The following is a 114,906-nucleotide window of genomic DNA, read 5'->3' on the forward strand; positions in this document are numbered from 1 at the left end:
CTTCTGCTTGGAATAGAGATCGTTCTTCGTGTACCAGGACAGCCAGTTCGGTGTGGACAGCTGCATCTCGTCGCGCAGCGTGCTTTCCTTGAAAGCCTTGTTGCCGACGATATTGATCTGACGGATCTTGGCGACCGGGCCTTCCTCGACGTTGAACACCACGGACACGCGATTGCGGTCCACCGGTGTCACGGTGGTCTGGACCTCGGCCGCGTAGTAGCCGCGGGCCACGTACTGGCGCTTCAGTTCCTGCTCGGCCTTGTCGATCAGCGCCTTGTCGTAGTAACGCGCCTCGGCTACGCCCACGGCACGCAGCGAGCGGCGCAGCGTGTCCTTGTCGAATTCCTTGATGCCGACGAATTCCAACTGGGAGATTGCCGGGCGTTCCTCGACCTGCACGACCAGCACGCCATCTTCGGCGCGGATCTGCACGTCCTTGAAAAAGCCGGTATTGTAGAGCGCGCGAATCGCATCGGCGCCTTTGTCGTCGGTGAACGTCTCGCCGACTCGAACCGGAAGATAGCCGAAGACCGTACCCGGCTCCACGCGCTGCAGGCCTTCAACGCGAATATCCTTGACCACAAACGGATCTGCGGCCCAACCCACCGGGCTCCATGCCGCAATAATGGCACTCGTCAGCAAGCTCAGCGAGATGCGCTTATTTCTGATCAAAGTCGATCCCCTCTTCCTCATCGATTTCATGCAGGGTGTTGGCTCCAACGCCGATTGCAGCTACGCCTGACAATACCGGCAAGACTGATCCCGCCCGACGGGGAAAACCCCCTCGGAATGCGACCGCCCCCGGCCGACAGACGTTTCCGGCTGCGCGAAACTAGCCGCGCGCAAGAAACAGTCGGCTGACGTCATTGAACAAAGCGAGTGAGGTCAGGAGCAAGATGCACGCGATGCCGACCTTCTGCAGCATCGCTTGCCAGTGGTCTGGTACAGGCCTGCCAGTCAAAAATTCCACGCAATAATACAGCAAATGCCCCCCATCCAGCACCGGAATAGGTAACAAATTCAGTACACCGAGGCTGACACTGACCAGCGCAAGGAAGCTCACGAACGGCTGCCAACCCATGTTGGCGGCACGGCCGGCATAGTCGGCCACGGTCAGCGGGCCGCTCAGATTCTGCAGCGATGCCTGGCCGATCAGCATTTTGCCAAGCAGCTTCAATGACAGCGTGCTGGTGCTCCAGACCTGGTCCGCCGCGCGCGCCAGCGCCTGCGTGAACGGATATCGCACGATCTCGGTCTGCACGGCCTGGTTCAGCGCCGCGCCCAGCTTGCCGACCATCGCGGGTGCGGCCCCTTCGGTTTCGGCCTTGCCGCCCGGAGCGGCATCCAGTTTCACGGCCACGTCCAGACGCCGGCCTTCGCGTTCGATGCCAAGCGTGACTTCCTGCCCCGGCCGTGCCCGCACGCCGCGAATCAGCTCGCCCGCCTGGCTCAGCGGCTGGCCTTGCCAGGCCACGATCCTGTCCCCGCCGCGCAGGCCAGCCCGCTGGGCGGCCGAATCCGCAACGATCTCGGTGATGGTGACTGGCCCGCCCTTCAGCGCCAGCCCAAGGGTGGCGAGGGGGTCTTGATCCGGGTTGCCGCCGGTATCCGGCAGGCGCCCAAGCGCGATATCCCGCTCGGCGCCGTCTGCACCGCGTACGTGCAATACCGCGCGTGCATCGCCGAATCCCTGGGCAAATACGGCCATGCGCAGGTCATTCCAGGAGCGAACCGGCTCAGTCTGGCCATTCGCTGCCAGCGACAGCACACGGTCGCCGTCGCGCACCCCTGCCTGCGCCGCCACCGTACCGGCTGCCGGCGTGGAAAGCACGGGCACCGGCTCGCGCATGCCGCCGGCGAAAAGCACCAGATACAGCGCAATGGCGAGGGCGAAATTGGCAAGCGGACCCGCCGCCACGATGACAAAACGCTTGCCAACGGGTTGCCGATTGAAGGCACGCGGCAGTTCGGCGGCGTCGATGGGCGGATCGGTCTCCGGGTCCCGCTCGCGCTCGTCGAGCATCTTGACGTAGCCGCCGAGCGGAATGGCTGCCAGCGTCCACTCGGTGCGGTCGCGCCCCTTGCTGACCCAGCGCGCCAGCGGCCGGCCGAAACCGATCGAGAACCGCAGGACCTTGACCCCGCAAGCGCGCGCGGCCAGATAGTGGCCCATCTCATGCACGAAGATCAGGACACAGAGGGCGACGACAAAGGCGATCACGGTTTGCATGGCAAGTCCCCCTTTCCAGATCCGGGCCGGGCCGTGATACCGATCAACGGCTGGCCAGTTGTTTCAGCAACGCCTGGGCGGCACCGCGTGCCGCGGCATCGGCCGCCAGTACACCCTCGAGCGAAGCGGATTCGCCCTCGGCGGGCTGCTCCAGCACATCAGCCACCACGCGAGCGATATCCGTAAACCGGATACTACCGGCCAGGAAGGCCTCCACGGCTACCTCATTTGCAGCATTCAGCACGGCCGGCGCAACCCCGCCAGCTCGCAATGCATCAAAGGCTAACCCGAGGCACGGGAACCGCTCAAGGTCAGGAATCTCAAAATGGAGTCCGCCCGCAACGGTCAGGTCCAGTGGCGTCACGCCCGAATCGATGCGCTCCGGATAGGCCATCCCGTAGGCAATCGGCGTGCGCATATCGGGGTTGCCGAGCTGCGCCAGCACCGAACCGTCGGCGTAGGCCACCATCGAATGCACGATGCTCTGAGGGTGGATCAGCACCTCGATCTTGTCCGCCGGCGCGCCGAACAGCCAGTGGGCCTCGATGACCTCAAGCCCCTTGTTCATCATCGTGGCCGAGTCGACCGAGATCTTGCGCCCCATCACCCACTTCGGATGGGCACAAGCCTGGTCCGGCGTGATGTCGTGCAGGGTCGCCGGATCGCGGGTCCGGAACGGGCCGCCCGACGCCGTCAGTAGCACCTTCGACACCCCCGCGCCATAACGCGGATCGCTGGTCGGCAGGCACTGGAAAATGGCGTTGTGCTCGCTATCGATCGGCAGCAGCGTGGCGCCGTGATGGTGCACCGCATCCATGAAGATGCTGCCCGACATCACCAGCGATTCCTTGTTGGCCAGCAGCACGCGCTTGCCCGCGCGCGCAGCCGCCAGCGACGAGCGCAGGCCCGCAGCGCCCACGATGGCGGCCATCACCGCATCGGTTCCTGCGTCCGAGGCGATCGAATCCAGCGCCTCCGGACCGTAGCCGACCTCGGTAGTCACGCCGGCCGGACGTAGCTTGCCTTCGAGTTCGCGTGCCGCTTCAGCCGATCCGACCACCGCCCGCGCCGGGCGAAACTCCACACATGCGGCAGCCAGCTTATCCACCTGCCGATGAGCGCTGAGCGCATGCACCGTGTAACGGTCCGGATGGCGGCGCACCACATCCAGCGTGCTTTCACCGATGGAGCCCGTGGCGCCCAGAATCGTAATGCGTTGCATATAACAGAGGAATTCAGTTGTGTTCAGACCCAGGCCAGCAGCAGCGCCGCCAGCGGAAACACCGGGATCAGCGCGTCGATGCGATCCAGGATACCGCCGTGGCCCGGCAGCAGCCGGCTGCTGTCCTTGATGCCAGTCTGGCGCTTGAGCAGCGATTCGAAAAGATCACCGACCACACTGGCCGCGACCAGCAGTGTCGTCAGCATGGCCAGCAAGCCGAGACCGCCCTTATCGGCGATCAGCGAATACCAGGTGGGAGCGAATGCATGGCTGGCCGCCAGGCCCAACGCCACGATCATCGCCAGCAGCCAGCCGCCAATCGCGCCTTCCCAGGACTTGCCCGGGCTGATGGTCGGCGCCAGCTTGCGTTTGCCGATTGCCTTACCGACGAAATAAGCGCCGATGTCGGCAGCCCACACCAGCACCGCGGCGGTCAGCAGCACGCCCACGCCGGCGGCGCGAAGCACCATGACCGCATGACCGAATGCCGGCAGCATGATCAGCCCGAGCACGACGCCCAGCACGGTGAAGCCCGGCGTTGCCTTGCGTACGCCCCGCGCAAGCAGGACCAGCGCCACGCCCCACGCTACGAGCGAAGCCTCAAGCAGCCAGTCGATCGCGTAGCCGGACGGGGCCAGATGCCAGGCCACCAGCGCCAGCAGGCAAACCACCGCGTAAACATAGGGCCAGGGCCGCGGCAGGCCGATCAGGCGGCCGAACTCCCAGCCACCCAGCAGCACGATGACCGCCACCAGCACCGCCAGCGCCGAAGGTGGCGCCAGGAACAGGATCGGCAGGATCAACAGCAACAGGCATACGGCGGTGATAACGCGGGTCAGAAGCATGCGGCTGCGGTTCCCGTGGGTGGTAAGAAGGTGCGGGCAGGCTCAGGCCGTTCCCGACAGGCCCGGCGCCACCACTTGGGCGCTGGTCCGGCCAAAGCGGCGTTCGCGCTGGCGGTAGGACGCAAAGGCCTTGTCGAGCTCGGCGGCATCGAAATCGGGCCAGAACGTGTCGGTGAAATACAGCTCGGTGTACGCAAGCTGCCAAAGCAGGAAATTGCTGATGCGCTGCTCGCCGCCCGTGCGAATGAACAGGTCCGGCTCCGGCGCATAGGACATTGCCAGGTGCGGCGCCAGCAGCGACTCATCGATCGACTCGCCTTCGAGCATCGGCGAGCGGGCCAGCATCTTGCGCATGGCCTGCAGGAGGTCCCAGCGGCCGCCATAGTTGGCCGCGATGGTCACGGTCAGGCCGGTATTGCCGGCCGTGCGGGCCTCCGCGTCCTTGATCATCTGCTGGATACGCGGACTGAAACGCGCCAGGTCGCCAACCACCCGCAGGCGGATGTTGTTGGCGTGCATCTTGACCACCTCGCGGCGCAGGGCCGTCATGAACAGGCGCATCAGGAAGGACACCTCGTCCGCGGGACGGCGCCAGTTCTCTGAGCTGAATGCAAACAGCGTCAGGTACTGTACGCCGCGTGAGGCGCAGGCCTGCACGATTTCGCGCACGGTATCCAGACCACGCGTGTGGCCGGCCACACGCGGCAGGTGACGCTGCGTCGCCCAGCGGCCGTTGCCATCCATGATGATGGCAACGTGTCGTGGCACATAAGTGGTATCGGGAACGCCGAGCGTCGAACTGATATGCTGCATGGATTCGCGGACGGTGCGTGACTACCCCGGCGGACGGGCCGCCGGGACGGCCTTACACCGTCATGATCTCCTTCTCTTTCTCGGCGACAAGCTTGTCGATCTCGCTCACGTACTTGTCCGTCAGCTTCTGGACGTCGTCCGTGCCGCGGCGCTCATCGTCTTCCGAGATCGTCTTGTCCTTCACGAGCTTCTTGAACTGCTCGTTGGCGTCACGGCGCAGGTTGCGCACGGCCACCTTGGCACCCTCTGCCTCGCTCTTGACCACCTTGATCAGCTCCTTGCGGCGCTCTTCGGTCAGCGGAGGCATCGGTACGCGGATGACATCACCCATCGTTGCCGGGTTAAGGCCCAGGTCGGCGTCGCGAATCGCCTTTTCCACGGCCTGCACCATCTTCTTTTCCCACGGCTGCACGGTGATCGTGCGAGCATCGCCCAGGCCAACGTTGGCCACTTGGCTGATGGGTACCGGCGAGCCGTAATAGTCCACCTGAACGTGGTCCAGCAGACCGGTATGCGCGCGGCCGGTACGAATCTTCGCCAGATCGGCCTTGAAGGAATCGATCGACTTCTGCATTTTCTGCTCGGCGCTCTTCTTTGTGTCGGCGACGGTCATGTTTACCTCCGGAAAACAGCCAGACAGGATCCCGGCGGGCGGGATCGAAAATGAAACATTCTACTCTCAGGCCGGACCGAATCAGCATTTTGATGCGGTCCGGACCCATTAAACGTGCACTAGCGTACCTTCGTCCTCGCCCAGGATCACACGCTTCAGCGCACCCGGCTTAACGATGGAGAACACCTTGATCGGCAGCTTCTGGTCACGGCACAACGCAAACGCGGTGGCGTCCATCACCTGCAGATTGCGGGAAATGGCTTCGTCGAACGTGATCGTCGTATAGCGCGTGGCGCTCGGGTCCTTCTTGGGATCGGCCGTGTAGACGCCGTCCACCTTGGTGGCCTTGAGCACGATTTCCGCGCCGATTTCCGAACCGCGCAGCGCAGCGGCCGTATCGGTCGTGAAGAACGGGTTGCCGGTACCGGCGGCAAAGATCACCACCTTGCCCTCTTCGAGCTGGCGAATCGCACGCGGGCGGATATAAGGCTCGACCACCTGGTCCATGCGCAGGGCCGACTGCACGCGGCCCTCGATGTTGGCGTGGCGCATGGCATCCTGCAGCGCCAGTGCGTTCATCATCGTGGCCAGCATACCCATGTAGTCGGCCGTGGCACGGTCCATGCCGGCGGCACCGCCGGCCACGCCGCGGAAGATGTTGCCGCCGCCGATGACCACGGCCACCTGGACGCCAAGCTTCACGATTTCGGCAATGTCATTGACCATGCCTTCGATGGTCGCCCGGTTGATGCCGAAGGCATCGTCGCCCATCAGGGCCTCACCGGACAGTTTCAGAAGGACGCGCTTGTAGGCTGGCATGTTCACCCTCGGGCAGGTTCTAGATCGCTCGTTTGAACGAATGGATGGGCGCGGGCGGCACAAAGCAACGGATCACCGGCCGCGCATGAATTTGGACTACTCGACAGCAGGAAAGCCGGTTTTCGCCGTCATCTGCAGGCAACACCCCCTTAAAGGCGCGCTAACCGCAGGTGACTGCGAAAACTGACTAGCACGGCGCACACGGCGGCCGTACTTGTGCAGAGGGGCACCTTGCGGCGCCCCTCGGCATTATACGGTGGCGGGCTGGGCACCCTTTCAGGCAACCCGCCCCGCCACCCGGACATCAACCCTTCTGGGCGGCAGCCACCTGGGCGGCCACTTCAGCAGCGAAGTCGTCCTGCTTCTTTTCGATGCCCTCGCCCACCACGAACAGCGTGAAGCCCTTCACGTTGGTGTTGACGGCCTTCAGCATTTGTTCGACGGTCTGCTTGTCGTTCTTCACGAACGGCTGGTTCAGCAGCGACACTTCCTTCAGGTACTTCTGAACCGAACCTTCCACCATCTTGGCGGCGATTTCGGCCGGCTTGCCCGACTCGGCAGCCTTCTGCTCGGCAATGCTGCGCTCCTTGGCGATCAGCTCGGCCGGAACCTGTTCCGACGACAGCGACACCGGCTTCATGGCGGCCACGTGCATGGCCACGTCCTTGGCGGCCACTTCGTCGCCGTCGAACTCGACCATCACGCCGATGCGGGTGCCGTGCAGGTACGAAGCCAGCTTGCCGCCGTTGGCGTAGCGCACGAAGCGACGGATCGTCATGTTCTCGCCGATCTTGCCGATCAGGGCCGAGCGCACAGCGTCAACCGTCGAACCGTCCAGTTCCAGGGCCGACAGGGCTGCCACATCGGCCGGAGCCTGCTTGGCCACCAGCTCGGCAACCTTGGCACCGAAGCCCAGGAAGTCGTCGTTCTTCGACACGAAATCGGTTTCGCAGTTCAGCTCAACCAGCGCGCCGGTCGTGCCGTCGATGTACGTGACCACGATGCCTTCGGCGGTCACGCGCGAAGCGGCCTTGCTGGCCTTGTTGCCCAGCTTGACGCGCAGCAGCTCTTCAGCCTTGTCCAGGTCGCCGTCGGCTTCCGTCAGGGCCTTCTTGCATTCCATCATCGGCGCGTCGGTCTTCGCGCGCAGTTCTGCAACCATGCTTGCGGTAATTGCCGCCATTTGTCACTCCTTGATTGGTTGGCCTCATCCGCGGCGAATCATATCCGCGGCGGATGACAACTGAATCTGTTTGCAAAAAGGGGGCGCCAGAAGTGCCCCCTTTCTTGGTTGCCGCAAGGCAGGCGCCAGTGGCCGGTGTGCCCCGGCCTCAAGCGCCAGCGGGCAATCAGCCTTCCTGAACTTCGACGAATTCGTCGTCGCCGCGAGCGGCTTCCACCACTTCCTGCACCGCGTTGGCGCGGCCTTCCAGGATGGCGTCGGCAACACCGCGCACGTACAGGGCAACAGCCTTGCTCGAGTCGTCGTTACCCGGGATCACGTAGTCGATGCCTTCCGGCGTGTGGTTCGTGTCGACCACGCCGATCACGGGGATACCCAGCTTGTTCGCTTCGGTCACGGCGATCTTGTGGTAGCCGACGTCCACCACGAAGATGGCGTCAGGAACGCCGCCCATGTCCTTGATGCCGCCGATGGACTTTTCCAGCTTTTCCATCTCGCGCTCGAACATCAGCGCTTCCTTCTTGCTCATGGTTTCCAGCGCGCCGGCTTCCTTGGCGGCTTCCATGTCCTTCAGGCGCTTGATCGAAATCTTGACGGTCTTGAAGTTCGTCAGCATGCCGCCGAGCCAGCGGGCGTCGACGTACGGCATGCCAGCGCGGCCGGCTTCCTCAGCCAGGATCTCGCGCGATTGACGCTTGGTACCCACGAAAAGCACGGTGCCGCGGTTTGCTGCCAGCTGACGCACGTACTTCAGCGCGTCCTGGAACATCGGCAGGGTCTTTTCGAGGTTGATAATGTGGATCTTGTTGCGATGACCGAAGATGAAGGGGGCCATCTTCGGGTTCCAGAAGCGGGTCTGGTGGCCAAAGTGGCAACCGGCTTCCAGCATTTCGCGCATAGTCACGGACATGTGAGGTACTCCAAAAGGGTTGGGTCTGAAGTCCGCCCCGACATTCCTGAAAAGGAACACCCCGGATGGGCGGACCAGCGATTTACAAAAAGTAGCTAGCCGACTCACGGCACCTGTTTCCAGGCCAGCAGCAAGTCAGCCCGCGATTGTAGCAACAAAGCCGCCTTTCACTCAAGCCCCTTCGCAACCAGCCAGACGGGTACGGGCCGGCATGGCGGCCGCCGCGTTCGCCGTATTTCCCTGCTTTCTCGTCACGAAGGTGAGATAATCCCGCTTTGCGAACAGATTCAGGCGCAGTCAGTGGCTGGGCCATCACATTTCAGGCGAAGCAGCATGAGCATCCATATCAACACCGCCGAAGACATCGCCCAAATGCGCGTGGCTTGCCGCCTTGCCTCCGAAGTCCTCGACTACATTACCCCCTTCGTCAAGGCCGGCGTCACCACTGGCGAACTCGACCGTCTTTGCCACGCCTATATGCGTGACGTGCAAGGCACGGTGCCGGCGCCGCTGAACTACGCACCCCCGGGCTACCCGCCCTTCCCCGGCGCCATCTGCACGTCGGTCAACGACGTGATCTGCCACGGCATCCCGGGCGACCGCGTACTCAAGGGCGGCGACGTGGTGAACCTGGACATCACCGTCATCACCAAGGAAGGCTACTACGGCGACACCAGCCGCATGTTCGTCGTGGGCGAAGCGTCGATCCTGGCTAAGCGCCTGGCGCAGGTCACCTATGAATGCATGTGGAAGGGTATCCAGCAGGTGCGCAATGGCGCACGCCTGGGTGACATCGGCCACGCGATTCAGACGCACGCCGAAGCGGCGGGCTACACCGTGGTGCGCGAGTATTGCGGTCACGGCATCGGCAAGGTATTCCATTCCGATCCGCAGATCCTGCACTATGGGCGTCCGAACACCGGCATGGAAATCAAGTCCGGCATGATCTTCACCGTTGAGCCGATGATCAACGCCGGCAAGCGCGATATCCGCACCATGCCCGACCAATGGACGGTCAAGACGCGTGACCGCAGCCTGTCCGCCCAGTGGGAGCACACGATTGTGGTCACCGACACCGGATATGAAGTACTGACGCTGTCGGAAGGCTCACCCGTTCCGCCCGCGTTTATCACCGACACTGTAGCGGCCTGATCCCCGCACCGATTGCCAGGGCGCCCACCAAGGCGCCCTTTCTTCTTCCAGCCGTGCCCACGCCAACCTTCGACCCGCTCATGGACACCACGCCGGAACTGTTGCTCTGCCAGCGCATACGCGACACGCTCAAGGCCGACAAGCAGGCCCTGTTTGCCGATTTCGACGCCAACAACCAGGTGACGCCACTCGTGACCAGGCTGCGCCGCGCCGTCGATGCCGCGCTGATCGATGCCTGGACCAGCCTGGAACTGCCGAAGTCCGCCGCGCTGGTGGCGGTGGGCGGTTATGGCCGGGGCGAACTGTTTCCGCATTCGGACGTCGACGTGCTGCTGCTGCTGCGCGACGAGCCCGACAGCGAAACGGCCGGCAAGCTCGAACGCTTTATCGGCCTGTGCTGGGACCTGGGCCTGGAAATCGGCTCATCGGTGCGCACCGTGGATGACTGCATCCGCGAATCTGCCGCCGACATCACGATTCGCACGTCGCTGCTGGAAGCCCGCCTGCTGACTGGCAGCAAGACGCTGTTCGCGTCGCTGCAGACGCGCTATCAGGCCGACATGGACGCGGCCGACTTCTTCCAGGCCAAGCTGCTGGAACTGCGCCAGCGCCACGCCAAGTACCAGGACACGCCCTACGCGCTAGAGCCGAACTGCAAGGAAAGCCCGGGCGGCCTGCGCGACCTGCAGGTGATCCTGTGGATGACCAAGGCCGCGGGCCTGGGCGATAGCTGGAAAGAACTGTTCGAACGCGGCCTGCTGACCGAGCGCGAATCGCAGGAGCTGGCGCGCAACGAACGCCTGCTGCGCACGATCCGTGCACGGTTGCATCTGCTGGCCGGCCGCCGGCAGGACGTGCTGGTGTTCGACCTGCAGACCGCGCTGGCGGAATCGTTCGGCTATCGCCAGACCACGCACAAGCGTGCCAGCGAGCAGCTGATGCGCCGCTACTACTGGGCTGCCAAGGCTGTCACGCAACTGAACAGTGTGCTGCTTCTGAACATCGAGGCAATGCTGTTCCCGAGCGAGTCCAAAGTCACGCGCGTGATCAACGAGCGCTTCGTCGAGCGCCAGGGCATGCTGGAGATCACCAGCGACGACCTGTACGAGCAAAGCCCGCACGCGATCCTGGAAACGTTCCTGCTGTACGAACGCACTCCGGGCGTGAAAGGCCTGTCGCCCCGCACGCTGCGCGGCCTGTACAACGCGCGCACGGTGATGGACGCCAGCTGGCGCAACGACCCCGTGAACCGCAGGCTGTTCCTGGCCATCGTGCAGGAGCCGCAGGGCATCACGCACGCACTGCGCCTGATGAATCAGACCAGCGTGCTGGGTCGCTACCTGATCAATTTCCGCCGCATCGTCGGCCAGATGCAGCACGACCTGTTCCACGTGTACACCGTGGACCAGCACATCCTGATGGTCGTGCGCAATATGCGCCGGTTTGCCATCGTCGAGCACACGCACGAGTTTCCGTTCTGCAGCCAGTTGATGGCCGGTTTCGACCGGCCCTGGGTGCTGTGGGTGGCGGCGCTGTTCCACGACATTGCCAAGGGCCGTGGTGGCGATCATTCGAAGCTCGGCACGGTCGACGCGCGCCGCTTCTGCAAGCAGCATGGCATTTCGCGCGAAGACACCGATCTGATCGCATGGCTGGTCGAGCATCACCTGACCATGAGCCACGTGGCGCAAAAGCAGGACCTGACCGACCCCGAAGTGGTGAAGTCGTTCGCCGACGTCGTCGGCAACGAGCGCCACCTGACCGCGCTGTATCTGTTGACGGTGGCGGACATCCGCGGCACCAGCCCCAAGGTGTGGAACGCCTGGAAGGGCAAGCTGCTGGAAGACCTGTACCGCATCACGCTGCGCGTGCTGGGCGGCGCGAAGATCGACCAGCATTCGTTGTGGGCGCAGAAGCGTGACGACACCATCGCACAGCTGCGCCTGAAGGCGTTCGATCCCGATCTGGCCAAGCCGCTATGGAGCCGGCTCGACATGTCGTTCTTCATGCGGCACGATGCGCGCGACATCGCGTGGGTGACGCGGCACCTGTTCAACAAGGTGGACAGCGCCGACCCCGTGGTCAAGGCGCGCGTATCGCCCGCCGGCGAAGGGCTGCAGGTGGTGGTGTACGTGAAGGACCAGCCCGATCTCTTCGCACGCATCTGCGGATACTTCGAGCGCAAGGCGTTCTCGATTCAGGACGCCAAGATCGAGACCACGCGCGACGGCTACGCGCTGGACACCTTCCAGATCACCGACCCCGGCCTCGCGGGCGACTACCGTGACATCCTCGCGCTGGTCGAGCACGAACTGGCCGAGCGCGTGCGCCTGGAGTGCCCGCTGCCCGATCCGACGCAGGGCCGGTTGTCGCGCCAGTCGCGCAGCTTCCCGATCAAGCCGCGCGTGGACCTGCGCCCCGACGAGCGCGGCCAGTATTACCTGCTGTCGGTGTCCGCCAACGACCGCACCGGCCTGTTGTACGCGATTGCCCGCGTACTGGCCCAATACCGCGTGTCCGTACATTCGGCACGCATCAACACTCTCGGCGAACGCGTGGAAGACGTGTTCCTGGTCGACGGCTCGCGCCTGACTGCCGATAACCGATTGCAGATTCAAGTGGAACAGGATTTGCTCGACGCGCTGGCCATCTGATTTCACGATGGACGGCGCGCGAGCGCTTGGAAAGATATGACAGACAGCAATTCCCCCGGCCGCAAGACACTGGGCGTCAAGACCGCCACCTCGGGCGCGCCCCGCAAGGCTACCCGCCCCGTACGTGTGTCGGACCTGAACCGCAAGCGTGTGCAGGAAGTGGTCTCCGGCATCAAGCAGGCCAAGGAGCGGGCATCCGAAAAGGACAAGCGCAACGCGCCGTCCGAGGGCGCGCCACGCCAGGATCGGCAGGCACGCCCTGCCCGCCCGCGTCCCGCCGAAGGCGAACGCGCCCCGCGCCGCTTCGAAGGCGAACGCAGCGAACGTCCGCGCCGTTTTGAAGGTGAGCGCACCGAGCGTCCGCGTCGTTTTGAAGGTGAGCGCGATGAGCGTCCGCGTCGCTTTGAAGGTGAGCGCACTGAGCGTCCGCGTCGTTTTGAAGGTGAGCGCACCGAGCGTCCGCGTCGTTTCGAAGGCGAGCGCACTGAACGTCCGCGTCGCTTTGAAGGTGAGCGCGACGAACGTCCGCGTCGTTTCGAAGGTGAGCGCACTGAACGTCCGCGTCGCTTTGAAGGCGAGCGCGACGAACGTCCGCGTCGCTTCGAAGGCGAGCGCACCGAACGTCCGCGCCGTTTCGAAGGCGAGCGCGACGAACGTCCGCGTCGCTTCGAAGGCGAGCGCACCGAGCGTCCGCGCCGTTTCGAAGGTGAACGCGACGACCGTCCGCGCCGTTTCGAAGGCGAGCGTACCGACCGCCCGCGCCGCGTCGAAGGTGAGCGCACCGAGCGTCCGCGCCGCTTCGAAGGCGAGCGCGACGAGCGTCCGCGTCGTTTCGAAGGCGAGCGCACCGAGCGTCCCCGCCGTTTCGAAGGCGAGCGCGACGAACGTCCGCGTCGCTTCGAAGGCGAACGTACCGAACGCCCGCGCCGCTTTGGCGACGACGAGCGTACCGAACGTCCACGTCGCTTCGAAGGTGAGCGCACTGAGCGTCCGCGTCGTGACGACGCCGCGCCGCGTCGCGGCAATGCGCCGGCCCGCCGCTTCAGCGATACGTCCGACCGCGCCCGTCCGGCGCGTGCCGAGCGCACCGAGCGCGCGGCCCCGCCGCAAGCTCCTGCCGAACCCCGCGAAGACGGCCTGGTCCGTCTGTCCAAGCGCATGTCCGAACTGGGCCTGTGCTCGCGCCGCGAGGCCGATGAATGGATTCCTCGTGGTTGGGTGCTGGTGGACGGCGAGCCCATCACGGAGCTGGGCACCCGCGTTCGGCCCGATGCCGAGATCGAGATCCGCCAGGAAGCCCGCTCGGAACAAGGCGAGCGCGTGACCGTGCTGCTGAACAAGCCCGTCGGCTACGTCTCCGGTCAGGCTGAAGACGGCTACGAGCCGGCCGCCGTGTTGTTCACGGAAGAGAATCAGTGGGAAGAAGACCCGACCCGCAAGCGCTTTGCGCCGTGGCAGCGTAAGAACCTGGCCCCGGCAGGCCGACTCGACATCGACTCCACGGGTCTGCTGGTGCTAACGCAGGACGGTCGCGTCGCGCGCGCGCTGATCGGCGATGATTCAACCGTCGAAAAGGAATATCTCGTGCGCGTGGAGTGGGAATCGCCGCAAGGCGTGGTCGATCGCAATATCAGCGCTGTCTTTCCTGAAGACCTGCTCGAGCGCCTGCGCTTTGGCCTGTCGCTGGATGGCGTGGCACTGAAGCCCGCCAAGGTGAGCTGGCAGAACGAAGAGCAGCTGCGCTTTGTGCTGCGCGAAGGCCGCAAGCGTCAGATCCGCCGGATGTGCGAACAGGTCGGCCTGAAGGTCGTGGGCCTGAAGCGCGTGCGCATGGGCCGCATCGCCCTGGGCGATCTCCCGCCGGGCAAGTGGCGCTTCCTGGGCCAGTTCGAGAAGTTCTGATCGGTTGAATCACCGGTCACATACGCCCCTCTCCACCCGTTGGAGAGGGGAAAACCCACTCACACTCCCACCGGCGGCAGCTTTCGCAACGCCACCTCGGCCTGCTCATCGGCCGGCACATACACCAGCAGTCGCGCGCCATTGCGCGGCGCAGTCCAGAAATTGGTCTGGGTCAGATGAAAATCCCCGGTTTCCGGATGCGTGAAGCGTTTGGCATGGTTCTGGATGCCGCGCACCTGATACCGCTGCCAGACTATCTGAAAGGTCTCGGACACCGCCATATAGCGCGCCAGTTGCGCCTCCCATAGCGGGTCATGCACGTGCTCCGCCATCGCCGCGCGAAAGAGCGCGACCATATTGCAGACCATCCCTTCCCAATCGGGCACGGCCCTGCGCCAGGCCGGATGCGTCAACGCCAGGTAGATGCAGTTGCGGTCTTCAGGCGGCAGGCGATTGAGATCGATGCCCAGCAACCTGCAATACGCCTCGTTATACGCCGCGATATCGAAGCGGGCGTTCTGCACGAGCGCGGGAATCGGGTCGAGCTGATCGAGCAGCCTTTGGGTCGTCACCGATACCGTTTCACAAACCGAAGTCCCCGCCAGCGCGGCCGGCCGCTGCAGGCCCGCCAGCGTGAACAGGTGTTCGGTCTCAGTCGCCGAGCATTGCAGCGCGGCGGCCACCGCGTTCAGTACCTTCGGCGATACACGGATCGGCCGTCCCTGCTCCAGCTTCGTGTACCAGGTAATGCCGATATCGGCCATCGCGGCCACTTCCTCGCGCCGAAGGCCGGGTGTTCGGCGACGCCCCGCTCGTGCCAGACCTAGCCGCGCTGGGTCCAGACTTTCGCGGCGCGAGCGCAGGAACGCGCCAAGCTCGGCTTCCCTGCCGGTGCCGACAACGCCTTCCTCTGCAACTTCCAATACCGCGGGCTCCTGGCGGGCGTTCATGATGCTGCACTCCTGCTTAGGCTGACACAATTTATACCGGTCTAACTGGACTCTTGTACCAGTCTGAAACGATGACCATACTCCGGACCTCAAGCCTTGTCGAGGTCCGATTTCATGCAAGCCCCCGCTTCTTCCTCTCCGCCATCCCTCGGCCGCACCGGCCTCTATGTGCTGCTGGCCGGCCAGTTGCTGCCGCAGATCGATTTTTCGATCGTCAACGTGGCGCTGCACCCGATCGAGCATTCCCTGCACGCCACGCCAGCCGAGCTGGAACTGATGGTGGCGGTCTATGGCGTGGCGTTCGCCGTCTGCCTGGCGATGGGCGGCCGGCTTGGCGACAACTTCGGGCGCCGGCGCGTGTTCAATGCCGGCGTGCTGCTGTTCGGCATCGCCTCGCTGCTGTGCGGTGTGGCAGGTTCGATGCTGGTGCTGCTCGGCGCCCGGCTGCTGCAGGGTGCGGCGGCCGCGCTGCTGGTGCCGCAAATCCTGGCCACGATCCACGTGGGCCTGCGCGGCCATGCGCATTCACGCGCGCTGGCGCTGTTCGCCTCGGTGGGCGGTGTCGCGTTCATCATTGGCCAGGTGCTGGGCGGCTTTCTGGTGGATGCCGATATCGGCGGCCTGGGCTGGCGCAACGCTTTTCTGATCAACCTGCCCGTGTGCGCGGCCATTTTGCTGCTGTCCCCGCGCGTGATTCCGGAAACGCGCCGCGACAACGCAGCGGGTATCGACGTACCCGGCACCGCGCTGCTGGCGATGGTGATCCTGGCCATCCTGCTTCCGGTGGCGATGGGTCCGACGTTCCACTGGTCGTGGCCGCTGCTGGCCACGCTCGCGGCCGCGGCACCGCTGACGCTATGGCTCTGGCAGGTCGAAAAGCGCCAGGAACGGCGCGGCGTGCATCCGTTGCTGCCGCCTTCGCTGGTGCGGCTGCCGAGCCTGCGTTTCGGCTTCGTGGTGGCAATCCCGTTCTACGCGTGCTGGAGCGGCTTCATGTTCGTGCTCGCACTGGCCTTGCAAGGCGGCGGTAGCATGACGCCGACGATGGCCGGCAATACGTTCATCCCGCTGGGCGTGGCGTTTTCAGTGACTTCACTGCTGAGCCCGCGCGTGGTCAATCGTTGGGGACGCACGCGCGTGTTGCTGATGGGCTGTCTGGTGCAGATGGCCGGCATCGCGGCGCTGGCATGGACGCTGCGCCAGGTCTGGCCGCATCCCAATCTCGCCACGCTGGCCGCGCCAACCATGCTGATTGGCATTGGCAATGCACTGGTGGTGGGCTGCTTCTACCGTATTGGCCTAGCCGATATTCCGCACGACCAGGCCGGCGCCGGCAGCGCGGCGCTGGCGACGGTCCAGCAGGCTTCGCTGGGGCTTGGCTCCGCGCTGCTCGGCACCGTCTTCGCGCAGCAGCTCCATCACGGCCACAGCTACCTTGACGCCACGCTGGCCAGCTTGGCTACCGAGCTTTTGCTGATGGCGGCACTGGTAGCGGCGGCCTGGGTTTATCACATCCGGCACGGCCAGCCAGTGCTGGCCGCATGTGCCGCGTCTCCGGCTCAGTCGTCGTAGTTGGCCGGCAGTTCCGGGAACAGGACTTCCGTAAAGCCAAAGCGCGTGAAGTCCTTGATCCGCATCGGATACAGCACGCCGATCAGGTGATCGCACTCGTGCTGCACCACGCGCGCATGAAAACCATCGGCCACGCGCTCGATCGGCTTGCCCAGCATGTCGAAGCCCGAATACTTCAGGCGCACATGGCGCGGCACCACGCCGCGCAGCCCCGGCACGGACAGGCACCCTTCCCAGCCGTCTTCCATTTCGTCGGACAGCGGCTCCAGCACCGGATTGATCAGCACCGTTTTTGGCACCATCGGTGCATCCGGGTAACGCGGATTGCGATCGAAGCCGAAGATCACCACCTGCAGGTCCACGCCGATCTGCGGCGCGGCCAGGCCGGCGCCGTTGGCATGTTCCATCGTGTCGAACATGTCATCGATCAGCAGCCGCAGCTCCGGCGTGTTGAACTGCGTCACAGGCCGCGCCTTCTGCAGCAGGCGCGGATCGCCCATCTTCAAAATGTCGCGGATCATTGCGATTCTCCGTTATCGGTGGCGCCGGCATCGGCCCCAGCATCGGCCAGCAGCTTCAGCATGCCGTCTTCGTCCAGCACCGGCACACCCAGCGCCTGGGCCTTTTCCAGCTTGCTCCCAGCCTCGGCGCCGGCCACCACGTAGTCGGTCTTCTTCGATACCGAGCCGGCCACTTTCGCGCCAGCGGCTTCGAGCATTTCCTTGGCATCCTCGCGCGACATCGTCGGCAACGTGCCGGTCAGCACGACGGTCTTGCCAGCCAGCGGCAGCGGCGCACGCGCCGTTGGCTCCGATTCAACCCAGTGTACGCCCGCGGCGCGCAGCTGTTCGATGACCTCGACGTTATGCGACTCCGCCAGAAAATTGGCGATCGATTGCGCCACGACGGGGCCAACGTCATTGACTTCGAGCAGCGCGGCTTCGTCGGCCACCAGAAGGTTGTCGAGCTTGCCAAAGTGCTTCGCCAGGTCCTTGGCCGTGGCCTCGCCCACATGGCGAATGCCCAGCGCGAAGATGAACCGGTTCAGCGTGGTCTCGCGGGACTTCTCGATGGCCTCCACGAGATTCGTGGCGGATTTGTCGGCCATGCGATCCAGCGCGGCCAGCTTGGCCACGCCGAGCTTATAGAGATCGGCTGGCGTGCGGACGATGCCCATGTCCACCAGTTGCTCGACGATCTTGTCGCCCAGCCCGTCGATATCCATCGCCCGGCGTTGTGCGAAATGAATCAGCGCCTGCTTGCGCTGAGCCGCGCAGATCAGGCCGCCCGTGCAGCGGGCTATCGCCTCGCCTTCGAGCTTTTCCACGTGCGACCCGCACACCGGACATTCAACGGGCATCACAAACGCGCGCGCATCAGCAGGCCGGCGCTCCAGCACCACCGCCACCACTTCGGGAATCACGTCCCCGGCGCGGCGCACGATCACCGTGTCGCCAATATGCACGTCCTTGCGGCGAATCTCGTCCTCGTTGTGCAGCGTGGCGTTGGTCACAGTGACACCGCCGACGAACACTGGCGCCAGCCGCGCCACCGGCGTGATCGCACCGGTACGGCCGACCTGCACCTCGATGTCCTCGACGGTGGTCGTCATTTCCTGCGCCGGGAACTTGTGCGCCAGCGCAAAGCGCGGCGCGCGCGACACAAAGCCAAGCTGCTCCTGCTCGGGAATCGCGTTGACCTTGTAAACCACGCCATCGATGTCGTACGGCAACTGGTCACGGCGCTCGCCGATATCGCGATAGAACGACAGCAAGCCCTGCGCGCCCTTGACCACGCGGCGCTCGTCGCAGACCGGCAGGCCCAGCTTGGCAAAGCCGTCCATCATCACACTGTGCGTGGGCGGCCGGTCGGCGCCCTGCAACTCGCCCAATCCGTACGCGAAGAACGACAGCGGCCGCTTGGCCGTGATCCGGGGATCAAGCTGACGCAGGCTGCCCGCCGCGGCATTGCGCGGATTGACGAAGGTCTTCTCGCCGGCCTCGGCCTGGCGCGCGTTGAGCTTGTCGAAGTCGGCGCGGTACATGAACACCTCGCCGCGCACTTCCAGCACGGCCGGTGCCTTGCCGCGCAGCTTCAGCGGAATGGCCTTGATGGTGCGAACGTTGGCGGTCACGTCCTCGCCCGTTTCGCCATCGCCGCGCGTGGCGGCCTGCACCAGCTTGCCGTCCTCGTAACGCAGCGACATCGCCAGGCCATCGAACTTGAGTTCGCACGAGTATTCGACACCGCTGTCGGCCACGTCGGCGGCGCTGAACAGGTCTTCAGCCGGCGCGGCGACGGCACTCTTGCCCAGGCCCTGCGCGCAACGGCGATCGAAATTGACCACGTCGTCATCTTCGAAACCGTTGTTCAGCGACAGCATCGGTACGCGATGGCGCACCGTGTCGAACGCGGCCAGCGGCGCTCCGCCCACGCGCTGCGTCGGCGAATCGTCGGTCAGCAGTTCGGGATGCTCGGTTTCCAGTGCCTGAAGTTCGCTGAACAGTGCGTCGTATTCCGCGTCGGGAATCGTTGGCGCGTCGAGCACGTAATACTGGTAGCTGTGGCGTTCCAGTTCTGCACGCAGCCATTGCACACGTTCGGCGGGCGACGCATCGGCCGGCAACGGGCCTGCGGGCGCGGAGGCCGGAGCCTGCGCGCCCTGATTCTTGGCGTTCATACAGGCTCCGTGATTAGACGCTGAACAGGCGCTGCGCCACCGGCGAACCGGCCGGCATGCCACGCGATTCCAGCTTCTCGTAGAGTTTTTCGAGCTGGGTGAAGATCGCGACGAACGACGCCTCCGTCAGCGGACGCATATTGTCGTCCACCAGTTGCGCACCCATGCGCTGCGCCAGGCTGTAACCGTACTCGCATACCGTCTTGAACGGCTTGATGGCCTGCGAGGCCTGCGGTACGTCCAGCAGCAGCGTGATCTGGCGGCCAGCGTTCAGCGTCAGATCGTCACGCAGGAAGTTGGTGTCGCCAAACTGCAGCGTGAAGAGCGGCTTCTGCACGCCATCGGCACCCGGTTCATAGCGGATGAAACGCGTACCGTCGCGCGACAGCACCAGCCCGTCCTGCGTGGCCACGGTCTGCACATAGGCGGCCGACCACGGCGCACCATCGGAAATTACATTCACGCCAAGCTGCACGTCGGCGCCTGCGGCAAACCCGTCCAGCTCGCGGGCATTGGCCACCGTTTCGGTCATGTCAGGCAACTCGGCCGACGCATCCAGCGTCTCGGCCAGCGCTTCCACGGCGTTGACGAATTCGGAAAATTCCAGCGCGTTGAGCGGGCCACTGCGGTTGGCCAGCTGCACGGCCACCTGCAGGTCTTCGTACTGGTGGCCGGCCGTCACGGCCTCCCACGCATTCGACTCGACACGCAGACCTTCGATATGTACCTGCTTGGTGCCCGCGCGGCGCAGACGGCCGGTCAGCGGCAGAATGCGATCGCCCGAGGCCTTGCGTTCCAGGTGCATCGGCACGATGCAGTCGATCAGCGGGTCGATCGCGGCAGCCGCAGGCTGGCCATCCAGCGACACCGGTTCGGTAGCCGGCGTTGCCTTGGCAACCGGCGCGACCTTGTCTTCGGTTTCCAGCTCGGCAGCGGCGTGGGCTTCAGCGTGGGCGTCGGCTCGCGCGGCCGTCGGTGCGGCGGCTACGGCAACTTCGTCAGCCACGATCTCGTCGGCATCGGCGGAGCTGGCGGCAGCATGCGCGGCGGCCGTTGCCGTGGCCACATCGGCCGGGGCATCCACCTCATCGTCGTGCTTCAGGCCCTTGCCAATTTCGCCCAGTGTCGGTTCACGCCGGGGCACGTGCTCGGGAGGCGTGGCCTCCTTGAGCTTGGCCTCGGTCTCGGGCTTCGTGGTTTTGCCAACCACCGGCTCGCGCATCGGCGGCAGGTCGTCTTCGGGCATCAGCGGCCGCACACGGCGCGCCTTGTGAATCTGCCAGCGGTTATAAGCCACCAGCAACAGGAGCAATACAACACCCGCGATGATCAGTGCGTTCTGCAGTTCCATCTTAAGCGGCCTCCGCCATCGATACGGCTGCATCCATGTCCACCGCCACGATCCGCGAGACACCCTGCTCCTGCATCGTCACGCCAATCAGCTGATGGGCCATCTCCATCGCAATCTTGTTGTGAGAAATAAATACGAACTGCGTCTTGTCCGACATGCGCGCCACCATGTTCGCGTAGCGCTCGGTGTTGGCGTCGTCCAGCGGCGCGTCCACCTCGTCCAGCAGACAGAACGGTGCCGGGTTCAGCTGGAACATCGCAAACACCAGGGCAATGGCGGTCAGCGCCTTCTCGCCACCGGACAGCAGGTGAATCGTCGAATTCTTCTTGCCTGGCGGCTGCGCCATCACCTGCACGCCGGCATCGAGAATTTCCTCGCCGGTCATGATCAGCTTGGCCTGGCCACCGCCGAACAGCGACGGGAACAGCTCGCCAAAATGGTAGTTGACCTGATCGAACGTGCCCTGCAGCAGCGCGCGCGTTTCCTGGTCGATCTTTGCGATGGCGTCTTCGAGCGTGTTGATCGCGTCGGTCAAGTCGGCCGTCTGCGCGTCCAGGAACGTCTTGCGCTCGCGTGCCGCGGCCAGTTCGTCCAGGGCGGCCATGTTGACGGGACCCAGCGCGTTGATCGCATTGTTCAGGCGCGTCACTTCGCCCTGCAGGTACGACGGCTTCAGGTCGCCGACCAGCTTTTCGGCCAGCGCGGCCTCATCGACTTCCGCCGTCGCCAGTTGCTCGGTGAACTGCTCCTGGTTCAGGCGTGCCGCCTGTTCCTTGAGCTGACATTCGGTGATACGGTCGCGCAGCGGCTGCAGGCTGCGCTCGGCGGCCAGGCGCTGTTCGTCGAACTGGCGCAGCTGGGCCGACAGCGCGTCCAGCTCGATGCGCGCGGCCGACAGCTTCTGCTCCTTCTCGGCGCGCACTTCCAGCGCTTCGTGCAGGCCCGTGTTGGCGGTCTGCTCGTTGATCGTTTCCAGCTCGGCACGCGCGTTTTCCAGCGTTTCCGCCACGCGCTCGCTCTGGTCGGCAGCCATCTGAATATTGCGGCGCAGCTCGTCGATCCGACCAGCCAGATTGCGCTCGGCGAACACCGCTTCCTGCGCGGCGCGTTCCAGATCGCGCAACTGTTGACGCGCGTTGGTCAGCTTTGTGTCCAGACCGTCGAAGGCCATCTGCTGGTCTTCATGCGACGCCTGCAGCTCGGCCAGTTGCGTATCGTGCTGCTCGAAACTCGCTTCGGACTCGGCACGGATCGCGCGCTGCTCGTCGATCTGGGCGTCGATTTCGTTCAGTTCCTCGCGGATCTGACCGCTACGCGCCGAGAAGCGCTCCATCGCCTGCGACAGCTTCAGCACGTCCATCTGCAACCCATGCACGCGGCGCGTTGCCTGCTCGGCGCGCGCACGCGCCTCGATCAGCGTCGTGCTCGCGTGGGTGTACGCCGTTTCGGCGCGCACAGCCTGCGATCTGGCTTCATCGGACAACAGCAGCTGGGCGCGCGACTGCTTCTGCAGGTTTTCGATTTCCTGCGCGCGTGCCAGCATGCCCGCCTGCTCGGAATCCGCGGCGTAGATCTGGATCGCGTTGCGGCCCACCAGATGGCCTTCGGCCACCACGAACTGGGCGCCGTCGGGCAGCGTATTGCGGGCCGCCAGCGCTTGCGACATGTCGGCGGCCGTGTAGATATCGGCCAGCCAGTCCTGCATCACGGCGCGAATGCCTGGCTCGGTGATCTGCACCAGCGCCATCAGCGGACGCAGCCCGGCGGGCGCCTCCACGGGCCGCGCGGCCGGCGGCGGTGTGTAGAAGGCGAGCTTGGCCGGAGGAACGTCGGACAGGAAACCCTTGACCCAGTCCAGGTTCGACACTTCCAGCGCAGCGAGCTTCTCACGCAGCACCGATTCCAGCGCGTTTTCCCAGCCCGGCTCGATATGGACCTTCTTCCACAGGCGCGGCAGTTCGGCCAGGCCGTGGCGCTCCAGCCACGGCTGCACCTTGCCGTCCGTCTGGACGTTTTCCTGTAGCTGGCGCAGTGCCGCCAGACGGGCGTCGAGCGATGCGATCGCGGCCGCTTCGCTCTGCACGCGCTCCTGCGCGGTGCGCCGCTCCGTGTCCAGGCGCGGTACGGCCTCCTCGGCGTCCATCAGCGATGCCTGGGATTCCTCGAGCGTCGCCTCCTGCTCGGCCAGGTCCATGCGCAACTCTTCCAGCCGCACCTCGTCGGGGCGATCCAGTCCCTGCTCCTCGCCCTTCAGACGCTCCTTGCGCTGCTCCAACTGCTGCAGCATCTGGTTGGCGTTGCGCTGGTGCGCCGCTTCGAGCTTCAGCGCCTGCTCGGCCTGCATGATGCCGCTGCGCTGATCGTTGAGCTTCTGCTGGGCATCGCGCCACTGCGCTTCCAGCGTCGGCAGCTCGTCGCTCTTCTGGGCCACGGTGTCCTGGGCTTCGATCGTGCGCGCCTCCGACAGCGCCAGGTCTTCCTCTGCCTGAGCGATATCGTCGTTCGCCTGGTCGGCCTTGCCCTGCCACTGCTCGCGCTGCGCCGTCAATGCGGCGATCTGCGCCTGCAGACGGTTGCGCGATTCCACCACATAGCGGATCTCGGCTTCGAGCTTGCTGACCTCGGAATTGGCCTCGTAGAGCGCGCCTTGCGCGGCGTGCATGCCGTCGGACGCCGCATAGTGCGCGGCGCGCATCGTTTCGAGCTCGGCTTCCACGTGGCGCAGTTGCGCGGTCTGTGCTTCGAGGTCGATCTGTGCCTGGTCGATGGCGCGGGCATGGCGTTCCTGCTCGGCCTGGGCTTCGCGCTTGCGCAGCAGCCACAGCAGGTGTTGCTTTTCCTCGCCTTCGGACTGCAGTTGCCTGAAGCGCTGCGCCACCTCGGCCTGGCCTTCGAGCTTTTCGAGGTTGTTGCCCAGTTCGCGCAGGATGTCTTCCACGCGAGTCAGGTTCTCGCGCGTGTCGCCCAGCCGGTTCTCGGTCTCGCGGCGGCGCTCCTTGTACTTCGAGACACCGGCGGCTTCTTCCAGGAAGATCCGCATGTCATCGGGCTTGGCCTCGATGATCCGCGAGATCATGCCCTGCCCGATGATCGCGTATGCGCGCGGGCCCAGGCCGGTGCCCAGGAAGATGTCCTGGATATCCTTGCGGCGCACCGCCTGGTTGTTGATGTAGTAAGACGACGTGCCATCGCGCGTCAGCACGCGCTTGACCGCCACTTCGGCGTATTGGCTCCACTGGCCGGCGGCCCGGCCCTCGGCATTGTCGAACACCAGTTCGACGCTGGCGCGGCCGGCCTGCTTGCGCGCGGTCGAGCCGTTGAAGATCACGTCCTGCATGGACTCGCCACGCAGCTCCGACGCACGTGATTCGCCAAGCACCCAGCGCACCGCGTCGATGATGTTGGATTTACCGCAGCCGTTGGGACCTACGATGCCGACCAGTTGGCCAGGCACTTGAAAATTGGTGGGATCGACGAAGGACTTGAAGCCCGCCAGCTTGATCGAGGACAGTCGCACGGTTGTCGTGTGGTTTGGGCGATACGAAATTGGAAACGCCGGGTCCACGCCGGAGCACACGGCAAGGCGTGACGCCTGCGCCGCAAACTGCCCTTGGTGCCCGATAGATTGGCGCTAATCATACCATCGCCGATCCATGCATCGGCCGCTTTCTCCACCGTTGCACTCACCACGAAGCCACCCTTGCCCGCCCCGGAAAATCTTTGTATTTCCGTAGCTTGCGTGCGTTTCTGCAAGCACTTTCCAGCCACCTGGGGTGTTTCATAGAAACGTCACACTGGCGTGGCGCCGTGGAACTTGTCAGGGTTAGTGCTAGTCTTTGCAGATGTTGGCGTGACGCTGGAGACCCCTCCGGCAAGCGCTGTCCCCGTCGCACTGATGCAGGAGGACCGAGCATGCCCCCAACACCACCGGCCGAAGTGCCGGGCGACCCACCGTGGTCAATAGACGACATCGATTACGCTGCAATCAACGTCTCCAGCGTGCGCGAGAACCGCACGCTCTTCTACCTGCTCACCGGCGCCTCGTTCATTGAGAGCGGTTCGGATACCTACGCAGGCAACCTCGCCCAGTACTACGCCGGCGTCCCCGATGCGGCCGAATGGCTGTCTCAGCACTGGGAGCGCGAGGAACTACAGCACGGCCTGGCGCTACGCCGCTACGTTGAGCATGTCTGGCCCGAATTCGACTGGGAACGTGGTTACCGCCGATTTTTCGAGGAGTACCGCGCCACCTGCTCGATCGACAACTTCGAGCCGACGCTAGCGCTGGAAATGGCCGCCCGCTGCGTGGTGGAGACCGGTACGGCCACCTACTACCGGGCGCTGGAGCAGGCCAGCGACGAACCGGTGCTCCGCGCACTGACCAAGCGCATCGCCAATGACGAGGTACGTCACTACAAGCATTTCTTCCGCTATTTCAATACCTTGAACGCCCATGAAAAACTGGGCCGCGGCAAGGTGTTGTCGGCTCTGGCGCGCCGGCTGCTCGAAATCAAGAACGAGGACGCCGAGATTGCGCTGCGCAATGTCCTGCGCGTGGAGCAGAACCGGGAAGACGTACAGGAACGCGAAGTCCGCGCGCTTAACTCAATGTGCAGCGCCGTGGTACGCCGTCATCTTCCCATCGAAATGACCGTCAAGATGCTGCTGCGCCCCTTGCACCTGCATGCGCGGCTGGAAAACATGGTGAGGCGGCCGATTGTGGCGATGGTGTCGCGGGTGATGCTGTATTGATCTGCCAACCGACAGTGCTGGACGTCGGCCTGGTTGTGTTTCCCAGGCCGACCACCCGCCAGTCTCACCGGCGCCGCCCTCAGTCCAATTCAAAATCGGCCTCCAACTCCGACGCCAGCGCGCAATCATAAAGGCGCCGCACCACCTGATAATCCCCGCAGCGCTCGTCTGTCCAGAAATGGTAGTCCGCCCCGGTCGACTTCCTGGAAAATCCAACCCGGAATTCCGGCACCTGTTCCGAAAGACTGTAGTTGTAGCGTAATTGGACTTCGAATTTTGGCAAGTCCGCCAGCACTGCCGACTTCATATCATCGAAATGCCATACCAGTTCGCCTCTTTCGGTTTTCTCGCGCAAACGAATCAGCATATTGGAAACACTACACGGCAACATCGATTTTTCTCCCGGCTGGGTTGCTTGTTTCGATTTCCTGCTTCACCTGCAGCAACTTCTTGACCAGTTCTATTTTCTGGCCCTTCGACAAATAGCCTGGCACACCGCGATTCAACGCGTAGGAAAACACGGCCTCGATCTGGCCAAACGCATTTAGCCCATCCCGATCTTCGTCGGCCAATAGCTGCGGAAATATCTTCACGCACGTTTTCCTGAAATGAACGAAACAACTCCAGGCATATCGATAGTCATCGAGATTCACATGCGACAACACGTCATCCAATGCCGCAAGGCACTGACTAATACCTGCCGCGGCGTCCACAAGGTTGGCATGGGACAACATTGACTGCGCCTCTTTCTGGATGGAGCGGGACACCCGAAGCCCGTTCAGCACCTCGCATATGGCGACAATCAAACCAACCAGCGTTGCCGCGGTACCCACATACGTGAAAATATCGAGATTCCGCTGCAGGGCCAGCACGCGCTCGTAGCTTGAAAAGGCCACGATAATCAACAAGCTGCAGGACACCGCGCAAAAAATCCGGATCGCGTGGTCCTGCATCCTCCAATCTCCGTTCCAGGTGGTCATTTCGGTATCGCTCAAGACGTCGTCGGAAGGACAGTCTGGCCGCTCGGGGACACAAGGGAAATGAGACGTATCTGAAACAGAGCAGAATCGAGGCGCCAGCGTCATGGCGCCCCGGCCCGGCCGGCGGGCGCCCACGGCCGCCTCCCGTCCTTTCCGGTGATGTGCCCGGCGCGATATACTGCTGGGTTTCAACGTCGCCCCGCCTGCCACCGTGAATCCGCGCCTCGACCTGCTCCAGACCTACCCTTTCGAGAAACTGCGCGTGCTGGTGGCCGACGTGAAACCGGCCGACAAGCCGGCCATCAGCTTTGGCATTGGCGAACCCAAGCACCCGACGCCGCAGTTCATCAAGGATGCGATGACCGCATCGCTTTCGGGTCTGGCGGTCTATCCCGCCACGGCCGGGACCAATGATCTGCGCCAGACCATCGCCGGCTGGCTGGAGCGCCGCTATGGCCTGCCGAAGGTCGACGCCGCCACCGAGGTGCTGCCGGTCAGCGGATCGCGCGAAGCGCTGTTCGCATTTGCCCAGACCGTCATCGACGCCAGCCAGCCCAATCCGCTGGTGCTCTGCCCGAACCCGTTCTATCAGATCTACGAAGGCGCGGCCCTGCTGGCCGGCGCCCGCCCGGTATTCGCCAACAGCGATCCCGCGCGCAATTTCGCGCCGGCCTTCGACCAGATCGATGCCGAAGTCTGGCCGCACGTGCAACTGCTCTATGTCTGCTCGCCGGGCAATCCGACCGGCGCTGTGCTGTCGCTTGAAGACTGGAAGCAGCTGTTCGCGCTGTCGGACCGCTATGGCTTTGTGATTGCCTCGGACGAATGCTATTCCGAGATCTATTTCGACGAAGCCACGCCGCCGCTTGGCGCGCTGGAGGCCGCCCACAAGCTGGGCCGCGGCTTTGACCGCCTGGTGATGTTCTCGAGCCTGTCCAAGCGTTCGAACGTGCCCGGCCTGCGCTCTGGCTTTGTGGCCGGCGATGCCGCGATCCTGAAGAAATTCCTGCTATACCGTACCTACCACGGCGCGGCGCTGAACCCGGCCGTACAGGCCGCCAGCGTGGCCGCGTGGAGTGACGAGGCCCACGTGCGCGACAACCGCTCCGCCTATGTACGCAAGTTCGCCGAAGTCACGCCACTGCTGGCCGAAGTGCTGGACGTGGCGCTGCCCGACGCGGCGTTCTACCTGTGGGCCGATGTTTCGCGCACCGGACTGGGCGACACCGAATTCGCGGTGCGCCTGCTGGCGGAGCAGAACGTGGCCGTGCTGCCGGGCAGCTATCTGGCGCGCGACGCCTATGGTGTGAACCCTGGCAAGAACCGCGTGCGCATGGCACTGGTGGCCACGCCCGACGAATGCCTGGAGGGCGCTCGCCGGATTGTGGAATTCTGCAAGTCGCTGGGCTGAACCGGCGCAAACGCTTCACCCTGCTTCACCGATCGAATGCCCTGGCGCCGGGGCTGCTGCATCCGGCGCCGCATCTCTCACACAAATCACCACTGAGAACATCATCATGACGCAAGCTCTGCAAGCCCTGATCGACCAGGCCTGGGAAGACCGCACCAGCCTGTCGCCGAAGTCCGCGCCGAACGATATCCGCGAAGCCGTGGCCAACGTCATTTCGCAGCTCGATTCCGGCGCGCTGCGCGTGGCCGAAAAGCAAGGCAAGGACTGGATCGTCAACCAGTGGATCAAGAAGGCCGTGCTGCTGTCGTTCCGCCTGGAAGACAACGCGCCGATGAGCGCCGGCGGCTTTGCCCAGTTCTACGACAAGGTGCCGACCAAGTTCGCCAACTGGAGCCAGGACGACTTCGCCAAGGCAGGCTTCCGCGTGGTGCCGCCGGCCGTGGCCCGCCGCGGTTCGTTCATCGCCAAGAACGCCGTGCTGATGCCGTCGTACGTGAACATCGGCGCCTACGTGGACGAAGGCACGATGGTCGACACCTGGGCCACCGTCGGTTCGTGCGCCCAGATCGGCAAGAACGTGCACCTGTCGGGTGGCGTGGGCATCGGCGGCGTGCTGGAGCCGCTGCAGGCCAACCCGGTGATCATCGAAGACAACTGCTTCATCGGCGCCCGTTCGGAAGTTGTGGAAGGCGTGATCGTTGAAGAGAACTCGGTGATTTCGATGGGCGTGTACCTGGGCCAGTCGACCAAGATCTATGACCGCGAAACGGGCGAGATCCACTACGGCCGCGTGCCCGCCGGTTCGGTGGTCGTGGCGGGTAACCTGCCGTCGAAGGACGGCAAGTACAGCCTGTACTGCGCCGTGATCGTGAAGAAGGTGGACGCGCAAACCCGCGCCAAGACCAGCCTGAACGACCTGCTGCGCGACTGATCGTCACGCCTCAACCTGCCGCCGGGTTCGCCTGGCGGCAGCGCCCGACCCCTGCCGATGCCATCCCTCCGCAAGCGACTCATGGCCCTCGACCCCGCCACTGTCAGTACCGTGCTTTCCCTGCTTCCCACCATTCTCGAACAGGCCAACAAGACCATCGAGAAACTCAAGAAAGGCAAGCGCAAGGATGACGCCACCGCGCCCGACGCGGCGGAAGTGCGCGACCCGGCCGCGCGCATCGCGGAGCTGGAAGCGGCCGCCGTGCAGCAGGCCGAAGCGGTCAAGCTGCTGGCTGAACAACATGCGATCACGATCGAAGCGCTGCGCCGCGAAGCCGCGCGCCTGGACCGCCGCCTGCGCCTGATGACGGCCGTCGCCATGACCGGCGTGGCAATGGGCCTGGGCGGCCTGGTCATCGCGATCAACCTGCTGTTCCGCTAACCCATTTTCGATTCAGCGAACCATGACCGTCCTGCTCTACGGCATTCCCAACTGCGACACCGTCAAGAAGGCCCGCACCTGGCTGGAGTCGAACGGCGTCGACTACACGTTCCACGATTTCAAGAAGCAAGGCGTCGACGAGAAGATGTTGCGCGCCTGGCTCAAGCACGTGCCGTTGGCCACGCTGCTGAACAAGAAAGGCACGACGTACCGCGCGCTCTCCGATGCCGACAAGACGAAGGCCGAAAGCGAAGCCGGCGCCGTTGCCCTGATGCAGACCAGCCCGTCGCTGATCAAGCGCCCGGTACTGGATCGCGATGGCAAGGTCAGCGTGGGTTTTTCCGCTGACAACTACGCCTCGCTGTTCTGACGTTATTTGCTCCACCCTGCCCCATGAATCCGACCCTTGCCCTGACCGAAGACCTGATGCGCCGCCGCTCGGTCACCCCTGCCGACGAAGGCTGCCAGTCCGTGCTGGAGGCGCGCCTGAACGCGCTTGGCTTTACCTGCGAGAACATCGTCAGCGGCCCTGACACCTTCCGCGTGACCAATCTGTGGGCGGTCAAACGCGGCACGCAGGGCACGGCGGGCAAGCTGCTGGCCTTTGCCGGCCACACCGACGTGGTGCCGACCGGCCCGCTGGAACAGTGGTCGTCAGACCCGTTCGAGCCGACGCAGCGCGACGGCAAGCTCTACGGCCGTGGCGCGGCCGACATGAAGACGTCGATTGCCGGCTTCGTGGTGGCCTGCGAGGAATTCATCGCCAAGCATCCCGACCACGCCGGTTCGATCGCGTTCCTGATCACCAGCGACGAGGAAGGCCCCGCGCACGACGGCACCGTGAAGGTGGTGGAAGCGCTGACGGCCCGTGGCGAGCGCCTGGACTACTGCGTGGTTGGCGAGCCGACCTCGGTCGACACGCTGGGCGACATGGTCAAGAACGGCCGCCGCGGATCGCTGTCGGGCAAGCTCACCGTCAAGGGCGTACAGGGCCATATCGCCTATCCGCACCTGGCGCGCAATCCGATCCACCTGGCTGCGCCGGCACTGACCGCGCTGGTGGGCGAGACATGGGACCAGGGTAACGAGTACTTCCCGCCCACCACGTGGCAGATGTCGAATATCCACGCGGGCACCGGTGCCACCAACGTGATTCCGGGTCACGTGACCATCGACTTCAACTTCCGCTTCTCGACGGCCAGCACACCGGACGGTCTGAAGCAGCGCGTGCATGCCATCCTGGACCAGCATGGCCTGGAATACACGCTGGACTGGACGCTCGGTGGCGAGCCATTCCTGACGCCGCGTGGCGACCTTTCCGAAGCGCTGGCGGCAGCCATCGCCGCCGAGACCGGCGTGACGACCGAACTGTCGACCACGGGCGGCACCTCCGATGGCCGCTTCATCGCAAAGATCTGCCCGCAGGTCATCGAATTTGGCCCGCCGAACGCCAGCATCCACAAGATCGACGAACACGTGGAAGTGCGCTTCATCGAACCGCTCAAGAATGTTTACCGTGGCGTGCTCGAACGCCTGATCGCCTGACAAGCAGGACCCGCACATGGCAACCACCTCCCCTCTCCAGACCGTCCGCGACCTGCTGCGCCTGGCGGTTTCCCGGTTTACGGCCGCCCGGCTGTCCTTCGGACACGGCAGCGCCAACGCCTATGACGAAGCGGCCTATCTGGTGCTGCATACGCTGAACCTGCCGCTCGACACGCTCGATCCGTTTCTCGATGCGCGCCTGCTGCCCGAGGAAGTCGACGCGGTGCTGAAGGTGATCGACCGTCGCGTGACCGAGCGCGTGCCGGCCGCGTACATCACGCACGAGGCGTTCATGCACGGCCTGCGCTTCTACGTGGATTCGCGCGTGATCGTGCCGCGCAGCTTTATCGGCGAATTGCTGCAAGACGGCCTGGAGCCGTGGCTGGGCGATATCGAGCAGATCGGCCCGGTGCTGGAACTCTGTACCGGCTCGGGCTGCCTGCCGATCATCGCCGCGCACGTCTGGCCGAACGCCCGGATTGATGCGGTCGATATCTCGTCCGATGCGCTGGCCGTGGCCCGCCGCAACGTGGCCGATTACAAGATGGAAGATCGCATCTCGCTGTATGAAGGCGATCTGTACGCGCCGCTGCCATCGGGCGCTGCATATGACGTGATCCTGACCAATCCGCCGTACGTCAACGAGCAGTCGATGCGTGAACTGCCGGCCGAGTACCTGGCCGAGCCGCGCCTTGCGCTGGCCGGTGGCGACGACGGCATGGACGTGGTGCGCCGGATCGTCGCCGGCGCCAAAAAGCGCCTGAACCCGGGCGGCGTGCTCGTGGTGGAAATCGGCAACGAGCGCAAATACGTCGAGGCCGCGTTCCCCGAACTCGACATCGTCTGGCTCTCGGTCAGCGCCGGTGACGACCAGGTCTTCCTGGTGACGTACGACGCCCTGCCGGACTGAGCGCACGCAATAAAAAAACGCGCCGTGGAGACCACGGCGCGTTTTTCTTCCCATTCCTCACGCCCCCGATTAACTACCTCCCGGCCCAACCGAATAGATCGTGCCGTTCGACGACACCTGGTAGTAGTCGGCGCCAACGCCCACCCAGTGATAGCCCTTCTTGGGCGCGGGCAGGTTGTAATCCTTGTACTTATCGATCACGTACTGCCGGTCACGGAATTCGGTCGGCAACTTGTCGCCCTTGTTCCATTTCTGCGGCGCGTATGGCGACTGTGCGCCCATCGGTTGCGAACCGGCTGACTGGCTGGGAGCCATAGCGCCCGACGAGCGGCTGCTCGGCTGCGACATGCCCTGACCATGCGACATGCCCTGTGCCTGACGGCCACCGGAAGCTGGTGGCATTGGCGCGGACGATGGTGGCATGGCACCCGACTGGCCTTGCATCGGTTGTTGCTGCTGGGCCTGTGCAAGTGGCACAGCCAGCAGGCCGGTGGCGACCAGGACGGCTGGTATTAACGTCTTCGTTTTCATCGTGATCTCCTCACAGATGGAACACGTCAGACTGCCCGCGAACCGGACAGTCCCAACAAAGCTTAGTAGCAAATGCGAGACCCGCATGAACGCGCGGCCTTTGAAAGCACCGGGTCGATCCGCGCTTTTTCAATGAATTCAATGATTTGCCTTCCCCAGGTTCATCACGGGTTGCATTGAAATATTGCGCTGTCGGGCGATGCGGACAGGTAGTTTTGGCACGCAGGGTCTACCCAAATTGCAGCTCGCGGCATGCTGCGGCGCGCCACAACTTTTTCTTGAAGGCGCGCGCAAAGTCTCCTAGAAATTGGTCTGACCGCTTGACCATTTGTCCGCTGCCTGCCTCGGGGAAAAACCCATGCCGCTTCAGCAGATCGAACCGCGTCGCCTGTACCGCCAGATTGCCGACCAGTTGCGCCGGCTGATCGAAAGCGGCGAATTCCCCGTGGGTTCGCGCCTGCCGCCCGAGCGTGACCTTGCGGTGCAGCTCGGCGTATCGCGGCCGTCGGTGCGCGAGGCTCTGATTGCGCTGGAAGTGGAAGGCCTGGTGGAAGTCCGCATGGGGTCTGGCATCTATGCCTGCGCCGCCGATGCCGTGCTCCCGGCGCACGCGGGCAGTATCGAGGCGGCACCACCGCTCGACGTGATTCGTGCACGGCAGATCATTGAAGGGGAACTGGCCGCGGGGGCCGCGCGCCACTGCACGCCTCCACTGCTCGAAGCGCTGGCTGAATCGATCGCGCTAATGGAAGAAGAAGCCGGCGGCGGCAACATCCCGGTGCGCGGCGACCGCATGTTCCATCTGCGCATTGCCGAGGTTTCCGAAAACGCGGTGCTGCTGCGCCTGGTAGCCGAACTCTTCGACGAACGCCACAACCCGCTGTTCGCCCAGTTCGGCAACCACTTCGAGAATGCCGAAAGCTGGGCCGCCGCCATCGCGGAACACCGTGTCGTGATCAACGCCATTGCCTCCGGCGCGCCCGACGAGGCACGCGCCGCCATGTGCGACCACCTGGAGCAATCGCACAACCGCTTCTATGCGGCATGGCCAGGCCATGCCAAAGACGCGAAAGCATTCAGCGAGGAGTCCTGATGTCCCTGACCTGTCATATCCATGCCAGTGAAGACCTGCGCTTTACCGACGTCGAACCGTTGACACCCGGCGCGCATGACGTGCTGGTGCGGCTGGGCGCCGCCGGTATCTGCGGCTCGGATCTGCACTACTACTTCCACGGCAAGGTCGGCGCCTTTGTCATCAAGGAACCGCTGACGCCGGGGCACGAAGCGTCGGGCGTCGTGGAAGCGGTAGGCAGCGCGGTCACGCGCGTGGCGCCTGGCATGAAGGTGGCCATCAATCCGTCTCACGCATGCGGACAGTGCGATTACTGCCGCGCCGGGCGCGACAACCTCTGCCGCAATATGCGGTTCCTGGGCAGCGCCAGCGTGTTCCCGCACGTGCAAGGCATGTTTCGCCAGCACTTCCTGATGCACGAGCAGCAGCTGACACCGGTGGAGGCCGATATCTCACTGGGCGAACTGGCATTCGCCGAGCCGCTGTCCGTAGCACTGCATGGCGTGAACCGCGCGGGCGAACTGCTTGGCAAGACCGTGCTGGTGACCGGTGGCGGCACCATCGGCAGCCTGACCGTGATGGCCGCGCGGCTGGCAGGCGCGGCACGGATCATCGTGTGCGATATCGCGCAGCGGCCGCTGGACGTGGCGGCGACAGTGGGCGCCGACCAGACGATCCTGACCACGCAGGTACCGGCCAGCGAATTGCAGGACATCGCGGACGTAAGCCTGGAAGCCGCCGGCAGCGCGGCGTCGCTGGGCACGTGCCTGACCGCCACGCGCCGTGGCGGCCGCATCGTCCAGGTCGGCACCTTGCCGGCCGAGGGCCTGCATTTTCCGGCCAACAGCATCATGGCGCGCGAACTCGATTACGTGGGCGCATTCCGCTTTGGCCGCGAGTTCGACTGGTCCGTGCAGTACCTGACCGCCCGGCGGCTGGACGTGCGTCCGTTGCTGTCGGCGCAATTGCCGTTGGCCCAGGCCGTGGAGGCGTTCCAGCTGGCGGCCGACAAATCCCGCAGTACGAAGGTGCAGTTGACCGGGTGAGGTTTGCCCTCGCACGCCGACCGGCCACCACAATAAGGCCGGCGGCACTTCCACCGAAAAAAGGAGACACCCATGATGCTTCGTCGCCGGCAGTTATCGTCCATGCTCGGTGCGGCCCTGCTGTTCGCCGCCACCCTGGCCACCCCCGCGCTTGCGCAGCAGGCGGCCCCGATCAAGCTCAAGTGGGCACACGTCTATGAAACGTCCGAGCCGTTTCACAAGTGGTCGGTGTGGGCGGCCGACGAGATCAAGAAGCGCAGTAACGGCAAGTACCAGATCGACGTCTACCCGGCATCGCAACTGGGCAAGGAGAACGATATCAACCAGGGCCTGGCAATGGGCACCGTGGACATGATCATCTCGGGCTCCAGCTTCGCAGCCAAGTCGTTCCCGCGCATTGGCGTGACTTACTACCCGTACATCTTCCGCGGCCCCGATCACCTGCTGGCCTATACCCGCAGCGACATCTACAAGGAACTGACGGCCGGCTACGAGCAGAAGACCGGCAACCACATCGTGGCAACCACGTACTACGGCACGCGGCAGTCCACATCGAACAAGCCGTTCTCACATTGCACCGAGATGAAGGGCCTCAAGATGCGCGTGCCCGATGTGCCGGCATACCTGGCCATGCCGCGTGCCTGCGGCGTGAATACGTCGCCGATCGCGTTCGCCGAGGTCTACCTGGCGCTGCAGAACGGCACCGTGGAAGCACAGGAAAACCCGCTCACCACGATCGAGGCCAAGAAGTTCTATGAAGTGCAGAAGTACATCGTGCTGACGGGTCATATCGTCGATCACCTGAACACGATCATCTCCGGCACGCTCTGGAAGAAGCTGTCCGAACCGGAACGCAAGATGTTCTCGGACGTCGCGCAGGAGGCCGCCACCAAGGCCACGGCCGATGTGGTCGCGCGCGAGAAGGAACTCGTGGCCGTGTTCAAGCAGAAAGGCATCACGGTGACCGAGGTCAACATTCCCGAATACCGGGACGCGGTGCTCAAGAACGTGAGCATTGAATCGCAGGGCTATCGCAAGGCCGACTGGGAAAAGATCCAGGCGGTGAAGTAATCGGCTTGCCTGTCTGACTCCCCTCTCCCGCATGTGGTCGAGGGGAGCCAAGCACACCCTCAGCAATACAACGGAGTTGCAGACATGGAAATGCGATCCCGAGCGATACCGCCAGACAACGATACCCCGCCCCCCGAGGGCGGCCCGCACATGACCTCCGTCGAGGAGATCGTCCACAGTTTCGAGGAAGCCGATGCGCAGCCGGTGGACCTCTCCGGCTACGCCACCGAGGACTGGATCACCGTGGGCCTGTTCTGGGTCATGACCATCCTGGTCTTTCTGCAGTTCTTCACGCGCTACGTGATGAACGATTCCCTGGCGTGGACCGAGGAACTGGCTACCTACTGTCTGATCGGCGTGGTCTTCATCGGCGCATCGATGTGTGTGCGCAAGAGCCGCCATATCCAGGTGGATCTGATCTATCGCTACCTGCCGCACGGCCCGGCACGTGTGCTGTCGACGCTGGTCGACCTGCTGCGCACCGCCTTCCTGGCCTATGCCGCCTACCTGATCTGGAAGTACATCGGCATCGTCGGCGACGAACCGATGACCACCATCGACTGGAACAAGGGCCATGTGTACTGGCTCACGCTGGCCGGCTTCGTGCTGATGCTGGGGCGGTCGATCCAGGTCACATGGCAGAACTGGCGCAACGGATATTCGATCCTGGAACGCCCTGAAGCGTTCGAGTCGTTCGACAACTGAGGGAGCACCAGCATGTGGATCCTGATTGCATCGTTCCTGCTGCTGATGCTGGTTGGCATGCCGGTCGCCGTGTCGATGGCCCTGGCGTCGCTGTTCTATATCTGGGCAAGCGGCACCGTGCCCGACGTAATTCTGGCCCAGCGCATGATCGCGGGCGTGGAGAGCTTTCCGCTGCTGGCCGTGCCGTTCTTCATCCTGGCCGGCAACCTCATGAACGTGGCCGGCATCACCGGTCGCATCTACAACTTCGCGGTGGCGCTGGTCGGCTGGATGCGCGGCGGCCTGGGCCACGTCAATATCATCGGCTCGGTGATTTTCTCGGGCATGAGCGGCACGGCCATTGCCGACGCGGCCGGCCTTGGCACCATCGAAATCAAGGCCATGAAGGATCACGGCTACGAGACCGAGTTCGCCGTCGGCGTGACGGCGGCTTCGGCCACGCTGGGGCCGATCATTCCGCCGTCACTTCCGTTCGTGATCTACGGCATGATGGCCAACGTGTCGATCGGTTCGCTGTTCCTGGCGGGCATTGTTCCGGGGCTGGTGCTGACGCTGTTCATGATGGCCACCGTGGCGTGGATCGCGCACCGGCGCGGTTGGGGCGGCGACACCGAGTTCTCGTGGAAACTGCTCGGCGCGGCCACCATTGAAATCATCGTCGTGCTGGCCTTTCCGATGGCAATCTGGCTGGCCGTGTCGGCCGGCATGTCGACCAATATGGCCGCGATGATCGCGCTGGTGGCGCTGCTGGCGCTCGACTGGTACTTCGACTTCTCGGCGGTGATGGCGCTGATGGCGCCCGTGATCCTGATCGGCGGCATGACGCTGGGCTGGTTCACCCCCACCGAGGCAGCCGTGGCCGCGGTGATCTGGGCGCTGTTCCTGGGCCTGGTGCGCTACCGGTCGATGACGTTCCGCGCGCTGACCAAAGCCACCCTCGATACGATCGAAACGACGGCGTCCGTGCTGTTCATCGTTACGGCGGCGTCGATCTTTGCCTGGCTGCTGACCACCAGCCAGGCCGCCCAGGCACTGACCGATGCGATCCTGGGTTTCACGCAGAGCAAATGGGTGTTTCTGCTGCTGGCCAACCTGCTGATCCTGATCGTCGGCTGCTTCATCGATACCACGGCCGCGATCACGATCCTGGTGCCGATCCTGCTGCCCATCGTGCTGAAGCTCGGCATCGATCCGATCCACTTTGGCCTGATCATGACGCTCAACCTGATGATCGGCCTGCTGCATCCGCCGCTCGGCATGGTGCTGTTCGTGTTGGCGCGCGTGGCCCGGCTATCGGTCGAACGCACGACCGTGGCCATCCTGCCGTGGCTGGTGCCGCTGTTCCTGACGCTGATTGCCATCACCTACATCCCCGAGATCACGATGTGGTTGCCGAACCTGGTGGGCAACAAATGACAACCATCACGCATGTTGAACTGTTTCAGGTTGACCTGCCCCCACCGGTAGCACGCTCCGATGCGATCCAGTCGTTCATTACCCAGGAAACGCCGATCGTGCGTCTGCGCTGCGACGATGGCAGCGAGGGCACGGGTTACAGCTACACGATCGGCACGGGCGGCTCGTCGGTCATGGCGCTGTTGCGTGACCACCTGGCGCCGCAGTTGATCGGCCGCGATCCGGCCCGCATCGAAAAGATCTGGCACGACCTGCTGTTCAGCACCCACGCCACTTCGGTGGGCGCGATCACGAGCCTCGCGCTGGCTGCCATCGACACGGCCCTGTGGGACTGGCGCTGCCGTCGCGATGGCCAGCCACTGTGGCTGGCCGCGGGTGGCGCACAGCAGCGCGTGCCGATGTACTCCACCGAAGGCGGCTGGCTGCATCTGTCGCGCAACGAACTCGTGGATGCCACGGTGGCGGCAAAGCAGGCCGGCTTTCGTGGCGCCAAGGTCAAGGTGGGCAAGCCGCACCTGGCCGAGGATATCGAGCGGCTCCACGCGGTGCGCGAAGCCGTGGGCGACATGTTCGCGCTGATGATCGACGCCAACCAGTGCTTTACGGCGGCAGAGGCCATCCGCCGCGCGCCGCATTTCGCGGACCTCGGTTTATCGTGGTTCGAGGAACCGCTGCCTGCTGACGACCTGTCCGGTCACGTGCGGCTGGCGGCGTCGACTCACCTGCCGATTGCCGTGGGCGAATCGCTCTATTCGGCCGGCCAGTTTGCCGACTACCTGCGCCAGGGTGCCTGTTCCATCGTGCAGGCCGATGTCGCGCGCATCGGCGGCATTACGCCGTGGCTCAAGGTGGCGCATCTGGCCGAAGCCTGCAACGTATCGATCTGCCCGCACTTCCTGATGGAGCTGCATGTATCGCTCTGCGCGGCGGTGCCGAATGCACCCTGGGTCGAGTACATCCCGCAGCTCGACGCCATTGCTCACAGCCGCGTGGAAATGAGCAATGGCCATGCCGTGGCACCCAGCTCGCCGGGGCTTGGCATCGATTGGGACTGGACCGAGATCGACCACCGCGCCCGCACGCACGCCACCGTTTCCTGACTTTCCTGACAAGACACCCGCATAAGGGATAAGGAGCCATCCATGTCGCAACGACTTGCCGGCAAGATCGCACTGGTCACGGCCGCCGGCCAGGGCATCGGCCGCGCCACTGCCGAAGCCTTCCTGCGCGAGGGCGCGCAGGTATATGCCGCCGATATCAACGCCGCGACGCTGGCGGAGCTGGCCGCCCTGCCCGGCTGCACGACGCTGCGGCTCGACGTGACCGACGGCGCGGCCGTGGACGCCGCCGCGCGCCAGATCGGCCGCATCGACGTGCTGTTCAACGGCGCCGGCTTTGTGCATCACGGCACGATTCTCGACTGCGACGAGGCCGCCTTCGATTTTTCGATGAACCTTAACGTCCGTGCGATGTATCGCATGATGCGCGCGTTCCTGCCGGCCATGCTCGACGCTGGCGGCGGCTCGATCGTCAACATGGCCTCGGTGGCCGGCAGCATCAAGGGCGCGCCCAACCGCTTTGTCTATGGCGCCACCAAGGCCGCCGTAATCGGCATGACCAAAGCCGTGGCCGCGGACTACATCACGCGCGGCATCCGCTGCAATGCCATCTGTCCCGGCACCGTGGAGTCGCCATCGCTGCGCCAGCGCATCGGCAATCAGGCCGCCACCGGCGGCAAGACGCTGGCACAGGTGGAAGCCGACTTCATCGCACGCCAGCCGATGGGACGCATCGGCACCGCCGCGGAAATTGCCGCGCTTGCGGTCTATCTGGCATCGGACGAATCGGCCTTCACCACTGGCACCGCGCAAGTCATCGACGGCGGCTGGTCCAACTGACGCACTGGGAGACGCGCATGTCCGCACCGGCAGTCATCCGCATCCACCCCGCCGACGATATCGTCATCGCCTGCCGCCAGCTATTGCCCGGCACGGTTCTGCACCAGGAAGGCGTCACCGTTGCCAGCATGGTGCCGCCGGGCCACAAGGTGGCGGTGCGTGCCATCGCCGAGGGCGCGCCCGTGCGCCGCTACAACCAGATCATCGGCTTTGCGCGGCAACCCATCGCACCCGGCCAGCACGTGCACACCCACAACCTGGCGATGGGCGACTTTGCGCGCGATTATGCGTCGGGCAGCGATATCCGCGACACCGCCCTGGCCACCGAGCTGGCGACGTTCGACGGCATCGTGCGCGCCGATGGGCGCGTCGCCACGCGCAACTACATCGGCATCCTGACCTCGGTGAACTGCTCGGCCACGGTCGCGCGCGCCATCGCCGATCACTTCCGCCGCGAGATCCACCCCGAGGCGCTGGCGCCCTATCCCAACGTCGATGGCGTGGTCGCCCTCACGCATGGCGCGGGCTGCGCCACCGACAGCGATGGCGAAAACCTGCGCGTGCTGCGCCGCACGCTGGCCGGCTACGCGCGCCATCCGAACTTTGCGGCGGTGCTGGTCGTGGGCCTGGGCTGCGAAACCAACCAGATCGACGCGCTGCTGGCCGAGCCGGGCCTGGCCGCCCTGGTCGACGGGCCGCGCTTTCACAGCTTCAATATCCAGGACACGGGCGGCACCGCCAAGACCGTGGCACGTGGCGTCGGCATCGTGCAAGCCCTGCTCGACGATGCCAATCGCGTCACGCGCAAGCCGGTGCCGGCCAGTCACATCGTGGTGGGCCTGCAGTGCGGCGGTTCCGACGGCTATTCGGGTATCACGGCCAATCCCGCGCTCGGTGCCGCGGTGGACCTGCTGGTGGCCCAGGGTGGCACCGCGATCCTGTCGGAAACGCCGGAGATCTATGGGGCCGAGCATCTGCTCACGCGCCGCGCTGTTTCCCCCGCCGTCGCGGAACGCCTGATCGCACGCATCCGCTGGTGGGAGGACTACACCGCACGCAACGCGGGAAGCATGGACAACAACCCGTCGGCCGGCAACAAGGCTGGCGGCCTGACCACGATCCTGGAGAAATCGCTCGGCGCCGTGGCCAAGAGCGGCACGACCAATCTCGTCGACGTCTACGAGTTCGCCGAACCGGTGCGCGCGCATGGACTAGTGTTCATGGACACGCCGGGCTACGACCCCGTTTCCGCCACGGGCCAGGTGGCCGGCGGCGCGAATCTGATCTGCTTTACCACGGGCCGGGGGTCGGCCTATGGCTGCGCGCCTTCGCCGTCGCTGAAGCTGTCGACCAACAACGCGCTCTGGCAGCGCCAGTCCGAGGATATCGACATCAACTGTGGCGACATCCTCGATGGCGACGCGACCATCGCGCAGAAAGGCGCCGCCATCTTCCGGCTGATGCTGGAGACCGCGTCTGGCCGCCGCACGCGCAGCGAGCTACACGGCTATGGCCAGAACGAATTCGTGCCCTGGGCGCTTGGCGCCGTGATGTGAAATCCGCAGGACTTCCGGAGACCTTGCATGAAGATCACCAACGCGCGTGTCATCGTCTGCTGCCCTGGGCGCAACTTCGTCACGCTCAAGATCGAAACCGATGAAGGGCTGACCGGCATTGGCGACGCCACGCTCAACGGCCGCGAACTGGCCGTGGTCAGCTATCTCGAAGAGCACGTAATTCCGTGCCTGATCGGCCGCGATGCGCACCAGATCGAGGACATCTGGCAATACCTGTACCGGGGCGCCTACTGGCGGCGCGGGCCGGTGACGATGAGCGCGATCGCCGCGGTCGACACCGCGCTGTGGGACATCAAGGCCAAGGCCGCCAACCTGCCGCTTTATCAACTGCTGGGCGGCAAGAGCCGCACCGGCGTGATGGTCTACGGCCACGCGAACGGCAGCGACATCGGCCATACGGTGGAAGAGGTGCTGCGCTACAAGGAAATGGGTTACAAGGCGATTCGCGCGCAGTCCGGCGTGCCGGGGCTGAACAAGGTCTATGGCGTGTCGCGCGACCGGCTGTTCTACGAGCCTGCCGATGCCAACCTGCCATCCGAGCATGACTGGAGCACCGAACGCTACCTCGAACACACGCCGAAGCTGTTCGACAAGGTGCGCGACGCAGTCGGTCCGGACATCCACCTGCTGCACGACGTGCACCACCGGCTGACCCCGATCGAAGCCGGGCGGCTGGGCAGGTCGCTGGAGCCGTTCCGGCTGTTCTGGATGGAGGACGCCACGCCCGCCGAAGACCAGCGCGCCTTCCGCCTGATCCGCCAGCACACGGTCACGCCGTTGGCCGTGGGCGAGATTTTCAACAGCATCTGGGATTGCAAGACGCTGATCGAGGAGCAACTGATCGACTATATTCGTGCCACGGTGGTACACGCGGGCGGCATCACCCATTTGCGCCGCATTGCCGACTTTGCCGCGACGTATCAGGTCCGCACCGGCTGCCACGGCGCTACGGACCTGTCGCCGGCGTGCATGGGCGCGGCGCTGCATTTCGATATCTGGGTGCCGAACTTCGGGGTCCAGGAATACATGCGCCATACCGAGGAAACCGATGCCGTCTTTCCGCACGCATACACGTTCCACGACGGCATGATGTACCCCGGCGATGCGCCGGGGCATGGCGTGGATATCGACGAGAAGCTCGCGGCAAAGTACCCTTACCAGCGTGCCTACCTGCCCGTGAACCGGCTGGCGCACGATGGCACGCTGTGGCACTGGTAGGCGAAAGCCCACCGACGACAACCGACGACAACGCACGACAAGGGAGACCGTGATGAGCGATATCGAACAGTTGCCGCGTCTGCATCCCGGCCGGCTCGGTGCGTTGCCCGCCACCGTGCGGCGTCCGAAATACCCGCGGGACGACCTGCGCGCGGGTATCGTGCATCTGGGTATCGGCGCCTTCCATCGCGGCCATCAGGCCGAGATTACCGAGACGGCCATCGAGGCCTCCGGCGCCGACGGCCTGCGCTGGGGCATCATCGGCGTCTCGCTGCGCCGGCCCGATACGCGCGACGCGCTCAAGCCGCAGGGCAGCCTCTATACGCTGGCGCTGCGCAGCGCCACGGCCGAATCGCTGCAGGTCATCGGCGCCGTGATGGACGTGCTGGTGGCCGAGGAAGATCCCGAGATCGTGCTCGACCGCATCGCGCATCGGGACACCCACATCATCAGCCTGACCGTCACCGAGAAAGGCTATTGCCACGATCCGGCCACGGGTGAGCTGAACCGCGCCGACCGCGACATCATCGAAGACCTGTCCGGCGTCTCGCATCCGGTAACCGCCATCGGCTATCTGGCGCGCGGGCTGCAGCGGCGCATGGAACGCGCGCTGGGTCCGGTCACGCTGCTGTCCTGCGACAACCTGGCCAGCAACGGCGACACGCTGCGCCGCGTGCTGCTGGCCTTCTGCGCCGAGATCGACCCCACGCTGCACGACTGGGTGCAGGCGCGCTGCACGTTCCCCAATACGATGGTCGACCGCATCGTGCCCAAGACCACCATCGACGATGTGGCCCATGTATCCAGCGCGCTCGGCCTATACGATGCGTGGCCCGTGGTGGGCGAACCGTTCTTTCAATGGGTGATCGAAGATCGCTTTGCGGCGGGCCGTCCGAAATGGGAAGCCGGCGGCGCGCAGTTCGTGTCCGAGGCACGGCCGTTCGAGGTGCTCAAGCACCGGCTGGTCAACGGCAGCCAGTCGATGATGGCGTACATGGGCGTCCTGGCCGGCTGGCCGAGCACCGATCGCGTGATCGCACAGCCCGCCGTTCACACATTCATTTCGGAGACGATGGCCCGCGAGACCCAGCCGACGCTGCCACCCCTTCCCGGCCTGGACGTGGACGCCTATCGCGCCAGCCTGCTGCCGCGCTTCACGAATCCGGCGCTGGGCCATCGCACGCGCCAGATCGCGATGGACGGCTCGCAGAAGATTCCGCAGCGTCTGTTGGCACCGATCCGCGACCGCATCGCGGCCGGCCAGCCGTTTCCGCGGCTGGCGCTTGGCGTGGCCGCGTGGCTGCACTTCCTGCGTGGCTACGATGAAACGGGCAATGCCTTTCCGATCGAAGACCCGCTGGCCCCGGCGCTGGCCGAAGTGATGGCCCGAGCCGCACGCGACACCGAAAATCTGTTCGATGCCCGCACGCGCGAGCGGCAGCGCGTAGCGATCATCGCCGGCTTTGCGCCGGTTTTTGGCGACCTCGCGCAATCGCCGGTCTTCGTTGAAACCGTGGCCGCGCAGCTGGAATTGCTGTGCGCGCATGGGGTAACCGGTGCATTGAGCCGGGTGAATAGCGCCGGCTAGCCCGACGCCAGCGCAGGCCACGCATGCGCTGGCGTCATGCCCGCATGCGCAGATATCGTTTCTCCGGTCAGGACGACGCCCCTACCATCGGCCAAAGCCTGTCAGAAATGGGCTTCCCAGCGTTCTGCCAAACACCGGAGAGAGAGAGACATGCAAGCCAGCGCCCCCGCCTTTGCGGAGACTGCGCCTCATATCGGGGCCAGTCAACGCCGCCGCGCCATCATCGCCACGGTGATCGGCAACGGCCTCGAATGGTTCGACTTCACGGTGTACAGCTTCTTTGCCGTGATCATCGCCAAGTTGTTCTTCCCCACAGGGAATGATCTGTCCTCGCTGCTGCTGGCCGTGGCCACGTTCGGCGTGGGCTTCTTCATGCGGCCCGTGGGCGGCATCATCCTGGGCGTCTACGCGGACCGCGTGGGCCGCAAGGCAGCGCTGTCGCTGACCATCCTGCTGATGGCCGCCGGCACCACGCTGATCGGCATCGCTCCCACCTACGACCAGATCGGTGTGTTCGCGCCGCTGCTGATCGTGATCGCGCGGCTGATGCAAGGCTTCTCAGCCGGCGGCGAGATGGGCGGTGCCACCGCCTTCCTGACCGAATACGCACCGGAGCGGCAGCGCGCCTACTATTCGAGCTGGATTCAGGCCAGCATCGGCGTAGCCGTGCTGCTGGGCGCCGCGGTCGGCACGTTCGTCACCTCCACGCTGAGTCCCGAGGCACTGAATAGCTGGGGCTGGCGCCTGCCGTTCCTGATCGGCATGATCATCGGCCCGGTTGGTTTCTATATCCGTCACAACCTCGACGAGACGCCGACGTTCCAGGCCGCCACCGACAAGACCGATTCGCCGCTGACCGAGGTGCTGCGCGACTACCCGCGCCAGACCGCCGCCAGTTTCTCGATGGTGATCCTGTGGACGGTCTGCACTTACGTGCTGCTGTTCTACATGCCGACCTACGCCGTGAAGGTGCTCAAGGTGCCGCAATCCACGGGCTTCGTCGCCGGCATGGCGGGTGGCATGGCGATCATGGTGTTCGCGCCGATCGTCGGCATGATGGCCGACCGCATCGGCCGCCGGGGCCTGCTGTCCGGCGCGGCCGCGCTGATTTTCGTGCTGGCCTGGCCGATGTTCGCGTACATCAACCACGCGCCGGGCCTTGCCTCGCTGCTGGTGTTCCAGCTCGTGTTCGGCGTGCTGATTGCCGCGTACACCGGCCCGATCCTCGCCGCATTCGCCGAACTGTTTCCGGCCAAGGTGCTGTCCACCGGCCTGTCGGTGGCGTACAACCTGGCCGTGACGATCTTCGGCGGCTTTGCCTCGTTCTTCATCACGTGGCTGATCGCCACCACGGGCAGCAGCATGGCCCCGGCCATCTATGTGATGATCGCCGCCGCCATCAGCTTCCGCGGCACGCGCCTGGTGCGCGAGCCCGCCTATCTGAAATCGAAGTAATCGGAAGTAAAGACGTAAGCCAAGATGACCCAGATCCTGCTCCAGGGCGGTAACGTCCTTGACCCCGTGCGCGGTGTGCTGTTGCCGCGTCATGACGTCCTGATCGATGGCGAGCGCATTGCCGAAGTCAGCGCGTCGCCAATCCACGCCCCACAGGCGCGGATCATCGACGTGACCGGCAAGACCGTGATGCCGGGCCTGATCGATCTCCATGTGCACGTGCTGGCATCGCTGGCCAACCTGGGCCTGAACGCGGTGCAGCCCAACGTGCTGGTGGCGTTCCGTGCCATGCCGATCATGCGCGGCATGCTCGAACGCGGCTTCACCACGGTGCGCGACGCGGGTGGCGCGGATTGGGGCCTCTCGCAGGCGGTGGCCACGGGCCTGATTCCGGGTCCGCGCATCTTCCCATCCGGCAAGGCGCTGTCGCAGACCGGAGGCCACGGCGACTTCCGCCCACGCTCCGACACGCTGGAACCCTGCTCCTGCGCGTTCCGTGCGGGTGCGATCGCGCGCGTCGCCGACGGCGTGGATGCCGTCCGGCTGGCCGTGCGTGAGGAAATCCAGAAAGGCGCCACGCAGATCAAGATCATGGCGTCCGGCGGCGTTGCCTCGCCCACCGATCCGATCGGCAACACCCAGTACAGCGAGGACGAAATCCGCGCCATCGTGGCCGAAGCCGAAGCGGCGCAGACCTATGTGATGGCCCACGCCTACACGGGCCGCGCGATTACGCGCGCCATCCGTTGCGGGGTGCGGACCATCGAACACGGCAACCTCGTCGATGCGGCGGCGGCGCGCGTGATGCGCGAGCACGGTGCGTACGTGGTGCCGACGCTGATCACCTACGACGCGCTGGCCCGCGACGGCGCGCGCCTGGGATTGCCGGCCGACTCCGTGGCCAAGATCGAAACAGTGCGCCAGGCCGGCCGCGATTCGCTGGCCATCTACGCGGAAGCGGGCGTGCCGATGGGCTTCGGCTCCGATCTGCTCGGTGAAATGCACCAGTACCAGTCGGAGGAATTCCTCATTCGCGCCGAACTGCTGGGCAATGCGGAAGCAGTACGCTCGGCCACGTCGATCGCGGCGGAAATCCTGCAGCGCGAGGGCGAACTCGGCGTGGTAAAAGCCGGAGCGATTGCCGATGTGCTGGTCGTCGATGGCGATCCGCTGAGCGATATCGGCGTGCTGGCTGGCCCCGATTCGCGCATCGGGATGGTGATCCAGGCGGGCAAGATTCACAACGCGTAAGACTGCGCCGGCCTGCTCTCCCCCCTCGCCGACTGAGGGAGGAGAGCGCCCGCGCATCGATATCCCGCCACACTTCGCCCCGTACGCTTCACCCGCCGCCCACCTCTGGCACAAGGCTTGCGACTATCATTGGCATCGTCACCTGCCCATGACAAGCCCCCAATGCGCATCACCCCTCTCCCCCCACTACCTTGCCTGGTCGCCTTCGAATCGGCGATGCGGCACGGCAGCTTCACCAAGGCAGCGGCCGAACTCCATCTGACCCAAAGCGCGATCAGCCGCCAGGTGGCGCAGCTCGAACGCTTTCTTGGCAAGAAACTGTTCATTCGAGAACCTCGCGCGCTGCGGCTGACCGTGAGCGGGCAGCAGTACGCGGAGCAGGTGCAGCGGCTGCTGGTCAGGTGCGCCGAAGCCACCGAGGACGTGATGAAGCGCAAGGGCCAGGTCGAGCTGACCGTGGCCTGTTCGTCCGGTGTGGCGGTGCTGTGGCTTACGCCGCGTCTGGCGGCGTTTCGCGCGCGGCATCCGGACTTCCATGTGCGGCTGGTGGTCAACGACAGCCTGGCCTCGCTGTCGGGTACCGACTTCGACGTCGGCTTGTATTACCTGCGTGAAGGCGCGCCCAGTGGCATCGCCGCACAGCGTCTGTATGACGAGGAAGTGTTCCCGGTCTGCGCGCCCGCCTACCTGAACGGCCGGCAACTGAAGGTGGCCGAGCTGCCGCGCGAATCGCTGCTGGTGCTCGAAGACGCCCAGCGGATCTGGATGTCATGGCCGGCCTGGTTCGCGCGCAACGGACTCAGGGAAACACGCTTCGAGCGCGAACTCATCGCCAATACCTACCCGGTGCTGGTGCAGATGGCCATCGAGGGCCAGGGCATCGTACTGGCGTGGCGCCATATGATCGACCGGTGCCTGGCGGCCGGTCTGCTGGTGCGCGCCTGCGAGGCCAGCGCCTCGCTGGGCGGCGGATACTACGTGGTCTGGCCGCGCGACCGCGCCGAACCGGCGGCGGCGCGCGCATTCCGGCAATGGCTGATCGAGGAAAGCGGCGCGGACGCCTGACGTTTCAGCGCAGGCGCACGGCCGTTGAAAGCGCGTTGCAAGACGCAGCGGTCATGTGGCGGTGGCCAGCGCTTTGCGAACAGCATCCGTCACTTGCCCCAGCACGGCTTCGCGCCAGTCGTCGGCGTCGCCATAGAACGCGCTCCACATCGCTTGCCGGATCAGCGCCCGCTGATTCTCGTCCGCTTCACGATGCAAATGCAGCCAGTGATCGCCGCGCAACGCATCGAGGACGTCCGGCAGCGGCAGCGTGCCGAATTCGAGCGCGATGCCCGCGTAGTCGATCGATGGCAGTGTGTGCGGCACGGCCTGCCAGGCCAGCCCGGTCAGGTTGGCCGACGTTGACGAGCCATCGTAGATCGACGTGACGCCGCTGCCCCAGATCGCACGTGTCTTGCCTAGCTGCGTGGGCGTGTCCGGCCCCATGTAGATGGGTTCGCCGTATCCCCACGGCCCCAGGCCGGTATGCACATCGATCCAGCGCAGCACGCCGCGCCCCGCGCCGAAACGCGCCAGGATGCGCCGCAATGTGTAGTTGCTCCATGTGGCTTTCTGGCCGCCAAAGAACATGCCCGCCGGGTACTGATACTGTCCGGCGGTCACCGCGGCCTGATACCAGTCCATACCTTTCTGTGTCACGGTCTTCATCAGCGCCGTGTGCTCGTCGCAGGACGGCGGCCATTGCGCGGGCAACAGCAGCGGCGCCACTTCGGCATAGGCCCCGTTCACCGGCAGTGGCTGCTCGAAGTCCATGAAATTGCGGTTCAGGTCGACGTTGTCTTCGTTGACGCGGCGCATGTGCGAGAACCCGTAGGGATTCACCGCGTGCACAAGCATGAGCGCCCAGCCAGCGCGACGGCAGTCGGCATGCAGCGCGGTATCGGCGAGCAGGGCCACCTGGGCACCCGATCCGCAGAATCCCTCCGCACCATGCGTGCCCGATGTCACCAGCAGCACGCGGGCCGCGTCGGCGGCGCCGATCCATGCGACATCCATCGCCAGCGCTTCCCCGTCATGGCCGACTGCGGTGGGATGCGGGAACTCTGTCAGCGTGGCGCCGCTTCCACGCGCGGCATCGAGAAACTTCTGTCGGGCTTCGGCATAGCTGCGCGCGAAGTGGCGGGACGCGGGCGACGGCGAACTGGCAGGCATGGCGGGATATGGCCTGGGCCGGATGAAGGTGCTGCCAATGTACCGCCAATCGTCAATGGAATGCCACCCCAACGCCCATCCAGCCGATGGCTGGCGCCGGCGCTCAGAACAGCTCGCCGGGTTCGCCGTCCTTGGGCCAGGCCGACCGGAACGCATGCGGATGCATGACGATGCCTGCCGCCTCGATCTGCGCGGCGGACAGCACCAGATGTCTGGCCAGCCAGTCATGCAGGCTGCGCAGGAAACGTATGCGGTCCTCCCGATTGGCCCCGGCAATGAGCCATTCCAGTTTCACATGCGCGGTATAGACATCGAGCAGGTTCATCGCCTTGAGCTTGGGCGGCGTGGCGGCACTGCGTTCGATCGCCAGCACGCGCTGCACCTGCGCGTGTGATAGCGGCCGTCCCGCGACGATCTGCTGGTAGAGGTCTTCCAGCGCGGGAAACCGCACGGTCGGTTGCACGCGCGGCACGCCCGCTACCTTGTCCATGCGCAGCACGACGTAGCGCGTAGCGGTATTGCGGCGCTGCAGTTCGAGTTCGGCCGCCGTGGGCTTGCGGCGCGGCAGGTCGGCAAAGGCGGCATCGACGCGCCTGACGGCGTCGCGCTCGGTGTAGTCGGGCACCTGGTCGAGCATGCCCGGCACCGCCAATGCGGCGCGCGCGCATTCCAGGCCAAACGGGTATTCCTGGCCATCGGGACCGCGCAGGATCCAGGCGTGCCCCTCCGGAAAGCCGTGGTGGCGGCCGCCCTTGACACTACGCGCGTGGCAGCGCGTGGCGGTAGGATCAACGAAATCCTTGCGAACGGGGATCCAGCTCCCGGGCAGGGTTGGGGTCATGGGACAGTACGGATGGCGAAATCGGGCGCTATTGTCCCACCATTTCGCTGTTCCATTGTCAGCCGGTCATCCGGCTACGCGGGCGACAGCGGTCGCCGCGCGGCGCGCCTTCCTTACTTCAACATGAATGCCATCGCGGAGCAGCAGTTCAGCATCCGCACCGCGGCCTGAACCGTCGGCGCCGTGAACGACAGCGTCACGCCGTCCACCCGCTCGAACGTCGGCCATTGGCAAAACAGATCGGCGTGCGCCGTGGTCTGCGTCTGCAGCCGGCAGGTCACCGGACCCGACAGTTCGAAGCAGCGCGCTTCAGGATGGGCGATGGCCTGGCGCGTCACGGCTTCCGCTGCCTTCGCTATCGCCTCGCGTGCCGCGCCGGGCGAAAGTGTCGTGCCGCTGCCCTGCCCGCCCGCCGTCTTCGTCTGGACGTAGCGCACCCAAGGCATCAGCGGCTGCGTTTCGGCGATGAAGACATCGTCGCCGCTGGCCATCAGCACCGGCACGTCGAATTCGCCGGCCAGCGCCGCATAGATGCCTGCCTCGCCCAGCTCCAGGCCGTTGAACCACACGCGCGCAAACGCGCCGCTATTGATCGTATGCGCGAGCACGCCGCGACTTTGGGCGCGGCCGTGGTAGCCGATCATGAACACGCCATCGCACTCGTGCTCGACGCCGGCCATCATGCTCAGGTAGCGCGGCTTGCCCAGCACCAGTTGCGCACGCGGGTCGATCTGGTCTGGCAGCAGGTTGCGGAATCCGCCGTGCGAATCGTTGACCAGGACTTCGGTGGCGCCACCGGCGAACGCGCCTTGCACCGCGGCGTTGGCCTCGGCGGTCATCCAGGCGCGCGCGCGCTCGTATTCGCCATTGCCGGCGCGCGTCTGCTCGGCGTGGAATACACCGGCCACGCCCTCGATATCAGCGGAAATCAGGATCTTCATGGGTTCAGGCTTTACAGCAGGTCTTGCAGCAGATCGCGCAGCGCGCGGCGGGTGTGGCCGTCACGGCCGGCAACGGTTTCGGCGTGCCATAAGGCATGGACGATGGCCTGCTCCACGCTGTCGGCGGCGGCACGGAACAACGGATCGAGCTTCGATTCATGCACCATCGGCACGGCCGGCATCGGAGCATCGGCCAGATGCGGCACCGTGTACGCGGTGGAAAACGCAAGCGCGATATCGCCGGAGCCATGACCATAGACCGACCCGGTGCGCGCCAGGCCCGTGCCCGCCCGCATCGACAGCCGGCGCAACTGGCGCGCGTCGAGCGGAGCATCGGTGGCCACGATCATGATGATCGAGCCTTTCTCCGGCTCCGCGGCCTGTTTCAGCCGGGCATCGAGCGCGGCGCCAAGCGGACGGCCTGCCAGGATCAACGACTCGGGTGTACCGAAGTTCGACAGCACCAGCGCTCCGACCGTGTATTCGCCAGCCAGGCGCGATGCCGTGCCGATGCCGCCCTTCGCACCGAACGACGACATGCCCCGGCCCGCGCCGACCGCACCCTGCGCAACGTCCAGACCGGCCGCCGCGAGCGCCGCATCATAGTGCCGCGCCTGCACGGCCATCGCCTGGATGTCATTCAGGTAGCCGTCATTGCATTCGAACACCAGCGGATTGACGGTTGCCCATTTGCGGCCGATTTCGGGATTCTCGCCGACGGCCGCGCGAATCTGCGCCTGCGCCAGCGCGCCGACCGAGAACGTATTGGTCAGCGCGACCGGCGTTTCCAGCACGCCCAGTTCATCGACCTGCACAAGCCCGATGCTCTTGCCGAAACCATTGAAGACCGTGGCTGCGGCGGGCACCTTGTCGGTGTAGACATTCCCCGCGTGAGGCCGGATAACGGTCACGCCTGTCTGGCAGGCACCATCCGCCAGCGTGCAATGACCGACGGTCACGCCGGCCACATCGGTGATGGCGTTACGCGGGCCGGCCGGCGACTGGCCGACGATCGGTGGGTTGGTCATCTGGAATCAGCGACGATCGATCTTCGGGTCCAGCGCGTCGCGCAGGCCGTCGCCGAGCAGGTTGAACGCCAGCACGGTCAGAAAGATCGCCAGGCTCGGGAAGATCGCCACGTGCGGCGCCGTCACCATGTCAGCGCGCGCCTGGCTCAGCATCGCGCCCCATTCCGGCGTCGGCGGTTGCGCGCCAAGGCCGATGAACGACAGGCCGGCCGCCGTGATGATCGACGTGCCGATCCGCATCGAGAAATAAACCACGATCGACGACACGGTGCCCGGCAGGATATGGCGCATCAGGATGGTCCAGTCGGACGCACCGATACTGCGCGCGGCCTCCACGTAGGTCAGGCGCTTGAGCATCAGCGTATTGCCGCGTACCAGACGCGCAAACGCCGGCACGCTGAACACGGCCACGGCGCAGATCACGTTGAACATGCCGTTACCCAGGATCGCCACGATGGCGATGGCAAGCAGGATGCCCGGAAACGCGAACAGCACGTCGCAGACACGCGTGACGATGCGGTCCCACCAGCCTTCGTAGTAGCCAGCCAGCAGGCCCATCAGCGTGCCGATGATGGCACCGATGATCACCGAGAAGACACCGGCGGCCAGCGAGATCCGTGTCCCCGCGAGGATGCGGCTGAAGATGTCGCGGCCGAGCGAATCGACACCCATCCAGTGGGCCGCCGACGGGCCGGCGTTCAGTGCGTCGTAATCGAAATAGTTTTCGGGATCGTATGGCACGATGTGCGGCGAAACGATCGCGATCACCACCAGCATCAGCACGAAGGCCCCGGCGACCAGCGCCAGATGCTGCTTGCGGAATTTGCGCCAGAACTCGGTCCAGGGCGTGCGTACAGCCTCGGCGGCGGCACCCTGTGCGGCGGCGGTGGCGGACGTGGAAAGCTCGGTCATGTCAGCCTCCTTACTTGTAGCGAATGGTGGGGTTGATCACGGTGTACAGCAGATCCACCACCAGATTGATCAGGATGAACTCCAGCGAGAACAGCAGCACTTCCGCCTGAATCACCGGATAGTCGCGCATCTCGACGGCATCCACGAGCAGCCGGCCCAGGCCGGGCCAGTTGAACACCATCTCCACCAGAATCGAGCCACCGAGCAGGAAGCCGAACTGCAGCCCCATCATCGTGACCACGGGAATCATCGCGTTGCGCAGCGTGTGCTTGATCACGACCACCGTCTCGCGCACGCCCTTGGCACGCGCGGTGCGCACGAAATCTTCCTGCAGCACCTCGATGAACGACGCACGCGTGAAGCGCGCCATCACGGCGGCCACGGCGGCGCCCAGCGTCAGCGACGGCAGAATGTAGTGCTTCCAGCTATCGGCGCCGATCGACGGCAGCCAGCCCAGTTGCACCGAGAAAATCTCCATCAGCAGCATGCCCAGCGCAAAGGCCGGGAACGATATGCCCGAGACGGCCAGCGTCATGCCCAGCCGGTCGGGCCACTTGTTGCGCCACACGGCGGAGCTGATGCCGATGGTCATGCCGAAGATCACGGCCCAGACCATCGAAGTCAGTGTCAGGTACAGCGTCGGCAGAAAGCGTTCGCCGATTTCGTCGGAAACCGGGCGCTTGCTGCGCAGCGACGTACCGAACTCTCCCTGCAGGGCATTCGTGAAAAAGCGCACGAACTGCTCGTGCATCGGACGGTCGAGCCCAAGGTCCTTGCGCACCAGCTCGACGGTAGCCTGATCGGCTTCCGGGCCCGCGGCCAGCCGCGCCGGATCGCCGGGCAGCAGGTGGACGAACAGAAACACCAACACTGCCACGATCAGCATTGTCGGTATCACGCCCAGAAATCGTTTGAGGAAGTAATTCAGCATCCTGACACCAGAAAACCAGAAATTTGAGACCGGTGGCCGCCCGCCCTTTCACCCCGCATACACGGGCAGACGGCCTCACGGCTTACCGCATTTATGTACTGCTTGTTATGAGCACTGCATACCGCGACTGCTACCACTTCGCTTCTACTGCCACTGCACTGCTCCCCTCCCCCGTGTACTGGAGAGGGGTTGGAGGAAAAAGGCATTGAGACTCAGACCACGACTTGCCGGAAACCGAGCCGCCACCCTTCTCCCCCGGTCCGTCTCCCGTCATGCGGGAAAGGGGAACACCACCGAAATGGATTCGGTTTATTTATTGCTTGATGTCGATCTCGTCGAAGTTGAACGAGCCATCGGGCATCACATAGGCACCGGTCAGGCGCTTCGAACGGGCGAACAGGATCTTCTCGGTCACCAGGAAGGCCCACGGGGCATCCTTCCAGATACGTTCCTGAGCGTCCTTGTACAGCTTGGCCTTCTCGGCACGGTCCGTCGTGCGCAGTGCGCCGGCGATATCAGCGTCCACCTGGTCGTTCTTGTAGTACGCCGTGTTCAGCAGCTTCGGCGGCATCGATTCCGATGCCAGCAGCGGACGCAGCGCCCAGTCCGATTCACCGGTCGACGACGACCAGCCCACGTAGTAGATGCGCACGCCAGCGTCTTCAGGCTTCTGCACCGATTCCACACGCTCCACGCGCTGGCCGGCTTCCAGTGCCTGCACCTGGGCCTTGATGCCCACCTGCTGCAGCTGCTGCTGCACGAACTGGATCACCTTCTGCGCGGTGGTGTGGTTATAGGCGGACCACAGCGTGGTCTCGAAACCGTTCGGGTAGCCGGCTTCCTTCAGCAGCTCGCGTGCCTTGGCCGGGTTGTACGGCCACGGGCCCAGCTTCTCGGCGTAATCCACGCCGTGGGGCACCACGCCTTCAGCCGGAATGGCATGGCCGGCGAATGCCACCTTGGCCAGTGCTTCCTTGTTGATCGCGTAGTTGATTGCCTGGCGGACCTTCGGGTCGTTGAACGGCTTGACCATCGTGTTGAACGACAGGTAGCGCTGGATGATCGACGGCGAGTCGATCAGGTCCACCTTCGGGCTGGCCTTCAGCACGGCAGCCTGTTCGAACGGAATGCTGAACGCGAAGTCAGCCTCACCCGTCTGCATCACGGCCGAGCGCGTGTTGTTGTCCACCACCGGCTTCCACGTGATCGTGTCGATCTTCGGGTAGCCGGTCTTCCAGTAACCGGCAAACTTCTTGCCCTTCAGGTAGTCGGTCTGCTTCCACTCGACGAACTCGAACGGACCCGTACCCACCGGATGGAAAGCGATTTCCTTGCCGTACTTCTTCAGCGCGGTCGGGCTGATCATCACGGCCGACGGATGGGCCAGCACGTTGATGAACGGCGAGAACTGCTCCTTGAGCGTCACGCGCGCGGTGTATTGATCAACCACCTCGGTCTTGGCCACGCGGTTGAACAGCGTGTAGCGCTTGAGCTTGTTGGCCGGATCGGTCACGCGGTCCAGGTTGGCCTTGACGGCCGTGGCGTCGAACGTGGTGCCGTCGTGGAACTTGATGTTCTTCTTGAGCTTGAACGTGTAGACCAGGCCGTCCTTGCTCACGTCATAGCTTTCGGCCAGCACGTTGACCAGCTTCAGGTCCTTGTCGAAGCCGAACAGGCCCTGGTAGAACGACTTGGTGGCGGCCTGCGACAGCGTATCGTTGGCATCGTACGGATCGAGCGTGGTGAACGTCGAGTACACGGCCATGACCGCATCCTTGGCGGCAAACGCCGGCGCGGCCGCCAGCATACCCACTGCGCCGACTGCGGCAGCACCGGCCATCAGCCGGAAAGTAACCTTGGACATCTCTTCTCCTCTATCGGGAATAGGCAATACAGGGAATACAGGGAATACAGGAATTACAGCGACTTCGGTACTACGGAATCCATCGACAATCAGTAGGCGCCGCCAACGGCGTGCCGCGCCACGAAGTGACCATGCGCGCCGCTTCCGGCAACCGCCACCAGTGGCTGTACCACCGGTTCATCGCCCACGGCCCGGATCGGGCTAGGGATCTCATCGTTGAGCGGCTCGCGTTTCATGTGACGGCGTGCGGGGTCCGCAATGGGTACCGCCGACATCAGCTTCTTGGTGTACGGGTGCTGCGGATTCTCGAAGATGGCACGGCGCGGGCCGATCTCGACGATCTGCCCCAGGTACATCACCGCCACGCGATGGCTCACGCGCTCCACCACGGCCATGTCGTGCGAGATGAACAGGAAGGCCACCCCAAGCTCGCGTTGCAGGTCGAGCATCAGGTTGACGATCTGGGCCTGGATCGACACGTCCAGCGCCGACACCGACTCGTCGGCCACCACCACCTTCGGGTTCAGAGCCAGCGCGCGCGCAATGCAGATGCGCTGGCGCTGGCCGCCCGAGAATTCGTGCGGATAGCGCGATGCGTGCGCCGCCGTCAGACCCACCTTCTCCAGCAGCCAGGCCACGCGGGCCTCGGCCTCCTTGCCGCTGGCCACCTTGTGCACCAGCAGCGGCTCCATGATCGAGTACCCGACCGGCACGCGCGGATCGAGCGATGCGAACGGGTCCTGGAAGATGAACTGGATATTGCGGCGCAGCGCCTGCAGCGCCGGGCCCTGCATCTTGCTGATGTTCTGGCCCGCGAACTCGATCGTGCCACTCTGTGCATCGACCAGGCGCAGCAGCGAACGGCCCGTCGTGGATTTGCCGCAACCGGACTCACCCACCAGTGCCAGCGTTTCACCGGGATAGAGGTCGAAGCTGACCTGCTCCACCGCGTGCACGCGGCGCGTCACCTTGCCGAACAGGCCGCCCGGCACGTCGAAGCGCGTCACCAGATCGCGCACGCGCAGGATTGGCGCGGCGCCGGCCGGCACGGTGTCCTGCGGCAGTTCCTTGACCGCCGCGGCGGCATCGTTCATCTGCACCAGCGGAAAACGCGCGGGCAGATCCGTGCCCGACATCGCGCCAAGCTTGGGCACCGCCGACAGCAGCGCACGGGTGTACGGATGCGCCGGGGCATGGAACACGTCGTCGGACGTGCCCTCTTCCACCTTCTCGCCGCGATACATCACGAGCACGCGGTCCGCCACTTCGGCCACCACACCCATGTCGTGCGTGATGAACACCACGCCCATGTCCATTTCGGACTGCAGGTTGCGGATCAGCTGGAGGATTTCGGCCTGGATGGTCACGTCCAGCGCGGTGGTCGGCTCGTCGGCGATCAGCAGCGCCGGCTTGCACGACAGCGCCATTGCGATCATCACGCGCTGGCGCATGCCGCCCGACAACTGGTGCGGATAGCGGTCCAGCACGCGGCGTGCTTCGGGAATACGCACCAACTCCAGCATGCGCAGCGCTTCGGCGCGTGCGGCGGACTTGCTCTTGCCCTGGTGCAGGCGGATCGATTCGGCGATCTGCTCTCCCACCGGGAACACCGGGTTCAGCGACGTCATCGGCTCCTGGAAGATCATCGCCACGTCCGCGCCGCGCACGGTGCGCAGTGTCGACTCCGTGGAATTGACCAGGTCCATCACTTCGCCGGAACGGCGGCGCAGCAGCATGCCGCCGTTGGCGATCTTGCCACCGCCATGTTCCACCAGGCGCATCAGCGCCAGCGACGTGACCGACTTGCCGGAACCCGATTCGCCCACCACGGCCAGCGTTTCGCCACGGTCCACGTGGAAGGACAGGTTGCGCACCGCCTCGACGGTACGTTCCGACGTGGCAAAGCGCACGGTCAGGTTATCAACCGCCACCACCCGCTCCGGTGGCAGCACGATGCCTTGCCGCGAAGCCTCTTGCTTTGACTTTGAAACAGTATTCGCCATATCAGCCGTAGATCCAGACGTTGACCGGTTCGCCGACGCGGGCCACGCCGCGATACATGCCTTCGGTGTTGAATGGCAACGTCACGTTGCCCGCGCGATCGACCGCGATCAGGCCGCCCCGGCCGTGAATTGCGGGCAGCTTTTCCATGACCACGCGGCGCGCCGATTCTTCGAGCGTCAGGCCCGCGTAGCGCATCTGCGCCGAAACATCGAACGCGGCGGCAGTACGGATGAACATCTCGCCGGTGCCCGTGGCCGACACAGCGGCTACGTCGTCGGCATAGCAGCCGGCGCCCAGCACGGGCGTGTCGCCGACGCGGCCCACCTGCTTGTTCGTGACGCCACCGGTGGACGTCGCCGCGGCCAGGTTGCCGTTGGCATCGCAAGCCACGGCGCCAACCGTGCCGAACTTCTTGTCCGCATCGAGCGGATCGGCTTGCGCAGCCTTAGCGGCCAGCGTGGCGGCGTCGTGGTCCAGCAGCGCCATGCCGGCCACGCTCTTCGCGCGTTGCCACTGGTCGTAGCGCGCCTGCGTGAAGTAGTAGTCGGGCGCGACCAGCTCCAGCCCTTGCGCTTCGGCAAACGCTTCCGCGCCTTCCCCGGCAAACAGCACGTGCTCGCTATGTTCCAGCACCGCGCGCGCGGCCAGCACCGGATTGCGCAGGCGCTTGACGCACGCCACGGCACCGGCATTCAGCGTGGCGCCGTCCATGACCGAGGCATCGAGTTCGTAGGTACCGGCATGCGTCAGCACCGCACCCTTGCCGGCATTGAACAGCGGGCATTCTTCGAGCAGGCGCACCGCTTCGGTCACGGCGTCGAGCGCGCTGCCGCCTTCGGCCAGCACGCGCTGGCCAGCCAGCAGCACCTGTTCCAGCGCGGCGGTGTACTCGCGTTCGCGGTTGGCGTCCATCGCCGCACGGGTAATCGTGCCGGCGCCGCCGTGGATAGCGATAACAGCTTGAGGCATAGGTCCTTCTACTTCCCTTCTCTTACTTCAGTCAGAGGATTTCGATGCGGCGCGGCCATCGCGCGCACCGGGCGCGCCGTAGAGCCACGGCAGCAGGAATTCGGTCATCTGGGCGGCAGCCTTCACCGAGCGCGCCGAACGGTACGCCACGGCGCCGCAAAGCGCTTCGATCAGTGCCAGCACCGTGGCGTCCGAGTTGGCGGACAGACGATTGCCGGCGTTGGCATACAGCGCGATATCGGCCAGCGGCGCCAGCGGCGACGTGGGTCCGTCGGTCAGCGCCAGCAGCCGCCCGCCATGCGCTTTCACGCGCTCGGCCAGCACCATCGAATCGGTCACATAGCGCGGGAACGCAATCGCCACCACCAGGTCTTGCGGCTGGAGCTTGAACAGCTGGCGCGCCGCGTGCGATGCGCCGCCCACGGTGGACACCGATGTCACCATGCGGCAGTGCATCTCCAGCCCGTGCTGCAACAGCCCGGCCAGGAAACCGCTGGCGCCAAAACCCATCACATAGACGCGCTCGGATTCCAGGATCGCGTCCACCGCGCGCTCGATCGATTCGGGATCGAGATTGCGGCGCGTGGATTCCAGGTTGCGGGCGCCGTCCTCCAGCGAGGCGGCGAACACTTCGGCCACCGTGCTCGGGCGCGCCAGTTCGTCGCGCAGGCGCTCCACCGGCGCCAACGTGGCTTCGAACCCGCGCACCAGCTCCGCACGGAATTGCGGATATCCCTCAAAGCCCAGCGCCTTGGCAAAGCGGTTGGCCGTGGCCACCGATACGTCCACGGCCGTGGCGAATTCGTCGATCCGCATCGTGGCCGCGCGGAACAGGTTGTCCAGCACGTAGCTCGCCATGCGCTGATGCGCGGGCGTCAGTGTGGGCAAGGCGCGAGCGATGCGTTCGGAAATCGTCTGGCCGACGGGCATATCAGGACGTGTGAGGAGTTGGACGGGCTGCCGCTGCACCATTTCGATACCGTTCTAGTAAATCGGCGATGAAAAGGCACTTTCGCAGTGCAGCACTCAATGTAAATAAATTTACACGCAAATGCCGTGCCCGCGATACTCAAAGTGACGGTCTACGGGAAATCCCTCAATACATGGAAGCGAACATGCAAGGGGGCTGAAAGCCGGCAGCGCGGCATGCATGGCCTGGCGGCTGTCGGCGGGCCTTGGCGCGCTACAATGCCGGCCTGCCGAAAGAACGGTATTCCTGCCTCAAAGCCTTCTCGTGATACGAATCGACCAGCTTGTCCTCCAGCGCGGCACCAAGGTGCTGTTCGACCACACCAGCGTGACGCTCAACCCGGGCGAGCGCGTGGGCCTTGTCGGCGCCAACGGCAGCGGCAAATCCACGCTGTTCTCGATGCTGCGCGGCGAACTGCACACCGATGGCGGCGACCTGTTCGTGCCGACGCAATGGCGCATCGCCCATGTGGCGCAGGAAACACCTGCCGTCGACCGCACGGCCGTCGACTACGTGATCGACGGCGATACGCGGCTGCGCGCGATCGAGTCGCGCATTGCCTCGTCGCAGGCCAGCGGCGACGGTTCGGCCGAAGCCGAGGCGCATGCGGCCTATGCCGATGCCGATGGTTACACCGCCGCGGCCCGCGCCGAGGCGCTGCTGCTGGGGCTGGGCTTCACGCTGCCGCAGGTGTCGCAGCCGGTGACGTCGTTCTCGGGCGGCTGGCGCATGCGCCTGAACCTGGCGCAGGCACTGATGTGCCCATCCGACCTGCTGCTGCTCGACGAACCGACCAACCACCTGGACCTGGACGCCATCGTCTGGCTTGAAGACTGGCTGGCCCGCTATCCGGGCACGCTCGTGATGATCTCGCACGACCGCGAATTTCTCGATGCGATCTGCACTGTCACGGTCCATATCGAGAATCAGCAGCTCAAGCGCTACGGCGGCAACTACACGCAGTTCGAGACCATGCGGCTGCAGCAGATGGCCCAGCAGCAGGCGGCCTACTCGCGCCAGCAGAAGGAAATCGCGCATCTGGAGTCGTTCATCACGCGCTTCAAGGCCAAGGCCACCAAGGCGCGCCAGGCACAGAGCCGCGTCAAGGCGCTGGAAAAGATGGAGCGGCTGGCGCCGGTGCACGTGGCGGCCGGCTTTGCCTTCGAATTCCGGGAACCCGACTCGGCGCCCAATCCGATGATGGTGCTGGACGGCGTGGACTGCGGCTACGGCGAGGCCGATCCGCCCGTGACGATCCTGCACAAACTCATGCTGTCGATCCAGAACGGCCAGCGCATCGGCTTGCTCGGTGCCAACGGCCAGGGCAAGTCGACGCTGGTCAAGACGCTGGCGGGCACACAGCCGCCGCTCAACGGCACGCTCCGGCTGGGCAAGGGCCTGGTCATCGGCTACTTCGCCCAGCACCAGTTGGAGACGCTGCGCGACCACGATTCCCCGCTCCAGCACCTGGCGCGGCTGGCGCCCGACGTGCGCGAGCAGGAGTTGCGCGACTTCCTGGGCAGTTTCAACTTCCGCGGGGACATGGCCACGTCACCGATCGAACCGTTTTCGGGCGGCGAGAAGGCACGGCTGGCACTGTCGCTGATCGTCTGGCAAAAGCCGAACCTGCTGCTGCTCGATGAGCCGACCAACCACCTGGACCTGGACACGCGCGAAGCACTGACAATGGCCCTGGCCCAGTTCGAGGGCACGCTGATCCTGGTATCGCACGACCGGCACCTGCTGCGCGCCACGTCCGACCAGTTCATGCTGGTGGCCGATGGCACCATCAAGCCGTTTGACGGCGATCTCGACGACTATCGTGACTGGCTGCTGCAACAGGCCGCGGCCAAGCGCAACGCAGCCACCGCCGCCCACGCGGCCGACGCCTCGCCGGCGGTCAACCGCAAGGACCAGCGCCGCGCCGAGGCCGACGAACGGCAGCGACTGTCGGTGCTGCGCAAGCCGCTGACGAAGGAACTGGAAAAGGTGGAAAAGCGCATGTCGGTGCTGCAGGCCGACAAGACAGTCATCGACGCCTTCATGGCCGAATCCTCAAGCTATGAGGATGCCAACAAGGCAAAGCTGATGGAAATGCTGAAGCGCCAGGGCGAGGTCACCGGCGAGCTGGACCAGCTTGAGGAACGCTGGCTGGAATTGCAGGAGCAGATCGAGCAGATCGCCTGAGGCAGGGCAAACTGCCGGGGCCTGCCCCCTCTCGCACGTAATGGGAGAGGGGAAAAACCCGGAAGGAAACTGCGTTTAGCGGAAGTTCTTCTCGCGGCGAATCAGGCCAACCGCGAGCGTCAGCGTCAGAATCACGAGCCAGATCAGCGACCACGCCGGAATCGACAGTCCGAACAACGGCGGCAGCGGCGCGGTGCAGAGGCCGTCCGAGTAGAACACCTGCGGCAGCAGCTTGGCGGTGGGCAGCGCGTTGACCCAGTTTTCCAGCGGGTCGATACCGCACGATGCCTTCGGATTCAGCAGCAGCGACACGTGATAACCGGCCACGGCGATACCGGCGACGCCGGACAGCATGCCCAGCCCCTGCCACAGCGTGCGCGTGTTCTGCGCCATTGCGGCCAGCAGCGAGAAGATGCCGATGCCCACGAATGCGAAACGTTGCATGATGCAGAGCGGGCACGGCTGATAGCCCTCCACGTACTGCATGTAGAGTGCGGCACCGAGCATCGCAAACGAGACGATGGCGATCAGCAGGAAGTAGGCGCGGGAATTGGCTTGCATGGATGTCGAGGGCAAGAATTGCTTCGACGCGAATTATTACCCATTTTCGGATCCGGCACCGTGGTGGCCAGGCAATCCGCCGCACCGGGCGGTGTGGCGGATTGACGCATCCGCGCGCGCCCGGCTGGTCAGCCTGCCGCCGGCCCGCCCAGAAACCGCTTGCGCCAGGGCTTCAGCACCGCAATGGCCAGCACCGCCGTCACGATGTCGAGCGTGATGGCCACGCCGAAGACCGGCATCCAGCTACCCATCCGTTCGTGCATCAGCGCCGCGAGCGGCCCGCCGAAGATCGAACCGATGCCTTGCGAGATATAAAGCCAGCCGTAGTTGGTGGTGGCGAATTTCGTCCCGAACGTATCGGTCAGCGTCGACGGAAACAGCGAGAAGATCTCGCCCCAGCCCAGAAACACCACGCCGGACAGCAGCACGAACAACACCGCGTTCTCGCGCGTAAGCAGCCACAGCGTCATTGCCACCGCTTCCAGCGCAAATGCGAAACACATCGTGTTTTCACGACCCCAGCGGTCCGATATCCAGCCGAACATCGGACGTGTCAGGCCGTTGGTCAGACGGTCGATGGTCAGCGCCAGCGGCAGCGCGGCCATGCCGAACACCACGGCGTTGGACACCCCGAAATCCTTGGCGAACGCGGCCATCTGCGACGTGACCATCAGGCCCGACGTCGACATCATCGTCATCATTGCGAACAGCAGCCAGAACAGCGGCGTCCTGAGCATCTTGCGGGTCGGCACGTCGGCCACATTCGACGGCGTGTAGGCGGGCCGCACCGCCAGTTGCTCGCCGTCGGCCGGCGCCCGCAGGCCCTGCGACGCCAGGAATCCGATCACCGCGAAGATCAGGCCGAACTGCCACAACGTCGACTCCAGCCCCTTGCCCGCCAGCGCGGCCGCAATCGGGAACGTGGTCAGGATGGCGCCCATGCCGTAGCCGGCCGCGACCATGCCCACGGCAAAGCCGCGTCGGTCGGGAAACCAGCGCACCATCTGCCCCACCACGCCAACGTAGACGATGCCCGTGCCAAGCCCGCCCACCACGCCGTAGGTCAGGTACAGCATGCTCACGCTCTGCGCCGACGCGGCCAGCACCCACGACAGGCCCGACAGCACCGTGCCGAGCGCGATCAGGCGACGCGGGCCGAACCGCTCGATCATCGCCCCCTGAAACGGCGAAAAGAACGTCTGCAGCACGATCAGCAGCGAGAACGTGACCTGCAGTTCGGATAGCGGCACGCCAAGCTTGGCGGACAGCGGCTTGGTGAACAGCGTCCAGACATACTGCGGACTGGAAATTGCCATCATGCAGACAAGTCCCAGCGCCAACTGCAGCCAGCGCGTGCGCGCCAGCGGCACGGCATGCGGCAAACCCAGAGCCGCGTTATCAGCAACGGTACGCATCGAACCACTCCTTCAGACAGACTTCGAGAGAGACGCGTGGCCGTGCTGCGCCACGCCTTGTTGGAATCTGGTGCCGGAAATCCGGCCGCCTTACCACGCAGCCACCGCCCCATCGCTGCGCGGATCGCTGCCGCCCTGGTACAGGCCGTCCGGTTGCAGCACGATGGCGCCCGCGTGGCCCATCGCTTCGTCATAGGGGCGCAGCACCTCCACCTCGTGGCCCAGGGCCTGCAACGCGGGCCCCACCGCCGACGGAAAGCGCGCTTCGAGCTTCAACGTGTCGCTGGTCTGGCCCCAGGTGCGCCCCAGCAGCCAACGCGGCGCGTCGATGGCCGCCTGCGGGTTCATGCCGAAATGGACGATGCGCGAGAACACGGCCGCCTGCGATTGCGGCTGGCCGTCGCCGCCCATGTTTCCGTAGACCAGCGTGCGGCCATCGTTGAGCCTGGCCATTGCCGGGTTCAGCGTGTGGAACGGCTTGCGGCCCGGCATCAGCGGGTTGCGCGCGGCCGGGTCCAGCGCGAAGCTGCAACCACGGTTCTGCCAGTTCACGCCCGAGCGCGGCAGCACGATGCCGCTGCCGAACTCGTGATAGATGCTCTGGATGAAACTGACGGCCACACCGTCACCGTCGACCACGCCCATCCACACCGTGTCGGCCGGCCCCATGCCCTGCCCCCAGGGCAGCACGCCGTCAGCGCGAATGCGCGCGGCGGCGGCGTCCAGCCACGGCGGCGCCAGCAGGTCTCGCGGATCGATCTCCATATAGGCGGGATCCGTGATATGCCGGTCGCGCACGTGGAACGCCTGCTTGGTCGACTCCACGCAGGCATGGACGAAAGCCGCGCCGAGCGGGTCCATGTCCGGCGTGAGAATACGGTCGAGCTGCCCGAGGATCAGCAACGACACCAGCCCCTGCGTGGGGGGCGGCATGTTGTAGACCGTACCGTGCGAATGGGCCAGCGCCAGAGGCGCCTTCCAGGTGGCGCGGTGCGCGTGCAGGTCGGCAGCCGTCAACGGGCTGCCGACCTGCTGCAGTTCCCTGGCCAGCAGCCTGGCCAGATCCCCCTGATAGAAGTCGCCCAACCCTGCGCGCGCCAGTTGTTCGAGCGTGGCGGCCAGGCGCGGCTGGCGGAAACGGCTACCTGGCGCGGGCGCCGCGCCGTTGACCAGAAAGGTTTCCGCAAACCCGGGAATTTCCTGCAATTCGCCGGCCTTGGCGGCGACGCACGCCGACTGGCTATCGGTAACCGGCACGCCGTCGCGCGCATGATCGATGGCATCGGCCAGCAGCCGCGCCAGCGGCAGGCGCCCGCCCAGCGCGTCGCGCTGCCAGTCGAGTGCCGCCTGCCAGCCTGACACGGTGCCGGCCACCGTATTCGCCGCCATACCGCCGCGCGTGGGAATCGCGGCAAAGCCGGCCTCGCGGTAGCGCGCAATGGTCGCCGCTCCCGCGGCTGCGCCACAGGCATCCAGCGCACGCGGCGCCTCGCCCGGTCGGCCGATCAGCCAGAAACTGTCGCCACCGAGACTGTTCATATGCGGATAGACCACGGCGATCGTGGCCGCTGCCGCAACCATCGCCTCGACGGCATTGCCGCCTTCGCGCAGCACGGCAAGCGCGCTCTGCGATGCCAGCGCGTGCGGCGCCACGGCCATGCCCCGGCTGCCCCGGATCGGATTCAAGTGAAACGTCACGACTGCCCCGCGATTTATGTATACATAAATTTCCTGCGTGGGACAGTCGCAATAGCCATGCCATAGCCAACCCTACGAGCGCCGAACGCGCGCGCGAGGCGGCCAACGCCGCATGGCTACAGGGAAAGCAGGAGATTGAACGCCGCGGCGACATGCCGCGCGCGCAAGAACGGACAGGCTCAGCCGAACCGGCGGCGGCGCCCCGGTGCACCCGATTCGGTCGGTCGCACGAAGCTGGTGCGGGCCTCTTCGAGCCGCTCCATTGTCAGGCGGCTGACTTCGGCGCGGCCGTCCTCGATGTGTGTCGACAGCAAGGCCACTGCCTGTTCGGCATCGGCCGCTGCCAATGCGGCCAGAATCGCGGCATGTTCGTCATAGGTCAGCGTGATCCGCTCGCCGAACGCAAAGTCGAGCCGGCGGATGATGCGGATGCGATCGGTCACCTGCTGATGCACCGCGGCCGCCTCGGCGTTGCCCGCCGCATCGACGATAGCCAGGTGAAACGCCTCGTCGAGCAGCGCCACGGCATTGCCATCGGCAAGCCGCCGGTCGCGTGGCACGCGCCAGGTGGCGTCGAGCGTGGCGATCAACGCAGTACGGCATGCCGCGTGGGAGGGCTGGCACAACCGGGTGACGGCATGGGTTTCCAGCAACGTGCGCAATTCGTACAACGCCTCGAAACGGCCCAGGTCCAGCGGCACCACTTCCCAGCCATTGCGGTAGTAGCCACGCACCAGGCCATCGCCCTGCAAGCGTTGCAGCGCCTCGCGCACGGGCGTGCGCGAGATGCCCAGCCGTTCGGCGACATCGTTTTCGGTAAATCGGTCACCGGGCAGCAGCCGGAACGCAAAGATGTCGTCGCGCAGCGTCTGGTAGGCGGCCTGCGAACGTTTGCCACGGGCCGTCGATCCCGACGCCGCGTCCTCCGGATTCAGGGCAGCGTCGGTCATGGCTTCAGTCCAGATACCGCACGCGGTCGATCGCCTGTTCCAGGCGGTCCACCGCGATGACTTCCAGCCCGTCGATCTGCTGCTTCGGCGCGTTCGCTTTCGGAATCACGGCCTTCGTGAAGCCGAGCTTGGCAGCTTCCTTGAGCCGCTCCTGCCCGCGCGGGCTCGGACGGATCTCGCCGGCCAGGCCCACTTCGCCAAATACCACCAGCCCACGCGGCAACGGCTTGTTGCGCATCGACGAATGGATCGACAACAGCACGGCCAGATCGGCGGCAGGTTCGGTGATCTTGACCCCGCCCACTGCGTTCAGGAACACGTCCTGGTCGAAGCAGGCAATGCCCGCATGACGGTGCAGCACGGCCAGCAGCATCGCCAGCCGGTTCTGCTCCAGGCCCACGGCCAGCCGGCGTGGATTCGGGACATTGGCCGTATCGACCAGCGCCTGCACCTCCACCAGCAGCGGGCGCGTGCCCTCCTGGGTCACCAGTACGCACGAGCCAGCCACCTGCTCTTCGTGCTGGGACAGGAACAGCGCCGACGGATTGCTGATGCCGCGCAGACCCCGCTCGGTCATCGCGAACACACCCAGCTCGTTGACGGCACCAAAGCGGTTCTTGAAAGCCCGGATCAGCCGGTGCGACGAATGGGTATCGCCCTCGAAATACAGCACCGTATCCACGATGTGCTCCAGCACGCGCGGCCCCGCAAGGCTGCCTTCCTTCGTCACGTGGCCAACCAGGATGATCGTGATGCCGCTGCTCTTGGCGATCCGCGTCAACTGCGCCGCGCATTCGCGCACCTGGGCCACGGAACCGGGGGCCGAAGTCAGGGCTTCCGAATACAGCGTCTGGATCGAATCGATGACCGCCACTTCGGGCTTGTCCACTTCCAGCGCGGCCTGGATCTTTTCCAGCTGGATCTCGGGCAGCAGGCCCAGCGTGGCCGCTTCCACCCCAAGACGATTGGCACGCAGCGCGATCTGGGCGCCCGACTCCTCGCCGCTGACATAGAGGACGCGCCGGTTGGCCGAGAGGTTCGCCAGCGTCTGCAGCAACAGCGTGGATTTGCCGATGCCGGGGTCGCCACCGATCAGCACCACCCCGCCCGCGACCAGGCCGCCACCGAGCACGCGATCGAATTCATCGATGCCGGTGGTAAAGCGCGGCACATCGGCCGCCTCGATCTCGCTCAGCTTGCGGACCACGGCCGACGCCGCCAACGGCTGGAAACGCCGCGCGGCCGACGAGCCGGAATCGGCCACGGTCTCGACGAGCGTGTTCCAGGCGTTGCACTGCGGGCACTGACCCGCCCAGCGCGGTGCGGTGCCACCGCATTCCGTGCAGGTATAGACGGTCTTGGTTTTTGCCATCAGGCTGCGGTATCGGCGGTGGTCAGCGTGGCGACGGTGGTCGGCACGCGCGGCGCCAGCGCGCACATGAGTTCATAGCCGACCGTACCGCTGGCGGCGGCCACATCGTCGATCGGCAATCCGTGGCCCCACAGGGTCACCGGCGAGCCGACCTTGGCCTTGGGGCATGGGGTCAGGTCCACGCAGATCATGTCCATCGACACACGGCCCACGAGTTCGGTGCGCACACCGTCGACCAGCACCGGGGCGCGCTTGTCGCCCCAACCCGCCGCATGGCGCGGGTAGCCGTCCGCATAGCCGCAAGCCACCACGCCGATGCGCATCGCGCGGTCGGCCGTGAACATCGAGCCATAGCCGACGGTGTCGCCGGGCTGCAGGTCCTGGACGCCGATCAGCTCGCTATGCAGGGACATCGCCGGCTGCAGGCCGGTATCCGCGATATCGGCGGTCAGGCCCGTTGGCGAGGCGCCATACAGGATCACACCCGGCCGTACCCAGTTGCGATGGGCCGACGGGTGCCACAGCACGGCCGCCGAGTTGGACAGGCTGGCCTCCCCCGGCAGGTTGGCCGTGGCCGCATCGAACGCCTCGATCTGGTGAGCGATACCGCGCGGGCTGTCGGCATCGGAAAAATGCGTCATATGCGCGATGCTGCCCACGAACGACATGGTCCTGGCCCGTTCCCAGGCCGCGCGATACTGCGCGGGGCGGAATCCCAGCCGGTTCATGCCGGTATTGAGCTTGAGCTGGACGGCCAGCGGGCCTTTGGGCCGGGCCAGCTCCAGCATGCGCAGCTGCTCCTCGCAGTGGACGGCCGTGGTCAGGCGGTATTGCTCGATCAGGGGAACATCCTGCGGCTGGAAGAATCCCTCCAGGAGCAGGATCGGCCCCTGCCAGCCCAGTTCGCGCACCAGCACGGCCTCGTTGAGGTCCAGCAGGCCAAAGCCGTCGGTGGCCTTCAGGCCGGCAAAGGCGCGGCGGATGCCGTGACCGTAGGCATTCGCCTTGACGACCGCCCAGACATTGGCGGTCGGGGCGTAACGGCGTACCACTTCCAGGTTGTTGGCCAGCGCGGGCTGGTGGATCACTGCATGAATGGGTCTTGGCATGGCTATGACAACTTATGTGGGCTGACGCACGCTGTCATGCACCGGATTCGGGAAGACCCGGTCGACAGCCCACTGGATTCGGGCGTTTAGGTGGCACACACTGTGCGGTAGCAGGCATCCGGCGTGGATCCGCCTGCACGGGCGCTCCAGGCCACCCTCGCGCAGGCGATATTTGACCACATCCTGGGGTCGGTTCCGGGAATCCATCCGGGCATGTACTGTCCAATGCGCGTCCGCCGGTGTACGGAAATGTCGCGGATTCGTGATATAAAGCCGGACGCTACGGCCATGTTTTAAAAGAGAAGCAATATGTCAATGACGGTCAGGCAAGCCGCCAGGCGCGCGAAAGTAACGTCGCCGCCCCACTTTGACACGGCAGGCGCAACAGGTTCCCTGCAAGCGACGGCACTTCCGGCCGGCGCACTTTTGCCCGTCCAGATGGACGCCCGCGATGGAGACAAAGTCCAAGGTATGAAGAAGGGTTTCTACACGATCATGGCCGCGCAGTTTTTTTCGTCGCTGGCCGACAATGCCCTGCTCATCGCGGCCATTGCCCTTCTGACCGAATTGCATTCCCCGCAGTGGATGACTCCGCTGCTCAAGCTGTTCTTCGTGTTGTCCTATGTGGTGCTGGCGGCATTCGTCGGCGCCTTCGCCGATTCGATGCCCAAGGGCAAGGTGATGCTGATCACCAATGCCATCAAGATCGTTGGCTGCGCCATCATGATGTTCGGGCTGCACCCGCTGCTTGCCTACGGCGTGGTCGGCTTTGGCGCGGCGGCCTATTCGCCGGCCAAGTACGGCATCCTCACCGAACTGCTGCCCCCGGAAAAACTGGTCATGGCCAATGGCTGGATCGAAGGCCTGACCGTCGGCTCGATCATCCTGGGCACCGTGGTGGGCGGCGCGCTGATCTCGGTACACCTGTCGACGATTCTGTTGCGCTTCGACCTGCCCTATGTCGACACCGGCATCAACACCCCCGCCGAAGCGGCGATGGTGGTGATCATGCTGTTCTATTTCATCGCCGCGATCTTCAACTTGTTCATTCCGGACACTGGCGCGCGCTATCCCCAGCAGGAAAAGAACCCGGTCAAGCTGATTGCCGAATTTGGCGACTGCTTCATCGCACTGTGGCGCGACAAGCTCGGCCAGATTTCGCTGGCCGTGACGACGCTGTTCTGGGGCGTGGGCGCCACGCTGCAGTTCATCGTGCTGAAGTGGGCGGAGAAGTCACTCGGGCTGAATCTGTCGCAGGGCGCGCTGCTCCAGGCCGTGGTGGCCGTTGGGGTGGCGGTGGGCGCCATCATGGCCGCGGCGCGCATCCCGCTGCGCCGGTCACTTTCCGTGCTGCCGTTCGGCGTGGCGATGGGTGCCACTGTGATCCTGATGGCGTTCTATACCAAGGACACCATGCCGGCCGTGACGCTCGACCTGATGGGCATGGCCATGCCGCTGCACATGGCTATCGCCTACCTGTTCCTGATGATCGTGGGAGCCATGTCGGGCTACTTCGTCGTACCGATGAATGCGCTGCTTCAGCACCGTGGCCATGTGCTGCTGTCGGCCGGCCATTCGATCGCGGTGCAGAATTTCAACGAGAACGTTTCCGTGCTGCTGATGCTGTGCCTGTACGCGCTGCTGATCAAGCTGAACGTGCCCATCGGCTTTGTGATCGTCGCGCTTGGACTGTTCATCGTGGCGACCATGCTGTTGGTCATGCGCCTGCACAAGCACAACGTCAAGGTCTACAACTCGCTGGCGATGATCGGCGAGGACAAACACCACTAGGCCGCCCTCGTGGCGCTTCAGGCGCCACGCACCGTCAAGGCGCCGCGGCCCTCGCTGCGGCGCGCGCCTCCCAGTCGTCCGGTACCACAAAGCCGCGCGAGCATTCGCGCCAGATGCCGGGCGCATCTTCCGCCTGAACCAGTTCGCAAACCATGACAGGGGCCTCGCGGCGCCATGCGTGCACCGGATCGGCAAACCGTTCGGCCAGCGCGGCGCGCAGTTCACCCCACGTCTCCGTGGCGCTCTCGGGCACACGCGCACCGGACAGCCAGTCGGTCCTTGGCAGCCTGCACCAGCGCACCTGCGCCCTTGCCGCACTGGATGCCCTGGCGTGCCAGCTATCGAGCGTGCTCCACCAGCCGTGCAGGTGGTCCGGCGCGATGCCCAGGGTGTCCAGCCCAGCCGGTACGACGCCTTCGCGGTAGAACAGCCAGCCCAGCAGATAGACCTCGCTGCGATCCACCGGATGGCCCATGATGGCCTGCGCTTCGGCGGTACGGCCGAGCGGTAGCTGGCGCCGCACGATGTGATCGAGCTTGTCGCCCAGACGGTCTACGAGGTTGGGGCCGACGAACGCGCGGTCGCCCGCCACGCCTTCGACGTTCAGATAGAACTTGGCGGCCATCTCCCAATGCACCGTGGAAGCGGCGGCCGGGTCGCGCCAGACCACGTCGAGTTCACCCAGCGTCTGGATGCCATGACCGTTCGCACGCCGGATGGGCACGTTGGCGGCCAGCAGGTCGACCCCCTGCATATGCTGAAGCGCGAAGTGGAGCAGTCTCTCGGCGTGGCGGCCCAGCCGCAGGCTGCGGCTGCCGGACGGATCGGGATGCCCGCTGAGTTCGGCAATCGTTTCGGGCAGCCCGGCCGGATCGGCCCGGGACAGCCATGCCTGCCAGGCGGCCTGCGTACCTGCCGGCCATCGCGCCAGACGTGCCGGCCCGTCCAGATAAGCATCGGGAAGCCGGGAAAGCAGCGCGGGGGATAGCGAACACCACGCCAGGTCGCGCGCCCGCTGCGAAGCGGCACGGCACCAGAGCGGCAAAGCGTCCGCGCCGGCCGGCGTACAGCCGCCCGGCGGCGTCAACTGCGCGAGATCAGGCTTGAGCTCCCGCACGATCATGTACCTCGCGTGCCAGGCACAGGTCTTCCCAGGCCCGCGCCTTGTCGGTCAGCGTACGCAACAGGTACGCCGGATGGTAAGTCACCACCACGGGAATTCCCTCGTAGCTGTGCACGGTGCCGCGCAACTTGCCGATCGGCGTGGTCGAACGCAGCAGAGACTGCGCCGCGAACCGGCCCAGCACCACGATGACCTTCGGCTTGATCAGCGCGATCTGGCGCTTCAAATAGGGTTCGCACTGCGCCACTTCATCCGGCTCGGGATTGCGATTGCCCGGCGGACGGCATTTGAGCACGTTGGCGATGTAGACATTGCGCCCGCGTGCCAGGTCCAGCGCGGCCAGCATGTTATCGAGCAGCTTGCCGGCCTGGCCGACGAACGGCTCGCCCTGCAGATCCTCGTTCTCACCCGGCGCTTCGCCCACGAGCATCCATTCGGCCTGCTGGTCACCCACGCCGAACACGGTATTGGTCCGCGAGTCGCAGAGGCCGCAGGCCGTGCAGCCGGATACGCTGTCGGCCAGCACGGGCCAGGCCATTTCGGCGATGGCGGCTTCCCGGCCCGCGTGCTCGGGCAGGCGCGGCACCGGTTGTGGCGTAGCGGGAGCGGCGGGACGGGCCGGGTTCGGCGCATCGAATGCCTCCACCGTCTCGGCCAGTTCGAGGGCGTGGTCGGCTTCAGCCTCGCTGGCATCGGTCTCCGCCCTCGCCTCGATTGCGGCGATTGCGGCCGGCGCTTCGACGGACCTTGCAACGGGCTGGGCTTCGGCGACCGATTCAGCGACCGATTCGGCAGCGGACACCGCTTCCACGACGGCCACTTCCGCCATCGCTTCCTCTGCAACGGCGTCGGCGGGCGCGGCATGGCGCAGCACCCATTCGGCGGGAATTCCCAGGGCCTCCAGGAACATCGCACGGCGGTTCATGCGGATTCTCCGTCATCGCTGGCCGGCCAGACGCGGCGCAGCACCAGGGCGTCCTCGCGGCCCAGGGCCGTCGCCGGGTAATAGCCCTTGCGGCGGCCAATCTCAGCAAACCCGGCTTCCAGATACAGCGCAAGCGCACCAAGGTTCGACGGCCGCACTTCCAGCAGCATCGTATGCAGATGATGCGCGTGCGACGTCGCCAGCGCGATGGCCAGCAGCAGCCGTCCATAGCCCTGCCGCTGGTGCACGGGATCGATCGTGATATTGAGCAGATGCATCTCGTCGACCACCGGCATCAGCATCGCGTAGCCAATCAGTGCCGTCGACGGATCGCGCAGGGTCAGGCCGAAATGGCCCGCCTTGAGCGAATTCTCAAAGTTGCCGCGCGTCCACGGGTGGCTGTACGCCCGTTGCTCGATCTCGGCCACGGCGGGCAGATCGCGCGCACTCATATGATCCAGCGCCCAGCCCTGCGGCAACGCCGGCATCAGGGGCACGGCCGGCCAGTCGGGGCGCTCCGCGGGCAACAAGGCGGCGCTCATGCGGCGTCTCCCTGCGCGGCCAGCGCCGCAGCCTTGGCCGCGGCAACTGCTTCGCGCTCGGCGATGGTCTGGGCGACCTTGTCGCGCACGTAGATCGGCATGGCGTCGGCGGCGGGAATCGTCTCGCCGCGCGCCAGGGCGCGCTGGGCAATCGACACCAGGGCGCGCGCGTCCGGCATGGCTTCCGGAATCGTACGGCCCGCACGCGCGGCCACGGCCAGCCGGTCTCCGAACACCGTGGCGGCATTGCCCGCCAGCCAGAACTCGCCGGCAGGAGCGGCCACCGCTTCAGGCGCGCCAACGTGCATTGCATCGTCCGTCGCCCATTCGCCCGAGGCCGCGTCCCAGCGGAATGTGGCGGCATAGGCTTCGTCCATGCGCGCGTCGAGCGCCACCAGCACCGGTGTGCCCGGCGGCAGTGCCGGCGTGCCGGTGCGTACACTTTCCGCGCAGGCCATCAGCACGTTGACCGGAATGACGGGCAGATCGGCACCGAAAGCCAGCCCCTGCGCCACGCCGCAGGCGGTGCGCAGCCCGGTGAAGGAACCGGGGCCGGCGCCAAAGGCGATCGCGGCGCAATCGGCCAGGCGAATGCCGGCTTCGGCCAGCACCTCGCCGGCGGCCGGCAGCACGCGCGACGACGAACGCGCGCCGGTGTGCTCATGACGGTAGAAACACTCGATGGCGCCATCGGAGGTGGCGCGCCCGAGTGCGACGGAACACCACTCTGTGGAGGTCTCGACAGCAAGAATCCAGGACATGGCAGCGATTGTATCCGCTGCCGGGGCAAAGCAGTATTGGCGACGGCACGCAGTCGTCCCCCGTACGAGCGCCCTAACCGAAGGCTTCCTCGGTTTTTTTGCAGCGAAACGCGCACCGGCCGCGCTTATCATCGCCCCTGTTATCTCATTGCCACACCGGAGACCCCATGAGCGACCTGCAGGCCCAATTCGACCAGGCCCAAACCGACGTCAAGACGCTGACCGAACGCCCGAACAACATGACGCTGCTGCGTCTGTACGCGCTGTACAAGCAGGGTGCCGAAGGCGATGCCCACGGCGACAAGCCCGGCATGACCGATTTCGTCGGCCGCTACAAGTTCGAAGCCTGGGAGGCGCTCAAAGGCACCAGCCAGGACGACGCCAAGCAGAAGTACATCGAACTGGTAGGCGACCTGGTGGCTGGCCGCGCCAGCTGACGCCCGGCCTTGCGGTGCCGGCCGCGGCGGATATGCCACACGGCCGGAGTGCCCGCACGATAGATGTTCAGCACCTGGCTCTTCCTGCCGATAAGCAGACTATCCGCAATGGTGTCGTTTCCCAGGAAGACATGAAGACATTCCACGTGCTGGCCTGCGCTTGCGCGCTGATGCTGTCGACGGCCCCGATGGCCGCGCCGCGCGCCCCGGCCACGCCCGCCCAGCCCGTCGCACCCGCCTATGATCCCGTGCGCTACAAGTCGTGCGCGGTCTATGCCGCGACGGCGATGTCGGCTGCCGTTGACATGCGTACCCACGGCTACAGCGCAAAGCGCGCCCTGTTCGAAGGCGGCAACCCGCCATCGCCCGCGATGGTGGCGCTGACCGAGTTCGCGGCGTCCGCCATTCAGTCACGCCCTTCCGGCCGTGAAGCGGCGTCCACGCTGGCCGGATTTCTTGCCGGCGTCTGCTACCAGCGCACCGATCTGCCCACGCTGCAGTAAAAAAGGCGCCCATACGGGCGCCCTTCCCTCATCGAATCACGCGACCAGCTTAGCGGCCGGTTTCCTTCAGATACTGCGCACGTGCCGCCACGGCGGTATTGGCGAAATCCGAAAACACGCCATCCACGCCTGCGCGGAACGCATCCAGGTACTCAGCCACCGGGTCGCCCTTGTACTTGCCCGGCAGATAGCGCGCCTCATTCCGGAATGTGTACGGATGCACGAACAGGCCGGCCTTGTGGGCATCGGCGATCAGGCTCGTTGGCTCCACCGAGTTCACATCGGCCAGCGCCGGGGTGAAAGGCGTACCGTCGGCATTGGTGGCCTTCCACGGCGAGACCTTCCAGGCAAAGACCTGCGGCTTCCACGGCCCGATGCCGTCGGCGTAGGTCTTGATCTCGGCCAGGCCAGCCGGCGTCAGCATGTCGCCAAACCAGCGCGGGTCGCCGTGGATGGTCCAGCTGTACGGACGGCCGTCGACAAACGCATAGTCGTCGTTGGTCTGGTAGATCATTTCACCGGTCTGGTAGTTGACGGCGTTACCGTCCACCAGCTGCACCATGCGCGCCTGCACGCCCTTCGTGCGCATGTACTTGAGGCTCTCGGGGTCAAAGCTCTGCAGCAGGATCGGCGCGGTCTTGCTGTTGAGGTTGTTGTCGGTGACGAACTTGACGATGGCGTCCTCGAACGGCCGCGTACCCGCGGCGCCGCAGCCATTCGCAATGGCCTGCTGGTTGTTCCAGTACGGATTCTTGGCCTCGGGGTAGATCGTGAACGTCTTGCCGCTAACGGCCGATTTGGCGCGCGCGATATCGTAGACCTCCTGCAGCGTCAGGATCGGGAACACGCCATTCAGCGCGGTTGGGCGTACGTCCTTGGCGTCGTAAGTCGTGCCGCGAATCCAGGACTTGAGCTCGGCCGCGGTGAAATCGGTGATCGACCAGTCGTTGGTGTGGTCCTCTCCATCGACGATCAGCGACCTGAGCACCGACGTCGGATCGGACGGATTGGTGAGATCGGTCAGGTAGGACGACGGGCCGCTCGTGGGCGTCGTCGCCCAGGACACCGGCACGCGCACGCCCGGCACGGTACGCTTGCGCGCGGCCACGGCGGCATTGGTTTTTGCCACCTCGGCAACGTTGGTGTTATCGCTGAGCCAGGGGTTGTGGCGCACCACGAGCATGCAATCCTTGCTCAGATGCACGTCTTCTTCCAGTGAATCGGCGCCTGCATCGGCCGCGCCTTCGTACGAGACCTGGGTCTCCTCGGGATACAGCCCCGGCAGGCCGCGATGGCCGATCACCAGCGGCGGATTGCCATCGAGCGTCTTGAGCGCGGTCGGGGTTGCCGGCGTGGACTGAGCCGGCGGCGTGGCTGCTGCATTGTTGTCATCGTCGCCGCCGCATGCGGCAAGCGCCAGGCTGCCGAGCAGCGCGAGCAGCAGTTGCGCCGCGCGGGCCTGGGAGCCTTTCATCATTTGTTTCATTTTTTCGCTCGCTGAGTGGGATGGATGAAGCGCGAGCGACGGAACAGGTGTGCCAATGCGATGCCCTTCACCGCATTGCCGGAATCGTTGCTGCACGCCTCGACGCGTAGCGTGTGGCGTGCATGTGTCAGGCGCGTGAAGGCAGGTAGGCGCCGCGCAACGGTCGCGTTACCATGCGCCACATGACATCGGTCTTCCTTGCGTCCCGCTAGGGACTTTCAGCCTTTCCCGCCCGGTGCGCGTGCATGTCACGCGTGCCGGACACGCGTGCCACGGCCGCCCGATGGTCGCCGTGGCCGCGCCCATGTCGCAAGGAAAAGTCATGCAGACAAAGAATCGTCTTCTGGTGACCGGCGTGTCCGGACACTACGGCCGGCTCGCGGCCAGCCATCTTCTTGAGCACCACCACCCCTCGCACCTGATCGGTACCACGCGCACGCCGGCACGCGCGCGGGACCTGGCCGATCGCGGCCTGGATATCCGGCACGCCGACTTCGATACGCCTTCAACGCTTGCCAGCGCATTCTCGGGCGCGCAACGCATGCTGTTGACCAGCACCGCGGCCGAACATACCGGGCCGCGCCGCGTACAGCAGCATCGACACGCGATCGATGCCGCGCGCGCAGCCGGCGTCGCGCATATCGTCTATTCGTCGTTCCTCGCTGCCGAAGACTCGGCCCTGGCGGCGCTGGCAGCGGATCACGCCACGACGGAACGCGCGCTGCGCGAAACCGGCGTGGACCACACGGTGCTGCGCCATGCGTTCTATATGGAAATGTTGCTGCCCACGGTTCAGCGGGCGCTCGTCACGGGCGTGCTCAGGACGCTCGATGCCCACGCAGGCGCTGCCTACGTGGCGCGGGCGGACTGCGCGCTGGCCGGCGCATGCGCGCTGCTATCTGGCCGGGGCGGCGCGGTCCTGGATATCACCGGGCCGCGCTCGGTGTCCCCCGTGGAACTCGCGCGCATCATGCACGTGTGCCTTGGCGCAAGTATCGAGGTCGAAGAGGTATCGCCAGACGCGCTGCTCGCCGGCTTTGTCGCCGATGGCATGAGTCAGCCGATGGCGGGCATCCTCGTCTATCTGGCGCGCGGCATGGCGCAAGGTGCGATGAAGTCAGTCAGCCACGATTTCCAGCGGCTGACTGGCCGCGAGGCATGCGGTGTTGAACAGTTTCTGATGCAACACCGCGACCTGCTTCGCGCGGCCTAGCTTCCGGGCACCGGCCGCGGGCGGATGCGCCACGCGGCCAGCATGGCCGTGGCGATCACCACGCCCACGGCCAGGAACGTTTCATCGAAAGCGCGAATGCGGGCGGCCTGCACGGCCTGTTCGGCAACCTGGCCGCTCGCGCCCAGCATCACGCCGTGCTCGGCCAGGCGCCATTCAAGGCCGACGCCTGCCAGGCTCACGCCAATCGCGCCGCCAAGCTGGCGCAGAAAGTTGATACAGCTCGACCCCTGCGCAATCAACGAGAAATCCACACCGCGCATCGATCCCAGCGTCAGTGACGGCAGGATGCAGCCCAGCCCGATCCGGCCGATCACCGCGTAGAGCACGATCAGCAGATACGGCGTGGCCATCGATCCCGTCGCCATCAGCAGGAACGACCCCGCCAGCAGCGCCAGTCCGAACGACACCTGCTTGTACGGCAGTATTCGACTCGTCAGGCGGCCAGCCACGGCGATCGTCACGGCCAGCGCGATGCCGGCCGGCATCAGGACCAGGCCCGCCGCGGACGGTGTGTAGGCCAGCGCCGTCTGCATATAGACCGGCAGCAGGTAGGTCGATCCGAACAGGCCCGCGCCGTAGATAAACCCAACGATGGCGCCGGCCGAGAACTGGCGATAGCTGTAGAGCCGCATGTTCATCAGCGGATCTGGCGCGCGCAGTTGCCATGCCACGAAGACAGCCAGCATGACCACGCCAAAGATCGCCAGCCCGACGCCTTCGCCCGCGCTGTTGCGCATGGCCACCAGCCCGTTGAGCAGGCTCACGGTGGCCACTCCCACCAGCGCCAGGCCACGCCAGTCCAGCGGCTTGCGTTCGCCGATCATCGCGGAATCCACGGCCATATAGCGCCGTGCCATCCACCAGCCCGCCAGCGTCAGTGGCACCACGACAAAAAAGATCGAGCGCCAGCCGAACAGCTCGACAAGAAATCCGCCCAGGCTCGGGCCGATGGCGGGCGCCAGCACCACGCCAAAGCCGAACAGCGACATGGCCCGGCCCTGCTCGCGCTCGTCGAACGCGCGCAGAATGAAAATGTTCGGAAGTGGCTGCATGATGCCGGCGGCAATGCCCTCGGCCACGCGCATGGCCAGCATCACGCCGAACGTCGGCGAGAAACCGCCGATCAGTCCGCCGCAGCCCAGCAGTAACAGCGTGCCGATGAACGTGCGCCGCAGCCCGTAGCGGTTCAGCAGCCAGGGGGTCAGCAGCATCGACATCGTCATGGCGATCATGAAGCTTGCCGCCACCCATTGGGCGCGCTCCTGGCCAAGCACGAAATGGCGGCTCAGGTCGGGAATGGCCACATTGACGATGGTCGACGACATGATCGACGACATCGCGCCCAGCATCAGCGTGACCAGGATCAGCCAGCGCAGGCGGTCGCCGTAGCGCGCGCGCAGCTCGGCGCGCGTCGGGCCGCTACCCCTTGGTTCGTCTCCTCCCGGATCGTCCCCGCTGCCGGTACTTGCCGGCGCAGTGGATTCTCGATTCACCCGAGCCGCCCGGTCGATGCAATCTCGCGGATCTTGCGGACGGTGTCGAGGTCCGCCTCGTGATAGGCGGACTTGACGATCTCGGCGTAGCGGTCGTCGCCGCTGGCGTCGACATTCGGCATCGTCGTCTCGTAGATAAAGCGCACCAGCAGCGCGCTCGGCGTAGGCGTCTCGATGCTCATCGTCAGCGTGCCGCCAGCGTGCTCCGCCGTGGCCGCCGACTCGTAACGCACGGCACGGCGCGGTTCATAGACCACCCGGTCGCTGACTTTGGCCTTGCCGAAGTGCAGCACGCGCTCGATCCAGCCATCGCCCCGCGCGACGATCTCGGCGCCGTCCAGCCCCAGCATGAACAGCTCCGGCGATTCCGCCCGCAACACGAGGCCCTGCCAGAGCTGGTCGGCCGTCAGCGGCTCCAGCGTGGGGTTGCCTGGGTCATTGATTTCCACCAGGTGTTCGAAGCGCAACTTGAATCTCCAATTCGTAGGTTTCCGTATTATGGGGCCTCCCGCGTGCCGTTGTCCGCCCGGTGTCGGACGATTCCAGCACATCACTCCTGACAGCTTTTGTCAGGAGCCAGGGCGCACAATGCTCGCCCGGTGTCAGGTGAGCGTCAGGAGCCGTCAGGAGCGGCTGGCCAGACGCAGGCGCCGGACGAACGCTCAGGAGGCAGGCATGGATTTGTTGATCAACATCGACGTCGATGACCTCGAACGTGGCATCGGCTTCTATGAGGCAGGACTGGGATTGCGGCTCAACCGCAAGCTGTTCGACGGTACCGTGGCCGAATTGCACGGTGCCTGCGCGCCGGTGTATCTGCTGGCCAAGGCGCCCGGATCGGTCGCCACCACCCGGGCCGACACCCGGCGCGACTATGCGCGGCACTGGACCCCGGTACACCTGGATTTCGTGGTGGAATCGCTCGAACCGGCCATCGAACGGGCGCTCAGCGCCGGCGCGGAGATCGAGGACTGGCCACGCGAGTTCGACTGGGGACGCCAGGCGATGCTGTCAGATCCGTTCGGGCACGGACTGTGTTTTATCGAATGGAAGGGGAACGGCTACGGCGCGCGCAATGGCGCTTGAGGGCGATGCACCCTGCTCCCGGCTGTGCAGGAGGCAGAGGGAATAGAAGATAGGGAGAGGGGGAGAGAGGGCCGGCGGGTCACGCCGGGACAGATCGCGGCCTGAACCCCCGGCACCCTCTCCCGCCCCGCTCCCGCCCCGCTCCCGCTGGGCGGGAGGGGGAGACAACACAAGGACGCAAGGCGCGTCCTTGAATCCTCAGACTTCCTCGTACAGCGGCAGCGTCAGGAATTCGGCAAAGTCTTCCGACGTCGACATCTGTTCGAAGATCTTTGCGGCGCGGTCATAGGTCGGACCGCTGCCGGCCACTTCCTTGACCTTGGCCAGTTCTTCCGGAATCAGCGCGCGCACCAGCTCGGCGGTGACCTTGCGGCCGTCCTCGAGCTTGCCCTTCGGCGAGCGGATCCACTGCCAGACCTGCGAGCGCGAGATCTCGGCCGTGGCGGCATCTTCCATCAGGTTGTGGATCGGCACGCAGCCATTGCCAGCCAGCCAGGCGCCCAGGTAGTGGATGCCGACGTTGATGTTCATGCGCAGGCCATGTTCCGTGATCGGCGTTTCCGGCTTGAAGTCCAGCAGGTCGGCGCCCTTCACTTCCACGTCCGGACGTTGCTTCTCGAACTGGTTCGGCTTGTCGCCCAGCACGGCCACGAATTCCTTCATCGCCGGCTCGACCAGGCCCGGGTGGGCCACCCAGCCACCGTCGTAGCCGTCAGTGGCGTCACGGCGCTTGTCGCTGATGATGCCTTCCATCGCGATGGCGTTCTTCTCCGGATCGTTCTTGATCGGAATCAGCGCGCTCATGCCGCCGATGGCGGGCGCGCCGCGCTTGTGGCACGTCTTCAGCAGCAGCAGCGCATACGAACGCATGAACGGCGCGGTCATCGTCACCTTGGCGCGATCCGCCAAGCAGAAGTTCTTGTCCACCTTGAACTTCTTGATGCACGAGAAGATGTAATCCCAGCGGCCAGCGTTCAGGCCAGCGCTGTGGTCGCGCAGTTCGTACAGGATTTCTTCCATTTCGAACGCGGCCAGGATCGTCTCGATCAGCACCGTGGCCTTGACCGTGCCCTGCGGCAGGCCAACTTCCTTCTGGGCCATCACGAAGACGTCGTTCCACAGGCGCGCTTCCAGATGGCTTTCCATCTTCGGCAGGTAGAAGAACGGGCCGTCGCCGCGAGCAATCTGTTCCTTTGCGTTATGGAACAGGAACAGCGCGAAATCGAAAATGCCGCCCGAGATGCGCTTGCCGTCGATCGTGACGTGCTTTTCGTCCAGGTGCCAGCCGCGCGGGCGCACCTGCAGCGTGGCGATCTTGTCGTTGAGCTTGTAGTGCTTGCCGTTGCTGTCCAGCGTCAGCGTGCGGCGCACGGCGGCCTTCAGGTTGACCTGACCCTGCATCTGGTTGTGCCAGTTCGGGGTGTTCGAATCCTCGAAGTCGGTCATGTAGCTGTCAGCGCCCGAGTTGAAGGCGTTGATCACCATCTTGGCTTCGACCGGGCCGGTGATTTCCACGCGGCGGCATTCCAGTGCCTTGGGCACCGGGGCAACCTTCCAGTCGCCCTCGCGGATGTTCTTCGTTTCCGGCAGGAAATCGGGGAGCTCGCCGGCATCCAGGCGCTTCGCGCGTTCCACGCGGGCGGCCAGCAATTCCTGGCGGCGCGGCTCGAAGGCGCGGTGCAGTTTGTCTACCAGGGCCAGAGCTTCCGGCGTGAGGATGTCTTCGTAGGCCGGCAGGATCTCGCCGGTAATCTTCATGCCCGCGGGCAGCGTGATAGCCATCAGTCTTCTCCTGTAGGTGCGATGGTGTATTAAGGGAGGCCTGGCTTGTCAGACCGTTACGCCCGAGGCGGCAACGAAAGCAAGCAGGTCGTTCATGTCATGCCCGGTGCCGGTAGGCGCCACGTCCAGGCGCTCCACCGGATGGCCGGCACGATTGATCCAGAAAGTGGTGTAGCCAAACCAGGTGGCGCAGCACGCGTCCCAACAGTTCGACGACACGAACAGCATGTTGGCCGCCGGCAGGTCAAAGGCCTTCGGGCCCAGCGCGTACGCGGCCGGCGCGGTCTTGTATTGCTTCACGGCGTCGACCGACAGCACGTGATCGAACAGTCCATGCATGCCCGCGCTCTTCGCCGCGATGTCGAGCATCTCCGGATTGCCGTTGGACAGGATGCCCAGCGGCAGGTTGGCGCGGCGCAGTCGCTTGAGCGCCGCCAGGTTTTCCGGGAACGCCGACAGGCATGCGTATTCCTTGAGCAACTGGGCCTGGGCGTTGTCGTCCAGCTTCAGTTCCAGCCGGTCTGCCGCATAGCGCAATGCATCGATCGTGATGTCCCAGAACGGCTTGTAGCGCGCGCCATCGGGCGCCGCCAGCGAGCGCAGCCGCGTGTAGTCGATCTGGCGCTCGCGCCACAGCAGCGCCAACGCCTCACCCTTGCCCGGGAACAGCTGTTCCGCGCGCGCCGTGACCGAGTAGACGTCGAACAGCGTGCCGTAGGCATCGAAAACAACAGCGCGGATTTTGTTCATCTCTCAAAACGCCAGGGATTGAATGGACCTGTACACGACTGAATGCATGGAATTCTAGTGATGCGCTGCAGTGCGGCAAATAGGGTCACTGTCACTTGATCTTTTACTTTTGCACTACTAATCTTGGCCATCCCCATCAAGACTCGTGTACAACCGAGCTAACATCCGTGGATCATTTCAAGCAACTGGAGACTTTTGTATCGGTGGCGTCACGTGGCAGCCTTTCCGCTGCCGCTGCCGCCGAAGGCGTGGCACCCGCCATCATCGGGCGCCGCATCGATGCCCTGGAAGAGCGGCTTGGCGTGAAACTCCTGGTGCGCACCACGCGCAAGATCACGCTGACCTTCGAAGGCTCCGCCTTCCTGGAAGACTGCCAGCGCATCCTCAACGATCTCCACAATGCCGAAGCCAGCGTCTCCGCCGGCGGCGTCAAGGCCAGCGGCCACCTGCGCGTGACCGCGCCGGCCGGTTTTGGCCGCAAGCACGTTGCGCCGCTGGTGCCGCTGTTCATCGAGTCGCACCCCGACGTCACCCTCACGCTCGACCTGTCCGACCGCGTGGTCGACCTGGTCAACGAAGGATTCGACTGCGCCATCCGGCTTGGCGACCTGCCCGATTCGAGCCTGGTATCGATCCGCCTGGCCGAAAACCGCCGCGTGGTCGTGGCATCGCCCGAATACCTGGCCCGCGCCGGCACACCGCAGTTGCCGGAAGACCTGTCGCGCCACAACTGCCTGGCCTTCGGGGCCAGCGCCAACGTGCAGCGCGGCTGGGTGTTCCAGCAGGACGGCCGCGCCATCACCGTCAAGGTGGGCGGCAACATGGAATGCACCGATGGTGCGGTGCTCCACGCCTGGTGCCTGCAGGGCCACGGCCTGGCTTGGCGCTCCTGGTGGGAAGTCGGCCAGGAAATCGTCAGCGGCCGCCTGGTGACGGTGCTCGACGAATACCAGGCGCCCCCGATCGGCATCCATGCCGTCTTTCCCCAGCGCAAGCACCTGCCGCTGCGCGTGCGGCTGTTCATCGACCATCTCAAGAACACCTATGGCAATCCGGCCTACTGGCGCCGCGCGGAGCAGGCGCCAAGCAGCGCGGCCGCCGAAGTCCACGCGGTGGTTGCCTGATGCACCTGCCGTGAGCGAAACGTACGGCATCGCACAATCTTGATATTTCGCAATGGCGCACACTCCACACTGACTACAATCCAATCAGACAGGCGCCCTCTGGCCTGCCCCCGTTCCCACTCGTGAAAGGAGGTCCGGTATGTTCAAGCACATCCTGCTGCCCACCGACGGTTCGGAGCTGTCCAAGAAGGCTATCGACGGCGGCCTGGAATTGGCCAAGGTGATTGGCGCCCGCGTCACCGCTTACGTCTGCCTTGAGGAATATCCGTACACGCCCTTCAGCGAAATCGTGGTCGAGGCCCCGCAGGCGTTCAAGGAACGCATCGAGAACCAGGCCAAGCTGTACCTGAAGGAAATCGAGGCGGCCGCCGTTGCGCAGGGCCTGCCGTTCGACGCCGACATGACCACTTTCGCGGTGCCCTACCTCGGCATCATCGACGCGGCGGAACGTCATGGCTGCGACGTGATCTTCATGGCGTCGCACGGCCGGCGCGGGCTGTCAGGCCTGCTGCTCGGCAGCGAAACCCAGAAGGTGCTCACGCATACCGACATTCCAGTCATCGTCTACAGATAGGTCTTTCCACAAGCGCCCGGACCGCGGTCCGGGCACCTCTGGAAAAAACCCGCGCCGTGGATGACACGGCGCGGTACCAAACTGACGGCGCAATGGTCGTGCGCCGTCCCCGATTCCCCTTTCCGTTCTGAAGGCTCAGGCCACCTTCTTGTCGAAGAACTGTTCGTCTTCGGTCGAACCCTTCAGCGCGGTCGTCGACGACTGGCCGCCTTCGATGGTCTGCGTCACGGCGTCGAAGTAACCGGTGCCCACTTCGCGCTGGTGCTTGACGGCGGTGAAGCCCTTCTCCGCGGCAGCAAATTCCGATTCCTGCAATTCCACGAAGGCCGACATCTGGTTGCGGGCGTAGCCGTAGGCCAGGTTGAACATCGAGTAGTTCAGCGAGTGGAAGCCAGCCAGCGTGATGAACTGGAACTTGTAGCCCATCGCGCCCAGCTCGCGCTGGAACTTGGCAATCGTGGCGTCGTCGAGGTTCTTCTTCCAGTTGAACGACGGCGAGCAGTTGTAGGCCAGCATCTTGCCCGGGAACTTGGCGTGCACGGCATCGGCAAACTTCTTTGCGAATTCCAGGTCCGGCTTGCCGGTTTCGCACCACACCAGGTCCGCCACTTCCGCGTAGGCCAGTGCACGGGCGATCGACTGGTCGATGCCGGGCCGGGTGCGGTAGAAACCTTCCACGGTGCGCTCGCCGGTCAGGAACGGCTGATCGCGCTCATCGACGTCCGAGGTCAGCAGATCCGCCGCTTCGGCATCGGTACGGGCGATCACCAGCGTCGGCGTACCCGACACGTCGGCGGCCAGACGCGCGGCAGTCAGCTTGGCCACGGCCTCGCGGGTCGGCACCAGCACCTTGCCACCCATGTGGCCGCACTTCTTCACCGAGGCGAGCTGGTCTTCGAAGTGCACGCCGGAGGCGCCCGCTTCGATCATGGACTTCATCAGTTCGAAGGCATTCAGCACGCCGCCGAAACCGGCTTCGGCATCGGCCACGATCGGCGCGAAGAAGTCGGTGTCGCCCTTGCCTTCGCTCCACTGGATCTGGTCAGCGCGCTGGAACGTGTTGTTGATGCGCTTGACGACCATCGGCACCGAGTTCGCCGGATACAGCGACTGGTCCGGATACATTTCGCCGGCCAGGTTGGCATCGCCGGCAACTTGCCAGCCCGACAGGTAGATGGCCTTCAGGCCGGCCTTCACCTGTTGCATGGCCTGGTTGCCGGTCAGCGCGCCCAGCGTGTTGACGAACGGCTCGGTGTTCAGCAGGTGCCAGAGCTTCTCGGCACCGCGGCGAGCCAGCGTGTGCTCGATCTGGACCGAACCGCGCAAGCGCACCACGTCTTCGGCCGTGAAGTGACGTTGCACCCCCTTCCAGCGGGGGTTGGTATCCCAGTCTTTTTGCAGGGCGTCGATCTGTTCTTGGCGCGTCGTCATGGTCACTCTCCTGGTAACGATTTCGAGATGGCGTGGAAATCGGTGACACAGCCCGACTGCTGCTTTTCGGGTGACCGGACGCTGTGTTTTTTGCGTCTCAAGTCATGTGTCTTATATAAGAGTGTAGGGAAACTTCCCGCGTTGCAACAAGCACCGATTGCGATTGGGATATGGTTTTTTATTTATTATTAATCAATGATTTACGAAAAATATTTCACGATGCGGCACGTAATCTTTCATGATGAGAAATGGAACCGGTGCCCCAGCCCCCTGTATTTTTGCGGAACAAAACATCATTCCGCATCATGAAAAATCGGCCGCCTCCGACGACACACGTACTGCGTCAGGCAGCCGCCGCCGTATCGCGCGCGCGGCGATAGGCCACCCAGTCACCGCTATCGATACGGGCGAGGCCAGCCACCGCGCTATTGGCCACCGGATACAACAGGCAGTCAACCGGCGCGCCATCGAACATCACCGGCTGCGTCTCGCGGACGAATAGCGTGGCCTGTCCCGGATAGACCTCCTCGATCTCGTCCAGCACCGGCAGCAAGGCTTCGGGAATATCGTAGATATCGCCCGCGACGGGGCCTGCGGTGGCATCGAGCACCAGGCCCGGATACGTGCCAAAGTCATAGAGCCGGCCGGCGATGTGCGCCGTGCCGACCAGCGTCGCGGACTCGATGCCATGACGTTCGGCCGCACGATTCAGATCGTTGACCTCGCCGGCACGCAGGGTGCCGTAGACAAACACGCGATGCATTGCGCCATCCTCTGCTGATGAAAAAACTCATGTTAGAGGAAGCAGAGCAGCAACGGAATCGCTGCACCACGGCACCCCACCGTGGTGCATGACATCACATCTGCTTGAACAGGTGCGCGTACTGCCTGGCAACGGGCAGCGATTCGGTACGATCTCGCAGTTTCAGCGACAACCGTCCCAGTGACTGATTCACGGCGCTGGCCACGCAGTCGATATTCACGACCGTGCCACGGTGAATCTGCCAGAAGCGGTCAGGATCGAGCTGCTGCGTAAGCTCCCGCAGACTTGTGCGGATCAACGCCTCCCCGCTGGTCGACACGACGTTTACGTACTTGTCGGTGGCCTCCAGATAAACCACCTCGTCCACCGGAATGATGCGCACTTCCTGCCCCACCAGGGCCTTGATGAAACGCAGGTATTGGCCGCGCGCGGCCGCTGCCGGCTTGTCGAGCGACTCCAGCCGCTGCAGCAGTTGCGCAAGCCGGTCCGTGTCGACCATCGTGCCAATATCGGCAACGGCGGGATCGTTGGCTTCCTCGGGTTCTTCAGCCTCGGCAGCCTTGGCGCTCAGTCGGGCCTTCAGTCTGCCCACCGTGGCTTCCAGCCGCTCGTGCTGCACCGGCTTGAGCACGTAGTCCACCGCGGCGCGTTCGAAGGCTTCCAGCGCGAACTGGTCATAGGCGGTGACAAACACCACCAGCGGCGGCCGGTCGAACTCGATCAGTTCGCGCGCCACGTCCATGCCGCTCATGCCGGGCATGCGGATGTCCAGAAAGGCCACGTCGGGCTGATGCGCGCGCGCGGCATCGAGCGCGGCCATGCCGTCGTGCACCACGGCGGAGATCGTGGCTTCGGGCCACAGCGCCTTCAGTTCGGATTCGAGCACGCGCGCGAGCAGCGCCTCGTCGTCGGCGATCAGCAGGGTTGGGGACATAAGGCGTCAGGTGCGGGAAATCGCTGGGGCCACGGGTGCGTGCGTCGCCGGGCGCGCCTCGGGCACGGGGCGCATCGGCGCTATCGTCGGCTCGGTGCTGCGCGTGAGCGGCAGCATCAACCGCACCACCACGCCGCGCGGCGCGTTCTCTTCCATCTGCATGGTGGCCGAAGCACCAAAAATCCGCGCCAGCCGCTCCCGCACATGGGTCAGCCCCAGGCCGGAACCGCTCTTGCCGCTCTGGCAGAAGCCCACGCCGGTATCGGCAATCAGCACCTGAAGGCTGCCGTCCTCGGCCTGGCGTGCGGACAGCACGATCTTGCCGCCGCGCATGCACGGTTCAATGCCGTGCGTGACGGCGTTTTCCACCAGGGGCTGAATCAGCATCGGCGGGATCTCGGCATCGGCCAGCGCGGGCGGCAGATCGATCTCGTAGTCGAGCCGGGCGCCAAAGCGCATGCCCTGGATGTCGAGGTAGCTGCGCAGCAGCTCGAACTCCTGCGCCAGCGTGCAATGCTCGGCCCGCGTGTGCGACAGCGACATACGCAGAAAGCCGATCAGCCGCTGCAGCAGCTGGCGCGCCGCGCGCGGATCGGTGGCGATCAGCCCGTCGAGGTTGGCCAGCGAATTGAACAGGAAGTGCGGCTCGATCTGCGCTTGCAGCGCCATCAGTTGCGCACGCACGAGCTGTTTTTCGGCCTCTTCGCGCTGCAGGGCATCCAGCGCGGCCTGGCGTTCCAGGTAGGCCAGCTTTTCACGGGACCAGTAGAAATAGATCATGCTGGCCGAAGCCAGCATGCCGACGATCAGGCACATGCGCAGCATGTCGCCGGTGGCCGCGGCCGATTTCTCGGGCAGGTTCAGCAGTTCTCGCGTGCACCAGCTGCCCAGTACCACGCCAAGCGGCACCGCCACCACGGCCAGGCACATGAACGGCCAACGGCGCGGGCGGTCGTTCCACCAGATCAGTACACGGGGAATGTCGATGAGCGTCCAGATGGCCAACCCTATCAGCTGGCTGTAGACAAAGTTCTGCACCAGCGTGCCGCCGGTCTGGAAGCCATAGTTGAGGCTGACGGCGATCACCGTGTTCATGCAAAGCACGAACAGCAGATCACGCGCAAGAATATTGAGCCGTGACGGCACCGCGCACGACATGCGCATATCTCTCCCTCCTTGTGCTTCTCACCACCGCGTGCAATTCTGTGATGCACTGCAGCATAGGTAGCACCCCGCGCATTCGGTCTCTTCCGGGGTACCACGATGAACGGCACTTTACGCCGGAGCGGGACGAGAGAAAAGCGCCGTGCGACGAACTGGTGCCGGGCGGCGCGAGAGGTGCGGTTCCGCGACTGGAAAGCGGAACGCGCGTTTGAAAAGACGAAGGGACTCAGGCGGCCACGGCCAGCCGGCTCGACGCTTCGGCCAGCGCCGTGGAAACGGTGTCCCGAGACAGATGTGGCGCGAACATGTTGATGAACGCATGGGCATAACCGCGCAGGTAAGCCCCGCGCCGCACGGCCACGCTGGTGGTGTTGGGCGAGAACAGATGGTCCGCCGAGATGCGCACCAGGCTGGCGTCCTTGCGCGGGTCATACGCCATCGACGCGATGATGCCCACGCCCAGGTCCAGCTCCGCGTACGTCTTGATCACGTCGGCGTCCATCGCCGTCAGCACGATCTCCGGCTGCAGCCCGGCATCGGCAAACGCGCCGTCGATCTTGCGGCGGCCCGTGAAGCCGGCGTCGTACGTAATGATCGGGAAATTGCACAGATCCTCGAGCGTCGGCTCGGGCAGGCGCGTCAGCGGATGGTCGGGCGACACCACGATCACGTGCTGCCAGCTATACGCCTCGAACGACGTCAGGCCGGCTTCGCTTGCCACGGCCTCGGTGGCGATGCCGATATCGGCCTGCCCCGTCAGCAGCAGCTCCACGATGTGCGACGGCGACGCTTCCTGCAGCGCCAGCGTGACGTGCGGATATTCGCGCCGGAAGCTCTGCACGACCTTCGGCAGCGCATAGCGCGCCTGGGTGTGCGTGGTGGCCACGGTCAGGCGGCCGGTATGGCGCCCCGCGAACTCGTCGCCGGCCTGGCGCAGGTTCTCGGCTTCCAGCAGCAGGCGTTCGACGATGCGCACGATCTCGCGGCCCGGCTCGGTCAGGCCGGTCAACCGCTTGCCATAGCGTTCGAAGATCTCGACGCCCAGTTCTTCCTCAAGCTCGCGGATCTGACGCGACACGCCCGGCTGCGACGTGTACAGCGCATTGGCCACTTCAGTCAGGTTGAACTGGCGGCGCACCGCCTCCCGGATCGATCGCAATTGCTGGAAGTTCATCGTGCCACCCCTTGTTCTTGTGTCGTGGTACCGCGATTGAAGACGCGCAGCTGGCGTGGACGCACCGCCAGCAGTTCCCCCTCACGGAAGCCCTGGTGCCGGAAGCGTTCGAGCGGCAGCGCCACCTCGATCACGTCCTGGTTGTCTTCGCGTTCGAGTTCCAGCTGGGCCACCGGGCCCAGCGTCAGTGCACGGCGCAGCGTCACGGCAATGCCATCGGTGCCCGGCGCGTAGCGTTCCAGCTCCAGGTCGTGCGGGCGCACATACGCCACGGCATCGCCAGCCGTCTCGAAGCCACTGCCCACCACCGGCAGGACGGCTTCGCCGGTATGCAGCAGGCCGCCGCTGTCGCCCACTTCGAGCCGGCCGTGAAACAGGTTCACGTTGCCAAGGAAGCCGAACACGAACGGCGTGGCCGGATGGTTGTAGACCGCTTCCGGCGTACCGAACTGTTCCACGCTGCCGCGGTTCATCAGCACTACCTGGTCGGCCACTTCGAGCGCTTCTTCCTGGTCGTGCGTCACGAACACGCTGGTCACGTGCAGCTCATCGTGCAGACGGCGCAGCCAGCGGCGCAGTTCCTTGCGGACCTTGGCGTCGAGCGCGCCAAACGGTTCGTCGAGCAATAGCACGCGCGGCTCCACCGCCAACGCGCGGGCCAGCGCGATCCGCTGCCGCTGGCCGCCCGAAAGCTGGGACGGATAGCGGTCGCCCAGCCAGTCGAGCTGCACCAGTTCCAGCAGCGACTTCACCTTCTCGCGGATCTTGGCTTCCGAGGGACGCTCGGCGCGCGGCTTCACGCGCAGGCCAAACGCCACGTTCTCGAACACGGTCATGTGCTTGAACAACGCGTAGTGCTGGAACACGAAGCCGACGTTGCGCTGACGCACGTGCTGCGTGGATGCATCCAGCCCGGCCAGCACCACCTGGCCCGCATCGGCGCGTTCCAGACCTGCGATGATGCGCAGCAGCGTGGTCTTGCCACAGCCGGAGGGTCCCAGCAGCGCCGTCAGCTCCCCTTCGGCGAAGTCCAGCGATACGTCGTTGAGCGCGACGAAGTCCCCAAAGCGCTTCTGTACGTTTCTGACCTGAATGCTCATGATGGCTGCCCTTCCGATTGCAGTTCACGGCTGGCGCGAATCTCGACCAGCGTCTTGATACCGAGCGTGACCAGCGCGAGCAGCGTCAGCAGCGACGCCACCGCAAACGCGGCCGCAAAGTTGTACTCGTTGTAGAGAATTTCCACGTGCAGCGGCATCGTGTTGGTCAGGCCGCGAATATGGCCCGACACCACCGACACCGCGCCAAATTCGCCCATCGCCCGCGCGTTGCACAGAATCACGCCATACAGCAGGCCCCAGCGGATGTTCGGCAGCGTCACGCGCCAGAACGTCTGCCAGCCCGACGCACCCAGCACGATGGCGGCTTCTTCCTCTTCGCTACCCTGCGACTGCATCAGCGGAATCAGTTCGCGGGCCACGAACGGGAACGTCACGAAAATCGTGGCCAATACGATGCCGGGCACCGCAAACATGATCTTGATGTCGTGCGCTTCCAGCCACGGGCCGAACCAGCCCTGCGCGCCGAACATCAGCACATAGATCAGGCCCGAGATCACGGGCGAAACCGAGAACGGCAGATCGATCAGCGTGATCAGCAGGTTCTTGCCGCGGAAATCGAACTTGGCAATCGCCCACGCAGCGGCCACGCCAAACACCACGTTCAGCGGCACCGCGATGGCCGCCACGGTCAGTGTCAGCTTGATGGCCTCCACGGCATCGGGTTCGACCAGCGCGGCCAGGTATGTGTCCGCGCCCTTGCGCAGCGCTTCATAGAACACCGACACCAGAGGGATGAACAGGAACAGCGCCAGGAACAGCACTGCCACCGAAATCAGCGTATAGCGCACCCACGGAGACTCGCCCGTGGCGTCTTGCGGATGCCGGGCGGCCGATGCGCCCAGGCGGGAAACAGCGCCGGCCATATCAGTTCACCTCCGGGTTACCGTCGGGCAGCGCGGCGGCGCGGGCACCGGTCTGATGGCGTCGCGTCCAGGCTTGCAGCAGGTTGATCAGCAACAGCAGCACGAACGAAATCATCAGCATCACCACGGCCACGGCAGTGGCACCGGCATAGTCGTACTGCTCCAGCTTCGAATAGATCATCAGCGGCGCGATCTCGGACACCATCGGCATGTTGCCGGAGATAAAGACCACCGAACCGTACTCGCCAGTGGCCCGCGCGAACGACAACGCAAAGCCGGTCAGCAGCGCAGGCAGGATGGCCGGCAGGATGACGCGCAAGAACGTCTGCAGCCGCGACGCACCGAGGCTGGCGGCCGCCTCTTCCAGCTCGCGCTCCACATCCTCCAGCACCGGCTGCACCGTGCGCACCACGAACGGCAAACCAATGAACGTCAGCGCCACCACTACGCCCAGCGGCGTGAACGCCACCTTGATCCCGTGCGGCTCCAGCCAGCGCCCGAGCCAGCCATTACCGGCGAACAGCGCGGTCAGCGCGATACCGGCCACGGCGGTAGGCAGCGCAAACGGCAGGTCGACCAGGGCGTCGATGAAACGCTTGCCGAAGAACCGGTAGCGCACCAGCACCCAGGCCACGATCAGGCCGAACACCGTATTGACGATCGCCGCCACGAACGATGCGCCAAAGCTCAGTTCCAGCGATGCCACCACGCGCGGATTACTCACGGTCGCCCAGAATCCATCCCAGGTCAGGGTGAACGTCTTGAGGAAAACCGCTGACAGCGGGATCAGGACGATCAGCGTCAGATAGAAGATCGTGAAGCCCAGCGACAGCCCAAAGCCGGGCAGCACGGTGAAACGCTGGCTGGCTGGAAGCCGTTGCTGCACGGCAGGCGCCGTTGGCGGCGGCGCATCGGCCAGGGAAATCGAGGGTGGCATGGGTGTCTCGTCTTATGAATCCGACGCATAACGCGCCGGGGTACGAGACAAATTTTGCAGATGCGCCCTTATAAACAGAACGAATCTTTCCGAATTTTCTTAGACGTTTTAGATATAAGGGGTGGACTGGGCGACTTCCGCGGAGGCTTCCCAGGTATCCGTTCCATCTCCCAAGTGGAGAATGCGCCCTTCGGAGTCGATCCGCTGCAGCAATGTGGCGAGCAATGCCTGCCCCTGCTGCCATGTATCGAGCTGAGAATCCGCGTTGATGTGGCCGAGCGCGCCGGCGTCCACAAGCTCGCTGCCCCATAGCGTGCCCCAACTGAAGGCCGTACGCTGCGACATCCACGGATCGTTGGTGCTGGCGACGAGCACCGTCGGAAATGGCAACCGCCAGGTCGGCAACAGGGAACTGACGCCGAACTTGTCGGGGTCCGCCGGCGCCACGAGCAGCGCACCGGCAATGCCTACCGGATCGAGCGAAGCCTGCCGCAGCGTGGCCAGGCAGCCGAAGCTGTGTGCCACCAGCACCGCCCCGCGCGACGCCACGCGCAGCGCGCGCGACACCCCTTCCGACACGCGCTCCGCCCAGAGCGGCAGACTGGGTCGCCCCCAGTCGTGCTGCTCGATCCGCTGCCAGTCCGGATATAACGCCTCCCAGCGGCTCTGCCAGTGCGCCGGGCCGCTGCCATGCAGGCCAGGTACGGTCAGGATCTGCAGCCCACGCGGCACTTCCACGCGCGCAACGCCGCCCGATAGAGTCGATGCTGCCATACGCTCTCCTTCTCTTCGCCCGGCGCGTTCGCGCCTTGTTGTTCAGTTCTTATCAGGTACTACCCGCCTGAAGCGGTTCATGCAATTGCCGTGCCGGCACCGGCGCGCCAGCCACGGCCTCGCCCTGCCCCAGCACGATGCCGGCGTTCTGCAGCCGCTCCACGGCCTCGTCGTTCTGCAGACGCCGTCCGATCAGCGTGACGCCGGCACCTTCCGCGCTGGCACGCAGGCCGGCCAGCTGGCGATCGGTCCAGGTCCGCCGCATATCGAGCTTGAGCCAGTCAGGCAGCGCGTGCGCCATCAACGCACCGGCCTCGGCGGGGTCGGATGCCTGCAGGCTCACGGCAAAACCGTTACGGCGGTAATTTCCCACTACGTGCAGCAACAGTGGCAGATCATCGTTGGCGCTGGCAGGCACCTGAATCACGAAACGGTCGATCGGCAGGCCCAGCGACTCCAGCGCGCGCCGGAATGCCGCGCCGTGATCGTCGGCCACGGCGGCAAGCAGCCGGTTGTGCACGTTGAGCACGAGCTTGCGTTCGCCGTGTGCGGCGAAATAGTTGATTGCATGCACCAGGCGCGAGAGACGATCGAGCGACACCAGCGATGCATCGTCCGCTGCCATCGCAAACAGTTTCCACGCAGCCAGACCCACGCCATCGTCCGCGTAGGTACGGATCGATCCTTCGTGGGCCACCACCTCGCGGTCGGTCAGCGTGACAAGCGGATCGAACGCGCTGGTCAGCGAGCAGTTGAAATACTGGCCTTGCACCTGGCCGCGCGCGTCGCGCCACAGCTCACGGCCGGGCGCGGGCTCGCGCGGAAGCGTTTCAAGATAGCGTTCAAGTGCGGAAGCGTTGGTCATGGTGATGTCCATGTCGATGCACGCGGTTCGCCTGATTGCTCATGATAGAAGCTCCTCGGCGGCCCGGGCATGAAGATTCGTTGATGGTTCAGAGACGTTCGATGGCTGCTGCATCACGCGACGCAGCACGGCATCTTCGAGTTGCGCAAACGCCGCCGATCCGCGCTGGCGCGGCCGGTCCAGCGGCACGCGCTGGTCAAGTGCAATGCGGCCATCCTCGATCAGCACCACGCGGTCCGCCAGCGCAATGGCCTCCGACACATCGTGTGTGACGAGTAGCGCCGTGAAACCGAGCCGGCGCCACAGCGATTCGATCAGCGCCTGCATGTCGATCCGCGTGAGCGCATCGAGCGCGCCAAGCGGTTCATCGAGCAATAGCAGACGCGGATGATGGACCAGCGCACGTGCCAGGGCCACGCGCTGGCGCTGCCCACCGGAAAGCCGCGCGGGCCATTCACCGGCACGGTCGGCCAGGCCCACCTGTGCCAGCACCGCCTCGGCATCGCCGCGGCGCTCGCGCGGCAAGCCCAGCGCGACGTTGTCGAGTACACGCTTCCAAGGCAACAGCCGTGCATCCTGGAACATCACGCGAATACTGTCCTGCAGTGTTCGGCCTTGCTGGCGATCGAGCAGCACCGCGCCGGCATCGGCCGGCTCCAGACCCGCCACCAGCCGCAGCAGCGTGCTCTTGCCGCAACCACTGCGTCCAACGATCGCCACGAACTCGCCGGGTGTCACATCGAGGTCGATGCCGTGCAGCACCTCGCGGCCGTTGTACTGCTTGACCACCTGCCGCACGTGCAGTGCGATGCCACCGGTCACCGTCGGCTGGCGTTCTTCGTTGCGCGCGGCTTCACGCCGGGCAAGATCACGCTCCGCCCACGCGAGCGCGGCCTGTTCCACGGGAAATAGCGTTTGCATGGATATCTCCTTCAGTCCGTCTCAGCTGGCCTGATAGCCGGGATGCCAGCGCAGCCAGAAACGCTCCAGCGCACGCGACAGCACGTCGGCCAGCTTGCCCAGCAGTGCGTAGAGCAGAATGCCAACCAGCACGACATCGGTTTGCAGGAATTCACGCGCGTTCATCGTCATGTAGCCGATGCCCGACTGCGCCGAGATGGTCTCTGCCACGATCAGAATCACCCACATCAGGCCCAGCGAAAAACGCACACCCACGAGGATGTTCGGCAGCGCGCCGGGCAGGATGACCTCCCGATACAGACGAAAACCCGACAATCCATAGCTGCGCGCCATCTCGACCAGGCCGGGATCCACCGCGCGAATGCCGTGGTACGTATTCAGGTAGACCGGGAAAAACACGCCCAGCGCCACCAGAAACAGCTTGGCCGTCTCGTCGATGCCGAACCACAGAATCACCAGCGGGATCAATGCCAGCGTGGGAATGTTGCGCACCATCTGCAGCGTGCTGTCGAGCAGCGTGGCCGCCGTGCGGAACGTGCCGGTCAGCAACCCCAGCACCAGCCCAAGGCCGCCACCGACCGCCAGCCCGATCAACGCGCGCCACGTGCTGACCCATACGTGCCGCCACAACTCCCCCGACACCGCCAGCGACCAAGCGGCCTCCACCACCGCCAGCGGCGCCGGCAAGACGCGGTTCGACAGCCAGCCCAGTTGCGACGCGGCCTGCCAGACCACGATCAGCAGCACGGGCACCACCCACGGCGCCACGATCTGCGCCACGCTCTTTTTTGATGAGGAATCGGCCATAGTCGAACGCCTCCTCAGCTTTGCGATGCACGTGGCACGATGCCCGTGGCCATCACTTCGCCGAACGGTCCCGACAGCACTTGTCCCGGCAGCTTGTCGCGTACCTTGCGCGGCAGCAGCGGGAATACCAGCTCGGCGAACCGGTATGCCTCCTCCAGATGCGGATAGCCCGAGAAGATGAACGTATCGATGCCCAGCGCCGCGTATTCCTCGATGCGCGCCGCGACGGTCTTGGGGTCGCCCACCAGGGCCGTGCCCGCGCCACCGCGCACCAGCCCCACGCCGGCCCACAGGTTCGGGCTGATTTCCAGCGCCTCGCGCGTCCGGCTGGTGCCGCCCGCATGCAGCGCGGCCATGCGTCGCTGGCCTTCGGAATCCATCTTCGCGAAGACGGCCTGCGCACGCGCGACGGTCTCATCGTCGAGCCGGCTGATCAGTTCGTCGGCGGCGGCCCACGCCGCTGCTTCCGTTTCGCGCACGATCACGTGCAGGCGGATGCCAAAGCGCACGGTGCGGCCATGCTTCGCGGCCCGGGCGCGCACATCGGCAATCTTCTTCGCCACCTCGGACGGGGGTTCGCCCCACGTCAGGTACGCCTCTACCTGCTCGGCGGCCAGGTCGTGCGCGGCCGCCGACGATCCGCCGAAGTACACCGGCGGATGTGGACGCTGCACCGGCGGGTACAGCACGCGCGCACCCTTCACGGTGATGTGCTTGCCTTCGAAGCTGACGTCGCCGTTGTCGTGACTCGCGGCCAGCACGTCGCGCCAGATGCGGATGAATTCGGAGGATGCCTCGTAGCGCGCCGCGTGATCGAGGAACAGGCCGTCGCCTTCCAGTTCGGCCACGTCGCCACCGGTCACCAGATTCACGAGCAGACGGCCGCCCGAGATGCGGTCGAACGTGGCGGCCATGCGGGCGGCCAGCGTTGGCGTCATCAAACCCGGACGCACGGCAACCAGAAACTTCAGTTGGCGCGTGACGGCGGCCAGCGCCGAGGCCGCCACCCACGGATCTTCACACGAGCGGCCGGTCGGGATCAGCGCGCCTTCGTAGCCAAGCGTATCGGCGGCGACGGCAATCTGCTTCAGGTAATCGAAGCTGACTTCGCGCGCGCCTTCCGACGTGCCAAGGTAGCGGCTGTCGCCGTGCGTGGGGATGAACCAGAATACTTGCATGTCGTGCCTCTTGTTCTTCGGGGGTCGGATCAGCGCTGCGCGGTTGCCGAAGCGGCTGCGGGCGGCTGCCAGGCGGCGTCGGCCACCTTGATCGGTTTCGGAATCAGCTTCAGCGTTACGAATGCGTCGGCAATGCGTTGCTGCTCGGCCAGCACCTCGGCGGTCACCGGCTTCGCGCCATAAGCAAAACGGGATACGGCGAGGTCGAGCACGCTGGTGTCCAGGCCGGTTTCCTTGGCCAGGAACTGGGTTGCATCTTTCGGATTCTTCTCAGCCCACTGACCAAGCTGGGCGAGTTCGTCGAGGATGACGCCGACCACATCCGGGCGGGCATTCGCATAGGGGCGGGACGCCAGATAGAACTGGTGGTTGCTGACCACGTTCTTGCCGCTGGCATCGCGGCCGTCGACCAGCACGCGCGCGCCAAGCTGCTTTTCCGCGGCGGCCAGGAACGGGTCCCAGATCACCCAGGCGTCCACCGCGCCGCGCTCGAACGCGGCACGCGCGTCGGCGGGCGGCAAGTAGACCGGCTGAATATCGCTCCAAGGAATGCCGGCTTTCTCCAGCTGGCGCACCAGCAGATAGTGCACGTTCGAGCCCTTGTTCAGCGCCACGCGCTTGCCACGCAGATCGGATACCGACTTCAGCGTGGACGTTTTTGGCACGACGATCGCTTCGGATGTCGGTGCGGGAGGCTCATTGCCGATATAGGCCAGTTGCGCGCCGGCGGCCTGGGCGAAGATCGGCGGCGCCTCGCCGACCGTGCCGAAGTCGATCGCGCCGACGTTCAGCCCTTCCAGCAATTGCGGGCCGGCGGGAAATTCCGTCCACTTCACGGTGATACCTTGCGGCGCAAGACGCTTTTCCAGCGTGCCGCGCGCCTTGAGCAGCGTCAGCGTGCCGTACTTCTGGTAGCCAATACGCAGCTGCTTCGGATTCACGGTCTGCGACTGCGCGCTGGCGGGCGTTGCCACCAGGCCGTAGACCAGGCCGGTGGCGATCACGATCGCGCCAAGCAGAAGGCGGCGGCGCAACGAATGCGGCCGGAAGGAGGCGGAGTTGGTCGATGTCATGTTCTGGGTTCCTCGATGGCGGAAAGCGATGGAGCGAAATCTGCGGCAACACGACGCCCTGCCGGCTCATCGAGCGGCATACGGACACGTCATGCTTCGGAAAACTTCAGGTCAGGCGGGACATCGCTTCATCGCGATGCGGGAGGACACAGCTCGGCGGACAGCGGACATCTCAGGCTCCTTCATCGGGCGCGCCGGGGTGGCAGGCATCGGACCGTGCCGCCCCGGCATCGTGATTACCGCTTGCCAGGCTGGTACACCTGGTCAAACGAACCGCCGTCGGCAAAGTGGGCTTTCTGGGCCTTTGCCCAGCCGCCGAATACTTCGTCGATCGTGAACAGCTTCACCTTCGGGAAGTTGGCGGCGTACTTGGCAGCCACCTTCTCCGAGATCGGGCGATAGTAGTTTTTCGCCGCGATCTCCTGACCCTCGTCGGTGTACAGGAACTGCAGGTACGCATCGGCGGCCTTGCGCGTGCCCTTCTTGTCCACCACCTTGTCAACCACGGCCACCGGCGGCTCGGCCAGGATCGAGACCGACGGCGCGACGATGTCGAACTTGTCCGGACCCAGTTCCTTGATGGCCAGGATGGCTTCGTTCTCCCAGGCGATCAGCACATCGCCCAGGCCGCGTTCAACGAACGTCGTCGTGGCGCCGCGCGCGCCGGAGTCCAGCACCGGCACGTTCTTCAGCAGCTGGCCGACGAAATCCTTGGCCTTGGCATCATTGCCGCCCGGCTGGCGCAGCGCGTAGCCCCACGCGGCAAGGTAGTTCCAGCGGGCGCCGCCCGACGTCTTCGGGTTCGGCGTGATGACCTGCACGCCCGGCTTCACCAGGTCGTTCCAGTCCTTGATATGTTTCGGGTTACCCTTGCGCACCAGAAAGACGATCGTCGACGTGTACGGCGATGCGTTGTGCGGCAGGCGCTTCTGCCAGTCCGGCTTGATCAGGCCTTTCTCCGCGATGGCGTCGATGTCATAGCCCAGCGCCAGCGTGACCACATCGGCGTCCAGCCCGTCGATCACCGAGCGCGCCTGCTTGCCCGAGCCGCCATGCGACTGGCGGATCTGCACGGTATCGCCACCCTGGGCCTTGTAGGCCTTGGCGAAAGCAGCGTTCACGTCGACATACAGCTCGCGCGTGGGGTCGTAAGAAACGTTCAGCAGGTTGGTATTGGCCAGGGCGGCCGGTGCGGCGCCGATTGCGGACAGTACTGCGAGGCCCAGGGCCAGCTTGCGGATCATCTTCGGTTGCTCCCGTCAGAGTTGTCGTGAATCGTCCCGGCCTTCATATGGCCGGGCTTCTGTCAGGGAGACAGGCTACCGGTGGGGCTATCTGAACGGAACGAATGGTTTCGCCGATCCAAGCACGTTTTCTGCATAAGATCGGACGGGAATATAGGCATGCCGGGAAGCACGCATTCTGGGGCCGGAAAAGAAAAAACCCGCAGCACCGGAGTTGCGCTGCGGGTCAAGTTTCCATTCCGGAAACGGGTAGACAAGTCATGAAGAGCGCCCCCGCATCTCCATGACGGTTCAAATATTAGCTATCCGCTCGAAATCCTAAATTGACGCAGGTCAACCGGCTGTCAAACACGGGAAAACTGATGAAAACTGATGCGCGTTGGCATCAGCCCGCCGCCCGGGAGCTTATGCGGCGGCCGTTCCGATGACCGCTTCGCAGCGGATCGGAAAGTTGACCGAGTTGGCGATATAGCACTTTTCGTGGGCCACATGATGCAGATGCGCGGCCTTCTCGACGTCGTCGCCGGCGCGGATGGTCACCCGTGGGTGCAGGACGATTTCGGAGAACCGCCCGCCCTGCGGCCCGTCCGTCATCGTGCCCTCGGCTTCGTCCGTGTAGGTCAGAACCGCTATGCCGGCGTCCGAGCACAGGTGCAGGTACCAGAGCTTGTGGCACGCGGAGGCCGAAGCCACCAGCAGGTCTTCGGGATTCCAGCGCTTGGCATCGCCCAGGAAGGCAGGATCGGACGAACCCGGAATGGCGGGCTTCTCGCCGGCCCGGATCGTGTGGTCACGCCCGTAGGCGCGGTAGCCGGTGGTGCCGGTGCCGCGGTTGCCGGTCCATTCCACGCTGACGTGGTACTTGTGCTCGCCGTGAGCCATGAGATTGCTCCAGGGTGTGGGAATCGGGCAGAGCCAGTATTCTGCCGCAAAAAAAAGGACCTCCTGGGAGGTCCTTTTCCGTTTCCGGGTGCGAAACGATGGCGGTCCGGTCCGCTTAGTGGACCAGCCTGCCGAATGTGAACTCGCCGTCCACATAGTCCACCGGCACCACATCCTTGGCGGCGAACTTGCCTTCCAGGATGGCCTTGGCCACCGGGTTTTCGATCTGTTGCTGGATCGCACGCTTCAGCGGACGCGCCCCGAACACCGGATCGTAGCCCGCGCTGGCGATCTTCTCCAGCGCCGTTTCGCTGACGTCGAGCGTCATATCCATACGCGCCAGGCGAGATTGCAGGCGTGCCAACTGGATCCGCGCGATCGACTCGATGTTCTTCTGATCGAGTGCATGGAACACGACCACCTCGTCGATCCGGTTCAGGAACTCGGGGCGGAAATGCGTGCGCACCTCCTGCCAGACCGCGCCCTTCACCGCTTCCTGCGGCTCCCCGCTCATCGCCTGGATGATCTGGGAACCCAGGTTCGACGTCATCACGATCACCGTGTTCTTGAAGTCCACGGTCCGGCCCTGGCCGTCGGTCAGGCGGCCATCGTCCAGCACCTGCAGCAGCACGTTGAACACGTCCGGGTGGGCCTTTTCGACTTCGTCGAGCAGGATCACCGCGTACGGCTTGCGGCGCACGGCCTCGGTCAGGTAGCCGCCTTCGTCATACCCGACGTAGCCCGGCGGCGCGCCGATCAGCCGGCTCACGCTGTGCTTCTCCATGAATTCGCTCATGTCGATGCGGATCAGGTGCTCTTCCGAATCGAACATGAACTCGGCCAGCGCCTTGCACAGCTCGGTCTTGCCCACACCCGTCGGCCCCAGGAACAGGAACGAACCATACGGCTTGTTCTCGTCCGACAGCCCGGCCCGCGAGCGGCGGATGGCATCCGACACCAGCCGCACGGCCTCGTCCTGCCCCACCACGCGCTGGTGCAGCCGATCTTCCATCTTCAGCAGCTTCTCGCGCTCGCCCTGCATCATCTTGGCCACCGGGATACCGGTGGCACGGCTGACGACCTCGGCAATTTCCTCGGCCCCGACCTGCGTGCGCAGCAGCTTGTTCGGCTGCTTCTGCTCGCTGGCTTCGGCCTTGTTCGCGGCCTGCAGCTTGCCCTCCAGCGCCGGCAGCTTGCCGTACTGGAGCTCGGCCACCTTGTCGAGCTTGCCTTCACGCTGCAGGCGCGAGATATCGAGCTTGATCTTCTCGATCTCTTCCTTCAGCGCGGCCGCGCCCTGGGCGGCGCCCTTCTCGGCGCGCCAGATTTCGTCCAGGTCCGCGTATTCCTTTTCCAGCCGCGAGATTTCCTGCTCGATCAGCTCCAGGCGCTTACGCGATGCCTCGTCGGTTTCCTTCTTCACCGCCTCGCGTTCGATCTTGAGCTGGATCGTGCGGCGCTCGAGCTTGTCCATCGCCTCGGGCTTCGAGTCGATTTCCATCTTGATGCGCGCGGCGGCCTCGTCGATCAGGTCGATCGCCTTGTCGGGCAGGAAGCGGTCCGTGATGTACCGATGCGACAGCTCCGCCGCGGCCACGATAGCCGGGTCGGTGATCTCGACGCCGTGGTGCAGCTCGTACTTTTCCTGCAGGCCGCGCAGGATGGCGATGGTCGACTCCACGCTCGGCTCGTCCACCAGCACCTTCTGGAAGCGGCGCTCCAGCGCGGCGTCCTTCTCGATGTACTTGCGGTATTCGTTCAGCGTGGTGGCGCCGATGCAGTGCAGCTCGCCACGCGCCAGCGCCGGCTTGAGCATGTTGCCCGCATCGATCGCGCCTTCGGCCTTGCCCGCACCCACCATCGTGTGGATCTCGTCGATAAAGACGATGGTCTGGCCTTCGTCCTTGGCCACGTCGCTCAGCACCGCCTTCAGACGCTCCTCGAACTCGCCGCGATACTTCGCGCCGGCCAGCAGTCCGGCCATATCCAGCACCAGCACGCGCTTGTTCTTGAGTGTCTCCGGCACTTCGCCGTTGACGATGCGCTGCGCCAGCCCTTCGACGATGGCGGTCTTGCCCACGCCCGGTTCGCCGATCAGTACCGGATTGTTCTTGGTACGGCGCTGGAGGATCTGGATCGCGCGGCGGATTTCGTCATCGCGCCCGATCACAGGGTCGAGCTTGCCCGCGCGGGCCCGCTCGGTCAGGTCCACGGTGTATTTCTTCAGCGCTTCGCGCTGTGATTCGGCATCGGCGCTGTTGACGTTGTCACCGCCGCGCACGGCCGTGATCGCCGCTTCCAGCGACTTGCGCGAGAGGCCGTTTTCGCGGGCAATGCGTCCCGTGTCGCCCTTGTCGTCGGACACGGCGAGCAGGAACAGCTCGCTGGCGATGAACTGGTCGCCGCGCTTGATGGCTTCCTTTTCGGTGGCATTGAGCAGATTGTTGAGGTCGCGTCCAACCTGTACCTCATTGGTCCCCTGAACCTGGGGCAGCCGCTTGATCGCCGCGTCGAGCGCGGTCTGCAGGCCGTTCACGTTGACGCCGGCACGCGACAGCAGCGTGCGCGCCGAGCCGTCGTCCTGGCTCAGCAGCGCGCGCAGCAGGTGCTGGGGTTCGATGTACTGGTTGTCGTGGCCCAGTGCCAGGCTTTGCGCTTCAGCCAGCGCTTCCTGGAACCGGGTGGTGAGTTTGTCAATTCGCATCAGGATCCCTCTCTCATGGTCGTGAGTGTGTCCTGGTGCGGGGCGGCGACGTGGCAGCCCACGGCTGCCGTTTCGCGCATGCCCTGCCGGACACGGTACTTCCGAAAGATAGGGCTTTGCATTGACATTTCAAGACACCCGCCACACAACTTGTACAGACTGCAAGTGCATGGCGGGTTACCTGGCGACGTGCGGCTAGTTCGGCACGTCGACGGTGGTGCCGGTGACGGAAATGGTGTCGCCGGCAGCCGGGGTGGCCGCTATCGGGGGCACGTTGGCGGGCAGGATCTGCGGGCCGACGATGGCGGTTGCGCCGCCGCCACGCGGCGTGGTTCGCACCACTTGCGATGGCGGAAGCGCCGTATTGCTCTTGAGGTTGGCGTAGACCGCATCGAGCGCGCGATTCACGTACACGTGCATGGGGATGAACCGCGAGCTATACCCGGCGACGAGGTCGATGAATCCATCGAAATGCTGCCCGTTTGTCACCTCGATATAGGACAGCTTGCTGGCGCTGCCTTCCACCGACTTGTTCAGCCCCAGGTAAGGGCGGGACGTGTGGTTGACGGGCAGCAGCGCATCGCTGCGGCCATGCACGATGATCGCCGGCTTGCCACGCAGGTTGCCATTACGGTAAGTCTGGCCGATGCCGGCCATCAGGGCCGCGTTACTGGCGTCCAGCAGATTGCGCAGGCACAGCGCGCCATCGAGATTGGCATCGGCCAAGGTCGTCGTTGGAGAGGTGGACAGGAAGTCGCGGAACGGCCCTGCCGGATTCACGTCGTTGATGATCGTGACCGGCGCGGTGGGCGGAATGCCGTTGCCGGTGGAGAACATGCCCGCCAGCGACGGGGCGGGAATGGCCACCGGCGTCAGCCCCGTGCTGACTGCGGCGTAGCTGTAGTTGCAGAGCCGGTCCGTGACACTGGCACGGGAATACGAGTTGGCGTACGTGACCGAGATCGAACTTGCCACCTCCAGCAGCGACAGCGATGTATGCAGTTCATCGGACTCCTGCTCCCAGCCGGCCGCGCGCAAGGCGTTCAACGCGGCGTTCGCCTGATCCGTGGTCGTCGCCCCAGCCAGCTTGTTCTTCGTCACAAGCGACTGGCAGCGGTCAATCGTCTGCGAGGGCAGCGCCGGCAACGTCGAGGTTGCCGATACGCGCGGTGCGTTGACCAGGCTGGGCACCTGTGCCGCGCATAGCTGGAACAGGTTTGCCGTCGTCGTGTAGTCATAAAGATGCTTGCCCGATGCCGCCACGGGCGAGCCGCCGCGCCGGACCGTGATGACCGGGCTGGGCGGCATTTCCACGTTCGGTTCGCCCACGGCCACGCCGTCGATCAGCCCATCCGTGTCCTGTTCGGCGGCGGCAATCGCGGCGCCTCCGCCATTGGAAATGGCCGACGCGATGATCAGCACCTTGTCCTTGGTAAAGGTGTTCTCGCGCACACCGTCGGAACCCATCGCGCCAAACCGGTCATTGATGGCGAACAGCGCGAACTGGATGGCCTGGAGCGTGTTCTGCCCCCAGTCCGCCTCGGGGTTCTGCTGCGAATGCGCATGCTTGAAGGCCAGGCGATGCGGATTGGCCACAGTGAAATCGGCCAGGGACTGCGCGCCCGGCTCGGCCGCAAACTGGGCCAGCTTGCCGGCACCACGGCGGTCCGCGCGGGTGCCGTCGATCAGCGGCACGGTATCGGTATCGAGGTCGTGCGGCGCGGCGCCGGTGCCCTTGTCGGTATAGGCCACGGCGCAGCCGCGCTTGAGGCCCCACTCGCCCACGGCGATGCCGCCATAGACGCCACGCGACCCCGACGACGTGGCCGAGATGATGCATGGATTGTTGCGGTCGAACGAATCCGGAACCTGCGCCATCATCGTCACGTTCTTCTGGCCCGTGCCGTCATCGGCATAGCCGATGTACTCGAAGCCGGGCACCTTGCCCTGGCTCGCGGTCACATTGCCCTGCGCGTCGACGTTCGGCCCGTACAGCGAGCCATAGCCACCGGCCGCCTGCACATCCACGATGGCGCGATAGTTCGTCCAGATTGCATTGCGGCGCAATTCGGCAGCCGTCGGTGCATTGGGATTGGCAAATGCCGGCGCCGCGGCAGCCAGCCCATCCTTGCCCAGCCCGCCCGTAAGCAGGTCATCGGAATTGCCGTCGTATTGCTTGGTCTGGATCGTTCCGACGATGAAATCGGGACGATTGTTCGGATTCTGCGTGGTGCTCCCGCCTCCGCCGGGATTGCTGGACGAATCTCCGCCGCCGCCGCAGGCCGAGATCAGCAAGGTGGCGGCCGCGGCCGCAACGGCGGTCTGGCGGAGTCGACGCCGCAGGATTGGATCCGCAAGGCGCGAGGCGTAGCGAGGCTGCATGGGGATGTCTCCTTGTAATGGACGGAACGGTGAGGCCGCGATAAGACAAGGACTGCCTGAAGACAAGAACTAGCACTGCGTGAGCAAAACGACACGCCGGATTCTTGATAGCCACGGCGAGCCGGCAAGCGACCGTGACCGCACTTTCTAATGATCTGGAAACCAGACAGGCGAACGAAGTGAGGTGCGTTGCACACCCCAATGCCCATGCGGGAAATAGTAGTCGGTCCCGTGCGGACCGGAAGGAACAAAAGTATCGGGACTGTTACCTATGCCCCAGAAACTGGCCGGACAGACGGGGATACCGTCCCCGCCCGGCCCCGCTGTTCAGGACAGCGTGCGATACGTCCAGATCCCCAGCGCGGTCAGGAACAGCGAGCCGCCCAGGTGCAACGCCACGTGAGCCAGTGCCCAGCGGTAGTCGCCGGCCAGCAGATTGCCGATTACCTCGCTGGAAAACGTGGAAAAGGTGGTCAAGCCGCCCAGGAAGCCAGTCACGGCTAGCAGGCGCCATTCAGGCGGCAGCGACGGATGGGTATCGAAGAACGCCACGGCCAGGCCGATCAGGTAGCCGCCCACCAGGTTGGAAGCCAGCGTGCCGTAGGGCAGCGCGGGATTGGCCGCATTCCACACCACCGAGAAAAACCAGCGCAACCAGGCGCCCACGGCGGCACCGACGCCGACCGCCACAAAACCCAACGGAGCCATTATTCGCCCTTGTTGTTATTGGAATTGGAATTGGAGTCAGAGGATTCCGCGTTGAACGATTCGATACCCCAGCGGCGCAGCGCCGCATCGTCCGATACCCGGGCGTCCACCCAGCGCGCGCCCTCCGGTGTGGCTTCCTTCTTCCAGAACGGGGCCTCGGACTTCAGGTAGTCCATGATGAACTCGCACGCGGCAAAGGCGTTGCCGCGGTGTGCAGAAGCCACCACGACCAGCACGATCTGGTCCAGCGGCTGCAGCAGCCCCACCCGGTGCACGATCGTGACGCCAAGCAGCTCCCAGCGCTGGCGCGCCGCCGCCTCGATCTTCTCCAGCGCTTTCTCGGTCATGCCCGGATAGTGCTCGAGTTCCATCGTGCTGACGCGCGAGCCGTCGCTGACGTCGCGCACGGTGCCGATGAAACTGGCGACGGCACCCACGCCGGGGTTATCGGCGCGCAGCGCGGCCACTTCCGCCCCGAGCTCGAAGTCGTCCAGCTGGACGCGAACACCCATTTCAGCCCCCGGTCACTGGCGGGAAGAACGCCACTTCGCAGCCATCGGCCAGCGGCGTATCGGAACGGGCCACGGCGTGGTCCACGGCCATGCGCAGCGCGCGGCCTTCGGCCAGCGCCTCGGCCCACACACCTCCACGGTCGCGCAGCCAGCCGCGCAGATCGCCCACAGTGCGGATGTCGGCGGGCACCTCGGCGCGCTCGGCGCTCTGCCCAACCTGTTCACGCACGCTGGCGAAGTATCTAAGTTCTAGTTGCATCGCAATGAAACCCTAGGCCAGCAGGCTGGCAAAAGGAATGAATGAAACGGTGTCGCCGCGTGCAATGGCCTGGTTCGGCGGGTTGTCGATCAGGCCGTCGCCCCACACGGTGGATGTCAGCACGCCCGAACTCTGGTTCGGGAACAGGTCCAGGCCGCCCGCATCGTTCAAGCGGGCGCGCAGGAACTCGTTGCGGCGGTCGCCCTTGGGCAGGTCGAAATCGGCGCGCATGGCAATGCGGCGCGGTGTCACGTCCGCCACGCCCTGCATGCGCAGCAGGAACGGCCGGACGAACAGCAGGAACGTGACAAAGCTGGACACCGGGTTGCCGGGCAGGCCGATAAAGAACGTCGGCAAATCCGTGCCGTTTGCCACCTGGCCAAACGCCAGCGGCTTGCCGGGCTTGATCGCGATCTGCCACAGGTCCAGCCGCCCTTCCGCCGTCACGGCCGGACGAATATGGTCTTCCTCGCCCACCGATACGCCGCCCGACGTGATGATCAGGTCGTTGCCTTCGGCCGCGCGGCGCAGGGTGTCGCGCGTGGCGGCAAGCGTATCGGGGACGATGCCGAAATCGCTGACTTCGCAGCCAAGGTTTTCCAGCAGGCCACGCAGCGTGAAGCGGTTGGAGTTGTAGATCGCACCGGGCTTCAGCGGCTCGCCCGGCATCGCCAGTTCATCGCCGGTAAAGAACACGGCCACTCGCATGCGCCGGACGACATCGAGCGTCGCCTGGCCTACCGAAGCGGCCAGCCCCAATGCCTGCGGCGAAAGCCGCGCACCGGCCGGAAGGATCTGACTGCCGGACTCGATGTCCTCGCCCGCGCGGCGTATCCATTCGCCCGATGCCGGCACATGATTGACGATGACCGCGTCGCCATCGGCCTGGCATTGCTCCTGCATGACCACGGCATCGGCACCCGCTGGAATCAGCCCGCCGGTGAAGATCCGCGCTGCCGTGCCAGGCGCCAGTTCCGTGCCGACGTGGCCGGCCGGAATGCGTTGCGACACCGGTAACCGTGTGCCCGCTGCCGGCACATCTGCCGCGCGCATGGCATAGCCGTCCATCGACGTATTGTCGGCCGGAGGCACCCGCAGCGTGCTCGTGACCGGCGCGGCCAGCACACGGCCGTTGGCTTCGAGCGTATCGACGGTTTCCGTTTCGGTGATGGGACGAACGCCGGCCATCAGGGCATCCAGGGCCTGGGCCATCGTCAGCATCGGCGGGCGCGCTGCGGATTGGGTCATGTGGGTATTCGGAATCTGGGTTGGCCCCAACAGCAAAAAAGCCCCCGGCTCAAAAGCCTGGGGGCCGTGGCAGCGGGACCCGGCAAACCCGATTGTAGCGAGTTGGCGCGGGAACCGTGGGCGTGTGGGCGCAATACCTGTTATTACAGACCCGTGTGCTCTGCGATGTACGCCTTGATCTTGTCGGCGTCGGCCGGCATGACCTCGAATCGCTGCGGCAGGCGCTCGATGCCTTCGAATGCCGCCGGGCGCTCGGGCTCGTGGCCCAGCGCGTCGCGGATCGTGTCGGCGAACTTGGCCGGCAGCGCGGTTTCCAGCACGACCATCGGCACGCCCGCCTGCAGGTGTTCACGCGCCACCTTCACGCCATCGGCGGTGTGGGTGTCGATCGTCACGCCATAGCGCTGATTCACGTCGCGGATCGTGGCCAGGCGGTCGTCGTGCGTGCTGCGGCCCGACACAAAGCCGAACTCGCGGATGCGATCGAACTCGGGCTTGCCGGCAAAGCTGAAGCCGCCCTTGCTATCGACGTCCTGGAACAGCGCGGCCAGCTTGCCGGCGTCCTGGCCGAGCAGGTCGAAGATGAACCGCTCGAAGTTCGACGCCTTCGAGATGTCCATGCTCGGGCTGGACGTATGGTACGTCTGCGCCGATGTGCGCACGCGGTAGGTGCCGGTGCGGAAGAACTCGTCGAGCACGTCGTTCTCGTTGGTGGCCACCACGAGCTTGTCGATCGGCAGGCCCATCATGCGCGCGATATGGCCCGCGCAGACGTTGCCGAAGTTGCCCGACGGCACGCAGAACGACACCTTCTGGCCCGGACCATCGGTGGCCAGCAGCCAGCCCTTGAAGTAGTACACCACCTGGGCCACCACGCGCGCCCAGTTGATCGAGTTCACGGTGCCGATGCGCTGGCGGGCCTTGAACGCATGGTCGTTCGACACGGCCTTGACGATGTCCTGCGCGTCATCGAACACGCCTTCGATCGCAATGTTGAAGATGTTCGGGTCCTGCAGGCTGAACATCTGCGCGGTCTGGAATGCGCTCATCTTGCGGTGCGGGCTCAGCATGAAGACACGGATGCCTTCCTTGCCACGCATCGCGTACTCGGCCGCGCTGCCGGTGTCGCCCGACGTCGCGCCCAGGATGTTGAGCTTCAGCCCGGCACGCTTGAGCGCGTACTCGAACAGGTTGCCCAGCAACTGCATCGCCATGTCCTTGAAGGCCAGCGTCGGGCCGTTGGACAGGCCCAGCAGTTGCAGCTTCGTGCCGCCCTCTTCGCCCAGCGTGCGCAGCGGCGTGATGTCGGCGGTGTTGTCGCCGGCACGCGCGTTGCAGTACACCTCGGGCGTATACGTCTTGCGCGTCAGCGCGCGCAGATCATCGGCGGGAATGTCATCGCAGAAGCGCGACAGTACTTCGAACGCCAGATCCGCATACGGCAGCTTGCGCCAGGCTTCGAGCTCGTCGGCGGTGACCTGCGGATACTGCTTCGGCAGATAGAGGCCGCCATCGGGGGCCAGGCCGCCGAGCAGGATCTCCGAGAACGATTGCGGCATGTCATGGCCGCGCGTCGATTGGTATTTCATAGCGGTCTTAGTTCAGCTCTTCCATGCGCAGGCGCGTGACCGGCGACAGCACCGTCTGCAGGCCCTCGATACTGCGGATGGCCGCGTTGATCTGCTTTTCCCGCGTCAGATGCGTCAGGATGATGATGTCGGTCTGCGGTTCGCCTTCGCGCGATTCCTTCTGCAGCATCGCATCGATGCTGATGCCGCCTTCGGCCAGGATGCGGGTGATCTCGGCCAGCACGCCGGTCTGGTCGGCCACACGCATGCGCAGGTAGTACGAACTCGTGACTTCGTCGATCGGCAGCACGGGCACGCTCGACAGCTCGTCCGGCTGGAACGCCAGGTGCGGCACGCGATGGTTCGGGTCAGCGGTGTGCAGGCGGGTCACGTCGACCAGATCGGCGATCACGGCGGACGCGGTCGGCTCGGCGCCGGCACCCTTGCCGTAGTACAGCGTGGCGCCTACGGCATCGGCCTGCACCAGCACGGCGTTCATCGCGCCTTCCACATTGGCGATCAGGCGCGAGGCCGGCACCAGCGTCGGGTGCACGCGCAGCTCCACACCCTCGTCACGGCGGCGCGTGATGCCGAGCAGCTTGATACGGTAGCCCAGTTCCTCGGCGTACTTGATGTCGATCGCCGACAGGCGCGTGATGCCTTCCACGTGCGCGCGGTCGAACTGCACCGGCATGCCGAACGCGATGGCGCTCATCAGCGTCACCTTGTGCGCGGCATCGATGCCCTCGATGTCGAAGGTCGGATCGGCTTCGGCATATCCGAGCTGCTGCGCTTCCTTGAGCACGGTATCGAAGTCCAGGCCCTTGTCACGCATCTCCGACAGGATGAAGTTCGTGGTGCCGTTGATGATGCCGGCGATCCACTGGATGCGGTTGGCGGTCAGGCCCTCGCGCAGCGCCTTGATGATGGGGATGCCCCCGGCCACGGCCGCCTCGAACGCCACGATCACGCCCTTCTTGCGCGCCGCTTCGAAAATTTCGTTGCCATGCACGGCCAGCAGTGCCTTGTTGGCGGTGACCACGTGCTTGCCGTTTTCGATGGCCTTCAGCACCAGCTCGCGGGCGATGCCATAGCCGCCGATCAGCTCGACGACGATATCGATATCGGGACGCGTCACCACGTCGTTGGCGTCGCTGACCACATCCACCGCACCACCGGTCAGTTCGCGGGCGCGCTCGGTATTGAGGTCGGCCACCACTGCAATCTCGATGCCGCGGCCTGCACGGCGGCGAATTTCCTCCTGATTGCGCTTGAGCACGTTGAACGTGCCGCTACCGACGGTACCGATGCCGAGAAGGCCGACTTTGATGGGATTCATGGACGTCTGACTCTGGGTTGCTTGATACGGAAATGGGGGGCGCCCCGGCGGCTCAGGCCGTGCCGTGACGTTTGCGATAGTTCTCAAGGAAGCGCGCCACGCGGCTCACGGCCTCGCGCAGGTCTTCCTCGTGCGGCAGGAACACGATCCGGAAGTGATCCGGCGCGTCCCAGTTGAAACCCGTGCCCTGCACCAGCAGCACCTTGGATTCCTGCAGCAGTTCGTAGATGAATTCCTGGTCGTCCTGGATCGGATACATCGACAGGTCGAGCTTCGGGAACAAATACAGCGCCGCCTTGGGCTTGACGCACGTAATGCCGGGAATCTGGGTGATCAGTTCGTAGGCCAGGTCACGCTGGCGGCGCAGGCGGCCGCCCTCGGCCACCAGGTCGTTGATGCTCTGGTAGCCGCCCAGCGCGGTCTGGATCGCCCACTGGCCCGGCACGTTGGCGCACAGGCGCATCGAAGACAGCATGTTCAGGCCTTCGATATAGTCCTGCGCCGGGCGCTTGTCGCCCGACACCACCATCCAGCCGGCACGGTAGCCGCACGAACGGTAGTTCTTCGACAGGCCGTTGAAGGTCACGGTCAGCACGTCGGTGGACAGCGAACCGATCGACGTGTGCGTGTTGCCGTCGTACAGCACCTTGTCGTAAATCTCGTCGGCGAAGATGATCAGCCCGTGCTCGCGCGCGATCACCACGATTTCCTTGAGCAGTTCGTCGGAATACAACGCGCCCGTGGGATTGTTCGGATTGATGATGACGATGGCGCGCGTGTGCGGCGTGATCTTGCGGCGGATGTCGTCCAGGTCGGGCATCCACTCGTTGGCCTCGTCGCACACATAGTGCACGGGCGTGCCGCCGGACAGGCTCACGGCGGCCGTCCAGAGCGGGTAATCGGGCGCCGGTACCAGCACTTCGTCGCCGCTGTTGAGCAGCGCGTTCATCGACATCACGATCAGCTCGGACGCACCGTTGCCCACGTAGATGTCTTCCAGCCCCACGCCCTGGATCTTCTTTTCCTGGGTGTAGTGCATGATCGCCTTGCGCGCGGCGAAGATGCCCTTGGAGTCTGAGTAGCCCGCCGAATTCGGCAGGTTGCGCATCATGTCCTGCTGGATTTCCTCCGGTGCATCGAAACCGAACACGGCCAGGTTGCCGATGTTCAGCTTGATGATCTTGTGCCCTTCCTCCTCCATCTGCCTGGCCTTTTCCAGCACCGGGCCGCGGATGTCATAGCAAACGTTCTGGAGCTTGTTCGATTTCTGGATGGGTTTCACGGCGGTTTCGGCGATGTCAGGGCAAGCTGCCCGTCTCGGCGGCAGCGGTCTTGGGAATCTTCTGGATTGTCCTGGACGTCTGGCGGCGCGCGTCGCTGGGCAGCAGTCGAGCGTGGCAGACCGGGAGGCAAAAGCTATAAGATATCGGATTATGACAGACTTCGGCATGGATTCTTGCATTGCAGCGAGCCTTTTGGGCCTCTGCGCGCACGATCCTGCCACCAACCCGCCGCCCGCCCCTACCGTCGACCATCCGGCCGCGCACAACGCCGCCGGGAACGGCCACGGACAGCCCCTGGGCGGCATGAGGCACCCGTCTTGAAACTCCACGCCGACAAACCCCAGAACCTCAACACCGTGACCGGCTATGGCCCCGGCTACGTCGAAATCAACGCGGTACGCCACGAGCGGCCCATCCTCGTCATGCCGGAGGGCGACATCGTCCCCTGGCCCGTCAGCCGTTTTGAAGATCTCGAACCTGCGCACTTCGAGGCACTGCTCGAAAGGAAGCCGGAAGTCGTGTTGCTCGGCACGGGCGACCGGCTGCGCTTTCCGCACCCCCGGCTGACCACGGCCCTGGCGCGCCAGCATATCGGCGTCGACGCGATGGACTTGCAGGCCGCATGCCGCACCTACAATATCCTCATGGCCGAAGGCCGCAAGGTGGCGGCGGTGCTGCTGGTGGAAGCCGCCGCCCAAAGCTGAGCCCTGCCCGTGCCAGTCCGCATGGCCGGCAATTTTTTGCCGGGTTGAGCCGACGCCACGCTTGAAGTCCGGCCGACTGCCCCAATCTGCACCCGCCATGAGGCAGGTCCAGGCTGCACATATCAATAACGGGCCGCCGCCATCACCGATGATGCATCGCCATCCAGGAGAGCCACCAGCATGACCGTCAGTCTCAACAAGGCCGTTCCCGACTTCCAGGCCCCCGCTACCGGCGCGGACTTCCGCCTCGCCGACCTGCGCGGTAAGAACCTGGTGCTGTACTTCTACCCGAAGGACAACACGCCGGGTTGCACCACCGAGGCCATGAACTTCCGCGACCAGCACGAGGCCTTCGAGAAAGCCGGTGCCACGGTGTTCGGCATTTCGCGCGACAGCCTGAAGTCCCATGAGAACTTCAAGGCCAAGCTGGAGTTGCCGTTCGAGCTGATCTCCGACGCGGACGAAGCCATCTGCAATATCTTCGACGTCATCAAGATGAAAAAGATGTATGGCAAGGAGGTGCGCGGCATCGAGCGCAGTACTTTCATCCTGGATGCCAAGGGCGTACTGCGTCACGAAATGCGCGGCATCAAGGTGCCGAACCACGTGGACGAGGTGCTGGCGATCGTCAAGGGGATGTGAACCCGAGCATCCTCGATGCCGCCGACAGTTGCGCAACCGCGACGAGAATTTGACCGATTGCAAAAGCCAAAACCTTCGGGTAGATTGGCCCTCAATGCGTTCAGATCCCAGTTGCCACGCTGCAGTAACGTCCCGGCCCGACAGGCACAGTCCCAGGGCTGGTAGCGGACCTGCCGTGTCGCGGGACCGCAAGACAAGCCGCCACACCTGCACCCCAGGCCTGGCGGCTTTTTTGTTTCTTCACCTCTCACCCTTCGGTTTTCCCGGTTTCTGCCGTTCCCTGGTTGTACGCCAGCTTTTTCGCCCCCTTTAGTCCCTGAAAGGAAAGCCAAGCATGCCGCTGCCTACCATGCCCGCCAAGCCTGCCCAACTGCTGGACCCGAGCGAATTCGCGCCGGTCGCAAGCTCCAAGGCCAAAGCTGCGCAGGGTAAGAAACCTGTGCCGGTCCTCGAGCGTGTGGCACTGCTCGAGACCGGCGACACCAAGGCGCCCGCCACCCGCGCACGCGCCGGCAGCACGACCCGAGCCAAGACCGCCGATGCCCCGGCACCGACCACCGCTACGCCCGCGTCGCCGGCCGTCAGCCTGGTCAAACCGGCCACCGGCCCTACGCGACGCACGCGCAAGACGGCTGGCCCGAGCAAGTTGTTCGTGCTCGATACCAACGTGCTGATGCACGACCCAAGCTCGCTGTTCCGCTTCGAAGAGCACGACATCTATCTGCCGATGATGACGCTCGAAGAGCTGGACAACCACAAGAAGGGCATGAGCGAAGTCGCGCGCAACGCGCGGACGGTCAGCCGTACGCTCGACCAGCTTGTGGGCGGCACCAACGGAGTGCTCGACGAAGGCCTGCCGCTGGCCAACCTGGGCAACCGCGACGCGGCCGGCAAGCTGTTCTTCCAGACCCGGCTCAACGACATCAAGCTGCCCGAGGGCCTGCCGCAGGGCAAGGCCGACAACCAGATCCTGGGTGTGGTCAGCGCGTTGCAGCAGCAGTACCCGGAGCGCCAGGTGGTGCTGGTGTCGAAAGACATCAACATGCGCATCAAGGCGCGTGCACTGGGCCTGCCCGCCGAGGACTACTTCAATGACCAGGTTCTGGAAGACAAGGACCTGCTCTACTCGGGCGTCATGCAACTGCCCAACGA

Annotated in this window: 102 protein-coding genes (1 of these 102 only partly in view); 35 read left to right on the forward strand and 67 right to left on the reverse strand. The window is 64.9% G+C overall.

Annotated features, from left to right (window positions below; translation table 11 throughout):
• The 9 genes from AC3FLX_RS25835 to rpsB all read right to left on the reverse strand — a co-directional run.
• Window positions 1-672: POTRA domain-containing protein (locus AC3FLX_RS25835; RefSeq protein ID WP_488700191.1), on the reverse strand; the 672-nt coding region annotated here is incomplete at its 3' end.
• A gap of 160 nt (window positions 673-832) precedes the next feature.
• Window positions 833-2,230 (reverse strand): RIP metalloprotease RseP, encoded by a 1,398-nt coding sequence (rseP, locus tag AC3FLX_RS25840; RefSeq protein ID WP_488699729.1) that lies wholly within the window; start codon window positions 2,228-2,230, stop codon window positions 833-835.
• Window positions 2,231-2,273: 43 nt separating this feature from the next.
• Window positions 2,274-3,452: a 1-deoxy-D-xylulose-5-phosphate reductoisomerase gene (gene ispC / locus AC3FLX_RS25845; protein WP_488699730.1), complete on the reverse strand. Its 1,179-nt coding sequence runs from the start codon at window positions 3,450-3,452 to the stop codon at window positions 2,274-2,276.
• Window positions 3,453-3,475: 23 nt separating this feature from the next.
• Window positions 3,476-4,297, reverse strand: coding sequence for a phosphatidate cytidylyltransferase (locus AC3FLX_RS25850; RefSeq protein WP_488699731.1), 822 nt, complete (start codon window positions 4,295-4,297; stop codon window positions 3,476-3,478).
• A gap of 42 nt (window positions 4,298-4,339) precedes the next feature.
• The gene (uppS, locus tag AC3FLX_RS25855) at window positions 4,340-5,110 is read right to left on the reverse strand and encodes an undecaprenyl pyrophosphate synthase (RefSeq protein ID WP_488700192.1); all 771 of its coding nucleotides are present in this window, start codon (window positions 5,108-5,110) and stop codon (window positions 4,340-4,342) included.
• A gap of 52 nt (window positions 5,111-5,162) precedes the next feature.
• On the reverse strand, window positions 5,163-5,723 hold the full coding sequence (frr, locus tag AC3FLX_RS25860) for a ribosome recycling factor (protein WP_488700193.1): 561 nt from the start codon (window positions 5,721-5,723) through the stop codon (window positions 5,163-5,165).
• A gap of 108 nt (window positions 5,724-5,831) precedes the next feature.
• A complete protein-coding gene (gene pyrH, locus AC3FLX_RS25865; RefSeq protein ID WP_066735314.1) occupies window positions 5,832-6,542 on the reverse strand; it encodes a UMP kinase in 711 nt (236 codons plus the stop codon).
• A gap of 304 nt (window positions 6,543-6,846) precedes the next feature.
• Window positions 6,847-7,725 carry a translation elongation factor Ts gene (tsf, locus tag AC3FLX_RS25870; protein WP_488700194.1) on the reverse strand — a complete coding sequence of 293 codons (879 nt, stop codon included), beginning with the start codon at window positions 7,723-7,725 and terminating at the stop codon, window positions 6,847-6,849.
• Window positions 7,726-7,891: 166 nt separating this feature from the next.
• On the reverse strand, window positions 7,892-8,635 hold the full coding sequence (gene rpsB / locus AC3FLX_RS25875) for a 30S ribosomal protein S2 (protein WP_124684147.1): 744 nt from the start codon (window positions 8,633-8,635) through the stop codon (window positions 7,892-7,894).
• Between the two features lie 333 nt (window positions 8,636-8,968).
• Here rpsB and map point away from each other — a divergent pair, with 333 nt between their 5' ends.
• The 3 genes from map (at window position 8,969) to AC3FLX_RS25890 (ending at window position 14,343) form a co-directional block, all read left to right on the forward strand.
• Entirely contained in the window at window positions 8,969-9,787 is an 819-nt protein-coding gene (gene map / locus AC3FLX_RS25880; protein ID WP_488700195.1) for a type I methionyl aminopeptidase, read from the forward strand.
• Window positions 9,788-9,867: 80 nt separating this feature from the next.
• Window positions 9,868-12,441: a [protein-PII] uridylyltransferase gene (locus AC3FLX_RS25885; protein WP_488700196.1), complete on the forward strand. Its 2,574-nt coding sequence runs from the start codon at window positions 9,868-9,870 to the stop codon at window positions 12,439-12,441.
• Between the two features lie 36 nt (window positions 12,442-12,477).
• Window positions 12,478-14,343: a pseudouridine synthase gene (locus tag AC3FLX_RS25890; RefSeq protein ID WP_488700197.1), complete on the forward strand. Its 1,866-nt coding sequence runs from the start codon at window positions 12,478-12,480 to the stop codon at window positions 14,341-14,343.
• Window positions 14,344-14,402: 59 nt separating this feature from the next.
• Here AC3FLX_RS25890 and AC3FLX_RS25895 read toward each other — a convergent pair whose 3' ends face one another.
• Window positions 14,403-15,293 (reverse strand): helix-turn-helix transcriptional regulator, encoded by an 891-nt coding sequence (locus AC3FLX_RS25895; RefSeq protein ID WP_488700198.1) that lies wholly within the window; start codon window positions 15,291-15,293, stop codon window positions 14,403-14,405.
• A 114-nt stretch (window positions 15,294-15,407) separates the two neighbouring features.
• Between AC3FLX_RS25895 and AC3FLX_RS25900 the strand changes: the two genes are divergently transcribed.
• Window positions 15,408-16,865: an MFS transporter gene (locus AC3FLX_RS25900; protein WP_488700199.1), complete on the forward strand. Its 1,458-nt coding sequence runs from the start codon at window positions 15,408-15,410 to the stop codon at window positions 16,863-16,865.
• Here the strand turns inward: AC3FLX_RS25900 and def are convergent.
• Genes def through smc form a run of 4 tightly spaced genes read right to left on the reverse strand, consistent with a single transcriptional unit; the run spans window position 16,853 to window position 24,413 of the window.
• Window positions 16,853-17,386: a peptide deformylase gene (def, locus tag AC3FLX_RS25905; protein WP_488700200.1), complete on the reverse strand. Its 534-nt coding sequence runs from the start codon at window positions 17,384-17,386 to the stop codon at window positions 16,853-16,855. The two genes, AC3FLX_RS25900 and def, sit on opposite strands and share 13 nt — an antisense overlap.
• Window positions 17,383-19,545, reverse strand: coding sequence for an NAD-dependent DNA ligase LigA (ligA, locus tag AC3FLX_RS25910; protein WP_488700201.1), 2,163 nt, complete (start codon window positions 19,543-19,545; stop codon window positions 17,383-17,385). The genes def and ligA overlap by 4 nt, the downstream gene beginning before the upstream one ends.
• Window positions 19,546-19,558: 13 nt before the next feature.
• The gene (locus AC3FLX_RS25915) at window positions 19,559-20,896 is read right to left on the reverse strand and encodes a cell division protein ZipA C-terminal FtsZ-binding domain-containing protein (protein ID WP_488700202.1); all 1,338 of its coding nucleotides are present in this window, start codon (window positions 20,894-20,896) and stop codon (window positions 19,559-19,561) included.
• Window position 20,897: 1 nt separating this feature from the next.
• Window positions 20,898-24,413, reverse strand: coding sequence for a chromosome segregation protein SMC (smc, locus tag AC3FLX_RS25920; protein WP_488700203.1), 3,516 nt, complete (start codon window positions 24,411-24,413; stop codon window positions 20,898-20,900).
• A gap of 395 nt (window positions 24,414-24,808) precedes the next feature.
• On the opposite strand from smc, the gene AC3FLX_RS25925 reads away from it, so the two are divergent.
• The gene (locus AC3FLX_RS25925; RefSeq protein WP_488700204.1) at window positions 24,809-25,648 is read left to right on the forward strand and encodes a ferritin-like domain-containing protein; all 840 of its coding nucleotides are present in this window, start codon (window positions 24,809-24,811) and stop codon (window positions 25,646-25,648) included.
• 79 nt (window positions 25,649-25,727) lie between these two features.
• Here AC3FLX_RS25925 and AC3FLX_RS25930 read toward each other — a convergent pair whose 3' ends face one another.
• Window positions 25,728-26,015 carry a hypothetical protein gene (locus tag AC3FLX_RS25930; RefSeq protein ID WP_488700205.1) on the reverse strand — a complete coding sequence of 96 codons (288 nt, stop codon included), beginning with the start codon at window positions 26,013-26,015 and terminating at the stop codon, window positions 25,728-25,730.
• Window positions 26,016-26,025: 10 nt separating this feature from the next.
• A complete protein-coding gene (locus tag AC3FLX_RS25935) occupies window positions 26,026-26,628 on the reverse strand; it encodes a hypothetical protein (RefSeq protein WP_488700206.1) in 603 nt (200 codons plus the stop codon).
• 211 nt (window positions 26,629-26,839) lie between these two features.
• Here AC3FLX_RS25935 and dapC point away from each other — a divergent pair, with 211 nt between their 5' ends.
• The 6 genes from dapC to prmB all read left to right on the forward strand — a co-directional run bounded on the left by dapC (window position 26,840) and on the right by prmB (window position 31,866).
• On the forward strand, window positions 26,840-28,039 hold the full coding sequence (gene dapC / locus AC3FLX_RS25940) for a succinyldiaminopimelate transaminase (RefSeq protein WP_488700207.1): 1,200 nt from the start codon (window positions 26,840-26,842) through the stop codon (window positions 28,037-28,039).
• 106 nt (window positions 28,040-28,145) lie between these two features.
• Window positions 28,146-28,970 (forward strand): 2,3,4,5-tetrahydropyridine-2,6-dicarboxylate N-succinyltransferase, encoded by an 825-nt coding sequence (gene dapD / locus AC3FLX_RS25945; RefSeq protein ID WP_488700208.1) that lies wholly within the window; start codon window positions 28,146-28,148, stop codon window positions 28,968-28,970.
• Window positions 28,971-29,027: 57 nt separating this feature from the next.
• Window positions 29,028-29,411 (forward strand): hypothetical protein, encoded by a 384-nt coding sequence (locus AC3FLX_RS25950; RefSeq protein ID WP_488700209.1) that lies wholly within the window; start codon window positions 29,028-29,030, stop codon window positions 29,409-29,411.
• 22 nt (window positions 29,412-29,433) lie between these two features.
• Entirely contained in the window at window positions 29,434-29,781 is a 348-nt protein-coding gene (locus AC3FLX_RS25955) for an arsenate reductase (RefSeq protein WP_488700210.1), read from the forward strand.
• Between the two features lie 23 nt (window positions 29,782-29,804).
• Complete coding sequence (dapE, locus tag AC3FLX_RS25960; RefSeq protein ID WP_488700211.1) at window positions 29,805-30,956, forward strand: succinyl-diaminopimelate desuccinylase; 1,152 nt, start codon at window positions 29,805-29,807, stop codon at window positions 30,954-30,956.
• A gap of 16 nt (window positions 30,957-30,972) precedes the next feature.
• The gene (gene prmB / locus AC3FLX_RS25965) at window positions 30,973-31,866 is read left to right on the forward strand and encodes a 50S ribosomal protein L3 N(5)-glutamine methyltransferase (protein ID WP_488700212.1); all 894 of its coding nucleotides are present in this window, start codon (window positions 30,973-30,975) and stop codon (window positions 31,864-31,866) included.
• 69 nt (window positions 31,867-31,935) lie between these two features.
• Here prmB and AC3FLX_RS25970 read toward each other — a convergent pair whose 3' ends face one another.
• Window positions 31,936-32,397: an RcnB family protein gene (locus AC3FLX_RS25970; protein ID WP_488700213.1), complete on the reverse strand. Its 462-nt coding sequence runs from the start codon at window positions 32,395-32,397 to the stop codon at window positions 31,936-31,938.
• A 358-nt stretch (window positions 32,398-32,755) separates the two neighbouring features.
• Between AC3FLX_RS25970 and AC3FLX_RS25975 the strand changes: the two genes are divergently transcribed.
• The 13 genes from AC3FLX_RS25975 (at window position 32,756) to AC3FLX_RS26035 (ending at window position 47,759) form a co-directional block, all read left to right on the forward strand.
• A complete protein-coding gene (locus AC3FLX_RS25975) occupies window positions 32,756-33,490 on the forward strand; it encodes a FadR/GntR family transcriptional regulator (protein ID WP_488700214.1) in 735 nt (244 codons plus the stop codon).
• A complete protein-coding gene (locus AC3FLX_RS25980) occupies window positions 33,490-34,515 on the forward strand; it encodes an L-idonate 5-dehydrogenase (RefSeq protein ID WP_488700215.1) in 1,026 nt (341 codons plus the stop codon). Before AC3FLX_RS25975 ends, AC3FLX_RS25980 begins: the two co-directional genes overlap by 1 nt.
• 75 nt (window positions 34,516-34,590) lie before the next feature.
• Entirely contained in the window at window positions 34,591-35,586 is a 996-nt protein-coding gene (locus AC3FLX_RS25985) for a sialic acid TRAP transporter substrate-binding protein SiaP (protein ID WP_488700308.1), read from the forward strand.
• Window positions 35,587-35,670: 84 nt separating this feature from the next.
• Window positions 35,671-36,291 (forward strand): TRAP transporter small permease, encoded by a 621-nt coding sequence (locus AC3FLX_RS25990; RefSeq protein WP_488700216.1) that lies wholly within the window; start codon window positions 35,671-35,673, stop codon window positions 36,289-36,291.
• A gap of 12 nt (window positions 36,292-36,303) precedes the next feature.
• Window positions 36,304-37,707, forward strand: coding sequence for a TRAP transporter large permease (locus AC3FLX_RS25995; protein ID WP_488700217.1), 1,404 nt, complete (start codon window positions 36,304-36,306; stop codon window positions 37,705-37,707).
• The gene (locus AC3FLX_RS26000; RefSeq protein WP_488700218.1) at window positions 37,704-38,807 is read left to right on the forward strand and encodes a mandelate racemase/muconate lactonizing enzyme family protein; all 1,104 of its coding nucleotides are present in this window, start codon (window positions 37,704-37,706) and stop codon (window positions 38,805-38,807) included. Before AC3FLX_RS25995 ends, AC3FLX_RS26000 begins: the two co-directional genes overlap by 4 nt.
• A gap of 42 nt (window positions 38,808-38,849) precedes the next feature.
• A complete protein-coding gene (locus AC3FLX_RS26005) occupies window positions 38,850-39,605 on the forward strand; it encodes an SDR family oxidoreductase (protein ID WP_488700220.1) in 756 nt (251 codons plus the stop codon).
• 17 nt (window positions 39,606-39,622) lie between these two features.
• Complete coding sequence (locus AC3FLX_RS26010) at window positions 39,623-41,161, forward strand: UxaA family hydrolase (RefSeq protein WP_488700221.1); 1,539 nt, start codon at window positions 39,623-39,625, stop codon at window positions 41,159-41,161.
• A gap of 27 nt (window positions 41,162-41,188) precedes the next feature.
• Entirely contained in the window at window positions 41,189-42,400 is a 1,212-nt protein-coding gene (manD, locus tag AC3FLX_RS26015; RefSeq protein ID WP_488700222.1) for a D-mannonate dehydratase ManD, read from the forward strand.
• 52 nt (window positions 42,401-42,452) lie between these two features.
• On the forward strand, window positions 42,453-43,988 hold the full coding sequence (locus AC3FLX_RS26020) for a mannitol dehydrogenase family protein (RefSeq protein WP_488700223.1): 1,536 nt from the start codon (window positions 42,453-42,455) through the stop codon (window positions 43,986-43,988).
• Between the two features lie 150 nt (window positions 43,989-44,138).
• Window positions 44,139-45,443, forward strand: coding sequence for an MFS transporter (locus AC3FLX_RS26025; protein ID WP_488700224.1), 1,305 nt, complete (start codon window positions 44,139-44,141; stop codon window positions 45,441-45,443).
• Between the two features lie 24 nt (window positions 45,444-45,467).
• A complete protein-coding gene (locus AC3FLX_RS26030; RefSeq protein WP_488700225.1) occupies window positions 45,468-46,694 on the forward strand; it encodes a metal-dependent hydrolase family protein in 1,227 nt (408 codons plus the stop codon).
• Between the two features lie 162 nt (window positions 46,695-46,856).
• The gene (locus AC3FLX_RS26035) at window positions 46,857-47,759 is read left to right on the forward strand and encodes a LysR substrate-binding domain-containing protein (RefSeq protein ID WP_488700226.1); all 903 of its coding nucleotides are present in this window, start codon (window positions 46,857-46,859) and stop codon (window positions 47,757-47,759) included.
• Between the two features lie 51 nt (window positions 47,760-47,810).
• On the opposite strand, the gene AC3FLX_RS26040 is transcribed toward AC3FLX_RS26035, so the two are convergent.
• The 10 genes from AC3FLX_RS26040 to AC3FLX_RS26085 form a co-directional block, all read right to left on the reverse strand.
• Window positions 47,811-48,911, reverse strand: coding sequence for a M14 family metallopeptidase (locus tag AC3FLX_RS26040; RefSeq protein WP_488700227.1), 1,101 nt, complete (start codon window positions 48,909-48,911; stop codon window positions 47,811-47,813).
• Between the two features lie 103 nt (window positions 48,912-49,014).
• On the reverse strand, window positions 49,015-49,752 hold the full coding sequence (locus tag AC3FLX_RS26045) for a hypothetical protein (protein WP_488700228.1): 738 nt from the start codon (window positions 49,750-49,752) through the stop codon (window positions 49,015-49,017).
• A gap of 113 nt (window positions 49,753-49,865) precedes the next feature.
• Window positions 49,866-50,693: a M55 family metallopeptidase gene (locus AC3FLX_RS26050; RefSeq protein WP_488700229.1), complete on the reverse strand. Its 828-nt coding sequence runs from the start codon at window positions 50,691-50,693 to the stop codon at window positions 49,866-49,868.
• Between the two features lie 11 nt (window positions 50,694-50,704).
• Entirely contained in the window at window positions 50,705-51,721 is a 1,017-nt protein-coding gene (locus AC3FLX_RS26055; protein ID WP_488700230.1) for a DmpA family aminopeptidase, read from the reverse strand.
• A gap of 6 nt (window positions 51,722-51,727) precedes the next feature.
• Window positions 51,728-52,633 carry a glutathione ABC transporter permease GsiD gene (gene gsiD, locus AC3FLX_RS26060; protein ID WP_488700231.1) on the reverse strand — a complete coding sequence of 302 codons (906 nt, stop codon included), beginning with the start codon at window positions 52,631-52,633 and terminating at the stop codon, window positions 51,728-51,730.
• Window positions 52,634-52,643: 10 nt separating this feature from the next.
• Complete coding sequence (gsiC, locus tag AC3FLX_RS26065; RefSeq protein ID WP_488700232.1) at window positions 52,644-53,564, reverse strand: glutathione ABC transporter permease GsiC; 921 nt, start codon at window positions 53,562-53,564, stop codon at window positions 52,644-52,646.
• 313 nt (window positions 53,565-53,877) lie between these two features.
• Entirely contained in the window at window positions 53,878-55,428 is a 1,551-nt protein-coding gene (gene gsiB, locus AC3FLX_RS26070) for a glutathione ABC transporter substrate-binding protein GsiB (protein ID WP_488700233.1), read from the reverse strand.
• Window positions 55,429-55,517: 89 nt separating this feature from the next.
• A complete protein-coding gene (locus AC3FLX_RS26075) occupies window positions 55,518-57,431 on the reverse strand; it encodes a dipeptide ABC transporter ATP-binding protein (RefSeq protein WP_488700234.1) in 1,914 nt (637 codons plus the stop codon).
• A gap of 1 nt (window position 57,432) precedes the next feature.
• Window positions 57,433-58,401: an isoaspartyl peptidase/L-asparaginase family protein gene (locus AC3FLX_RS26080; protein WP_488700235.1), complete on the reverse strand. Its 969-nt coding sequence runs from the start codon at window positions 58,399-58,401 to the stop codon at window positions 57,433-57,435.
• Between the two features lie 27 nt (window positions 58,402-58,428).
• On the reverse strand, window positions 58,429-59,331 hold the full coding sequence (locus tag AC3FLX_RS26085) for a MurR/RpiR family transcriptional regulator (RefSeq protein ID WP_488700236.1): 903 nt from the start codon (window positions 59,329-59,331) through the stop codon (window positions 58,429-58,431).
• Window positions 59,332-59,635: 304 nt separating this feature from the next.
• On the opposite strand from AC3FLX_RS26085, the gene AC3FLX_RS26090 reads away from it, so the two are divergent.
• A complete protein-coding gene (locus AC3FLX_RS26090) occupies window positions 59,636-61,558 on the forward strand; it encodes an ATP-binding cassette domain-containing protein (protein WP_488700237.1) in 1,923 nt (640 codons plus the stop codon).
• 75 nt (window positions 61,559-61,633) lie between these two features.
• Here the strand turns inward: AC3FLX_RS26090 and AC3FLX_RS26095 are convergent, their stop codons facing one another.
• The 6 genes from AC3FLX_RS26095 to alr form a co-directional block, all read right to left on the reverse strand.
• Window positions 61,634-62,119 (reverse strand): disulfide bond formation protein B, encoded by a 486-nt coding sequence (locus tag AC3FLX_RS26095; protein ID WP_488700238.1) that lies wholly within the window; start codon window positions 62,117-62,119, stop codon window positions 61,634-61,636.
• Window positions 62,120-62,247: 128 nt separating this feature from the next.
• Entirely contained in the window at window positions 62,248-63,534 is a 1,287-nt protein-coding gene (gene oxlT / locus AC3FLX_RS26100; RefSeq protein WP_488700239.1) for an oxalate/formate MFS antiporter, read from the reverse strand.
• A gap of 90 nt (window positions 63,535-63,624) precedes the next feature.
• Window positions 63,625-65,193 (reverse strand): gamma-glutamyltransferase family protein, encoded by a 1,569-nt coding sequence (locus AC3FLX_RS26105; protein ID WP_488700309.1) that lies wholly within the window; start codon window positions 65,191-65,193, stop codon window positions 63,625-63,627.
• 218 nt (window positions 65,194-65,411) lie between these two features.
• Window positions 65,412-66,182, reverse strand: coding sequence for a GntR family transcriptional regulator (locus AC3FLX_RS26110; protein ID WP_488700240.1), 771 nt, complete (start codon window positions 66,180-66,182; stop codon window positions 65,412-65,414).
• 4 nt (window positions 66,183-66,186) lie between these two features.
• Window positions 66,187-67,554: a DNA repair protein RadA gene (radA, locus tag AC3FLX_RS26115; protein WP_488700241.1), complete on the reverse strand. Its 1,368-nt coding sequence runs from the start codon at window positions 67,552-67,554 to the stop codon at window positions 66,187-66,189.
• The gene (alr, locus tag AC3FLX_RS26120) at window positions 67,554-68,663 is read right to left on the reverse strand and encodes an alanine racemase (RefSeq protein ID WP_488700242.1); all 1,110 of its coding nucleotides are present in this window, start codon (window positions 68,661-68,663) and stop codon (window positions 67,554-67,556) included. Before alr ends, radA begins: the two co-directional genes overlap by 1 nt.
• A 471-nt stretch (window positions 68,664-69,134) precedes the next feature.
• Between alr and lplT the strand changes: the two genes are divergently transcribed.
• Entirely contained in the window at window positions 69,135-70,454 is a 1,320-nt protein-coding gene (lplT, locus tag AC3FLX_RS26125; RefSeq protein WP_488700243.1) for a lysophospholipid transporter LplT, read from the forward strand.
• Window positions 70,455-70,488: 34 nt separating this feature from the next.
• On the opposite strand, the gene AC3FLX_RS26130 is transcribed toward lplT, so the two are convergent.
• From AC3FLX_RS26130 to tsaB, 4 genes are read right to left on the reverse strand one after another with little or no spacing between them, the layout of a single operon-like run.
• Window positions 70,489-71,577 carry a DUF1853 family protein gene (locus AC3FLX_RS26130; RefSeq protein WP_488700244.1) on the reverse strand — a complete coding sequence of 363 codons (1,089 nt, stop codon included), beginning with the start codon at window positions 71,575-71,577 and terminating at the stop codon, window positions 70,489-70,491.
• Window positions 71,552-72,502, reverse strand: coding sequence for a uracil-DNA glycosylase (locus AC3FLX_RS26135; protein WP_488700245.1), 951 nt, complete (start codon window positions 72,500-72,502; stop codon window positions 71,552-71,554). The genes AC3FLX_RS26130 and AC3FLX_RS26135 overlap by 26 nt, the downstream gene beginning before the upstream one ends.
• Entirely contained in the window at window positions 72,499-73,044 is a 546-nt protein-coding gene (rimI, locus tag AC3FLX_RS26140; protein ID WP_488700246.1) for a ribosomal protein S18-alanine N-acetyltransferase, read from the reverse strand. Before rimI ends, AC3FLX_RS26135 begins: the two co-directional genes overlap by 4 nt.
• On the reverse strand, window positions 73,041-73,805 hold the full coding sequence (gene tsaB, locus AC3FLX_RS26145) for a tRNA (adenosine(37)-N6)-threonylcarbamoyltransferase complex dimerization subunit type 1 TsaB (RefSeq protein ID WP_488700247.1): 765 nt from the start codon (window positions 73,803-73,805) through the stop codon (window positions 73,041-73,043). The genes rimI and tsaB overlap by 4 nt, the downstream gene beginning before the upstream one ends.
• 167 nt (window positions 73,806-73,972) lie before the next feature.
• On the opposite strand from tsaB, the gene AC3FLX_RS26150 reads away from it, so the two are divergent.
• Window positions 73,973-74,242: an acyl-CoA-binding protein gene (locus AC3FLX_RS26150; protein ID WP_488700248.1), complete on the forward strand. Its 270-nt coding sequence runs from the start codon at window positions 73,973-73,975 to the stop codon at window positions 74,240-74,242.
• 131 nt (window positions 74,243-74,373) lie between these two features.
• Complete coding sequence (locus tag AC3FLX_RS26155; RefSeq protein ID WP_488700249.1) at window positions 74,374-74,745, forward strand: hypothetical protein; 372 nt, start codon at window positions 74,374-74,376, stop codon at window positions 74,743-74,745.
• A 49-nt stretch (window positions 74,746-74,794) separates the two neighbouring features.
• On the opposite strand, the gene AC3FLX_RS26160 is transcribed toward AC3FLX_RS26155, so the two are convergent.
• A complete protein-coding gene (locus AC3FLX_RS26160) occupies window positions 74,795-76,219 on the reverse strand; it encodes a glycerophosphodiester phosphodiesterase family protein (RefSeq protein WP_488700250.1) in 1,425 nt (474 codons plus the stop codon).
• A 334-nt stretch (window positions 76,220-76,553) separates the two neighbouring features.
• On the opposite strand from AC3FLX_RS26160, the gene AC3FLX_RS26165 reads away from it, so the two are divergent.
• Window positions 76,554-77,444, forward strand: coding sequence for an NAD(P)H-binding protein (locus tag AC3FLX_RS26165; RefSeq protein ID WP_488700251.1), 891 nt, complete (start codon window positions 76,554-76,556; stop codon window positions 77,442-77,444).
• Here AC3FLX_RS26165 and AC3FLX_RS26170 read toward each other — a convergent pair.
• Both AC3FLX_RS26170 and AC3FLX_RS26175 read right to left on the reverse strand, forming a co-directional pair.
• The gene (locus AC3FLX_RS26170) at window positions 77,441-78,958 is read right to left on the reverse strand and encodes a DHA2 family efflux MFS transporter permease subunit (protein WP_488700252.1); all 1,518 of its coding nucleotides are present in this window, start codon (window positions 78,956-78,958) and stop codon (window positions 77,441-77,443) included. The two genes, AC3FLX_RS26165 and AC3FLX_RS26170, sit on opposite strands and share 4 nt — an antisense overlap.
• Window positions 78,955-79,425, reverse strand: a complete 471-nt coding sequence (locus AC3FLX_RS26175) for an SRPBCC family protein (RefSeq protein ID WP_488700253.1) — start codon at window positions 79,423-79,425, stop codon at window positions 78,955-78,957. The genes AC3FLX_RS26170 and AC3FLX_RS26175 overlap by 4 nt, the downstream gene beginning before the upstream one ends.
• Window positions 79,426-79,633: 208 nt before the next feature.
• On the opposite strand from AC3FLX_RS26175, the gene AC3FLX_RS26180 reads away from it, so the two are divergent.
• The gene (locus AC3FLX_RS26180; protein WP_488700254.1) at window positions 79,634-80,044 is read left to right on the forward strand and encodes a VOC family protein; all 411 of its coding nucleotides are present in this window, start codon (window positions 79,634-79,636) and stop codon (window positions 80,042-80,044) included.
• Between the two features lie 198 nt (window positions 80,045-80,242).
• Here the strand turns inward: AC3FLX_RS26180 and aceB are convergent, their stop codons facing one another.
• Both aceB and AC3FLX_RS26190 read right to left on the reverse strand, forming a co-directional pair.
• Complete coding sequence (aceB, locus tag AC3FLX_RS26185) at window positions 80,243-81,826, reverse strand: malate synthase A (RefSeq protein WP_488700255.1); 1,584 nt, start codon at window positions 81,824-81,826, stop codon at window positions 80,243-80,245.
• A gap of 48 nt (window positions 81,827-81,874) precedes the next feature.
• Window positions 81,875-82,576 (reverse strand): haloacid dehalogenase type II, encoded by a 702-nt coding sequence (locus AC3FLX_RS26190; protein ID WP_488700256.1) that lies wholly within the window; start codon window positions 82,574-82,576, stop codon window positions 81,875-81,877.
• Between the two features lie 167 nt (window positions 82,577-82,743).
• Here AC3FLX_RS26190 and AC3FLX_RS26195 point away from each other — a divergent pair, with 167 nt between their 5' ends.
• Window positions 82,744-83,700, forward strand: a complete 957-nt coding sequence (locus tag AC3FLX_RS26195; protein ID WP_488700257.1) for a substrate binding domain-containing protein — start codon at window positions 82,744-82,746, stop codon at window positions 83,698-83,700.
• 139 nt (window positions 83,701-83,839) lie between these two features.
• Window positions 83,840-84,274 (forward strand): universal stress protein, encoded by a 435-nt coding sequence (locus AC3FLX_RS26200; protein WP_488700258.1) that lies wholly within the window; start codon window positions 83,840-83,842, stop codon window positions 84,272-84,274.
• Between the two features lie 135 nt (window positions 84,275-84,409).
• On the opposite strand, the gene aceA is transcribed toward AC3FLX_RS26200, so the two are convergent.
• From aceA to AC3FLX_RS26325, 25 genes are all read right to left on the reverse strand, one after another.
• On the reverse strand, window positions 84,410-85,705 hold the full coding sequence (aceA, locus tag AC3FLX_RS26205; protein WP_488700259.1) for an isocitrate lyase: 1,296 nt from the start codon (window positions 85,703-85,705) through the stop codon (window positions 84,410-84,412).
• Between the two features lie 343 nt (window positions 85,706-86,048).
• Window positions 86,049-86,468 carry a gamma-glutamylcyclotransferase family protein gene (locus AC3FLX_RS26210; RefSeq protein ID WP_488700260.1) on the reverse strand — a complete coding sequence of 140 codons (420 nt, stop codon included), beginning with the start codon at window positions 86,466-86,468 and terminating at the stop codon, window positions 86,049-86,051.
• Window positions 86,469-86,562: 94 nt separating this feature from the next.
• Window positions 86,563-87,402 carry a LytR/AlgR family response regulator transcription factor gene (locus tag AC3FLX_RS26215; RefSeq protein ID WP_488700261.1) on the reverse strand — a complete coding sequence of 280 codons (840 nt, stop codon included), beginning with the start codon at window positions 87,400-87,402 and terminating at the stop codon, window positions 86,563-86,565.
• Between the two features lie 6 nt (window positions 87,403-87,408).
• A complete protein-coding gene (locus tag AC3FLX_RS26220; protein WP_488700262.1) occupies window positions 87,409-88,566 on the reverse strand; it encodes a sensor histidine kinase in 1,158 nt (385 codons plus the stop codon).
• 226 nt (window positions 88,567-88,792) lie between these two features.
• The gene (locus tag AC3FLX_RS26225) at window positions 88,793-89,740 is read right to left on the reverse strand and encodes a CysB family HTH-type transcriptional regulator (protein WP_488700263.1); all 948 of its coding nucleotides are present in this window, start codon (window positions 89,738-89,740) and stop codon (window positions 88,793-88,795) included.
• Entirely contained in the window at window positions 89,737-90,840 is a 1,104-nt protein-coding gene (locus AC3FLX_RS26230; protein ID WP_488700264.1) for a sulfate/molybdate ABC transporter ATP-binding protein, read from the reverse strand. The genes AC3FLX_RS26225 and AC3FLX_RS26230 overlap by 4 nt, the downstream gene beginning before the upstream one ends.
• A complete protein-coding gene (gene cysW, locus AC3FLX_RS26235) occupies window positions 90,837-91,724 on the reverse strand; it encodes a sulfate ABC transporter permease subunit CysW (protein ID WP_488700265.1) in 888 nt (295 codons plus the stop codon). Before cysW ends, AC3FLX_RS26230 begins: the two co-directional genes overlap by 4 nt.
• Window position 91,725: 1 nt before the next feature.
• Window positions 91,726-92,661, reverse strand: coding sequence for a sulfate ABC transporter permease subunit CysT (gene cysT, locus AC3FLX_RS26240; RefSeq protein WP_488700266.1), 936 nt, complete (start codon window positions 92,659-92,661; stop codon window positions 91,726-91,728).
• 108 nt (window positions 92,662-92,769) lie between these two features.
• The gene (locus AC3FLX_RS26245) at window positions 92,770-93,435 is read right to left on the reverse strand and encodes an RBBP9/YdeN family alpha/beta hydrolase (RefSeq protein WP_488700267.1); all 666 of its coding nucleotides are present in this window, start codon (window positions 93,433-93,435) and stop codon (window positions 92,770-92,772) included.
• A gap of 52 nt (window positions 93,436-93,487) precedes the next feature.
• On the reverse strand, window positions 93,488-94,300 hold the full coding sequence (locus tag AC3FLX_RS26250) for an EAL domain-containing protein (protein ID WP_488700268.1): 813 nt from the start codon (window positions 94,298-94,300) through the stop codon (window positions 93,488-93,490).
• 39 nt (window positions 94,301-94,339) lie between these two features.
• Complete coding sequence (locus AC3FLX_RS26255; RefSeq protein WP_488700269.1) at window positions 94,340-95,221, reverse strand: ATP-binding cassette domain-containing protein; 882 nt, start codon at window positions 95,219-95,221, stop codon at window positions 94,340-94,342.
• 21 nt (window positions 95,222-95,242) lie between these two features.
• Window positions 95,243-96,028: an aliphatic sulfonate ABC transporter permease SsuC gene (ssuC, locus tag AC3FLX_RS26260; RefSeq protein ID WP_488700270.1), complete on the reverse strand. Its 786-nt coding sequence runs from the start codon at window positions 96,026-96,028 to the stop codon at window positions 95,243-95,245.
• 14 nt (window positions 96,029-96,042) lie between these two features.
• Complete coding sequence (gene ssuD, locus AC3FLX_RS26265; protein ID WP_488700271.1) at window positions 96,043-97,206, reverse strand: FMNH2-dependent alkanesulfonate monooxygenase; 1,164 nt, start codon at window positions 97,204-97,206, stop codon at window positions 96,043-96,045.
• A gap of 29 nt (window positions 97,207-97,235) precedes the next feature.
• Window positions 97,236-98,279 carry a sulfonate ABC transporter substrate-binding protein gene (locus AC3FLX_RS26270; RefSeq protein ID WP_488700272.1) on the reverse strand — a complete coding sequence of 348 codons (1,044 nt, stop codon included), beginning with the start codon at window positions 98,277-98,279 and terminating at the stop codon, window positions 97,236-97,238.
• A gap of 236 nt (window positions 98,280-98,515) precedes the next feature.
• Window positions 98,516-99,523 carry a sulfate ABC transporter substrate-binding protein gene (locus AC3FLX_RS26275; protein ID WP_488700273.1) on the reverse strand — a complete coding sequence of 336 codons (1,008 nt, stop codon included), beginning with the start codon at window positions 99,521-99,523 and terminating at the stop codon, window positions 98,516-98,518.
• 405 nt (window positions 99,524-99,928) lie between these two features.
• Complete coding sequence (locus AC3FLX_RS26280) at window positions 99,929-100,405, reverse strand: OsmC family protein (protein WP_488700274.1); 477 nt, start codon at window positions 100,403-100,405, stop codon at window positions 99,929-99,931.
• Between the two features lie 115 nt (window positions 100,406-100,520).
• Window positions 100,521-103,109 (reverse strand): ATP-dependent chaperone ClpB, encoded by a 2,589-nt coding sequence (gene clpB / locus AC3FLX_RS26285; RefSeq protein ID WP_488700275.1) that lies wholly within the window; start codon window positions 103,107-103,109, stop codon window positions 100,521-100,523.
• Window positions 103,110-103,304: 195 nt separating this feature from the next.
• On the reverse strand, window positions 103,305-105,491 hold the full coding sequence (locus AC3FLX_RS26290) for a D-(-)-3-hydroxybutyrate oligomer hydrolase (RefSeq protein ID WP_488700276.1): 2,187 nt from the start codon (window positions 105,489-105,491) through the stop codon (window positions 103,305-103,307).
• Between the two features lie 327 nt (window positions 105,492-105,818).
• On the reverse strand, window positions 105,819-106,199 hold the full coding sequence (crcB, locus tag AC3FLX_RS26295) for a fluoride efflux transporter CrcB (protein WP_488700277.1): 381 nt from the start codon (window positions 106,197-106,199) through the stop codon (window positions 105,819-105,821).
• Window positions 106,199-106,711, reverse strand: a complete 513-nt coding sequence (gene moaE / locus AC3FLX_RS26300) for a molybdopterin synthase catalytic subunit MoaE (RefSeq protein WP_488700278.1) — start codon at window positions 106,709-106,711, stop codon at window positions 106,199-106,201. The genes crcB and moaE overlap by 1 nt, the downstream gene beginning before the upstream one ends.
• Before the next feature lies 1 nt (window position 106,712).
• Window positions 106,713-106,970, reverse strand: a complete 258-nt coding sequence (gene moaD / locus AC3FLX_RS26305) for a molybdopterin converting factor subunit 1 (protein ID WP_488700279.1) — start codon at window positions 106,968-106,970, stop codon at window positions 106,713-106,715.
• Window positions 106,971-106,982: 12 nt separating this feature from the next.
• Window positions 106,983-108,218, reverse strand: a complete 1,236-nt coding sequence (locus AC3FLX_RS26310) for a molybdopterin molybdotransferase MoeA (protein ID WP_488700280.1) — start codon at window positions 108,216-108,218, stop codon at window positions 106,983-106,985.
• Between the two features lie 143 nt (window positions 108,219-108,361).
• Window positions 108,362-109,807, reverse strand: coding sequence for a threonine synthase (gene thrC / locus AC3FLX_RS26315; protein WP_488700281.1), 1,446 nt, complete (start codon window positions 109,805-109,807; stop codon window positions 108,362-108,364).
• 7 nt (window positions 109,808-109,814) lie between these two features.
• The gene (locus AC3FLX_RS26320; protein ID WP_488700282.1) at window positions 109,815-111,125 is read right to left on the reverse strand and encodes a homoserine dehydrogenase; all 1,311 of its coding nucleotides are present in this window, start codon (window positions 111,123-111,125) and stop codon (window positions 109,815-109,817) included.
• A gap of 52 nt (window positions 111,126-111,177) precedes the next feature.
• Window positions 111,178-112,407, reverse strand: a complete 1,230-nt coding sequence (locus tag AC3FLX_RS26325; protein ID WP_488700283.1) for a pyridoxal phosphate-dependent aminotransferase — start codon at window positions 112,405-112,407, stop codon at window positions 111,178-111,180.
• A 318-nt stretch (window positions 112,408-112,725) separates the two neighbouring features.
• Between AC3FLX_RS26325 and AC3FLX_RS26330 the strand changes: the two genes are divergently transcribed.
• From AC3FLX_RS26330 to AC3FLX_RS26340, 3 genes are all read left to right on the forward strand, one after another.
• Window positions 112,726-113,112 (forward strand): Mth938-like domain-containing protein, encoded by a 387-nt coding sequence (locus tag AC3FLX_RS26330; RefSeq protein ID WP_488700284.1) that lies wholly within the window; start codon window positions 112,726-112,728, stop codon window positions 113,110-113,112.
• Window positions 113,113-113,292: 180 nt separating this feature from the next.
• Window positions 113,293-113,754 (forward strand): peroxiredoxin, encoded by a 462-nt coding sequence (locus AC3FLX_RS26335; RefSeq protein ID WP_488700285.1) that lies wholly within the window; start codon window positions 113,293-113,295, stop codon window positions 113,752-113,754.
• A 334-nt stretch (window positions 113,755-114,088) separates the two neighbouring features.
• Window positions 114,089-114,906: the 5' portion of a PhoH family protein gene (locus tag AC3FLX_RS26340; protein ID WP_488700286.1), read on the forward strand. It continues 880 nt past the right edge of the window; only the first 818 of its 1,698 coding nucleotides appear in the window; its start codon is at window positions 114,089-114,091; the stop codon falls past the right edge of the window.

The sequence above is a fragment of the Cupriavidus sp. 291-E7 genome (genome assembly GCF_057798835.1).

Bases quoted from the DNA above. Each gene is read 5' to 3' on its own strand.
- rseP (WP_488699729.1), bottom strand. From the start codon at position 2,230: ATGCAAACCGTGATCGCCTTTGTCGTCGCCCTCTGTGTCCTGATCTTC.
- ispC (WP_488699730.1), bottom strand. From the start codon at position 3,452: ATGCAACGCATTACGATTCTGGGCGCCACGGGCTCCATCGGTGAAAGC.
- AC3FLX_RS25850 (WP_488699731.1), bottom strand. From the start codon at position 4,297: ATGCTTCTGACCCGCGTTATCACCGCCGTATGCCTGTTGCTGTTGATC.
- uppS (WP_488700192.1), bottom strand. From the start codon at position 5,110: ATGCAGCATATCAGTTCGACGCTCGGCGTTCCCGATACCACTTATGTG.
- frr (WP_488700193.1), bottom strand. From the start codon at position 5,723: ATGACCGTCGCCGACACAAAGAAGAGCGCCGAGCAGAAAATGCAGAAG.
- pyrH (WP_066735314.1), bottom strand. From the start codon at position 6,542: ATGCCAGCCTACAAGCGCGTCCTTCTGAAACTGTCCGGTGAGGCCCTG.
- tsf (WP_488700194.1), bottom strand. From the start codon at position 7,725: ATGGCGGCAATTACCGCAAGCATGGTTGCAGAACTGCGCGCGAAGACC.
- rpsB (WP_124684147.1), bottom strand. From the start codon at position 8,635: ATGTCCGTGACTATGCGCGAAATGCTGGAAGCCGGTTGCCACTTTGGC.
- map (WP_488700195.1), top strand. From the start codon at position 8,969: ATGAGCATCCATATCAACACCGCCGAAGACATCGCCCAAATGCGCGTG.
- AC3FLX_RS25885 (WP_488700196.1), top strand. From the start codon at position 9,868: ATGGACACCACGCCGGAACTGTTGCTCTGCCAGCGCATACGCGACACG.
- AC3FLX_RS25890 (WP_488700197.1), top strand. From the start codon at position 12,478: ATGACAGACAGCAATTCCCCCGGCCGCAAGACACTGGGCGTCAAGACC.
- AC3FLX_RS25895 (WP_488700198.1), bottom strand. From the start codon at position 15,293: ATGAACGCCCGCCAGGAGCCCGCGGTATTGGAAGTTGCAGAGGAAGGC.
- AC3FLX_RS25900 (WP_488700199.1), top strand. From the start codon at position 15,408: ATGCAAGCCCCCGCTTCTTCCTCTCCGCCATCCCTCGGCCGCACCGGC.
- def (WP_488700200.1), bottom strand. From the start codon at position 17,386: ATGATCCGCGACATTTTGAAGATGGGCGATCCGCGCCTGCTGCAGAAG.
- ligA (WP_488700201.1), bottom strand. From the start codon at position 19,545: ATGAACGCCAAGAATCAGGGCGCGCAGGCTCCGGCCTCCGCGCCCGCA.
- AC3FLX_RS25915 (WP_488700202.1), bottom strand. From the start codon at position 20,896: ATGGAACTGCAGAACGCACTGATCATCGCGGGTGTTGTATTGCTCCTG.
- AC3FLX_RS25925 (WP_488700204.1), top strand. From the start codon at position 24,809: ATGCCCCCAACACCACCGGCCGAAGTGCCGGGCGACCCACCGTGGTCA.
- AC3FLX_RS25930 (WP_488700205.1), bottom strand. From the start codon at position 26,015: ATGCTGATTCGTTTGCGCGAGAAAACCGAAAGAGGCGAACTGGTATGG.
- AC3FLX_RS25935 (WP_488700206.1), bottom strand. From the start codon at position 26,628: ATGACCACCTGGAACGGAGATTGGAGGATGCAGGACCACGCGATCCGG.
- dapD (WP_488700208.1), top strand. From the start codon at position 28,146: ATGACGCAAGCTCTGCAAGCCCTGATCGACCAGGCCTGGGAAGACCGC.
- AC3FLX_RS25950 (WP_488700209.1), top strand. From the start codon at position 29,028: ATGCCATCCCTCCGCAAGCGACTCATGGCCCTCGACCCCGCCACTGTC.
- AC3FLX_RS25955 (WP_488700210.1), top strand. From the start codon at position 29,434: ATGACCGTCCTGCTCTACGGCATTCCCAACTGCGACACCGTCAAGAAG.
- dapE (WP_488700211.1), top strand. From the start codon at position 29,805: ATGAATCCGACCCTTGCCCTGACCGAAGACCTGATGCGCCGCCGCTCG.
- prmB (WP_488700212.1), top strand. From the start codon at position 30,973: ATGGCAACCACCTCCCCTCTCCAGACCGTCCGCGACCTGCTGCGCCTG.
- AC3FLX_RS25970 (WP_488700213.1), bottom strand. From the start codon at position 32,397: ATGAAAACGAAGACGTTAATACCAGCCGTCCTGGTCGCCACCGGCCTG.
- AC3FLX_RS25975 (WP_488700214.1), top strand. From the start codon at position 32,756: ATGCCGCTTCAGCAGATCGAACCGCGTCGCCTGTACCGCCAGATTGCC.
- AC3FLX_RS25980 (WP_488700215.1), top strand. From the start codon at position 33,490: ATGTCCCTGACCTGTCATATCCATGCCAGTGAAGACCTGCGCTTTACC.
- AC3FLX_RS25985 (WP_488700308.1), top strand. From the start codon at position 34,591: ATGCTTCGTCGCCGGCAGTTATCGTCCATGCTCGGTGCGGCCCTGCTG.
- AC3FLX_RS25990 (WP_488700216.1), top strand. From the start codon at position 35,671: ATGGAAATGCGATCCCGAGCGATACCGCCAGACAACGATACCCCGCCC.
- AC3FLX_RS25995 (WP_488700217.1), top strand. From the start codon at position 36,304: ATGTGGATCCTGATTGCATCGTTCCTGCTGCTGATGCTGGTTGGCATG.
- AC3FLX_RS26000 (WP_488700218.1), top strand. From the start codon at position 37,704: ATGACAACCATCACGCATGTTGAACTGTTTCAGGTTGACCTGCCCCCA.
- AC3FLX_RS26005 (WP_488700220.1), top strand. From the start codon at position 38,850: ATGTCGCAACGACTTGCCGGCAAGATCGCACTGGTCACGGCCGCCGGC.
- AC3FLX_RS26010 (WP_488700221.1), top strand. From the start codon at position 39,623: ATGTCCGCACCGGCAGTCATCCGCATCCACCCCGCCGACGATATCGTC.
- manD (WP_488700222.1), top strand. From the start codon at position 41,189: ATGAAGATCACCAACGCGCGTGTCATCGTCTGCTGCCCTGGGCGCAAC.
- AC3FLX_RS26020 (WP_488700223.1), top strand. From the start codon at position 42,453: ATGAGCGATATCGAACAGTTGCCGCGTCTGCATCCCGGCCGGCTCGGT.
- AC3FLX_RS26025 (WP_488700224.1), top strand. From the start codon at position 44,139: ATGCAAGCCAGCGCCCCCGCCTTTGCGGAGACTGCGCCTCATATCGGG.
- AC3FLX_RS26030 (WP_488700225.1), top strand. From the start codon at position 45,468: ATGACCCAGATCCTGCTCCAGGGCGGTAACGTCCTTGACCCCGTGCGC.
- AC3FLX_RS26035 (WP_488700226.1), top strand. From the start codon at position 46,857: ATGCGCATCACCCCTCTCCCCCCACTACCTTGCCTGGTCGCCTTCGAA.
- AC3FLX_RS26040 (WP_488700227.1), bottom strand. From the start codon at position 48,911: ATGCCTGCCAGTTCGCCGTCGCCCGCGTCCCGCCACTTCGCGCGCAGC.
- AC3FLX_RS26045 (WP_488700228.1), bottom strand. From the start codon at position 49,752: ATGACCCCAACCCTGCCCGGGAGCTGGATCCCCGTTCGCAAGGATTTC.
- AC3FLX_RS26050 (WP_488700229.1), bottom strand. From the start codon at position 50,693: ATGAAGATCCTGATTTCCGCTGATATCGAGGGCGTGGCCGGTGTATTC.
- AC3FLX_RS26055 (WP_488700230.1), bottom strand. From the start codon at position 51,721: ATGACCAACCCACCGATCGTCGGCCAGTCGCCGGCCGGCCCGCGTAAC.
- gsiD (WP_488700231.1), bottom strand. From the start codon at position 52,633: ATGACCGAGCTTTCCACGTCCGCCACCGCCGCCGCACAGGGTGCCGCC.
- gsiC (WP_488700232.1), bottom strand. From the start codon at position 53,564: ATGCTGAATTACTTCCTCAAACGATTTCTGGGCGTGATACCGACAATG.
- gsiB (WP_488700233.1), bottom strand. From the start codon at position 55,428: ATGTCCAAGGTTACTTTCCGGCTGATGGCCGGTGCTGCCGCAGTCGGC.
- AC3FLX_RS26075 (WP_488700234.1), bottom strand. From the start codon at position 57,431: ATGGCGAATACTGTTTCAAAGTCAAAGCAAGAGGCTTCGCGGCAAGGC.
- AC3FLX_RS26080 (WP_488700235.1), bottom strand. From the start codon at position 58,401: ATGCCTCAAGCTGTTATCGCTATCCACGGCGGCGCCGGCACGATTACC.
- AC3FLX_RS26085 (WP_488700236.1), bottom strand. From the start codon at position 59,331: ATGCCCGTCGGCCAGACGATTTCCGAACGCATCGCTCGCGCCTTGCCC.
- AC3FLX_RS26095 (WP_488700238.1), bottom strand. From the start codon at position 62,119: ATGCAAGCCAATTCCCGCGCCTACTTCCTGCTGATCGCCATCGTCTCG.
- oxlT (WP_488700239.1), bottom strand. From the start codon at position 63,534: ATGCGTACCGTTGCTGATAACGCGGCTCTGGGTTTGCCGCATGCCGTG.
- AC3FLX_RS26105 (WP_488700309.1), bottom strand. From the start codon at position 65,193: ATGGCCGTGGCGCCGCACGCGCTGGCATCGCAGAGCGCGCTTGCCGTG.
- AC3FLX_RS26110 (WP_488700240.1), bottom strand. From the start codon at position 66,182: ATGACCGACGCTGCCCTGAATCCGGAGGACGCGGCGTCGGGATCGACG.
- radA (WP_488700241.1), bottom strand. From the start codon at position 67,554: ATGGCAAAAACCAAGACCGTCTATACCTGCACGGAATGCGGTGGCACC.
- alr (WP_488700242.1), bottom strand. From the start codon at position 68,663: ATGCCAAGACCCATTCATGCAGTGATCCACCAGCCCGCGCTGGCCAAC.
- lplT (WP_488700243.1), top strand. From the start codon at position 69,135: ATGAAGAAGGGTTTCTACACGATCATGGCCGCGCAGTTTTTTTCGTCG.
- AC3FLX_RS26130 (WP_488700244.1), bottom strand. From the start codon at position 71,577: ATGATCGTGCGGGAGCTCAAGCCTGATCTCGCGCAGTTGACGCCGCCG.
- AC3FLX_RS26135 (WP_488700245.1), bottom strand. From the start codon at position 72,502: ATGAACCGCCGTGCGATGTTCCTGGAGGCCCTGGGAATTCCCGCCGAA.
- rimI (WP_488700246.1), bottom strand. From the start codon at position 73,044: ATGAGCGCCGCCTTGTTGCCCGCGGAGCGCCCCGACTGGCCGGCCGTG.
- tsaB (WP_488700247.1), bottom strand. From the start codon at position 73,805: ATGTCCTGGATTCTTGCTGTCGAGACCTCCACAGAGTGGTGTTCCGTC.
- AC3FLX_RS26150 (WP_488700248.1), top strand. From the start codon at position 73,973: ATGAGCGACCTGCAGGCCCAATTCGACCAGGCCCAAACCGACGTCAAG.
- AC3FLX_RS26155 (WP_488700249.1), top strand. From the start codon at position 74,374: ATGAAGACATTCCACGTGCTGGCCTGCGCTTGCGCGCTGATGCTGTCG.
- AC3FLX_RS26160 (WP_488700250.1), bottom strand. From the start codon at position 76,219: ATGAAAGGCTCCCAGGCCCGCGCGGCGCAACTGCTGCTCGCGCTGCTC.
- AC3FLX_RS26165 (WP_488700251.1), top strand. From the start codon at position 76,554: ATGCAGACAAAGAATCGTCTTCTGGTGACCGGCGTGTCCGGACACTAC.
- AC3FLX_RS26180 (WP_488700254.1), top strand. From the start codon at position 79,634: ATGGATTTGTTGATCAACATCGACGTCGATGACCTCGAACGTGGCATC.
- aceB (WP_488700255.1), bottom strand. From the start codon at position 81,826: ATGGCTATCACGCTGCCCGCGGGCATGAAGATTACCGGCGAGATCCTG.
- AC3FLX_RS26190 (WP_488700256.1), bottom strand. From the start codon at position 82,576: ATGAACAAAATCCGCGCTGTTGTTTTCGATGCCTACGGCACGCTGTTC.
- AC3FLX_RS26200 (WP_488700258.1), top strand. From the start codon at position 83,840: ATGTTCAAGCACATCCTGCTGCCCACCGACGGTTCGGAGCTGTCCAAG.
- aceA (WP_488700259.1), bottom strand. From the start codon at position 85,705: ATGACGACGCGCCAAGAACAGATCGACGCCCTGCAAAAAGACTGGGAT.
- AC3FLX_RS26210 (WP_488700260.1), bottom strand. From the start codon at position 86,468: ATGCATCGCGTGTTTGTCTACGGCACCCTGCGTGCCGGCGAGGTCAAC.
- AC3FLX_RS26215 (WP_488700261.1), bottom strand. From the start codon at position 87,402: ATGTCCCCAACCCTGCTGATCGCCGACGACGAGGCGCTGCTCGCGCGC.
- AC3FLX_RS26220 (WP_488700262.1), bottom strand. From the start codon at position 88,566: ATGCGCATGTCGTGCGCGGTGCCGTCACGGCTCAATATTCTTGCGCGT.
- AC3FLX_RS26225 (WP_488700263.1), bottom strand. From the start codon at position 89,740: ATGAACTTCCAGCAATTGCGATCGATCCGGGAGGCGGTGCGCCGCCAG.
- AC3FLX_RS26230 (WP_488700264.1), bottom strand. From the start codon at position 90,840: ATGAGCATTCAGGTCAGAAACGTACAGAAGCGCTTTGGGGACTTCGTC.
- cysW (WP_488700265.1), bottom strand. From the start codon at position 91,724: ATGGCCGGCGCTGTTTCCCGCCTGGGCGCATCGGCCGCCCGGCATCCG.
- cysT (WP_488700266.1), bottom strand. From the start codon at position 92,661: ATGCCACCCTCGATTTCCCTGGCCGATGCGCCGCCGCCAACGGCGCCT.
- AC3FLX_RS26245 (WP_488700267.1), bottom strand. From the start codon at position 93,435: ATGGCAGCATCGACTCTATCGGGCGGCGTTGCGCGCGTGGAAGTGCCG.
- AC3FLX_RS26250 (WP_488700268.1), bottom strand. From the start codon at position 94,300: ATGACCAACGCTTCCGCACTTGAACGCTATCTTGAAACGCTTCCGCGC.
- AC3FLX_RS26255 (WP_488700269.1), bottom strand. From the start codon at position 95,221: ATGCAAACGCTATTTCCCGTGGAACAGGCCGCGCTCGCGTGGGCGGAG.
- ssuC (WP_488700270.1), bottom strand. From the start codon at position 96,028: ATGGCCGATTCCTCATCAAAAAAGAGCGTGGCGCAGATCGTGGCGCCG.
- ssuD (WP_488700271.1), bottom strand. From the start codon at position 97,206: ATGCAAGTATTCTGGTTCATCCCCACGCACGGCGACAGCCGCTACCTT.
- AC3FLX_RS26270 (WP_488700272.1), bottom strand. From the start codon at position 98,279: ATGACATCGACCAACTCCGCCTCCTTCCGGCCGCATTCGTTGCGCCGC.
- AC3FLX_RS26275 (WP_488700273.1), bottom strand. From the start codon at position 99,523: ATGATCCGCAAGCTGGCCCTGGGCCTCGCAGTACTGTCCGCAATCGGC.
- AC3FLX_RS26280 (WP_488700274.1), bottom strand. From the start codon at position 100,405: ATGGCTCACGGCGAGCACAAGTACCACGTCAGCGTGGAATGGACCGGC.
- clpB (WP_488700275.1), bottom strand. From the start codon at position 103,109: ATGCGAATTGACAAACTCACCACCCGGTTCCAGGAAGCGCTGGCTGAA.
- AC3FLX_RS26290 (WP_488700276.1), bottom strand. From the start codon at position 105,491: ATGCAGCCTCGCTACGCCTCGCGCCTTGCGGATCCAATCCTGCGGCGT.
- crcB (WP_488700277.1), bottom strand. From the start codon at position 106,199: ATGGCTCCGTTGGGTTTTGTGGCGGTCGGCGTCGGTGCCGCCGTGGGC.
- moaE (WP_488700278.1), bottom strand. From the start codon at position 106,711: ATGGGTGTTCGCGTCCAGCTGGACGACTTCGAGCTCGGGGCGGAAGTG.
- moaD (WP_488700279.1), bottom strand. From the start codon at position 106,970: ATGCAACTAGAACTTAGATACTTCGCCAGCGTGCGTGAACAGGTTGGG.
- AC3FLX_RS26310 (WP_488700280.1), bottom strand. From the start codon at position 108,218: ATGACCCAATCCGCAGCGCGCCCGCCGATGCTGACGATGGCCCAGGCC.
- thrC (WP_488700281.1), bottom strand. From the start codon at position 109,807: ATGAAATACCAATCGACGCGCGGCCATGACATGCCGCAATCGTTCTCG.
- AC3FLX_RS26320 (WP_488700282.1), bottom strand. From the start codon at position 111,125: ATGAATCCCATCAAAGTCGGCCTTCTCGGCATCGGTACCGTCGGTAGC.
- AC3FLX_RS26335 (WP_488700285.1), top strand. From the start codon at position 113,293: ATGACCGTCAGTCTCAACAAGGCCGTTCCCGACTTCCAGGCCCCCGCT.